A 113,619-nucleotide genomic window follows, 5' to 3' on the forward strand; every position below is an offset into this window, starting at 1 on the left:
CCTCGAATGCGCGGGCTCGGCCCGGGTGCTGCACTTCTGCGACGGTACGGCCATCGCCGCACACACGATCGTCCTGGCCACCGGCGTTTCCTACCGGATGCTGGAGGCCCCGGGGCTCGCCGAGCTGACCGGTCGCGGGGTCTTCTACGGCTCGGCGTCGACCGAGGCGCCCAGTTGCTCGGGCGAAGAGATCTACATCGTCGGCGGGGCCAACTCCGCCGGTCAGGCGGCCGTGTACTTCTCCCGGTACGCGAGCCGCGTGCACATCCTGATCCGCGGCGACGACCTGACCCGCTCGATGTCGCGCTATCTCATCGATCAGATCGCCGGCATCCCGAACATCGAGGTGCATCCGCGGTCGACCGTCGTACGCGGCGAGGGCACCGACCACCTCGAACGGCTGACCCTGTGCGACCCCCACTCGGGCAGGACGAGGACCGTCGAGACCTCCTGGCTCTTCGTGTTCATCGGGGCCGAGCCGCGGACCGACTGGATCGGCGGCGCCGTCGCCCGGGACGAGCACGGCTTCGTGATCACCGGTCCCGACCTGCTCACCGAGGGACGCCGCCCGCCCGGCTGGACGCCGCCCCGGGACCCCTACCATCTCGAGTCGAGCATGCCGGGCGTCTTCGCCGCCGGAGACGTGCGAGCCGACTCGGTCAAGCGCGTCGCCTCGGCCGTGGGCGAGGGCGCGATGGCGGTGTCGCTCATCCACCGTTACCTGGAGGCCCGATGACCCGGCGGCTAACGCCCGACGAGTTGCGCACACTCTTCCTCTTCGAGGCTCTCGACGACAGCCAGCTCGCCCGGCTGGCCGAGGTGGGAGAGGCCGAGCAGCGGGCCGCGGGCACCGCCGTCTACTCCGAGGGCGAGCCGGCGACCTGCTTCTTCGTGCTGCTCAACGGCACAGTCGCGATGAGCAGGCGGATCCACGGCGACGACGTGGAGGTCAGCCGCACCGAGCAGCGCGGGGTCTACGGCGGAGCGACCCAGGCGTACTTCGCCCTGGCCGACCAGGTCTACATGAACACCCTCCGGGCCATCACCGACGCCGAGTTCTTCGTGCTGCCCGCCGACGTCATGGCCGCGTCGGTGCGCGAATGGTTCCCCATGGCGATGCACCTGCTCGAAGGGCTGTTCGTCGGCATGCGGGCCAGCCAGACGATCGTCGGCGAGCGGGAGCGGCTGCTGGCGCTCGGCTCGCTGTCGGCCGGGCTGACCCACGAGCTGAACAACCCGGCGGCGGCGGCCGTACGGGCGACCTCCGCGCTGCGGGACCGGGTCGCCGGCATGCGCAACAAGCTGGCCATGATCGCCGACGGGCGGCTGGACGGCACCCAGCTGCACGACCTCGTCGAGCTCCAGGAGGCCGCCGTCAAGCGGGCCGCCACCGCGCCGGAGCTGTCCGCGCTGGAGACGTCCGACGCCGAGGACGTGATCGCCGACTGGCTCGACGACCACGACATCACCGGCGGGTGGGACCTGGCCCCGACGCTCGTCGCGGGGAGCGTCGACATCACGTGGCTGGAGCAGATCGCGGGCGCGGTGGGCGAGGACAACCTGGAGCCGGCCGTACGGTGGCTGACCTACACCATCGACACGGAACTGCTGATGGGGGAGATCGAGGACGCGGTCACCCGCATCTCCGGGCTCGTCGCGGCGGCCAAGCAGTACTCCCAGCTCGACCGCGCGCCGCACCAGACCGTCGACGTGCACGACCTGCTCATCGCCACCCTGACGATGATGCAGGCCAAGATCCCGCCGGGGATCCGCAAGGTCAAGGAGTTCGACCGGACGCTGCCGGAGATCCCCGCGTACGCCGCCGAGCTGAACCAGGTGTGGACCAACCTGATCGACAACGCGGTGTCCGCGATGGGCGAGAGCGGCACCCTGACCATTCGCACCAGTCGTGAGGACGACCGGCTCGTCGTCGAGGTCGGCGACACGGGCCCCGGCATCCCGCCCGAGGTCCGGCCGAGGATCTTCGAGCCGTTCTTCACCACCAAACCGGTCGGCGAGGGCACGGGCCTGGGGCTGGACATCTCCTACCGGATTATCGTGAACAAGCATCACGGTGACATCCGGGTGGATTCCGTTCCTGGCGACACCAGGTTCCGGGTCTACCTGCCGATCAACGACGGAGCCTCCGTCTAGCCAGCGGGCGAGTGGCCCACCTCACTCGCGGCTGCTCGTACAGTGTGGTCATGGGCATGGTCAGCACGGTCGGGCTCGTACTGCATCCTCGGCGCGACTCGGCGGAGGCGATCGAGACGATCGTCGAGTGGGCGCGCGGGCGCGGGGGCGCGGTGCTCGGCCTGCCCGACGAGGTGGGCCGCATCGACTGCGACGCGGTCCCGGTCGACGCTCCGACCCTCGTGAAGCGTTCCGACCTGCTCGTCAGCCTCGGGGGCGACGGCACGATGCTGCGCACCATGAGGCTGATCGAGGGCCACCCCACCCCCATTCTGGGCGTCAATCTCGGCAAACTGGGATTCCTCGCGGAGATCGACGTCGAGGAGCTGCCTCCCGCCCTGTCGGCCATCGACAGCCACCGATTCACCGTCGAGCCGCGCATGGCGATCCAGGCCACCGGCTCGGACGGGAAGACGGTGACCGCGTTCAACGACATCGCACTGGTACGGATCCCCGGCGACGGGCTGTCCGCCGTGGCCGTCAGCGTGTACGGGCATCCGTTCGTGCGGTACGCCGCCGACGCCGTGATCGTCGCAACCTCCACGGGGTCCACCGCGTACAGCTTCTCGGCGGGAGGCCCGATCGTCTCCCCCACCGTGGAGGGCTTCCTCGTCGTCCCGGCGGCGGCGCACTCGGCGTTCAACCGGGCCCTCGTCCTGTCGGCCGACGAGGAGGTCACCCTCGACGTGCTCCCCACCAGCGGGCAGCTCGCCATGGAGGTGGACGGCACGATCGGCGGCTACCTGTGCCCCGGTGACCGCCTGACCGTGACCGCCCTCCGGGCCGCCGCCCAGGTCGTACGGCTCGGCACCACGACCTTCTACGAACGCGCCCGCCGCAAGCTCCGCGTCAACGGCAGCGCCGAGGTCGACTGACGCCCGGTCTCCCGCCCGTGGCTAGGAGACGGAGACGACGCGGCCGACGCCACAGAGGAAGTACGCCTTCCTCCGCTCGATCGACGGGTCGATGAAGGGGTTGTCCGGACGCCAATCGTGCAGGTTGACCATGCCGGGCTCGACGAGATCGAGTCCCTCGAAGAACGGCACGATCTCGTCCGTCATGCGTGCGGCGAACTGGGCGCTGGCGTTCTGGTAGACCTTCTCCACCCCGGGCGCGACCTCGGGACGCGCGTCGGCCGCGACGTGCGAGATCGCCAGGTAGCTGCCGGGTGCGAGGGCCTCCCGGATGTGGGCGATGATCCCGGCGGGGTCGTTGGAGTCGGGGATGAAGTGCACGATGGCGAGCAGGAGGACGGCGATCGGCTGGGAGAAGTCGAGGTGCTCCCGCACCTCCCGATGGTTCAGGATGTCCTGGGGACGGCGCAGATCGCCCTCGACGACTTGGACGAGCGGGGTGTCCTGGAGCAGGGCGCGGGCATGCGCGAGAACCTGCGAGTCGTTGTCCACGTACACGGTCCGGGCGCCGGGGGCGTGCTCGCCCGCCACCTCGTGCACGTTGCGCTGGGTGGGCAGGCCGGCGCCGATGTCGAGAAACTGCCGGATGCCCCGCTCGGCGAGGAAGCGCACGGCCCGGACGAGGAACTCGCGGTTCTCCCGGATGCCGATGGGGATCTCGGGGACGTACCGCAGGACCTGCTCGGCCGCCGCCCTGTCGGCGGGCAGGTTGTCCTTGCCGCCAAGGAAGTAGTCGTACATGCGTGCCGCGTTGGGGACGGTCGGGTCGAAGCCACTACCGAGGACGCGCGGGTCCATGCGAATCCCTCCCACTCGTCGACACTCCGGGCGATCTTAGCTCAGACACGAAATGTCGTGGCTTTTATTAAATATGGTACGAAAATCTTCTTTCCTGCCATGATCCTTCCATGGCCGCTTCCCCCCGGCGCCGGGTCCTGGGCGCCCAGCTCGCCTCCGGAATCACCTCCGTCAACATGTGGGCCCTGCTGTCCTTCGCGACGATCGGCACGGCGGTGGTGTCCTTCCTGCCGTCGGCGCAGCCGCACATCCTCACCACGATCCTCGGGGTGCCGGAGTCGCGCCAGGGAACGACGATCGGCGTGCTCAACTTCGCGGCCGAACTCGCGATGGTGCTGAGCCTCGCGTGGTACGGCGCGCTCGCCGACCGGGCCGGTCGGCGGCTGGTCGTGCTGGCCGGCCTCGGGCTGTGCGCGGCCGGCACCGCGCTGTTCCCGTTCGCCGGGAGCACGGCCGTCCTCGTGGCGCTCCGTGTGGTGTTCGGGCTGGGTGTCGCCGCGATCAACGCGATGCTGTCCACCATCGCGATCGACTACGTCCGCACCCGCTCGCGCGGGACGTCGTATGGGCTGATCGGCGTCTTCGGCGGGCTGGGGGCGGTGATCGCCGTGCTCGCCCTCGTCCGGCTGCCGGAGACGCTGGAGTCCGCGGGACTGGAGCCGGTCGCCGCGGCGCGCCTGGCGTTCCTGGTGATCGCGGCCGGGATCCTGGTGGCCGCGGGCGCGCTGTGGCTGTCGCTGTCGCGGGTGAGAGTGAGCTCCATCGGCGAGCGGACCCCACTGCCCCGGCTGGTCCGCGAGGGCGTGGCGCTGGCGCGCGATCCGGGGGTCGCGTTCTCTTACGCGGCGTCGTTCGTCGCGCGAGCCGACCTCGCCATCGTCGTGTCCTTCATGAGCCTGTGGGTCTCCGACTACGCCAAGGGGCACGCGGGCATGACCAGCGCCGAGGCCGTGGCCAAGGCGGGCGCGATCGTGGGGATCTCGCAGACGGTCGCGCTCGTCACCGCGCCGCTGTTCGGCTGGCTGGGCGATCGCGTGCGCCGCCAGGATCTGGTGATCGTCGCCCAGGTCGTCGCCGGGGTGGCGTACCTGGCGACGCTGCTCGTCGCGGATCCGCTCGGCCCCGGCATGATGGTCGTCGCCGTGCTCATCGGCGTAGGCGAGATCGCGGTCATCACCACGGCCGGCCCGCTGCTCGCGCAGCAGGCGCCCGCCGACGTGCGGGGGTCGGCGTTCGGCGTGCACACGCTCTGCGGCGCGGCCGGCGTAATGATCATCTCGGCGCTGGGCGGCGTGCTGCACGACACGTGGCGGCCCGCCGGGCCGTTCGTCGTCTCCGGCGCGGCCGGCCTGCTGGTCGCCGCGTACGGCCTGTCCGTACGGCGGCGGATCGCGGCCAGGGCGGACGCCGACCTGGCCGGGGAGGCGGTCCCCGTCGACTGACCCCTCCCCTTGTTTGTGATCATGCACAAGTTCCCGGTGAGCCCCGCCCACCTGCCAATCTCTTGTTGGTGATCATGCGCAGGCTCCCGGCATAACCCCGCGACCTGCGCATCAACCAAGCGTGATCATGCGGAGGATGGCATCAAGCGAGTACTCACGGCCGCCATCCGAAGTGAGCCCTCCGTTAGCCCAGGAGGCGGTCGATCTCCGCGAGTTCTTCGGAGGACAGGGGCGGGCCGGCCAGGGCGGCGACGTTCTGGTCGAGCTGCGGGACGCTGCTCGCGCCGATCAGCACGGATGTGACGCGGCTGTCGCGGAGGATCCAGGAGATCGCGAGCTCGGCGAGGCTCTGCCCACGGGCCTGGGCGACCTTGTTGAGCCCGCGCAGCGTCTCCAGCAGCTCCGGCGTGAGGTCGTCGCGCGACAGGAAGCGGCCGATCGCCATCCGGGAGTCGGCGGGGACGTCCCCGTCGAGGTAGCGGCCGGTCAGCAGCCCCTGGGCGAGCGGCGAGTAGACGATACACCCGGCGCCGGCGCCCTCGAGGGTGTCAAGCAGCCCGCCCTCGATCCAGCGGTCGAGCATCGAGTAGTTGGGCTGGTGGATCAGCAGCGGGGTGCCGAGCTCCCGCAGGGCGGCCACGGCGCGGGCGGTCTCCTCGGCGGAGTAGTTCGAGATCCCCGCGTAGAGCGCCCGGCCGGAGCGGACGGCGGTGTCGAGCGCCCCCATGGTCTCCTCGATGGGCGTCTCGGGGTCGGGGCGGTGGTGGTAGAAGACGTCGACGTAGTCGAGGTTCATCCGCTTGAGGGACTGGTCCAGGCTCGACAGCAGGTACTTCCGCGACCCCCACTCGCCGTACGGCCCGGGCCACATGTCGTAACCGGCCTTGGTGGAGATGAACAGCTCGTCGCGGTACGGCCGGAAGTCGGCGTTGAAGTGCCGCCCGAAGTTCTCCTCCGCGGAGCCGTACGGCGGGCCGTAGTTGTTGGCCAGGTCGAAGTGGGTGATGCCGAGGTCGAAGGCGCGGCGCAGGACGTCACGCTGGCGGTCCAGCGGCGTGGTGTGACCGAAGTTGTGCCACAGCCCGAGCGAGATCTCCGGCAGCAGGACCCCGCTCCGTCCGCTCCGCCGGTAGGTCATCGTGTCGTAGCGGCCGGGTTCGGCGGCATAAGGGGCGGCATAGGGGGACTGCGGGGACATGCGAGGCCTCTCTTCGTGGATGTACGGCTCCCGCCGGGGTGGCGAAAGCCGTACATAAGGACTATCAGGAAATATCACTAGATAACGCCCCGGCCCCTCGGGGCGCGCCTCAGCCGCCGTGATCGGCGTTGATGTCGGTGATCCACTGGCGGCAGTTCCCGCAGGCGCCCCTCGCCTTCCACACCTGCCGCAAGTCGTCCCACGTCTCGGCGTGGAAGTTCAGGTTCTTCCCGACGATATCGGCCGGCGACGTGATGCCGATCTCCTTGATGTAGGTGTTCATCACGTCGACCTCGGCGCACACGTCCGTCTTCCACTTCTCGACCTGGCGGACGTTCTTGAGGATGTCCCGCATGATCGTGGTCAGCGCATACCTCCGGTTGGGCACGCCGCTGCTGCCCAGCCAGACGAGCCCGGTCTTCACGTCGACGAGGCCGGCGAGCACCGTTCCCACCTCGGACTCCGGGTCAGGGGCTCCGGCGTAGGTCTTGCGGAACTCGACCACGGCCTGTCTGGCCAGCAGTTTGCGCCGGTCCCGCTCCTTCCGGGCGTTCTCCTCTTCTTCCTTTGCCTTTTGCTTCTTCCAGTGCTCGACGTAGTACAGCCATGCCACCTTGGCCTCGCGGCGCGCCCAGTCCTCGAAACGCTGCTTGGCGGCAACCGGGTCCTCGTGGTTGACGGCGACCGCGATTTCGAGCGCCCGCAGCCTTTTCACGACCTTTTCGACATCGTCCTTCGACGGATCGCTCTCCTGGATGGACATCCGCGCGTGGAGCGCCTCGACCTCCTTGTACCGATCGAACGCCCACTTCTTCACCTCCTCGACCTTGGCGGGGTCGAACCCGGGGGGCGCGACCGCGTCCGTCCGCGCCGCCCGCTGACCGCCTTCGAGCACCTTCTGCTCGGCGTCCAGCATCGTGTCCTCCCCTCCTCCCAGCGCCTTCTGCTCGCCCTCCAGCGTCCGGGATTCCCCTGACCCCCACATGCCTGCCGGCCCTTTCCCCGTCGGAGACGGATGATCGTGGTGACTGCCGAACCGGGGATCTCAAAGCGACGGGAACGCCGGATCGTCGGTCAGCGGGCCGCCGTTCATCTGCCCGTCAGTCGTCTGCCCGTCGAACTGCGGCGTGCCCACCGCCTGGCCGTTGACGGCCGCGTGGTCGATCTGGTTGACGATCTGCGGGCGCACGAACAGCCGCTGGAAGAGAGCGGCGCGCTCCGCGTCGTTGTCGGAGACGATCGAGAGGGCGAGCTTGAGCTTCTCGGCCTCCAGCCGGCGGAGTTGGGTGTCCACCTGGCGGGCCTGGTTCTCGGCCTCCCGGCCGCGGACGGCCTGGACCTGGAGGCCCGCGGAGTAGTCGTCCAGCGCGCTGCCCTCACCGAGGAAGGAGTCCACCACCACCCCGTCGGTGCGCAGCACGTGCTGGTCGGCGGCCAGGATGATGCCGGGCACGGTGTGCTTACGGCCGTCCGGACCGGTGTACGACGAGGTGAAGCCCGGGTTCACCCGCGTGCGCCCGGCCGGCTCCTCCCGGATGAAGCCGGGCTGCTCCTGGCCCCGGTAGTCGGTGATGGCCCGCAGCTCCTCCCAGATCGCGTGGCCGACCTCGTCCACCCGGTCGGGCAGCAGGCAGTCGCCCAGCAGACGGTCCAGCTCGGCCAGCGGGACCTCGTCGCGGGACTCGGCGTGGCCGTTGAAGAACGCGACCCGCACGTCCACCAGGTGGAGCAACGTCACGAACTCCTGGTTCATCTGCCGGAAGACGAAGTTGAGCGTGCGGCTGACGTTGATGTTCTCCAGCGTCCGATCGACGGCCTGCTCCTCGCCCTGCTCCAGCTTCACGTCGAGGCTCGTGTCGACCTGCACCTCACGGCGGGAGGAGGCGCGCGCGGTGTTCTGGTTCACCGCGTTGGTCAGGTTCTTGGTGAACTCCTCCCGCGCGCTGTTGGAGCTTCCCGACACGCCGCCGCTGATCTTGGCGCTGGCGCTTCCCCAGCCCCAGGTCGCCTTGCCCTCCGCCTCGGCCTCCGCCCGGTATTCGAAGCTCTTGCTGGCGTTGTCCTGGTTGGACTGCTCGGAGTTGACCGTACGGGCGAACTCGCTCTCGGTCTCGGTGTTGGTGGAGTCGAGGATCGACGACGTCTTCTGCAGGCTCTCGGCCGACCGCTTGTACGTGCTGACCCGGATGCTGGTCTTCTCTCCCGGCAGCAGCGAGAAGGTCTTGATCGTGCGCCCACTGCCGTACCGCGCCGGGAACGAGGAGAGCTGGTAATACTCCACGAGCACCAGGCCGGGCGCGCAGTGGGCCGGCGCGGGCAGGAACCGGTAGGTGTACTCGCCCGTGGCGGCGCGGTGTACGGCCAGCCGGCCACCGGCCGTGAGCTGGGCCACGACCGTGGCCTCGTCGAGCGAGCTCACCGCCGCCAGGGCGCCGGTACGGCCGGCCTCGTCATCGCCGGGAGCGACGTTGGGGAACACCGCGGGATCGAAGTAGCCGGTGGCCTTCGCGTTCTTCCACGCCGCGGCGATCCGCTCCCGGGTGAGCGCGATCGGCGGCACCCGGGTGCCCGGCGTCTCGTAGCCCGTGTCGGGGTCCTCGTAGCCGTGCAGGTAGATGAGAGGGCTCTTGGGCTCGGGCCGGCGCCGGTCCTGGGCGGCCAGCCTGGTCGAGGTCACCGGCTGGTTCGTCAGCCGGAAGCACAGCTTGCGCCTGTCCAGCGCCGTGATCAGCGGCCCGCCGAAGTCGAGCGGGACCACCACGTCCCTGACGTTCTCGCTGCCCCGGTAGTTGAACCGGAACGTGAGTGACGAGCCGTGCACGAGCTCCCGCCACGGTCCCTGGCCGTCGCCCGGAGAGTCTTCCGGCAGGTCCCTCAGCGTGATGCCGAAGAAGTGCCAGCCGGCCCCCATCGACACATCGGGCAACGAATCCCAGAGCGAGAGCTGCTCCCCCGCCTCGGTGTACACGGCACAGGTGACGTCGAACCCTTCGTCCGCGCCGATGGCGATCGCGCAGGTCCCCACCGAGCCGAACGTGTAGGGGGCGACCCAGTAGCTCAGCCCCGCGAAGCTGAGCCACGCGTCGGAAGGGATGTCGAGCGGGATGATGTGCTGCCCGCGGTAGCTGGTCGGTTCCGGGAGATCGTGGCCGATGACGATGGCCTCGGCGGACGGCGGAGCCGGAACGGGCACGACGGATTTGGGCACGACGGATTTGGGCACGACGGATTCAGGCATGGACCCTCCCCTTAGGCATGCCGACGAGCGCCCCGACTCACCGCCGACAATGGAAATACAACAGCGAGCCATATGCCATGCTCAGCGCAATTCCGGCGCACGCCCCGTGAATTATCTATACGTCCGGAAATCTGGCGATGTTCACATATGTCCTCGCTTGAGGGCCATCGTGCTACAGGAACGAGCCAACGACAAGGTCGCTTACCAATCGAATTCAGCCGGCAGGACCGCCGTCACATCTTTCCCAATTCCCCAAAGGGTGTCGGTATTGCCTGACGGAAAGCTGAATGACCGCTGAACGCACTCGGATAAGCGAGCTCGTGTCAAAGGGAGCAGGTCACCGCTTGAGGCCGACGCCGACCAGGCCCGCGAACCTCTCGGTCGACCACGGCCCCTGCGGACGCCATTCGGCCGGGCCGACCAGGCCGGGGTCGAGCACCTCGAACCCCTCGAACAGGCCGAGGATCTCCTCCCGCGTGCGCGCCCCGAGCCGGGTGTTGGCGCCCTCGTAGACCCGCTCCGCCGCGGCCATCTTCTGCGGGAACGCGTCCTTCGACAGGTGGGAGAGGATCAGATGGCTTCCGGGCGCGACGGCGTCGCGGTAGGCCGCCAGGATGCCCCGCGGGTCCTCCGAGTCGTCGACGAAGTGCAGGACGGAGACGAACATGAGGGCGACCGGCTCGTCGAAGTCGATGAGCCTCCGGACAGCCGGATGGCCGAGGATCTCCCGCGGATGGCGGAGATCCCCCTCGACGAACTCCACGTTGTCCGATCTCACCAAGATGGCGCGTGCGTGGCTGGCCACCACCGGGTCGGAGTCCACGTAGATCACCCGAGCGTCGGGGCCCGCGACCTGGTGCACGTTCTCCCTGGTCGGCAGCCCCGAGCCGAGGTCGAGGAACTGCCGCACCCCGGCGGCCGCCGCCGTCCTGACCGCCCGCCCGAGGAACGAGCGGTTGAGCCGCACGCCCCGCAGGACCCGCCCGTCGGAGATCCTGACGATCTCCTCCGCGCTCTCGCGGTCGGCGGCGAAGTTGTCCTTGCCTCCGAGCCAGTAGTCGTACATCCGGGCGATGTTCGGAGTGCCGGCACCCACGCCTCGGGGGGCATCACTGCCGTGCGCGCTCACGGTGACCTCCTCGGATACCGGAAATCGACTATAGAAGCCCTCCCGGCCTCGCGGCCAGTGATCCACTGGTCCAAGACTTTCGTGATCATGCAAAGGTTCCCGGCGAAGCCGCTTCACCTGCGAAACCGGATTCGTGATCATGCGGTCGTGGTGACACGTACGCTCACGCCATGAGCGGCGGGCGACCTGCTCAGCGGACACCGCGCGGGCGGAACTGGATGCTGATCCGCGCCCCGGTGACCCGTGTGCTCTTGGGAATGGCGTGCTCCCAGGTCCGCTGGCAGCTGCCGCCCATCACGAGGAGGTCGCCGTGGCCGACCTCGTGACGCAGCGCGGGGCCTCCCCCGCCACGAGGCCGGAGCATCAGGTTGCGCGGCGTGCCGATCGAGACGATCGCGACCATCGTGTCCTCCGTGCTGCCGCGCCCGATGGTGTCGCCGTGCCAGGCCACGCTGTCCTTGCCGTCGCGGTAGAGGCACATCCCGGCCGTGCGGAACGGCTCGCCCAGTTCCTCGGCGTAGTGGGCGTTGAGCGCGTCCCGCGCCTCCTCCAGCACGCGGTCCGGAAGGGGCTCTCCCTCGTCGTAGAACTTCAGCAGCCGGGGGACGTCCACCATCCGGTCGTACATGTGCCGCCTCTCGGCATGCCAGGGCACCACATCGAGCAAGCGGTCGAACAGCGCGTCCGACCCGGAGATCCAGCCCCGCCGCAGATCGATCCAGGCTCCGTGATCGAGCAGGGTCCGCTTCACCGTGGGCCCCAGAGGGCCGGCGCAGGTCTCGTCGCGCCAGTCCAGCAGCGACCCCTGGAACAGGCTTTCCATAGGCCCAGTGTACGACGCCTATTCGTACAGACATTCGATCAGGTGTAGTTCTTCAGCGTGATGGCGCTCGCCGTCTTCCGGACACCCTTGGCGATCAGGCCCTTCCACGGCACGTACGGCAGGAGCCGGAAGTTCGTGTTCATGAACCAGGCGATGAAGCGGTTCTCCGGGACCATCCACTTGCTGACCCCCTCCCCCTGCTTCTGGCAGCCCCTGGCGTAGTCGCGCATCGCCTCCTCGTAGCGGGCGAACGCGGTGCGATGGTCGCCCCCGGCCTCCGCCAGCTCCCCCGCGAGGACGTACGCCGCGACCATGGCGAGGCCGGTGCCCATGCCCGACAGCGGCGAGGCGCAGTAGGCCGCGTCTCCGAGCAGCACCACCCGTCCCGTGGACCACCGGTCCATGTGGACCTGACTGACCGAGTCGAAGTAGAAGTCGGAGGCGTCCCGCATGTCCCGCAGCAGCCGGGGAGTCTCCCAGCCCACCCCGGCGAACGCCTCAGCGAGGATCTTCTTCTGCTGCGCGACGTCCCGGCGGTCATAGGCAAGCGAGGGCGAGCCGAAGTAGAACATCGCCTTGGCCTCGGTGTTCTTCCGGGCGCTGTACATCGCGACGAGCTTGCCCGGCGTGCTGTAGGCCTGTCCAGTGTGGTCGAGCCCGAGGTGGTTGGCGGTCGTGAAGATCGCGCAGTGGAGCCCCAGATCCTTGACGAACCGCGACTCGGGGCCGAAGGCGAGCGCGCGCACATTGGAGTGCAGGCCGTCGGCGCCCACCACCAGGTCGAACCTGCGCGGCGCCCCCCGCTCGAAGGTGACGTCGACGCCGTCGGCGGTCTCCGAGATGGAGGTGATCGAGTCGTCGAAGATGTACTCGACCTCGTCCCTGGTCGCGTCGTACAGGATGCGCGCGAGGTCGCCGCGCAGGATCTCGACGTCGCCGCTGAAGAGGTCGGCTGGCATGCTCGCGATCTGCTTGCCGTCCTCGTTGACGTACGACATCGCGCCCATGTTCGTCGCGGCGCGCTTGACCTCGTCGAGGATCCCCATGCGCTCCAGCACGGTGAGGTGGGCCTCGCCGCGGAAGTCGACCGCGTAGCCGCCGTCGCGGAGAGCGGGCGCCCGCTCCACCACGGTGGGGGTGAAGCCGTGGCGGCGCAGCCAGTAGGCCAGCGCGGGGCCGGCGACGCTCGCTCCGGAGATCAGGATGTTCGTGTTCGTGAGGCGCTCTGTGGTGTCCATGGCTCAGAGGCTCGCGGAGGGCGCTCACCGCGCACTCACCACGGACTCACCGATCCTCACCAAGCCCCCGGCCCCGGCCTCGCCAAGCCCCGGCCCCCGCCTCAACCGGCTCCCGGGCGCGCCGCATCGGGTGCGTCGCCGGACGCGCCGGGGCCGGCGGAGCCGAGGTCGATGACGGCGTTGATGGGCGAGGCCAGGATGACGGCATCCGGCACGCCAGCGAGGCGGAGCGCGTCCTCCGGCGCCAGCCGCATCCCTTTCCGGTACGCCTCGTCGTACGGCGACTCGCCCAGGATCGCCTTAACGGCGGCGGCCACCCGCGCCGCCTCGGGATCGCTACCGGTGGCGATGCCCCGTAGGGCCGTGGCGGCCCCGAGGAACTCGGCGGCCGACACGGCGTCGCCCTCCGCGAGCGCCACTCCCGCCAGGGCCTCGACCGCACGCGCGCTCTCCGGGAGCGGCCCCACGGTCACCACGACCTCGACGGCCTGCCGGTACCGGTCCCGCGCCTCGGCGAGGTCGCCGCGGGCCTCGGCCACCTTGCCGAGCCCGATGAGCGCGCCCGCCCGGTTTCCCACGCTCTTGACCCAGTGCGGGTCGAAGCGCTCCAGCGCCTCCTCGTACAGCCGGGCCGCCTCCGGCAGGTCGCCCTCCTGGCGGGCGATGTCGCCGAGGCCGCGCAGCGCCGCCGCCAGGTAGGTGAGGCTTCCGGCGCGCCGGGCGATCTCGGCCGCCTTCTCGTAGTCGGCCCGCGCCCCGGCGAGATCGCCACCGCCCACATCACCACCGCCCACATCACCACGGGCCGCGCCGCCGTGAGAGCGGTAGTCTCCCCGGTTGACGAGCAGGTCGGGGAGGTCCTCGACGGCGCCCAGCTCCTCGGTGAGAGTGAGCGCCTCGTCGATCAGGGTGATCGCCCTGGTGGTGTCGCCGCAGATGTCCGCCACCCCGGCCAGCGCGTCGAGGGCGAACGCCGTCCCCCACCGGTCGCCGAGCGAGCGGAAGACGTCGGCCGCCATGGCGAACTGCCGCTCGGCCTGCGCGAAGTCACCCGCGGCGTGCTGGGGGTATCCCCACGAGAGCTCAACCAGGGCCCTTTCCCACGGATCGGGCCCAGCGCCCCCTCGGGTCATCACGGCGAGCGCCACGGATGGGTCGCCCTCCCCGGCGGTCAGCATCGGCCACAGCAACGTGATGATGGGGTGGCGATGCCCCCAGTCAGGGGCGACGACGAGCCGCTCGGCCAGCTGCCGGCTCCGGTTCCACGCCTCCCGTCCGGCCGCGCTCGCCGCCGCGGTGAGCGCGCAGAAGACGTACTCCTCCCCCAGCCCCGGCGGCGGCTCGGTGCCGACCAGGTCGAGGAGCGCCACGGCGTGTCCCGTCGCCCAGGTCCGCAGGCCGCGCATCCAGAGGTACGACGACAGCGACGCCAGGAGCCTCAGCCCCAGCTCGGGCTCCCCGGCGTCCGCGGCCCATCGCAGCGCGGCCTGGAGGTTCTCGTGCTCGGCGGCGAGGATGTCCAGCCACTCGATCTGCTCGGAACGACGCAGGCGCGGGCCGGCGTCCTCCGCGAGAGCGAGGAAGTGCTCCGCGTGCGCCCGCCGTACGGCGTCGGACTCGCCTGCGGCGTCGAGCCGCTCGGCGCAGTACGCGCGGATCGTCTCCAGCATGCGGAACCGCCCGTTGCCGACCTCGACGAACGACTTGTCGGCGAGCGAATCGAGCACGTCCTCGGCGTCGGGGACGGCGCACACGCGCTCCGCCGACTCGACCGTCGCGCCGCCGGAGAAGGCCGTGAGACGCCGCGCCATCACCTGTTCGTCCTCGGACAGCAGGTCCCAGCTCCATGCCACGACCGCGCGCAACGTCTGGTGCCGTGCCTGTGCCGTACGGCTGCCGCGCGACAGCAGGCGGAACCGGTCGCCCAGGCGGGCGGCCAGGTCCACGGCGTCGTGCGTGCGCATCCGCGCCGCCGCGAGCTCGATGGCCAGCGGCAGGCCGTCGAGAGCCTGGCAGACGTCCCGTACGGCGTCGGCGTTGGAGTCGTCCACGGTGAAGCCCGGCCGTACGGCGGCGGCCCGGTCGGCGAACAGCCGCGCCGCCGCGGACGGGGAGAGCGCGCGGACGGGCCAGAGGTTCTCACCGGTGATGCCGAGCGGCTCCCGGCTCGTGGCCAGGACGCGGAGGTTCCGGCAGCCCGCGAGCAGCCGTTCGGCGAGCGCCGCGGCGGCCTCGACGACGTGCTCGCAGTTGTCGAGGACGAGCAGCAGCGGCCGGTCGGCCAGCGCCGCGACCAGCCGGGAGACAGGCGTCGTCTCGCCCGGCATCGCGAGGAGCCCGCCCTCGCGCAGGCCGAGCGCGCCCAGCACGGCCTGCGGCACCTCCGGCCCGTCGCGCAGCGGCGCCAGCTCGACGAAGCAGACATCGGGCTCCTGGCCGGCGACCTCGATCGACAGCCGGGTCTTCCCCGCGCCGCCGGGGCCGAGCAGCGTGACGAGCCGGGTCGTCGCCAGCAGCTCCCCGACCTTGTCGAGATCGTCAGCACGACCGACGAAGCTGGTGAGCTGCGCCGGAAGCGACGGCGGCTCGAACAACCGGTCGCCCCGCAACAGAGCCTGGTGGATCTCGGCCAGCTCAGCCGAGGGGTCCGCGCCGAGTTCGTCGGCCAGTAGCCGCCTGGTCTCCTCGAACACCACAAGAGCCTCGGCCTGCCTGCCGTCCGCCTGGAGGGCCCGCATGAGAAGCCCGCGCAGCCGTTCCCGCAGCGGATGGCGGCCGGCTGATTCCCGCAGCTCCGGCACGACCGCCCGGTGCTCGCCGAGCTGGAGGTCCGCCTCGATCCGGTCCTCGAGCGCGGCCAGCCGCCGCTCCTCCAGGCGTACGACCTCGGCCTGGACCGACTCGCCGTCACCGGCCCCCGCGTGGCCCGGCCGGGCCGGGCCTGACGCCGCGTCGGCGAGCGCGGGTCCCCGCCACAGGGCGAGCGCCTCGTGGAGCAGGGCGGCGGCCTCCCCCGGCCTGCCGTTCCGGAGGGCGTGCCGTCCCGCGTCCGCGAGCCGCTCGAAGCGATGGGCGTCCACGTCGCCGGGATCGACCCCGAGCCGATATCCGCCGGGGGCGAGCTCGATCGGCGCGTGGTGCTTCAAAACCTGGCGGAGCCTGGACACCTGCGACTGCAGCGCGTGCCCGGCTCCGCTCGGGGCCTGCTCGCCGTACAGGTCGTGGACGAGGCGGTCGGCGGTGACCACCTCGCCCGGGCGGACGAGCAGCAGAGCCAGCAGCGCACGCCGGGTCGCGCCGCCGATGGACACCTCGCTCCCGTCGTCATGCCAAGCCCGGGTTGTGCCCAGGATCCCGAATCGCATGGTGGTGATTCTGTCGGATGGCCCCGACACACTGGGACGGCCGCAGGGGGAGCTACCAGGTCACGGGGAGCTCGACGAACCCGCCGGTGAGCCGGTCGGAGCGTGGCTTGAGCTGCTCGTACGGCACGGCCAGGCGCAGCGTGGGGAAGCGCTGGAACAGCGAGGAGAACACGGCCCGCAGCTCCACCCGGGCGAGGCTCGCCCCGAGGCAGTAGTGCATCGCGTAGCCGAACCCGACGTGCGGCTCAGCGTTGTCCCGGGCCACGTCGAACCGTTCGGCATCGGGATAGACGCGTTCGTCCCGGTTCGCCGCGATCGTGGCGAGCATCAGGAGGTCACCGGCCCGGATGGTGACCCCGCCGATTTCGACGTCCTCATAGGCGTACCGGACGAGTCCGTGCTCGCTCGGCGCGGCCATCCGCATGATCTCCTCCACGGCGCCGGCGACGAGCGAGGGGTCGCGGAGGAGCGCGTCCCGCTGCTCGGGGTTACGCAGAAACAGCAGCACGCCCTGGTCGATCTGGTTGACGGTCGTCTCGTGCCCTGCGAACAGCAGTCCCGCGGCGATCCTGGCGATGTAGTCCTCAGGCAGGTCCGCGGCCGCCAGGTCGGAGTACACGTCCTCGTCCGGCCTCTCGCGCTTGGCCTGGACGATGGCGTAGGAGTAGGCGCGCATCTCGTCCTGCGCGGCGGCGGAACGCGCGGAATCGTCCAGGTCGGCCATGTCATCGGCCATCGCCCGGAACTTCTCCCGGTCCTCGTACGGCACGCCGAGCAGCTCGCAGATCACCTGCATGGGCAGCGGCACGGAGAACCGCTCATGCAGGTCGGCCGGCGGCCCCTGCTCCGCCAGGTCGTCCAGCAGGTCGTCGATCAGAAGCTGGACCCGGTCCGACAGGTGGCTCATGCGGCGGGCCGAGAAGGCGGGCGTCAGCAGCCGCCGCATCCGCTGATGGACGGCCCGCTCGGTCTCGTAGTCGCCGATCGGGCCGCCCAGCAGGGCGCTGTTGGACAACCGGGGAGCAGACTCGGGGGTGGGATGTGAGCGGCCGAACCGCGCGTCCGCGAAGACCCGCCTGATCTCGTCGTAACCCGTGACCAGCCAGGCCTCGTCCCCCGTCCGGGTCAGGACCTTGACGATGGGCTCCTCGGCACGCAGCTCGCCGAACTCCGGCGAGAGCTCCAGCAGGTCGCTCCGATCGAACGGCAACTGCCTGAGTTCCGTCATGTCAGGATTCCTTTCAGAAAGCCCCCCGACTGACGGTCTCACCGGAAATAATGCGCGGCAAGCCTCCCTGTCCGCTTCAGGACGTGACGTTCTCAGGAGCTGACGCCGGCGCAGATCGCCCTCCCCCTCAGTGCTGACTTTTGGCAGCCGCCCGCGAAAGCTGGATCTGACATCCGTTCATGGACAGCTATCTATGAGCGCGTGGGATTTCCCTCATGACCCGCCGGGGATCTGACGACCGGGCGCATCGGGCCCCATCCCGTCCGGAAGGTGAATGTCGTGGCAGAGACCGCCAGGCGCACCCCCCGTCAGACCGAGAAAACGGACCAGAGCACGAGGACGACCCCGGGCGCGATGGAGTCGGCGACAAGGGACTCCGGCACACGAGACCAGGGCACACGAGACTCAGGCGCCAGGGGCATGCCGAGGGCCGGGAAAGTCCCGCTCATGGGAGAGGTTCCCGTCATGGAATGGGAGCGGAGACTGCGCGACGTGATGGCGGCCGGCGGCCTCTGGACGCGGGACACGCGTGCTCCCAGCTACGAGGAGCTCCGGCCGTACGGCCACCGCGAGACCTCCGGGTTTCCCGTCTACAAGAACCTCGAAGAGCGGCTTCTGCGCGCTGAGGACCATCCGGACCCGGTGATCGCCCACGTCCTGGCCACCTGCGCCGGATACGCCTATTCGGGAGCCGATACGCTTTCGATGATCATGGCGAGAATGGGCCTGCCGGACAACAACTGCCGCGTGATCGCGTCAACCGTCGACGCGATGCTCATCTGCTCCACGTCGTTCGTGATTCAGAGCAACAGCGGGCGGGTCGCCATCCTCTGCTACAGGGGCACCGAACCCATGAACTTCGTCAACTGGCTGACCGACATCGACCTCGAACCGGAGCGGATGGGCTACCAGTTCGGAGATCCGTGCGCCACCGTGCACGCCGGTTTCTACCGCAACGTACGGACCACCCGCTACGAGGTCATGCACACGCTCAGGGAGGCCTGTAACCGGCAATCCGTGCGTATCGCACTGCCGAACGGGCTTTACGGCGCCGAGCTCCCCGGGATGCAGAACAACCTCGAAGCGCTGTACATCACCGGCCACAGTCTCGGCGGAGCCATGGCCGCGATGATGGGCGTGATGATGCGGCACGAGCGCAAATATCGGGACGAGTTCGCCGACCGGCTCAAGGCGGTGTACACGTTCGGCCAGCCCATGATCGGTGATCCCAGTTTCGCGGAAGCGTGTCAGAGGGACGACTTCCTGCGGGAGAAGACGATTCGATACGTCCATGACAGCGACATCGTCCCGAACCTTCCCCCGACCACATCCGGCCGGTTCAAGCATTTCGGCCGCGAGTTCCAGTATCAGGTGCCCCACGTCCGGAACGGCCTGATGGACCTGCTCGGTCTTCTCGGGTGCACCTACAACCCGCGAAAGGGGCACTGGGTGGCGAAGAAGTCTCCGACTCCGCAGATGCCCGGCGCTCTCGGCATCGCCCTGGGCGCGATGTCCTTCATATCCCGCAAATTCCAGGCGACCCGCTCGCTGCCCGTCATGTACTCCTTCGAAGACCACCTTCCGCACCATTACATATCCGCCCTGACCCCTTACGGCGTGGCCAACGAGTTCGGCGACTAGCGCGGCGCTACCAACGGATGGGATCCGCTCGGAGGCGAAAGCCAGCAGGTAGAGCGCGGCCACGCAAACGTGATTGGTGACCATCGCCTCCCGGCTGCCATGATCGAACCTGTGGCTCTCCAACCGGGACAGATCGTGCGCTGGAACCTGTACATCGGCGGCCATCTGAGCACGGCGACTCCCGTACGAGTGGTGGAGGACACGCCCGGCGGTCTGCTCGTATGGCTCGCGACCGGGTCACCCGTATGGCGGGTCGACCTGCCGGACGGAGTGCACCTGCGCGACCTGCCACCGCACGACCGGCCGGCCGGCGGCTATCCCGTCAAGGCCGGCCGCTGGCACCTGGGCGACGCGCTCATCTACCAGCCCGCCGGCACCTCCCACGCGGTGTTCTGGTTCTTCGCCGCCGGCCTCGGCTTCCGCGGCTGGTACGTCAACCTGGAACGCCGGACCCGGCGTGGCGACGACATCGACGTGGAGGATCTCGAACTCGACGTCACCGTGGCGCCGGACCGCACCTGGCAGTGGAAGGACGAGCGGTCCTTCGCCGAGAAGACCGGCCACCCCGCCTACTGGAGCGCCGGCGAGGCCCATGCCATCCGTGCCGAAGGCCGCCGCGTCGCCGGTCTGGCCGAGGCCGGGGCCTTCCCCTTCGACGGGACGTGGTGCGACTTCGTCCCGCCGGCCTCGTGGGCCATCCCGCCGCTGCCGCCCTCGCCGGCATCCACCCTGCTCCCACCGGCCCGGCGGTAGCCGTACGGCGCGGGTCTCCGAGAGAGCGGGCGCTATCGGGCTGGCGGTCGAAGCGGACAGATGACACCGTGAGACCGTGTCCGGCGCCCCCGGCAGGGGGACTCAGGCGCCGCATACGTCTATGCCACGGAGGATCGGGTGGGATTCGGCAAGCGCCCGCCGCTTCTACGTACGGCACGGCTTCGCCGCGATCGGCGTGGAGGATTCCGAGGTCACCTACTCCTGGCCCCGCTGACCGCAGCGACCGGGGAAAGTGTCGGTGCCCGGGTGTACTGATGGTCCCTGAAGACGGCGGTGAAGCCGGTGAACTGGGCGATGGAGGCGGACAATGGCGTACCCGATGACGCGGAACACCTTGAAAGTGCCGGGCGCGACGCTCTATTACGAGGTGCGGGGGTCCGGTCCCGTGCTGCTGATGATCCCCGGCGGCCCGACGGACGCGAGCGTCTTCGCCGGTCTCTCCGATGCTCTGGCGGACAGGTACACGACGGTGGCCTACGATCCGCGCGGCAACTCGCGCAGCGTGCTCGACGGGCCGCCGGAGGACCAGCGACTCGACGTCCACGGGGACGACGCCCACCATCTCCTGGCCGCCGTCACCAGCGAGCCGGCATACGTGCTGGGAAGCAGCGGCGGCGCCCAGATCGGGCTCGACCTCGCCGCGCGCCATCCTGAGCGGGTGCGCACCCTGGTGGCACACGAGCCGCCGGCCGTGGAGCTGCTCCCGGACGCCGCGCGGCATCGGGCGCTCATGCGGGAGGTCTACGACACCTACCGCAAGGAGGGCGTCGGCCCGGCGATGCGGAAGTTCGAGGAGGGGATCGGCATGGGCGGCGAAGATGACGAAGTGCCACCGCCCATGGATCCGGGGGCCGAGATGCCGGAGGATATGGCCCGGATCATCGCGAATCTCGAATTCTTCATCGCCCACGGCGCGCGGCCGCTGAGCGGCTACGTCCCGGACGTCGCGGCGTTGCGGTCCGGTTCCACCCGAGTCGTCGTGGGCGTCGGGGAGGCGTCCGCCGGACAACTCGCCCACCGCACCGCACTCGCGCTGGCCGAGCGGCTCGGAACAGACCCCGTGACCTTCCCCGGTGACCACGCGGGCTACGGCAGCCATCCGGCCGCGTTCGCCGAAACTCTCCACAAGGTGCTCTCCGGCGGGTGACCACGACCCGCGATCACGCGGGGTTTCATCGTTGAAGCCGTCCGAACCGCTGTGTCCTGACACCGCTGCGTCTTGACCGGGGGACTTTACGCATGCCTCTTGCTTGTTCAACCGTGCGCTGTTACAAACAATATCGATCGAGATCAAACAGAACTACCCACGGAGTTCCACCACAACGCACATCGAGAAGGTCATGCGTCAAACCATCGCGGCTCTTACCACGGCGTTTCTCGTCAGCATGGGGCTCACCGCGGTCGCGGCCCCCGCCCAGGCACTCGACGACGGGCTCGCCCTGACTCCTCCGATGGGCTTCAACAACTGGAACAGCACCCACTGCCGGGCGGAGTTCAACGAGGCGATGGTCAAGGGCATCGCCGACATCTTCGTCTCGAAGGGCCTCAAGGACGCCGGCTACCAGTACGTCAACCTCGACGACTGCTGGGCCCTCCCCCAGCGCGACGCGGACGGCAACCTCGTCCCGGATCCGAAGCGCTTCCCGGACGGCATCAAGGCCCTCGCCGACTACGTGCACGACAAGGGCCTCAAGCTCGGCATCTACACGAGCGCGGGCACCAAGACCTGTAACACGGCCGGGTTCCCCGGCGGGCTCGGCCACGAGGAGCAGGACGCGAACCTGTTCGCCTCGTGGGGCATCGACTACCTGAAGTACGACAACTGCAACAACCAGGGCGTCGACGCCGTCCAGCGCTACACCAAGATGCGTGACGCGCTGAAGGCCACGGGCCGCCCGATCGTGTTCAGCATCTGTGAGTGGGGCCAGAACAAGCCGTGGCTCTGGGGCAAGGAGGTCGGCCACCTCTGGCGCACGACCGGCGACATCAACGACACCTGGCCCCGGACGCTGTCGATCATCAAGGCCAACCTGCCGCTCGCGCAGTACGCGGGCCCCGGACACTGGAACGACCCGGACATGCTCGAAGTCGGCAACGGCGGCATGACGGACACCGAGTACCGCACGCACTTCGGCATGTGGGCCATCATGGCGGCGCCGCTGCTCATCGGGTCCGATCTGCGCAAGGCCACCCCGGCGACGTATGAGATCCTCGAGAACCGCGAGGTCATCGCGATCGACCAGGACCCGCTCGGCGTTCAGGGCGCGGTGCTGAAGTCGGCGAACGGCGGCTGGGTCGTCGTCAAGCCGCTGAAGAACGGCGACGAGGCCGTGGCGCTGTTCAACGAGACCGACAAGCCGCAGCGCATCGCGACCTCGGGCACCGAGATCGGGCTCGACCGCGGTGACGTGCCCGCCTATCGCCTGCGAGACCTGTGGGCGCACACCGACACGCACACCGAGGACGTCATCTCGGCCGCCGTGCCGCCCCACGGCACGGTCCTGCTCCGGGTCAGCGTCGACCACAAGTGGAACAGCTACCCGCCTGCTCTCGGCCTTGACGTGCAGGTGCCTTCCACCTATCCGGGCGGCCCCGTGCTGGCCGAGCCGGGGAAGCCGTTCACCGTCACCGCCTCGGCCACCGACAACGGCCACACCCCCGCCCAGCGCGTGGAGCTGCGGGTCCAGGGACCGGAGGGATGGGACGTCACCGCCACCTCGCCGACCACGATCAAGAACCTTCCGCCAGGAGCCTCGACATCCGCCACCTGGCAGGTCACCCCGCCCGCGACCCTGGCACAAGGGCAGTACACCCTCGGGCTGACCGCCCGTTACACCAGCAGCGGCGGAAGGGCGTCGGCGTCGGCGTCGTCCTTCGCGGTGTTCCTCGTGCCGCCCCCGCCGCCGACCGCGAACGGGTACCTGAGCGACCTGCCGTGGCTGTCGATGGTGAACGGCTGGGGCCCCGTGGAGCGCGACCGGAGCAACGGTGAGAAGGGGGCGGCCGACGGCCACACGATCACCATCAACGGCGCGAAGTATGCCAAGGGGCTCGGGGCCCACGCGCCCAGCACCATCGAGTACTACCTCGGCGGCCACTGCACCACCGTCACGACGGATGTGGGCCTGGACGACGAGAAGGGCTCGAAGGGAACCGTGAGCTTCGAGATCTGGGCCAACGGCGACAAGGTGGCGGACTCGGGGGTCATGACGAACGCCATGCCCGCGAAGACCCTCACCGCCGACGTGTCCGGCGCCACCCTGCTCCGGCTCGTCGTCACGGACGGAGGCGACGGGGTCGACAGCGATCACGGCGACTGGGCGGGCACCACGATCGCGTGTGCCTAACACGGGCGCCTGAACACGGGCGCCTGAACACGGGCGCCTGAACACGGGCGCCTGAACACGGGCGCCTGAACACGGGCGCCTGAACACGGGCGCCTGAACACGAGCGCCAGGGTCGCGCCCGCCCGAACATAAGATCGCCCGCCCGGACCTAGGAACCCGGTGCCCCTGACTCACCTCCGGGGCACCTCGGTTCGTTCAGAGGCGCACCAATCGTCGGCGTCCGCGCGCCGCCGACCCGAGCACCGGGGGGCCTCAGGCCGGGCCGAGGTCGTTCTCCGGCGGGAGGCGGGAGCCCCTGTCGGTGGCGTAACCACGCCGGAGCCGTCCGAGGAAGGCCAGCCGGGAGCGCTTGGCCGGCGTGAGCGAGTAGACGCCCATCATCCAGTCGCCGAGCCGATGTCGATCGACGACGATCAAGCCCGCTTCCCGAGCCGCGTGGCCGGCCTGGTCGCTGAGGACATGGGAGGTGACGAGGACGCCTTGATGGCCTCGGTAGGCGGGGGCGTGGAGCGCGCCGATGAAATCGCGGACCTGCCCGGGGCCGACCTGGCGGGTGTAGAGCTTGCACTGGACGGCGTACGGCGCGCCGCCGGGGGCGATACCGACGACGTCGACGCCCCGGTCGCTCCTGCCGCCGACGACCCGGACCCTCGTGAACCCGTCGTTGCGCAGCAGCTCGGCGGTCAGGTGCTCGAACTGGCCGGGAGTCAGCCGGTCGACGCCGGCACGCCGGAGAGCTTCGGCCCGGTAGTCGTCGCCGAGGCGGCGGATCAGCAAGGCGGCGATCACGAGGAGCCCGACGAGCGCGGTGGCGACAATCAGCAGCAGTGGCCAGCTCGACGCGAGGACGTCACCCGCCTTCGGCGCGAGAACGAAGAGGACAATGATCCCCAGGACCGCGAGCGGCCAAGTGCTCTGAGACCTTCGCCGCCGGGTTCGTTTCCGTACCGGTGATCTACGCCTCGCCATCGTGAGACCTCCAGGCTCGAAGAAGGGCTTCGATGGCGAGTGTGAACGCCCCCTCCGACAAATAATCTTGCGGTGGCGAACGCGTCCGCCCGCTACTTGGCGTCCAGCTCGAACGACCGCCGGCGAGTCGAGGGCACGAGGTCGAGGTACGCGGGATGCCTGCGGATCCAGTCGCGGATGAACGGGCAGAAGGGCAGCACGTCGAGCCCCCGATGCCGCGCGGAGTCGAGCGCCACCCTGGCCAGGACGCTGCCCAGCCCACGGCCGGCGTACTCGTCGTCGATCTCCGTGTGGACGAACGCGATCGTCCTCGGGCGGAAGGCGTATTCGGCGAAGCCGGCGAGGTGCCCGTCGACCGTGATCTCGAATCGGTGCAGCTCCGCGTTGTCGTTGACGTGGATTTCAGGTGCGGTGGTCATGCGATGGGGGCCTTCCGGGGTCGTGTCCGCGCGGTTCTCGGTGGACGACCGCGCGCACGCGCTCGTCAAGGGGGCCAGGGATCGGCTCCCACGGCGCACGCGCTGTTTGCGGACGCATCAGCAATATAGCGCGGCACCGACTTCCGCCCGGCCTGTGGGCCGGTTCGGCTCAGCCGCGGGAGGTGACGGGCACGCCCGGCTTGGCCGGCGGGGCCCGTCCGATCAGGACCTTTCTCGGTTCCGTACGGCGGAGCAGCCGCAAACGTCCGGCGACCACCGAGGTGTCGTCGTCGATCGTTGGGATCATGCCGAATTGGTCCCTGTACATGACATCCCAGTCAAGGTAAGAACTAACGGTGGTGAATACGCATACGAACTACGGTGTGGACGCCCCAGGAGTGCTGGCCGGTCTGACCGTGGGCGGGATCGCGGAACTGGCCCTCGCCGCCGTACTGTTCGGCGTCGGCTGGCCGATCCTGGCGGCGGTGCTGCTGATCGGCGGGGTCATGCTGGTCGCCGGTGCGGCGCTGTTCGCGCACACCACGCTCCGCGGCAAGTTCCAGATCTGGGACACGGAGCTGAACCGGCTCGGCCTGCGAGGCGACGAACGCGTCCTCGATCTCGGCTGCGGGCGCGGCCTCGTCCTGCTCAAGGCGGCGGCGAGAGTCCCCCGGGGCCGGGTCACCGGCGTCGATCTGTGGACCCGGGATCAGTCAGGCAACAGCCAGGAGGCGACCTGGGCCAACGCCCGAGCTGAGGGAGTCGCCGACCGGGTCGAACTGGTCACCGCCGACATGCGCGATCTGCCCTTCGAGAGCGCCACGTTCGATCTGGTGGTCGCCAGTCTCGCCATCCACAACATTCCGGATGACGATGGGCGCGCCGAAGCGGTACGCGAGGCGTTCCGGGTGCTCAAGCCGGACGGCAGGCTTCGGCTGGCGGATTTCCGGCACGCCCGCGAGTATGCCGCCGTGCTCCGCGAGTGCGGGGCGGCCGACGTTCAGATTTACGATCTCGGCTGGCGATTCTGGTATGGCGGACCCCACGCACGGACGGCGATGGTCGCCTGCAGACGTCCATGAACCCGGGTTTCCCGCCGTTCAGGAGAGGCTGAGCAGAGGCCGTCACAAGGACAGGCCGCGCAACCATCCGCGGACCGCGGCGAAGAGGGCCGGGGCGTTGCGGTGCAGGTTGAGCGCGTGCCCGGCCCCGCCGAGGACGAAGGTCTCCAGCCTCGCCTCGGGCGGGTAGAACCAGCTCTCCCAGGTTCTGACCGCGGCGGCGTCGGTGCACTGGAGATACGGGCCGTTGCAGAACAGGTCGTCATGCTGCCCGACGCCCAGGAACACCGGGACCCGAACGGCACCTGAGATAGCGGGATCGCCGGACTCGGCGAGGGTCGCCTGCTCGCCGCTCGTCATCGTCGCCTTCGTCAGCTCGATGACCGACGGCATCAGGGGGGAGATGCCGGCCGCGTCGAGGAACAGGCCAGTCCGGCTGCCCGCCCTGGTCGTGAGATAACCAGACGGAGGCCGGGTCGCCCCGAGGACGGGGTCGCCGGCGGCGGGCACGATGGCCTGGTTGAGCTCGTCCAGCTTGGGGCCGATCGAGTGGACGAAGCCGGTCGCCACCACGGCGTCCAGGTCGTGGTGCCGGGCGGCGTCAGTGATCAGGACGCCGGCGCCGAACGAGTGCCCGACGCCCACGACGCGCGAGTACGCCTGGCCGTCCACCTGGCCGGTTCGCAGCCGGCCCACCACCTCGTGAATCGCTTCGACCTCGCTGCCGAGCGTGACGGCCTCGGCGGGCGGTCGCTCGCTCAGCCCGCTGCCCGGCCGGTCGAGAGCGAGGACCGTATATCCGGCATCGGTCATATACCGCACGTACGGCGGGGCGCCCACGTCTCCCGGGGTGAACCAGTACGCCTGGTCGAAGGTCACGCCGGCGAGCAGCAGTTGCAGCGTGCCCGTCGCCGGACCTGACGGCCGGCACAACGTCCCCCGGAGCGTGACCGGCTGAGCGGCCACGGTCACCGGCACGGAGACCAGGCGGCAACCGGCCGGCCACGCCCCCGACGCCCCCGACGCCCCCAATGACGCCGATGACGCCGTGGCGGCCGGCGCGTACACGCCGGCGAGAAGCACGAGCGCCAGCCCGCCGGCGAGCGCGGTCAGGCACCTGGAAAATCGATTCTTACCCATGTCTTTCCCCTCAGGACCGGACGGAGGACAGGCTTGGCAGCACTTTGTCGAGGAACCGTTCTAAGCTGGCCACGGCGATCTGACCGGGGACGGCCCCGAAGTCCATCTGCCAGAGAAATCCGTCGGCTCCGAGCACCTCGGTGATTTCCTGGACACGATCGACCACGGTGGCCGGGGCGCCGACGACGGCGCTGCCCATGGTCCGGAACGACGTCGCGTCCAGCGCCCGGATAGCCCGGCTCATCCCCGTATAGCCGCGGTAGTCGTCGGAGGCCACCGAGAGCCAGGAGTCGGTGGCCGCGGCCCACACATCCAGATACGACCGCAGCAGCGGGTCGGCGGTCCGCCGCGCCTCCTCGTCACTGTCCCCGACGTACAGCGGGAGACTTGCCACCACCTGCGGTCGGTGCGCGTGTCCCGCGTCGGCGTGCGCTTCGCGGTAGACGGCGATGTGGTCGCTCATCTCACCGAGCGGAGTGAGGGCGGGGGTGACGAGCAGGTTGTATCCCTGCTCTCCGATCCAGGCGAAGCTGGAGCGCGAGCGCACCGCCGCTATCCACACCGGCGGGTGCGGGCGCTGCACCGGCCGTGGCAGGGCCGTCACACCCTCGAACCGGAAGAACGGCGTGTCGACGCTCACGTTCTCCTCGGTCCACAGCCGCCGCACGGCATCGATCGTCGCGGTGAAGCGTTCCCGGCTGCCGTCCAGCGGCACCTGGAACGCGTCGAACTCCTGGGGCAGGTACGCCCGCGCGAAGCCGACGTCGAGCCTTCCCCCGCTGATGGCGTCGACCATGGCCGCCTCTGAGGCGAGTTGGACGGGATGGTGGAAGACCGGCAGCACGCATCCCGTCATCAGCCGGATCCGCGTGGTGGCGGCGGCCACCGCGGACAGGAACGCCAGCGGGCTCGGGCAGTAGCCCCCGTAGGCGCCGAGGTAGTGCTCGGTCATCTTCACGTGGCTCATCCCGCCCTGATCGGCGAGGCGGCTCAGCAGCAGAACGTCCCGGAAGTAGTCGTCGGGCGCCTTGGTCCCGGGCGCGCAGTCCGGGAGGAGGGACAGGCCGTGGAACATCCGCGTTCCTTTCTCCGCGTGTGGCGGTCAGGCCACCGCGAACAGGAAGAAGGTGACGTGCGCCACCATCAGAGGGATCAGCGTCGGGTAGTGCCAGAACAGAAGGCTGTGCGTGAGCCCCATCACGACCGCGCCGACGACGGGGAAGATCGCGGCCCGCCATGAGGACATCAGGAAGACCTGCATGACGGTGAACAGCAGGCAGGAGATTCCGACCGCCAGGACCGGCCCGGCGTCACGCAGCCACGTCAGCACCAGCCCGCGGAAGACGACCTCCTCGCTGCCCACCTGTACGGCCGTGAGCGCCAGGGCGAGCGGGAGGGAGACGACCTCCATCGTCTTGAGATGGTGCCGGATCCAGCCGCCTCTCGACAGGCCGAGCCACTGCCGCGTGCGCTCCCCGCTCGCGGCGGCCCCCGTGGCGGTCGCCGGCTGCGCGCGTGACTTGAACCTCTCCGGAACAGCGTCCCGCCGGCTCGTCGCCTGAACACCTTCGATCAGCGCGCGGCAGATCAGCGAGCCGAGGGCTACCTCCCCGACGCCGATCGCCGCTCCGAGCGCCATTAGATCGGGCCGGTCCAGGCCGAGTCCGAGCCTCGTGAGGTCGATGCCCGTGACCAGAGCGAGGAGCGCCACGACGAGAACGTGGCTCGCTCCGGCCGCCGCCAACTCCAGAACGCCGCTTCGCTCGCTGGCGTCCCAGCGGCGGGCGAACGGGAGCAGATGAGCGACCCGGCGGCAGGCGGCGAACAGTGCCGACTTGGCGTACTTGTAGTAGAGAACCACCAGCACCGTCAGCGCGAGAGCGCGAAGCGGCCACGGCAGAGCGCTCATGCCGGCGCACCCCACATCCCTCGCGCCCGCACCCGCCGCACCACCGGCTCGCCACGCCGGTAGCGCCACACCCACACGTTGAACACGACGTGGGCGATGATCGCCGCCAGGACGTTCCCGGTGAGCAGTGTGACCGCGCACGCGGCCACCGCCAGGGGCGTCTTGGCCAGCACCTGGACCCAGCCGAAGAAGACGTGTGAGCAGGAGAACACCGCCGCGGCCACGGCGAGCGCCGCCGCCGCGAGCCGGCCGTCCGCGAGCGACAGAGCGAGCCGGGTCAGCATCCCGCGGAAGACCAGTTCCTCCCCGACGGCCACGGCCACCAAGAGCTCCAGCCGGACCTGGAGGTCGCTCGCGGTCGGCGCGTAATCGTTGCGGGCACGGACCAGACCGGTGCGGCGGCGCTCGGACACGCTCGTGCCCGAGGCGGCGAAGCCCGCGGGCCGCGCCGCCGTCATCCGCGGCGGCCCCGCCAACGCCGAAGACCGCGCTGACGCGGCCGTCGCGCGCCGGCCTCGCCAGGCCGTGGTGATGGCCCGATCCACCCGGATGACCACCAGCCCCAGCGCGAAGCCGGAAAGCACGCCCGCCGGCACCCCCCACCAGCCCGCCGGATGCGCGGGCACCGGCTGGACCACCGCGGCCGGCCCGAGCAGCACCGTGCCGGCGGCGATCAGGGCTCCCATGAGCAGCACGTGAACACCGAGCAGTGGCAGCCGTCGGACCCAGGCCCACCGGGTGTGCAGATGGGCCGCGAGCGTCAGGCTCGACAGGGACAGCAGCGCGAGCGCCGTCAGGGCGTATGCCCTCGTGTCAGGGATAGGGGTGGGGATCATGGCGGCGGAATCCTCCGTATGCGGCGAACCGCTCGTGCGCCGCCGCCGGGGCACTGGGCAGCGGCAGCGTCACAAGATCGGGGCACCAGAACCGGGCCACGACGAACCCCAGGTCGGCCACGTCCACGGTGGTGAAGTCCGCCGCGTACAGGCGCTTGCCCGTGACGTGGAAGGCCCGCACGAGTTCCCGCGTCCGGACCCCCGCCGGCCTTTCGTCGTCACCCGGCAGGTCGTCGGCCGAGGCTTCGTCGCATTCGGCGAACCTGGCGTCGACGACCCGCGCCCCTTCCGGGCGCGCGGCGAAGGAGACGTTGGACTCCAGGTCGAAGATGTGGTCGGGGCCCGCGGGGCGCTCCTCGAACTGCTGCTGCAGGGCGGACCATACGGCGAGTCCGCGGACTCCCGCCGCCTCCAGCAGTGCCCGGTACATTGCCCGCTCCAGCACCCCGTCGATGCCGAGCCCCACGGCGACCGCCGGCAACCGTCCGTCCGCGCTGCGGATGAGGCAGGCGATGGTGAACCCCGGCAGGTCGGCGCTGGGCAGCAGATGGAACTCGGGCTGGTCGCCCCTTCCATCGAACGCCGCCGCCACCACGCGCTGCAGCGCCGCGGTCCTGGCCCCGGCGCCGATCCGTGTCGACCGGGAGGCACCGTACCAGTGGCAGATCGCCGCATCGATCTGCACCATCTCCTCAAGCGCGTTGAGCGCCGCCCGGTCGGGGTCGGTGTGGGCGGCGGTGCCGGTGGAGACGGCGGGGGCGATCCACGGCTCGCCCATCGTGTCCTGAACGACGTACCCGACCAGCAGCAGCTGAGCCGGCACCCAGCAGTCACGGCCGTCGCTGAGCCGGGTGGCGCGGACCCAGCCGAGCGGGTCGCCGTCCCGGCGTGGCCGGAACGGGAACTCGTCGCGGCCGTACTGCCCGGCGGTGTACGGCGCGGCGGGGCCGGCGTCGCACAGCTCACCGGCGGCGACCAGTTCGCCGACTGACGCGTAGCGGATGGGGAACCGCCCGCTCACCGGGGCCAGGTAGCCGCCGTACCGCTCCACCACCTCGCCGAGCGTCCTGATGTGCGATTCGAAGGGGCGCAGGCCGTATCCACCGATGTGATAGGCGCCGATCTTGGGCGCGGGCAGGCCGCGCAGGACGTGCACCCCGGTCAGTTCGCCACCGGCCACCATCAAACGGGGCCCACCCCGCTGGCGCTGCAGAAAACCCATCGACGGCATCAAGCCGCACAGTGGGGAGTGCATCCGGGCGCGCAGCCGCGCGGTGAACTGGTCGGGACTTTCAACGACGCGCGGGGCCATCACGTCAGGCACGGCGGAAACGTCGGGCACGGCGGAAACGTCAGGCATCGATCCACCGCCGGACGTCGAAGTACAGCTCTGTGGCCTCTCGCTCGACCACCGGCCCGCAGGCCCGGCAGCCCGGCAGCCGCAGCACCTCGGAGTAGGCGATCTCCATGGTCGGCAGATAGATCCCGAGCACCTTGCCGAGGGTCGTGGTGGTCCCGGTCAGCGCCAGGTTGAGCGCCTCCAGCCCCACATGCCCCGCGACCAGGGCGCGCAGGGCGTCGAGGGTGGGTGGCTCACCGGCTCGAATCGTCTGGCGGACCAGGGCGTCCTTGTACCGCTGGTAGCCGGCCGACTCCCGGAGGTTCATCAGCACCCGGGTCTCGAAGCAGGCGAAGCACGCGGACGTCGGCGGGGAGAACGAGGGCCCTATCAGCACCATCGGACCGTCGACGGCGGCCTGGACCCACGGCGTCCGCAGGGCCAGGGCGACCCGGTTGAGCACGGACAACCGCAGGGGATGCGGCTCCTCGGCGACATGGACCAGAAGCTTGCCGCGCCACGGTTCGAACCGCTCGACGAACCGCTCGAAGCTCAGCCCGTCTTCCAGGGCGACCAGGTCGGCCTCCGAAAGGGCCCGGTGCAGGGAACCGCCCTCCCCGGCGACCTCGACCCCGTTCGGCGCGCTGGTCTCCAGCACACGGGCTGTCGCGGTCGCCAGTTCGTCGCCGCCCAGGACGACCACCGGCGGAGCGGGAGCCTCGGCGACATAGGCACCGGTGCCTTCAAGGTAGCTGTCCAGCGCGGTCTCGGGCGCGCGCGCGATCACTCCGAGCTGGTCGAGGTGGTCCACGAGCGCCTCGACCTCGGCCCGGGTGACACCGTTGGCCTTGGCCACCTCGGCCCGGCTGGTCGTGCCGTCGAGCCCGCGCAGCAGGCCGTACAGGCGGCCGGTGCGGGCATGGTCGGTCAGGGTGTACGAGCGGACGTTCCAGACACCGTGGCGGAGCTCCACGGTGTCCGCGTCGTGGGCGACGACGCTGAAAGACGGTTTGATCCGGACGTTCTTGCTCTGTTGCATGAGTGCCGTTCCTTCCTGGTGGAGGAGATCCATGCCGCCGTCAGCCGAGCAGCGCCGCCGCCCGGGGTTCGTCCCCTCCCGCGGCGGCCAGCCCCGCGAACTGGAGGTCGATGAAGGCGTCGGCGATCTGGTCGCGGCGTAGCCGGACGCCTTCCTCATCGGAGCGGACCTCGGCCATCCGTTCCAGGAAGCCGAGCAGATGCCGGCAGGGCCCCAGGGCCAGGACCTCGTCCAGCGCGACCCCGGTCCGCTCGCGCCAGAGCTCCCGCGAAGCGCCCTCGAACGTGGTGAGCGACTGGTACAGCAGCCGGGCCGCGATGGCCGGTGAGGCGGCGGGGTAGCACTCGTCGAACCGCAGCGGATCGCGGTTGTAGGCGGCCAGGAAGCCGCGCCGGTGCGCGAGATACTCCCCCTCGATGAGCGAGGTGGCGCCGGAGCCGAACCCGGCCCAGTCCATGCGGAGCTGGAAGTAGGCCAGGTCGCTGTGGCAGCGGCGATGGCCGAAGTGGCTCATCGCGTATTCCGGGAAGCCCGCGTCCACGAGGAGCGCGGCGGCTCGCGCGTACGCGGCCTTCTGCTCGGAGCGCAGCATCGCGGTGGTGCCCCGGGTCACCTGCCGGCGCAGGACCGTGCCGTGAGCGGGCCGGTACGGATAGAGCGCGACATGCGTGATCGGCAGTTCGAGTGCCGCCCGCACGGAGTCCGTGACCTCGTCGAGGTCCTCTCCCGGCAGCCCGCAGATCAGGTCGACGGACCGGTCGTCGAACCCGGCTTCGGCCGCGAGGTGCACGGCGCGCCGAGCCTGCTCGGCGTCATGGCTGCGGCCCAGCCGGCGCAGACGCCGATCGTCGAACGACTGCACTCCGCTGCTCCAGCGGCGGAAACCCACATTCCTGAAGGCGGCCAGTTTGGCGAGGGTGAGGCTTTCCGGGCTGCACTCGATGGTCGCCTCGTCCAGGCCCGCGGACAGGTCGAACACCTCGTGCAGTGCCGTCCCTATCTGCGCGATCTCGTGCTCGGCGAGGATGCTGGCCGTACCGCCGCCCCAGTACATGATGGCCGGGCGGTATCCGCGCGCCGCCAGGTCCGCGCCCCGCTCCTTGATCTCCCGGCAGAGCGCGGCGATGTAGGCGCGCCTGGGGCTGTCGGCTGGGCGCAGCAGCAGTTCGGCCGTGGGAACCTCGGTGACCCAGTCGCAGAAATGGCACTTCGAGCTGCAGAACGGGATGTGAACGTAGATCAGCAGGGGACGCGCCTCACTCATCCGGGCCATCCGACGAAAATGGTGTGGGCCAGGAAGGACAGCACGCCGTCGAGCCCGAGCGCCTCGTTGGCCAGGTCGTCGACGTAGCTGGAGCAGTCGGTCGTCCCCAGTCCGAACCCGGTGGCGGTCAGGTGCATGTTCTGGGCGATGCCGCCGCACTCGTGCAGGACGAAGCGCATCCCCCGCGGGCCGTACTTGCGCATGGACCGCCACGGCCTGGCGACGAGGAGCACGATGACGGCCGCGCTCTCGATGGAGATGACACCGCCCGGGATCGCGAACGAGTCACGCAGCCGATCCACGACGGCCCTGTCCCCGGTGCGGACGAGCACATCCTCGACAGGGCTGTAGCGGTAGGTGCCCACAGCGAGCTCGGGCACGTCGAGGGCGGCGATGTGGACCTCGACGGGGTAGAGCCCACCGCCGCTCGGCACGGCGCGGAACCGGTAGGTGGCGGTGCCGCCGCGCATGAGCTCGGCGTCCGCCTCGCCGGTGACGCCGGCGCCGAAGCGGAGCATCGTGCCCACCTCGGCGAGGGCGACCGGGTCGCCGGTGTACCCGCGTACGCTCCGCCTCCGGGCGACGGCCTCGTCCAGTGCGATGTTCACCTCCAGCGGCGGCGGCAGCTCGACGGCGTGGGCGGCGGGAATCGTCTCCTGATCGATCACGGACAGCGCGGTGGCCATCACGTCCCCGAAGTAGTCGGCCCCCGACAGCTGGGCCTCCCGGTCCCCGGGCGCGAAGCGGCTGGCCACGAGGAAATCCTCGGCGGGCCGTGGAAACCGTGCCTCGCCCAGGTTGTCGTAGCGGGCCTGGTGGGTGCGCAGGCCGACCGTCGACAGGCCCGGGCTGAGCAGTCGGTACGCGCTGACCCCGGCGCTCGCCTCGGCCAGCTGAGGATCGGTGTAGTCCATCGGCGCGGTCACTCCTGGAAGATCTCGGTGGGCGGGGGGACCTTCCGGTTAAGGGCGATCGACTGATCGACGAGCTGGTCGGCCGTGACCGGAGTCGCGTACTCGCCCAGCCGGAACGTCGCATGGGCCCATTCGCTGAACTCCACCAGCCCGAAGCGGTTGCCGTCGGCGTCGGCAACGCTGGCGCCGCGCCCCATCGAGTCACCGGCGTCACCGCGGTAGAAGGGACTGTCGCGGAACTGCTCCTGGAACTCCGGCTTGATCTGCTTGGGCAGCGGCAGGTCGTACGGCCCGGCCGTCACCTCGCCGCCGAATTCGACGATCTTCTTCAGGACGGCGTCGAGGTCGGTGACGTGGAAGTAGATCGTCACCGATTCCCCGGGGAACCTGCGCTTGTTCACCGTGACCAGGATTCCGTCGCTGGACACCGGAGCGTGATAGGAGATCTCGTACGACAGGGAACGGGCGAGCGGCATTCCGAGAAAAGCCTGGTAGAACGCGAGACCGCGCTCCATGTCGTCGACCGGGACATTGATGAGCACAGGCTTCGGAATGGCGGATACGTCGATTTCCGAACTGGTTTCCATGGGCTGACACCGTGCTTCCTGACGGGAATTGACGCCTGATGGGAGGCGGAGCCCGGAGGCCGAGGCTCCCCGGGCCCGCTTTTCACTACGGCCGCACGATGGTGCCGCACGAGCTGGACGTGCAGCCCGCGCAGCACGACGACGCGCCGGGAACGACGACGCCGAACCCGGCACCGGACAGGCCGGCCCCGAGCGGCTGAGCAGTCATGCTGCGGTGGTCGACCGTGGCGGTGCTCTCAAGCTTCATATCGTTTTCACCCTCCCTTCCACATTTGACAATGGAGTCCCCCCGCCGATCGGTTTCGCGGATTCATGCCTGGCCCGGGCTCCACGCTCTCGAATCTACGAAAGGCCCCATTTCTCCGAATCGGTCGCACTGATCATCACACGAGGACATTCTTTGTCAATAATGAGCATTAGGCCACAACGCTGGTGACAAATATCATCATGAAATGATGAGTTAACAGATCTGTCCCATTCGCCGGCCGCGGCCGTAAGGTTCTTCGGGTGGCCGGGGACGGCGGAATCCGGTCCGCGACCGTCACGCGATGCGAAGTTCACGATCTCGGCTGATCGCGTCCATGAAGCAACGGGAGGGCCCTGACGGCGATGACGAACGACACCGCCCAAGTGAGCATCAAGGACGTGACGTTCAGTTACGACAGCGTCCACGCGCTCGCCGGAGTGACCTTGGGGATATCCGCCGGCGAGGTCGTCGCGCTGCTGGGGCCGAACGGCGCGGGCAAGAGCACCCTCACCCACGTGATGCTGGGACTCCTGCCCCCGAAGACCGGCCACGTCAGCCTCTTCGGCGCCGGCCCGCAGGAAGCGGTCGCGCGGGGCCGGGTCGGGGCGATGCTCCAGGACACCGGACTGATGCGACATGTCAGCGTGCGCGAGCTGGTGGGCCTGGTCGCGGCGCAGTACGGCCGAGCCGCCCGAACTGGTGAGATCCTCCAGGAGGCCGGACTGGCGGACCTGGGGTCTCGCCGGGTCGGCAGGCTCTCGGGTGGCCAGCGCCAGCGAGTCAAGTTCGCGCTGGCCATCGCGGGCGACCCGCCGCTGCTCTTTCTCGACGAACCGACCGCCTCCCTCGACGTCGAGGCACGCCACTTGTTCTGGCAGGACATCCTCGAACGGGCCGGGCGAGGCAGAACGATCGTGTTCGCCACTCACTACACCGAGGAGGCGGAGGCGTACGCCAACCGGATCATCGTGCTCCAAGCGGGCAAGGTGGTCGCCGATGGCCCCGCCGAGCAGATCGTGGCGCGGGTGAGCGACGTGACCCTCCGCTTCAGCGATCCCACGGCGCGCCAGGGGGACCTCGCCCGGCTGCCGGGCACCCTGCGGGTGCGGAGCGACTCCAAGGAGGCGAGACGCTGGGAGCTGGTCACCTCCGACCAGGACGCGACCCTTGACGCCCTGTACGGAAGCCGGCGATCGGGCGTCAGCGGCCTGGAGATCTCCCGAACCTCCCTGGAGGACGTCCTGATCTCGCTCACAGAGGAGACCGGCCAGCCATGACCCGTTACATCCGGCTAGACGTGATCAGCATGGTCCGGAGCGGCTACTTCATCGTCTTCTCCGTGCTCTTCTCGGCCGGTTTCTACGTCATGTTCACCAAGCTGTTCACGGTGGCGGGCTGGACCTCCGTCCCCGGGTTCGCCGTCACCTACATGGTCGCGCTGGCGGTGTCCGGCGCGTTCTACGCGGCGTTGACCGGCGGCGGGATCAGGCTCGGCGAGGAGCGGGGAAGCGGGTGGGCACGCCAGCTCACACTCACGCCGCTTTCTCCACGGCGGTACGTGCTCGGCAAGCTCGTCGCCGCGTGGCTGCTCGCTCTCCCCGCACTCGTAGCGATCTTCATCTTGGGCGTCGCGCTCAACCAGGTGGCCATGCCATTGGGCAACTGGGCGCTCCTGGTGGCCGCGACCTGGGGCGGGAGCCTCTGCTTCGCCGTGTTCGGAGTGGCGGTCGGGCTCCTGGTCGCCGGGGAGGCGACGCAGTTCGCGTGCCTGGGGGTGTTCTTCCCGCTGGCGATTCTGGGCGGGCTGTGGTTTCCGACGTCGGCGTTCCCCGAGACGCTGCGGCGGATCACCGACTACCTGCCCACCAGCGCGCTCTACCGGTTGGGCGTCACCGCGGTGCACGGCTCGGGCTCGGTCGCCACGCCGATTCTGGTGCTGGCATGCTGGACCGCCCTGGCGGGCATGGTGGCGCTGGCATGGCTGCGCCCGGAGTCGCTCAGTCCTACCCGGTAGCTCACAGCCCTGCCCCGGTAGCGCAGTCCCGCCCGGTAGCTCAGTCCTGCCTCGGGAGTCTTCAGCGGGCGCCTCACAGCCAGTCGTTGCCCGCGGCGATGCGTACGGCTTCGTGGCGGTTGCGCGCGCCGGTCTTGCGGATGGCCCGGGTGAGGTAGTTGCGCACCGTTCCAGAACTGAGACGCATGGTCTTGGCGATGTCGGCGACGGTGAGAATGTCGCGCGCGTGCCGGAGGACCGCCACCTCCTGCGGCGTAAGCGGGGACGGCTTCGCCAGCGCGATGCGGGCGGCGAGTTTGTGATCGATTATGAGTTCACCGGTGGCCACCTGCCGGATCGCGGTGACCAATTCAGCCGGCGACGTGTCCTTGACCAGATAGCCACAGGCGCCCGCCGCGAGGGCGGCGCGTAAGGCTCCGGGTTCGCGGAACGCCGAAAGGATGACGCATTTCGTGTCTGGGGACCGCCGTCTCAGCGCCGCGACCACCTCCACTCCACTCGACGGACTCTCCCCCGTCCCCGCGGCCGCCGGTATCTTCAGATCGACCAGAGCGACGTGAGGCCGGACCACGGAACCGACCGCGACGGCCTCCTCGATGCTGCCCGCGGTGGCGACCACCTTCAGCCCCGGATACCCCGACAGCACGAGCTCCAGCGCGCCGCGCATCAGACTCTGGTCTTCCGCGATGAGGACACTCAGCGGCGGCTCAGGCATGTAATCGTCTCCCCTTGGCCGGTCTCGCTATCACGCGGACACCACCCTCCTGAGAACGTGCGACGTGCAGTTCGGCGCCTGCCTGCTCCAGGCGTTCCCTCAGCCCGGTGAGACCGGCGCCCGGTACGACAGGCCATGTGGGCCGTCCGTCGTCTTCCACGGTCAGCCGATCAGCCCCGAAGATGACTCGGCAGTTCCGCGCACCACTGTGCTTGACGACATTGGTGACGGCCTCGCGCAGGAACCACGCGAAGGCTGCGCTCTGATGCGCCTGCGCGGGGCTCCCGAAAACGGTGAGATCGATACCGGCCCATCCCAGAAGCTCCCGGGCCTCCTCCAGTTCCGCCGCGACATCGGGAGCCCGCATCTCCTCCACCACCGCCAAGGTGTTGTTCAAGGTCGTCCGCGCGAGCGCCGCGATACGGCGTAACTCCTCCTGCGCGCTGCCTTCGGAGCCGCTCTGCGCGACCACTTCGGCTCGCATCACGAGAGCGGCCAGATCACGTCCGACCAGATCATGCAGGTCGCGGGACAGCCGTTGCCGCACTCCTTCTGTGGCCAGTCGCACGGAGATCTTCTGGGTCTCCCATTGTGTGACGGCGAACTCGATCACCTGGTGAATGCCGGTCAAAGTGAGAGTGAAGACACTCAACTGTGTCGCCAGCACGACGAGCCGCATCGGGGACAGTTTCAACACGAGCCCGACACAGACCATGACGAGCACGAGCCCCGCGCCGGACAAAATCCCGGCGTAGGGCCCGTGTGTTATGACAAGGCACGTTAGGACAAAAAAGGGCAGGTAGTAAATCCAGTTCGACGGCAGGACCACCAGCAGAGCGAATCCGCTGACCACCACGCCTGCCAGCGCCCAGGGGGTGCGGAGCCGGCCGGACCGCGGTATCGAGCAGGACACCACGCGGACATAGAACGCGCCGAAGACCACGAGACCGCAGCTCGCGCCCAGCCATCGGAACAGGCTGGGCTTAACCTCGACGAAATCCGGCCACAGCGTGAGAACCAGCAACAGGAAAGAAATCGTGAAAAGACGTATTCCCCTATAGGGGGCCGCTGATCGTGAACTGCTTGCTCGGGCGAACTCCACCTCGTCCCGCACGCCCAGATCATTGCACGAAACGGAACTCTTGAGGAGGATCGCCGCCAAAGTTAACGCATGCATGTCATTCATGAGCGTCGTCGTACATCGCCCTGACCGCATGTCCGAGATCTTCACAGAGGACGGCCGGCGCACAGCTCACATGGGTCGTACGGCTCCCGCTGGGAGCCGACGTGACGTCCACGAACCGCGAAAGACGCTCGGCGAGCCCCTCATACCGCTCCCCCGCGATCGCCCTCATCACCGCCGGCCTTCCTCGCCTTCGCACAGGTCGCCCACGTCGGCCTGGTTCTCCTTCGCCACCCGGCTTACGCGGCTCCCGAGGTGCGGCAGAGGTCGGTCATCACGACCGACATCGTGGAGTACGAGTGCAAACCCAACGGCTCGACGCAGACGCAAGAGATCAAGGTCAAGATCGAGCTGACGATGCCGACCGGCGCCACGACGCGCGAGCAGATGACCATCGGCTGGCGGGGCACCTACGCCGAGGGCGCCGAACTGAGGGCACCGGCTGTGGGCCTGAGCGCAGGCACCAAGCTCTACGCGTACGCATCGATCAGCGGGCTCGCCGGGCTGACCTCCGCCACGGGCGTCGGGACGCTCAATACGGTCAGTGGAGGCGAGATCATCCCGCTGCCGCAGGATGAGGGCGGGTGCCAACTTGAGCAGCCCTGGATGGGGAGAATTACGACAAGCCGGGACCCTCACCCGACGGCCCCGACTACCAGGCCGGGCTGCCCGTGAGTGGGCTTCCCCCGCTTGCCATACCGCCGCCAGCCACAAGTTGGAATCGATGCCGTGCGTTCTCCCTACTGTCTTACCCCCGCGACGTTCAATGGAGATCAGCGACGACAGCCGAGGAGGATCAGATCGGCATGGCGAAACCAGGCAAGCCGAACCAGGCGGCCTCAACTCCGGACGCGACGGTGTCGGGAGCGGTCCAGATCGTCGCAGTGGTAGTCGGCCTCGGTCAGATCCTCGCCGTCGGCTCGGCCGAGGCGCTGTTGACAGTGAGCCTGCTCCTCTTCGGGATCAGTGTCTTGGTGCTTGTCCACGCGAGGAAGAGCCACGCGAAGAGACTTCTGGCCTTGGCGCTCACGGGAATCGTCATCACCTCGATCGTGAGTGCCCTCGGGGCCTATCGGGTGACTCGTCAATGGCTGTCAGAGGACGTCACCGCCCGGCCTCCCGCCACGACGAAAACCCCGGCCACAACCCCGGCCACGACAACGACCTCGGCCACGCTCTCACCCCTGCCTTCGCCGAAGACCCCTCAGCTCAGCGTGAGCGCGGGAACCCCCGTGAAATTCGTCGACTCCCCCTCCAACGCGAAGTACCTGGGCAATGCCGAATCCCTGGACCTCGACTACTCCGCGCACGAGGGTCTGATCTACCGCGGCAGGGTGATCAACGGTGTGGAGTTCGACCACTCGATCGGAATCCGCGCCGACTGCGACAGAGATTCTGTAGCCGCCGACAACTGGGCGGACTTCAAGCTGGACGACCAGTACAACACCTTCCAGGCAGTGATAGGAATCAGCGACTCCAGCGACGACGACATCACCGATCTGACCTACGAGGTCTACTTCGACGGACTCAAGGTCCACTCGGAAACCGTCTCCCGGGACAACCCGACCCGCCTGGCCCTGTCCATCGCCGGCGCCTCCCAGATCCGGCTCCTGGTCAAACGCTCCGCCGACGTCCGCTGCACCGGCTCGGGCCTGTCGAGAAAGGCCATCGTCGCCTTCGGCGGGGCGGCCGTGATCCCATAACGCCGTGATTCCGTAGCTCGGTAGTCGCACACCCCTGAGAACGGACTACCGATTCGCCGCCGGCCCCGCAGGCGCCACCGCCTTCGCCGCCGACGGTGCTCCAATAGCGATTGGGCACATCGGGCTTGGCGGTAAACGAAGAACCCCAGCTCATGACAGGTGTGAGCTGGGGTTCTTCCGGGGTGCGCCGCCAGGGACTCGAACCCCGGACCCGCTGATTAAGAGTCAGCTGCTCTAACCAACTGAGCTAGCGGCGCGCGACCTTCACCAGGGTAGCGGCACTTGGAGGCGCCTGGAGCCGCCGGCGGGAGCCGTACCGAAGGGTGGCCTGCCCCCGAGGCAACCCGAGCCTTACCCCTCGTGGACGTTTCGGCCCTTCGCCTCGGGTAGGGGGTCTGGCAACGAAGGGAGAGAAACCATGACACCGGACCTTTGGTCGTACCCCGAGAACGTGTACGACACCGGACAGAACCTCGACGTGATCGGATACGACGTCGAGGCGACGGACGGGAAGATCGGGTCCGTCGACGAGGCCACCCACGAGGTCGGCCAGAGTTACATCGTCGTGGACACCGGTCCCTGGATCTTCGGCAAGAAGGTCATGCTGCCGGCGCGCGTGGTCACGCAGATCGACCCGCAGGAGCGCAAGGTGTTCGTCAGCAGGACCAAGCAGGAGATCAAGAACGCTCCGGAGTTCGACGAGTCGGCGTTCAAGGAATCGGCCTACCGGGACCGTCTCGGCGAGTACTACGGGCGCTTCCCCTACACGGGCGACGGCCTGTAAGACTCGATCAATCCCCTAGTTGATCGGAAGGGGCCGCGCCGAAAGGCGCGGCCCTCTCCTCATGTCCCGGCTGTCCGGACGACTCGTGCGGAGCCGGCTATGTCTTCCTTCACACCCGGCCCCTTCAGGTCACCTCCCCTTCGGGGCCGGGCGATCAGGCCTCGGCCGGATCACGGCCACGTGCTGTCCCCTGACGGCGAGGTCGGGGCGATGACGTTGAGCCGTTCGAGCAGGGTGACGAAGGTCGACGCGTACGGCGACGGCGCGACGACCGCGGCCACCCGGTCCCAGTTGACCTGCTCTCGCATGGCCCGGACCATCGGCAGCATCGAGCCGTAGTCGCAGGTGTGCTCGGAGAGCGGCAGGATCCAGGAGATGACCAGGTCGGTGGCCTCCAGGACCGGCAGGCTCAGCGCGGCCGTGTTGATCATCTCGGCTCGGGCGATCATGGCTTCGGTGACCGGCCGGTCGGCGAGCGAGAAGATCATGTCGACGAGCACGCCCTCCTCGTCGAACGCCTTGACCAGCCAGTCCTCCGGCGGTTTCGCGGTACGGAATCCCAGGTTTTCCAGGGTTTTCAGCGCGAGGGGGACGTCTTCCTCGACCAGGGCGAAGTCGACGTCGTGTAGTGATGGCGCGGCGCCTCTGGCATAGCCGGCGCAGCCTCCGGCAAGAGCGAAGCGCACCCCGGCCTCCTTGAGGCCGGCGCCGGCGCGCTTGAGCGTTTCGAGGATCGCGTCGGTGACGGCGTGACTGTGACTACCCACTCACGACGCTTGCCCAACCAGGTTCATCGCAAACAATCCAGGGTAGGGCGCCTGCCATGACGGAGACTCTCAGAGAAATCCAGCGCGACTACGAGGGCGATGAGAGCCGCCCACTCGAGGGATATGCCCGGGTCCTCGGGGTGTACGGCGGAGCCGTCTCGGTCCTGCTCGCCGCGGCGAAGCTGACCGGCCACAGGGCGCCGGAGAAGATCAGCCCGATGGATCTCATGTTGATGGGCCTCTTCACGCACCGGCTGTCCCGCACCCTGGCCAAGGACACGGTCACGAGCCCGATCCGGGCGCCGTTCACCCGATATGTCGGCGTTTCCGGGCCTTCGGAGCTCAAGGAGGAAGTCCGCGGCTCCGGGCTGCGGCATGCCCTCGGCGAGCTGGTGAGCTGCCCGTTCTGTCTCGCCCAATGGGTGGCGACGGGATACGCGGCGGGCATGGTCTTCGCCCCGCGCTTCACCCGCGTGGCCGGAGCGACGATGGCGGCCGTGGCGATCTCTGACTGGCTCCAACTCGCCTACAGCCGTTTGATGAAGGCGACCGATGGGTGAAACCCTTGAACCTCTGGCCGACCCCGGGGAGACCCCCAAGGAGCGCGTCGATCGCGAGCTCGGCGAGCTGCTGCAGGGGCTCCGGGTCGCCGGCACGGGCGTGCAGGTCCTGTTCGCCTTCTTATTGACGCTGCCCTTCTCGTCCGGCTTCCACAAGATCGACACGATGGGTCACGGGCTGTTCTACGTCGCGGTCGTGACCGCCGCGGTGGCGTCGATCTGCTTCATCGCCCCCGCGACCCAGCAGCGCATCCTGTTCAGGTCGGGGCTGAAAGAGCTCCTGCTCCGCCGGGCCAACCGGCTGGGAGTGGTGGGCGGAATCTCACTGGCGATCTCCATGGCCTGCTCCACCAGCCTGGTCGTCGATGCTCTCACGGGTGGGTGGCCCGCGGCGGCCATCGGGGTGGCAGTGGGCTTCCTAAGCGCCTGGCTCTGGTTCATCCAGCCGCTCATGTCACTCCTCCGCGCCCGGAAGCGCGGCCAGTCGTCCAGGGGCGGCAGCACATATCACGTGAGCCGCGATCTGCAGAACGGCCGCACACCATAGGTTCGCCGGACACCCGCATCGCCCCCAGCCGGCGTCACCCCTACATCACGCCGGCCAGTGCGACCGCGAATCACCTCAGCCAGTGCGACCGTGACTTACGACAACGCCATTCCGAAATCACGACCGCGCGACCACCAAAACGCGGTCGCGCTCATCGTCGCCGTACGCCCTGGGAGCTGCTTCCGGGATTTATTTGCCGTCCCGCAGCCGAGGCAGGATCTCCGAAGAGTAGAACGAGAAGAACCCGTCCTGCTCCGGCCCGATCTGCGAGATGTACACCTCGTCGAAACCGGCCTCGACGTACTGCCGGATGGACGCGAGGTGCGCCTCCGGAGAGGGCCCGCAGGCGATCGACTTGGTGGCCTCCTCCTCGGTGACGAGCTCCGAAAGCTGCTTGAAGTGGCGCGGCAGCGGCAGCAACTGGTTGGCCTCACCGGGGATGGCGCTCGTGGGCCACAGCCGGTGGACGGTCTGACGGGCCTGGCTCTCGTCGGCCGACCAGCAGACCTTGACCCCTGCCGCCGAGGGCTTGCCCTCTCCCCCGGCCTTGTGGAACGCCTCCACGAGGTCCGCGGCCGGAGCCGTGGAGATGTACCCGTCGCCGAGCCGTCCGGCCAGGTCGACGGCCTTGGGGCCGAACCCGGAGATGTAGATCGGCGGCAGCCGCTCGGGCAGTGAGTAGATGCGTGCGGTGTCGACCTCGTAGAACTCACCGCGATGGGTCACCAGCTCGCCGGTCCACAGCTCGCGGATGATCTCCAGAGCCTCCTCCAGCATCTGCTGGCGTTCCTCCGCCGGAGGCCATTGGTCTCCGAGGATGTGCTCGTTGAGCGCCTCGCCCGTGCCGACGCCGAGACGGAACCTGCCGTCCAGCAGGATCTGCGCCGTCGCCGCCGCCTGAGCGATGATCGCCGGATGGATCCGGATGAGCGGGCAGGTCACGGCGGTCGTCACGGGCAGTGACGTGGCCTCGGACAGTGCCCCGATGACCGACCAGACGAACGAGCTCTGGCCTTGTTCGTCGAGCCAGGGGTGGTAGTGGTCGGAGATCCACAGCGCCTCGAAGCCGGCCTGCTCCGCCAGCTTGGCCTGCCGTACCAGTTCCTTGGGGTCGTGCTCCTCGCTTGACAGAAAGTATCCGAACGTGGTCATGTCCTTCACATGCCCGGCATCGGTAAAGCAAACGTCAGGCCGAGGTATTGCGCGGCAAATTCGACTTTCTCTGGGGCTTGGTGATGTTACGAGCCCATTTGTGAGGGCAGTTGAGGGCCATGGCTACTCTGCTCTGGATCATCGCCGTAGTACTGGTGATCGCCGGGATCTACGTCATCCTGGCCCGTCGGGACATCCTCTGGGGGATCGTCCTCATTGTCCTCGGGTTCCTCGTCGGCCCGGGTGGCGTCAGTATCTTCAATCCCTAACCGTCATCCCTAGTACAACGGGCGGCGGCCGGCTTACCAACCGGCCGCCGCCCGTACAAAGCTGTCCACGCAAAGCCGTCCGCGCGAAAGGCGCGCGTTCACATACAACGTTCACATACAAACCGGCCACGCGTAGAGGCCGTCCTTGAAAAGGCCGGCCGTACGCTGATCAGCAGTCGCCGTCGCCGTTGAGGCAGTAGACGACGTAGGCGTGCTCGATCACGGGCAGCGCGACGTTCCGTACGCGTATCCCGCCGGGAGTCACGCCCTTCTCGGTGCCCGCGTGGGCATGGCCGTGCACGAACAGGTCCGCCCCTTCCGCGTCGGCCGCCTCCGCGAGGAGGTAGCTGCCCAGGAACGGGTAGATCTCCGGCGGCTCGCCCGTAAGGGTGTCCTTGACCGGCGAGTAGTGGCTGAGCACGACCTTGTGGTCGGCTTCCAGGCCCTTCAGCGCCAGGCGCCACCGCTCGGCGATCTCCCTGGTGTGCCGGACGAACGCCTTGGTCTCCGGCTCGCCGAACTCGCTGGCGCACTTGCCGGCGAACCCCCCGCCGAAGCCCTTCCCGCCGGCCACGCCGAGCCGTACTCCGTCGAGCGGCACGACCGTGGACTCGTCGTCGAGCACGGTGATGCCGGTGTCCCGCAAGACCTCGATGATCTCTTTGTTGGCGTCCGAGTGGTAGTCGTGGTTCCCGAGCACGGCGACGACGGGAATGGGCAGGTCGCGCAGCTCTTCGGCGACCACGCGGCCCTCCTGTACCGTCCCGTGCCTGGTCAGGTCACCACCGACAAGCAGGACGTCGGCGCGCTGTTCGATGCCTTCGAGCTTCTTCCGGTAGTGGCCGCGGACGTCCTCGCCCAGATGGATGTCCGCCACCGCGGCGATCCGCAGTTCCCTCACAGGTGCTCCTCCTCCCCCGGCTCGCGTACCTCCACGAGCTTGATCTCGTTGTGCACCCTCAGGCCGGGCGCCGCCTCCTGTGCGACATCCTCGATCTGGTGGCGGCGCTCCTCAGAGGACACCTGGCCCCTGAGGTACACCTCTTCCCCCCGCACGTCCACACGGATGCCCAGCTCATTGGTCCGGTCGTCCTCAGCGAGAACCCGCTGGACGCGGGCCGCGACATAGTGCGGTGTCTCCATGGCTTTCCCCCTCAATCCTGTACGGCTACCGCCGGCGCGTGCTGCCGTGCTGCCCACCGGCTTCGCGACGAAACTCACTGGTTTGAGGTCCATCTGTCAGGATATGGTGTTTAAGGACCTTGGTGCCTAAGACGCAGGTATCTCCTTGGCGTAAGCATGCCGTTATGGAGGAGCGTTCTTGGGAATGGGTCACGTCTCCCCGCACGCCGACAGACCTCTGGACCACGTCGGCAGACCCCTGGACAAGTGCCACACCCAGCGCCGCACCAAGCGTCTTCCGGCGCGTCCGCGGAGGCGTCACCGCCCGGCGAATCACGTTGCCGACCACGGGCATCTCCCGAAGCCCGGCGACACACAGTCCGGCGACACGCAGCCCGGCCGTACACAGCCTGGCCGTACACAGCCGCCTGCCGCGCCGCGCCGCCTCCTCGCAGGCCGCGCCGATCTGCCCGGTTTCCGAGCACTCACACCTGGACTCCATGACCCCCGAGCCGGGTACACGCCACTCCCACTCATGGAGGTACCCCGGTGAAGGTAGCAATGATCTCCGAACACGCCAGCCCACTGGCCACCCTTGGCGGCGTCGACTCCGGCGGCCAGAACGTCCACGTCGCCGCGCTCGCCCGCGAGATCGCGGGGCAGGGGCACGAGGTCACCGTCTACACGCGCAAGGACAGCCCCGGCCTTCCCGAGTCGGTCGCGTTCGGCCCGAGGCTCAACGTCGTCCACGTTCCGGCAGGCCCGGCCAAGAAGCTCCCCAAGGACGAGATCCTGCCCTGGATCCCGGAGTTCGGGAAATGGCTGCACGACCGGTGGCTGTTCGACCGGCCCGACATCGCGCACAGCCACTTCTGGATGAGCGGCCTCGCCACGCTGGCGGCGGCCGAGGAGCTCCGCGTCCCGGTCGTCCACACCTACCACGCGCTGGGCAACGTGAAGCGGCGCCACCAGGGCCCGGCGGACACCAGCCCGCGTGACCGGATCCACGCCGAGGCCGAGATCGGGCACCGGGTCGACGCCATCATCGCGACCTGCCGCGACGAGGTGGACGAGCTGATCCGGATGGGCGTGCCACGCCGGACCGCCGGCATCGTGCCCTGCGGCGTCGACGTCGGCATGTTCAACTCCCGTGTGGCGCCGCTGGAGCGGCCGGGCCGTCACCGCGAAGCGAGGCCGCGGCTGCTGTCGGTCGGCCGGCTGGTGCCGCGCAAGGGGGTCGACACGATCATCGAGGCCCTGCGGTACCTCAGGGACGCCGAGCTGGTCATCGCGGGCGGCCCGCCGAGCTCGGCGCTGCACCGCGACCCCGAGGTGACCCGGCTGCGCTGGACGGCGGCCCAGGCCGGCGTCGGCGCACGCGTCCGCTTCCTGGGGCAGATCGGCCGGGAGGCGCTCCCCGCGCTGATGCGCTCGGCGTCCGCCGTCGTCTCGGTCCCGTGGTACGAGCCGTTCGGCATGGTCGCCCTTGAGGCGATGGCCTGCGGGGTGCCCATCGTCGCGTCGGCCGTGGGCGGCCAGAAGGAGACCGTCGTCCACGGCGTCACCGGCGTGCTCGTCCCGCCGCGGCAGCCGTTGGTGCTGGCCAGGGCGCTGCGGAAGCTCCTCGACGACCCCGTGCGGCGCACCGCGTACGGCATCGCGGGAGCGGACCGGGCCAAGGTCAGGTACAGCTGGGACCGGATCGCCTCGGAGACGCTCGCGATCTACGACGGGGTCCTTTCCTCCCGGACCCTCGAAAGGAATGCCTCTTGAAATCACCGCTCGTAGAACTCTTAGGGTTCTCAGACCTCTCAGAACGACTGATCGACACGTGCGCACCGGGGGATAGATCGTGGCGGTGACGGCTCTTGTGCTCCGCTCACTCGGCATCGGCGGCCTGCTGACCGCGGTGCCCGCGCTCCGCGCCCTGCGGCGCGGCGGGATCCGGGTGGTCCTCGCCACCCCACCCGAGCTCAGCGAGCTCGCCGCGCTGACCGGGGCCGTGGACAGGATTCTCCCGACGTACGGCCTGGCCTCCCTGTCGTGGCCGGGCCCGGGAGAGGAGGAATCCGACCGCCCGCCGCTCATGCCAGACCTGGCGATCAACCTGCACGGCGGCGGCCCGAAGAGTCACCAGGTCCTGCTCGACCTCCGGCCCCGCCGCCTGTGGGCCTACGCCAACGACAGCCTGCCGTGGGTCAAGGGCCCGCGCTGGGACCCCTCCGAGCCCGACGTGCTCCGGTGGTGCCGCCTGGTTCAGTGGCACGGCGTGCCGGCCGATCCGGAGGATCTCCGGCTGCCGACCCCGATGGTCGCCAGCCCCGCGCCGGGGGCCGTCGTGATCCATCCCGGCGGGCTCGACGTGGCGCGGCGCTGGCCGCCCGAGCGGTTCGCCGCCGTCGCGCGGGCGATCGCGGGCGAGGGGCTTCCCGTGGTGATCACGGGCAGCCGCCGGGAGCGGCCGATGGCGCTGCTCGTCGCGACGCAGGCCGTGCTGCCCCCGCAGATCGTGCTCGCGGGCCGCACGTCCCTGCGTGAGCTGTGCGCCCTGGTCGCCGGGGCACGGCTGGTGATCAGCGGCGACGCCGGGATGGCCCAGCTCGCCACGTCGTACGGCACGCCGTCGGTGGTCGTCCTCGGCCAGCAGGGCTCGGGGCGCTCGGCCCAATCCGGCGAGAGGTCCGCCGAGAGATCCGGCGGGAGCCGTAAGCACCAGACGCTCCACCAGACGTTCTACCCGTCACCGCCCGGGTCGCCGCGGCAGTCACTTCAGCGGAGCGCCGACATCACGGACGACGTCCTGCCGGCGGAGGTCCTCAAGGCCGCCGAACGCGCTCTCGGCGCAGGAGTGCGATGACGGCCTCTTCCACCGGGCCGTGGGTGGCGAGCTGCCCCTGGTCGGTGTCCTTGCCGAGCCCTTCGAGCGAGATCGTCTTCCCGCGCTCGTAGAGCTCAACGAGGCGGGGGTCCACGTAGGACGCACGGGCCACGGCCGGGGTGTTGCCGAGATACTCGGACACCTCGGTCATCACCCGGGAGACCGCCTTCTTCCGTCCAGCCGTGCTGTGCACCGGCTTCGAGACGGCGAGGCCCACGGCGGCCAGGACGGTCGCGTGCCAGGTGCGGAAGTCCTTGGCCGTGACCTCCGTGCCGAACACCTCCCTCAGGTAGGCGTTGATGTCGGCGCTGCGGACGTCGGCCCAGCCCTCGTCGGTCTGGTAGCGGAGCAGCTCACCCCTGTGATCGGAGAGCGCGCCGACGACGGCGCACACGTCGGAGTCGGCCAGCACCTGCTCCCGCTCCTTGCGGCCCTTGGCGAGGTATTTGCACACCACCTCGCCGTCACGGCACTTGACGTGCGACGTCCGCAGGGTGGCCAGGCCGTACGAGTCGGTGTACTCCTCGCCGCCGACGCGGAAGAAGCCGATGTCGAGCATCCGCGCGGCGGCGGCGAGCACCCGTTCACGGGTCAGCCCGTCGCCCCGGAGGTCCTTGGCCACCCGCTCCCGGAAGGCCGGGAGCCGCTCGGCCGTCGACAGCACGCGATCGAACTTGGCCTCGTCCTGCTGCCGGCGCCACACGTCGTGATACCGGTACTGACGACGGCCGGCCGAGTCGGTCCCCACGGCCTGGAGATGCCCGTCGGGAGACCCGCAGATCCACACATCGGTCCAGGCGGGCGGGATGGCCAGCGACCTGATCCGCCGCAGCGTCGAGGCATTCCTGACCGGCCGTCCGGAGGCCCAGGTGTAGCTGAACCCGCGCCCGCGCCGCCGCCGCCTGATGCCGGGCTCGTTCGGATCACTCGGACGCAACGTGATCGGGGGGACCTCGAACGCCTTCGCCAGCGCTGTCCTCGACAGCTTCCCGGAAGGTCTCGTGGACGCCCTTCCCGCGGTCATCGGAGGAGATCCTGAGCTTGGTCGAGCACGTCGTCCACGGTCACGTCACCGACCCAGGAAACCGAGCGATGCCCGCAGTCCTCGATGCCGGGGCTCGTGCCGTCCCTGCCGCAGGCCGGGCAGCGCGTGGTCCACGAGATCAGCGGCCGGTGCAGGCGCCTGCTCAGCGGGCCCCAGTTGATCAGGTTGCCGCACCAGTAGACGCCCACGGTAGGCGTCCCGGTGGCGGCGGCCAGGTGACGCGGCCCGGTGTCGTTCGAGACGAGCAGGTCGCAGGCGGCGTAGAGCGCGGTGAGCCCGCCCAGCGACAGCTCGTCGATCACGGCTCTGGCGGGCCGCTTCATCGCGGCCAGGGTCTGCCCGACGACGTCTCGCTCCGCCTCGGTGCCGGTCACGACGACCGGCCGTCCCAAGCGGTCGGCCACCTCGGCGAACCGCTCCGGCGGCCAGCGGCGGCGGGGGTCCCCGGCTCCCGGGTGAATCGCCACCAGGCCCCGGGGCAGCCTGCCGAGGGTCTGGTTGAGCTCCGCCCAGTCCTCCCGGATGACGGCCACCCGCGGCTCGACGTCGCAGGTTCCCGCGCCGAGGAGCCCGGCGACCTCCAGGTAACGCAACGTCTCATGCTGGTAATGGATATAGGGAACCCATCTGTCGAGCCGCTCGGCGTCCGGCGTGCACAGCCCGGCCGTGAGCCCCGCCCCCAGCCGGCGGATGAACGGGTTGGAGTTGCGCCCGCCGCCGTGCATCTGCACCGCGATGTCGAATCTCCGCGCGCGCAGGTCTTCGTAGATCTCGCCGGGAGCCGAGGATCCGTCGTCGGAGGTCACGCCCGAGATCGGCGGGAGGGCCACCACCTCGTCCATGGGGCCCGGACGGTTCCGCAGAAACCGGGCGTGCCACTCCCGCCCCAGCAAAGTGATCTTGGCGGAGGGATACGCCCTTCTCAACGCTTCCATGGCGGGCAGGGCGAGCAGGAGGTCGCCCAGGGCGTTGGCCCTCAGCACGGCGATCCGCTCGACGCCCTCGACCAGCAGCGCCGTCATGGCACGCGCCCGCCTGTCGTCAGCAGACCGTCCGGCGCTCTCAGACCGGCCGCCCTCATCAGGACGTCTGCCGTCATCAGGACGTCTGCCGTCATCAGGCTCATGCGGTCGCCCATCACGCACCCCCACTCCATGCGGCCCTGTACCGCACCGGTTCCGGCCGAACCTTCCCCCGGCGGCGGCCGCGCCGCGATACTCGTCCCGGCTACCCCATGAACCTCCCGGCAAACACGGTGCGGACCGCCGCCGGGCCGGGCCGGGCGAGTGGCCGCCGTTTCCCTCCGGCTTCTCCGGGTAGCCGCCCTCTTATGACGGAGGAGACGCTCAACCGTTTCGGTGATGTCACGGCCGTCGTGGTCGGGGACGTCATGCTCGACTCGTGGCTGCGCGGCCACAGCGACCGGATGGCCCCTGAGGCGCCCGTTCCGGTGGTCGCGGTGGAAGAGATCGAGGACCAGCCCGGCGGCGCGGCCAACGCCGCCGTGAACCTGGCCGCTCTCGGCGCGCGGGTCCACATGGTGGGGGTGACCGGGGCCGATCCCGCCGGGGCCACGCTCAACGCCACCCTGGGACGGCTCGACATAGAGGGCCTGGTGATCGTCCGGAGCAGGCGGACCTCGGTCAAGCGCCGGGTGCTCACGGACGGCCAGATCGTGGCCCGCTACGACGAGGAGGACGGCTCGCCGCTCTCGGAGGCCGCCGAGCGCGAGGTGATCGATCAGCTCGTCACGCTCGCGCCCGGCGCCGACGTGATCATCGCGTGCGATTACGGCGGCGGTGTCTGCACCCCGGCCGTACGGCAGGCCGTATGCGAGCTCACGCAAGGGGGTCGAGGGCCGATCCTGGTGGTGGACGCGCACGACGCCGGGAGGTGGCGGGACTGCCACGCGAAGGCCGTGCTGCCCAACTACGCCGAGGTCGCCCGGCTGCTGGGCGAGAACGGCCACACCGACCGCGTCGGCTTCCTCTCCGCCCAGTCAGAGCGCCTGCTCGACGCCACCGGCGCCGAGTCGGTGGTCACGACGCTCGACGACGAGGGAACGCTCCTGCACAGGTGGGGGCGAGAGCCGTACCGGACTCATGCGACACCCGCGCCGGACACGATGAGCATCGGCGCGGGAGACACGTTCACCGCGACGTTCGCGCTCTGCCTGGCCGCCGGGACCGACGAGGAGACGGCCGCCGACGTCGCGCAGGCGGCGGCGAGCGTGGTCGTCAACCGCCCGGGGACGGCGGTCTGCACCAGGGAGGACCTGCTGGGCGTCCTCCGGCCGGACATCGCGCTCTCCCTCGACCAACTGGCCGGGCGGATCGCCCGCGACCGGGCCGAGGGCAGGCGCGTCGTCTTCACCAACGGCTGTTTCGACGTGCTGCACCGGGGCCACGTGGCCTGCCTGGAGGAGGCGGCCCGCCTCGGGGACGTGCTCGTGGTGGCCGTCAACAGCGACGACGGCGTCGCCCGGCTGAAGGGCTCCGGGCGGCCGATCAACACCTGCGAGGACAGGGTGGCCGTGCTGGCCGCCCTGGGCTGCGTGGACTACATCGCCGTCTTCGACGAGGACAGCCCGGAGGAGCTCCTGCGGCTGGTCCGGCCCGACCTCTACGTCAAGGGCGGCGACTACCACCCCGACATGGTCCCGGAGGCGGACCTGGTCAGGGAGCTGGGCGGCGAGGTGCGGGTGCTGGGCTACGTCCCGGACCTGTCCACCACGGCGATAGTGAACAGGATTCGAGGGTAGGGGGGCGCCCATGACTGAGGAACAGCGATCACCGACTGGAAAACCCATGGTGCCGGCGACGCCGAAGGACGTGATCCACGTCCGGATCGGCTCCTTCGCGTTGGTGTTCTGTGTCGGGGTCGGCCTCCTGTCGGCCCTCGTCCATCTGTGGTGGCTGACCGCGGTCGTGCTGGTGATCGCGGTGGTCGTGATCGTCGACATGGCGCTGGCCGTACGGAGGCAGCGAAGCCTCGGCGGCGGCCCGGAATCGAGAGGGTGAGACGGTGAGCCTGAGCGACAAGGTCGTCGTGGTGACGGGAGCCAGCGGCGGGGTGGGCCGGGCGGTCGTCCGGCAGCTCGGCGATCAGGGCGCGATCGTGGCCCTGATCGCGCGGGGCGAGGCCGGGCTGGCCGGCGCCGCCGTGGACGTCGGCGCCGGGGGTGGAAGCGCCAAGGTCTTCAGCGCCGACGTGGCCAATTACGACGAGGTGCGGCGTGCCGCCCAGCAGATCGAGGCCGAGCTGGGCCCCATCGACGTCTGGATCAACGTCGCCTTCACCACGGTGTTCGCGCCCTTCATGGAGATCACGCCGGAGGAGTTCGAGCGGACGACCCAGGTCACCTACCTGGGCTATGTCTGGGGCACCCGGGCCGCGCTGGAGGTGATGAAGCCCCGCGACAAGGGCGTGATCGTGCAGGCCGGGTCGGCGCTGGCCTACCGCGCCATCCCGCTGCAGTCGGCGTACTGCGGGGCCAAGCATGCGATCAAGGGCTTCACCGAGTCGGTCAGGACCGAGTTGTTCGCCGAGGACTCCGGAGTGAAGATCACGATGGTGCAGCTCCCGGCGCTCAACACGCCGCAGTTCGACTGGGGCCTGACCCGCGTTCGCCGCCATCCCCAGCCGGTGCCGCCGATCTATCAGCCGGAGGTCGCCGCCCAGGCGGTGCTGTTCGCCGCAGAGCACCCCGGGCGGAGGGAATACTGGGTCGGCGCGACCACGGCGGCCACGATCATGGCGGAGAAGTTCGTGCCGGGCCTGCTCGACCGCTACCTCGGCAGGACCGGGGTGAAGTCGCAGCAGATCGAGGGCAAGGCCCCCACGGGGGTGTCGAACCTGTGGGAACCGGCCGACGACGACCAGGACTACGGCGCCCATGGCAGCTTCGACGACCGTTCTCACCAGCGCAGCGTGCAGGTATGGATGTCCCAGCACCGCCGCCTGGTCACGGCCGGAGCCGCGGGCCTGGCCGCGGCCGCCGCACTCGCCCTCCGCCGACGCCGCTGAGGCCGCGCTGCGACGGCGCCGAGCCGCCGCCATTGGGGCCGCCCGCCATTGGGGCACCGCCGCTCGGCCTGCGCAGGGACCGGCGCTTCAGCGATTGGTGGGCCTCTGGGCCTCTTGTGGCTATTTCGGTGGAATACGAAGGCGTTTGGCGGGGTAGTCGGGGGCGATGGACGAGCCTGACTATCGCTTTCTGTGTGAGCTCGCGGCCCAATTGCGCGTGGACTCGGTGCGCGCCTCGGCGGCGGCCGGTTCCGGCCATCCGACGTCCTCCATGTCGGCCGCCGAGCTCATGGCCGTGCTTCTCACCCGCCATCTCCGCTTGGACCTCACCGATCCCGCCAATCCGGCGAACGATCACCTGATCTTCTCCAAGGGGCACGCCTCTCCCCTTCTCTACGCGATGCTGAAGGCCGCGGGTGTGATCACGGACGAGGAGTTGCTGACGTTCCGGGCTCGCGGGAGCCGCTTGGAGGGCCATCCCACCCCACGGCTGCCGTTCGTCGACGTGGCCACCGGCTCGCTCGGTTTCGGGCTGCCGGTCGGAGTCGGCCTCGCGCTGACCGGCCGCAAGCTGGACCGCCTGCCGTACCACGTCTGGGTGCTCTGCGGCGACGGCGAGCTGGCTGAAGGCTCCATGTGGGAGGCGTTCGAGCACGCGGGGCACGAGGGCCTGGCGAACCTCACCGCGATCATCGACGTGAACCGGCTGGGACAGCGCGGCCCGACCCGGCACGGCTGGGACCTCGGGGCGTACGCCCAGCGCATCGGCGCCTTCGGCTGGCACACCATCGAGATCGACGGCCACGACCCGGGGCAGATCGACTACGCGCTGGGCGACGCGTTGAACACCCGCCGCCGTCCGACCGCCATCCTGGCCAGGACCTGCAAGGGCTTCGGCGTCTCCGCCGTCGAGGACAGGGAGGGCAAGCACGGCAAACCGCTCCAGGACCCCGAGCAGGCGATCTCCGAGCTCGGCGGCCCGAGGAGCGTCACCGTCCCGCTGAACCGGCCGCTCGGGGGCAGCCAGCCGTACGGCTTCGCGGAGGGCGCGCTCACGCTGCCGGCCTATGAGGTGGGTGAGCGGGTGGCGACGCGCACGGCCTTCGGCGAGGCTCTGGCCGCGCTCGGGACCGCCCGGGGGGACGTCGTCGCGCTCGACGGCGAGGTGGCCGACTCGACCAAGCTGGAGACGTTCGCCAAGGCCCACCCCGAGCGGTTCTTCGAGTTCTACATCGCCGAGCAGCAGATGGTGGCGGCCGCGATCGGCATGCAGGCGAGAGGCTGGAAGCCGTACGCCGCCACGTTCGCCGCCTTCCTGACCAGGGCGTACGACTTCGTGCGAATGGCCGCGATCAGCCGGGCCGGCATCCGCCTGGTCGGCTCCCACGGCGGCGTGTCGATCGGCGAGGACGGGCCGTCGCAGATGGGCCTGGAGGATCTGGCCGCGTTCCGGGCCGTTCACGGCAGCACGGTCCTCTATCCGTGCGACGCCAACCAGACCGCCCGGCTCGTCGCGGAGATGGCCGACCTGGACGGCGTGAGCTACCTGCGCACGACCAGGGGTGAGACCCCGGTCATCTACGGCCCGCAGGAGACGTTCCCGGTGGGCGGGTGCAAGGTGCTCCGGACGGGCGGTCACGCCACGATCGTCGCGGCGGGGATCACCGTGCACGAGGCTCAGGCCGCGGCCGAACTCCTGGAGGAGGACGGCATCTCGGTGACCGTGGTGGACGCCTACTCCGTCAAACCGCTCGACTCGGGCGAGCTGCGGATCATGGCCAACGCCACGGGCAGGGTCGTCACCGTCGAGGACCACCGGCCGGAGGGCGGCCTCGGAGACGCCGTGCTGTCGGCGCTCGCCGACCTGACGGTCCAGGTCGTGAAGCTCGCCGTCTCCGGCCTGCCTGGTTCCGCCACCTCCGAGGAGCAACTCGTGGACGCCGGCATCGACCGGCAAGCGATCCGCGACGCCGTACGAACCCTGGTCCGTTGAGTGGTCCGTTAAGTGGCCCGTTGAGCCCGTGTCCCCCGACATCGGCCGTCCCCAGTGCTCGGCGCGCGCGATGACACGAGCATGACAAAACCCTCAAAGGAAGAAGGGCATCGTCCTCGCGCACGAGCAGGGGGTACAACGTCTGCTCGTGGCTGTCGTTCAGGCAGGCCCCGGCCGGCCGCGGCTACAACGTCGTCGTGTCCTCACCGAGAAGGTGCGGCGTATGGGGTTTCAGCGGGTTTAAGCGGGTTTCAGCGGGCTTTGGCGGGCTTTGGCGGTCGCTCGGCGGTTGGCCTTCTTGATCGCGTCTACGAGCTCCTCCTTGGTCATCCTGGACCTGCCCGTGACGCCGAGACGGGCGGCCGTCTCGTAGAGATGCTGCTTGGACGCGTTCGCGTTCACACCCTCGGCGGTCTCCCCCGCCTTGGGCGTGCTCTTCTCCGCCTGCTTGTCCGAAGGGCCGCGCCTGGCCTTCTTCTCCCAGTGGTCGCCGACCTTCTCAAAGGAGTGCTTGAGCGCGGCGAACGCGGTCCGGTGAGCTCGCTCCCCCTCGCCGTACGTCTTGACGGCGGAGTCGTGGGCCTTGATCCATGTCTCCTGGGCCTCCTTCGGGGAGCGCTCCAGGGTCGACGGCAGTTCCTCGCGTGCTGGCATGGTGATCGTGCCTCCGTTCGGAGCCCGGCGAGCGGGAGCGCGTCGTGACCGGCGGCACGCGGCTCCCGTCCGCGGGTGGTCTCAGATCGGGTCGGTGTAACGCCGCTCCTCGTAGACGTGGCGGCTAGTGGTCGCCTCGTCGACGGGCGCGGCGGTCGTGATGGTGGCGGCCCGGCGTACCGTGGTCAGCCGCCAGATGCCGAAGAGCAGCCCGGCCAGCCCGCCCACCATGAGGATCACCCCGATCACCTGGATGTCGATGCCCGCGACCGCGAAATCGACCGCCCAAGTGAGGATGGCCCCCAGCATGATGAGGATGATGCTTCCGGCAATGGTCATGGCGAATCCCTCCTTCGCCCTTTGCTCTATCCCCTCCACGGATCTCAAACTTCGGCGTGAGCGCGGGATCGCCGGGCAGCATGGGTTTTATGACCGGTATACCCGTAGTGGTGATGGGCCTCATGGGCGCGGGGAAGAGCACGGTGGCCCGGCTTGTGGCCGATGCGCTCGGCCGTCCCATGAGGGACAGCGACGCCGACCTCACGGCCCGGTACGGTGCGACGGCCGCCGTGATGGCCCTTGACCTGGGCGCCGACGAGTTGCACGCGCGGGAGGCACTGGTGCTGAGGGAGGCCCTCGCCGCCGACCCGGTGCCCGTGATCGCCGCGGCGGCGAGCACGGTCGACGACCCGGAGTCCAGAAAGGCGCTGGCTCCCGCGTTCGTGGTTTTCCTCGACGGGCCACCGGAAGTTCTCGCCGAACGGATGAAATCGAGCCCTCACCGGCCGCACTTCAAGCCCGATCTGGTGGAGATGCTGACCGAGCAGCGCGCCCGGCGGCTTGGCCACTTCCAGGAGGTGGCCGACCTGACCGTGGACACGGGGGCGCACACCCCCGAGGAGATCGCCGACACGGTGCTCACCCACGTTGGCCCCCGGCAGCCCGTCCCTCCAGCGGAATGGACTCCTTAAACGAATGGACCCCTTGAACGAGACGTCAGGTGGCGGAGCGGCTTGGCCGACGGCCGGACCTCGTTCAGGTCGTCATTCGGTTACACCCGCCTCGTCGACGACCTTCTGGGTGACGACGGCGCCGGCGCTCAGCACCGTCCCGGCTTCGCCCCTGTCGGAGTCGGTGAGCAGGTAGTCACGCATGCCCAGATAGGCGAGGGACGCCTTGTCGAAGACCCACTCGGTGCGCTCTCCGTCCAGGTCGTACGCCACGGCGATGCCCTTGCGGCCGAGCGCGTCCCGGGAGTCGCTCACCACGCGGACGCCGGGAATGAGCGCGGTCGCCCGGTAGAGCCCGGCGCGGGTGGCCGGCGGCACGGCGGTCTCCTGCAGCAGGGCTCGCACGGCATGCCGATAGATCGCTTGTGCGTGTTCGTCGAACAGCTCGCTGAACGCGGCTGGATCGCCGGCCCTGAGCCGGGGCGCGCGTTGTTCGTTCCACACCAGGACCTGTCCGTTGCGCCTGCCCGGTTCCTGTGATCTGTGTCACGGAAGGCTCCGCCGCAACCCCGGCCGGAGATGAGCACTCGGCCGCCCGCCTCGCCGGGACATGTGCGTGCGCTCTTACTCTGTCAGCACACCGCCGGACGCCTCAGGCGAGGCTCGACCTCTCAGACGAGATCACGCGAGGCTCGACCCCTGCGGGTGACGTCAGGCCCGCGCGGAATCGGGCCAGGCCCGGACACCCCAGCGGTGGCTGACATGATCGCCGGGCGTGAGCCGGATGAGGTCCTCCCCCGTCGCGAACGCGTTCGGCGGGCAGCTCATCGGTTCGACCGCGATCCCGGCCCGGCGGTAGCCGTCGGGGAGCGTGTCACCTGTGTAGACCTGCAGCCACTCGATCCCGTCGCCCGCCCACAACTCGACGCCGTGTGCCCCGTCCGCGGAGCCATCCGCGGAACCGTCCACCGAGGCGTCCGCGGAGCGCAGCCGCACCCGGACCAGCCCGTCGGCGTCGCGCCGCAGGCCCGTGAACGGCGTGTCGAGTGCCAGCCCGCCGACAGGCCGTGCCGTACGGAAGTCGTAGTCCGTTCCTTCGACGCCATGCCGGGCAATCGGGATCTTGCGGTCGTCGACCTCCAGCCACTGGGCCGCGGGCAGCCCCAGCACGGCGTCGTCCACGGCGTCGTCCACGTGCCCGGTGCCGAGTGTGAGGTACGGATGGGCGCCCATGCCGTACGGCGCGGCGCTCGCGCCCACGTTCGTGGCGGACACCTCCACCTCGAGACCTGCAGGGCTGACCGAGTACGCCGCGGTGAGATCGAGCACATGGGGGTATCCGAGCTGGGGGAACAACCGCAGCCTGAAGCGGATCGAGGTGGCGTTCTCCGCCAGGACCGTCCAGGGGAGCCACCGCGTGAACCCGTGCGTGGCATGACCCGCCCTCGGCTCAGTGATCGCGAGCTGCCTCGTCTGGCCGTCGAAGTCGTAGCGGCCGTCCTCGACCCGGTTCGGCCAGGGAAGGAGTAACTGCCCCGCCCCTCCGACCGCCGGCTGGCCGGCCGGGTAGTCCATGAGAAGCGGGCGGTCGTCATAAGTCAGGGACCGGATTCCCGCGCCCACCTCGGTCAGGACGGCCCGGTAGCCACCGGCTGCGATCGTGTGCTGCGTCCCGGTCGGCGCGACCGTCGGGACGCTTCTGCCGACATCGACACCGGCACCCGTCCCTGTCCCGCTCTCGGGGCTCGTGCCGGTCCCCGTCTCGGCGCCGTTGCCGGGGCCGGTCTGGGGGCCGTTGCCGTTTTCAGGGCTGTGTCCAACCGCGGAGTCCGTCACCCGGCGATTTTCTCATTTCGATCTGCCGCCGGCTGCGGTTGGGATACCGGCTCTGCCGGTGAGGGGGTCGGACGTGAGGGAGAAGCACCGCCGGGCGTGCCGCTCGTCCTGGACGAGACATCGGGGGGCTGGTCACGCGCACAATCTTATTCAGCCTCGGTCTTGTTCGGCCTCGGTCTTGTTCGGCCTCGGTGTCATTCGGCCTCGGTCGAGGGGCCGCTCGCCTCGTTCGGCCGCCTCCGCATCATGGCGAGCATGTCCCGTCCGCCCGTCCGGAAGAAGCGGACCAGCAGCGCCGCGGCGAGCACGAGGAAGACGACGTTCAGCACGGTCGTGTAGTTGAGCGACGGGTGGGCCTCCAGCACCTTGGCCGCGCGCTGGGCAGGGATCAGCCCCAGCAGCCCGAACAGCACCTCGACGGCGTACCCCGCGATCACCATGGCGGCGTAGAAGGTGACGGTCAGGAAGGCCATCATCCGCCAGCTGTAGTACTTGCGATAGATGTCCAGGATCGGCAGCACGATCAGGTCGGCGAAGATGAACGAAACCACGCCGCCGAAGCTGATCCCGCCGTTCCACAGGACGGCCGCGAGCGGGACGTTACCGATCGAGCAGACAAAGCTGACCACCGCTACTAGCGGCCCCACCAGCGGACCCCAGATCTTCGCCTCCACCGGATGGCCGGTCAGGAAGAACGACCGCCAGAACGACTCAGGCACCCAGGCGGCCAGCGCCCCGGCGATCAGCAGCCCGCCCACGATGTCGATCCAGACGGCCTGCCAGTCCATGACGAAGTAGTGCGCGACGGCCGTACGACCCCGGGGCGAGAGGAGTCTGCGCCACAGGCCACCGTGTTCGACGCTCATGTCCATCTGGGCATGAGCCTCCATGCGGCCCTGCACCCCCCGGCGGGCGATCGCGCGAGCCTCCTCCACGAGCCGCGGCCGCAGGAACGCCCGGAACATGAGGGCCAGCAGCATGATCATCATAGGGCCGCCGACGAACTCCGCGAGCGTGAACTGCCAGCCCAGCAGCAGCGCCAGCAGGATGCCGAGCTCGATCACCAGGTTGGTCGATGCGATCTCGAAGGCCATCGCCGCCGTGAAGTTCGCGCCCTTGACGAAGATCGATCGGGCCAGCGCGACCGCCGCGTACGAACACGACGACGAAGCTGCCCCGAGGCCGGTCGCCTTCAGCAGCGAGCGCGGCGAGTCGTCCGGAAGGAGGCGCACCATCTCACGTTTGCTCACCACCGCCTGCACGGCCGCCGACAGCGCGAACCCGAGAATCAGCGCCCACAGGATCTCCCACCCCATGGCGAAGGCGAGCGAGAGAGCGCGCCACAGGCCATGCCACAGGGCGTGCCAGGCCGCCGGCACCACATCCGCGAGCAATGGCCGCTCCCTGAAGCGAGATCCGCGTAATCACCGCATTCCCCGCGCGGCGCGCGTCACCCCCCGCACGCCCGCTTATGAGGAGATCATCTGGCTTCCCAGCCGCTCCTGAGCGGTGAGCTGACCGCGCAACTCCTCCACGTTCTCGCCGGAGGCGGTCATGACCAGGCCCTTGTCCATCTCGGCCCGGGACAGCGACCTCGTCAGCCGGGTCGCGTACCAGCGGCCCACGTCACTCCTCCAGATCGACCAGCGTCCGGCGTACTGGCTACTCAGCTCTTTCCAGGCAGCATCCTCGGCAGAGAAGCGCACGCGTCACCACCTCCAGGCTAGGTGCCGGGAAACAACGATGTGCTCATCCGGACACGACGGGTAGTGAGAGGCGGTCTCCCCCTTCCGGAGGCGGCGCCACCCCCGGTACGGCGAAGATCTCCCACTCGCTGCGGTCACTTCACCTGATCTTGATCCCAGCCTCCGCGACCCGATCCGCCCCATGCCTCCGCCGGATATGACGCGGGTATTCGGAGAAGGTTAGAGATCAGGCCATGTGGGGTTATCTGTCCTGGTAATCGACGGCGTCACCATCTCGGCAAGGTGTGCAGTGCTCTCGCTGAGGCTCCCCCGGGATGGACCATGAGGATCGTACGGCTGGCCAACTTCGTCGCCCCTCGTTCGGGTGGCCTCCGCACCGCCCTGAACGAGCTCGGCGCCGGGTACGCGGCCGCCGGGCACGAGCCGCTGCTCGTGATCCCGGGAGCCGCACCCGGGGAACGGGAGACTCCGGCGGGACGCGTCATCACCGTGCCGGGGCCGGTCGTGCCGGGGACAGGCGGCTACCGGGTCATCGTGGCGCGGCGCTCTCTGAGCCGGCTGCTCGACCGCCTGAAACCGGACCGGCTGGAGGTCTCGGACCGCACGACGCTGCGATGGACCGGCCGGTGGGCGCGATCGCGTGGCATCCACTCGGTCATGGTGTCGCACGAGAGCCTTGACGGCCTGTTGCGTCTGTACGGCTCCCGCCTCCTGCCGCGCCGCCACGGGCCTTGGCTGGGAGCCGGGCCTTGGCTCAGCGGAGTCGCGGACCGGGACGCGGCGCACCCCGGCGCGCTCGGCCGGCTGGCGGACCGGCTCAACCGGGCGAGCGCGGCCGACTTCGACCTCGTGGTCTGCACGACAGGATGGGCCGCGGCCGAGTTCAGCCGCCTCGGCGTGCCCAACCTGGCACGTGTGCCGCTCGGCGTCGACCTGGCACGCTTCGCCCCTGAACGCTACGACCCGGAGCTGCGCCGGACGCTGGCCGCCCCCGGCGAGCGACTGCTCGTCCACTGCTCCAGGCTTTCCCCCGAGAAGCGGCCCGACCGGCCCATCGGCGCCCTGGCCGAGCTTCGCCGCCGGGGCGTGCCGGCCGTACTGGTCGTGGCGGGGGACGGACCGCGGCGGCGGGCGCTGGAAGCTCGGGCGAGCGGCCTGCCGGTCCGGTTCCTCGGGCACGTCGCCGACCGCGACCTCCTGGCGAGGCTGCTCGCCACCGCGGATGTCGCCATCGCGCCCGGCCCGGTCGAAACGTTCGGCCTCGCGGCACTCGAGGCGATGGCGAGCGGGACGCCGGTGATCGTGTCGCGGGAGAGCGCGCTGCCCGAGGTCATCGGCGACGCCGGCGTCGCGGCAGACGACCGCCCCGAGGCGTACGCCGACGCGGTGGAGGTGCTGCTCCGCAGGGCGGAAGGGGATCGCCGGGGGCTGGCCCGCCGGCAGGCCGAACGATTCGACTGGCCGAGCTCCGTGGACGGGTTTCTCCGCGCCCACCGGCTCCTGGACCCGATTGGAGATAGACGGTAGTGACAACGCGACTCGTTGCGCTGGGCGACTCGGTCACCGCGGGGCTCGGCGACCCGCTGCCCTGCGGGGGATGGCGCGGCTACGCGGGCCGGCTGGCCGAGGCGCTGGGCCCGGCTGAGCACGTGGAGTTCAGCAACCTGGCCGTCTGCGGGGCGACCTCGCGGCACCTGGCGGCCGACCAGCTTCCGCGCGCCCTCGCACTGCGGCCGACGCTGGCGTCCGTGCTGGCCGGAGTCAACGACACGCTGCGCGGGACGTTCGTGCTCTCGGAGATAGCCGCCGACATCGAGGAGGTGGTCGGGGGGCTCCGCCGCGCCGGGGCGGCCGTCCTCACCGTCCGTCTGCCGGATCCGGGGTTGATGCTGGGCATCCCCGATCTCGTCCGTCGTCCGCTCACGCGGAGGGTCCGGGCGATCAACTCGGTCCTCGACCACGTGGCCGGCAGGTACGACACGGTCCACGTGGACCTGGCCTCCCATCCCGCGCTGTACGAACGGCGGATGTGGGGAGTCGACCGGCTTCACCCGAGCGAGCGCGGCCACCGGATGCTGGCCCGGCTCTTCGCCACCGAGCTGGCCGCGAGGGGGTTTCCCGTACACGCCCTGCCGGACGAGGAGCCCACCAGCGCGAGTCCGTCGGCGTGGGCGAGCGCGCGCTGGCTGGCCACCGAGGGAACCGGCTGGGTGGTCAGGCGCTCCAGGGACTTCCTCCCCACGTTCGGGAGGCTCGTCCTCAGCGAGGCCTGGCACGAGATCTGCGGCCAGACCGCCGTGCTCGACGATCGGTTCCACGCGGAGCTCGACGGCATCCTGCGGCGCGTCGACGCGCAGCACCTCCTCGCGTGACAGCGCGATCGTGAACGTCTCCCACTACGGAAGATTCCGCCCATGAGAGTCGCCATCGTCTCCGAATCCTTCCTCCCCCAGGTGAACGGCGTGACGAACTCGGTCTGCCGCGTCCTGGAACACCTCGCGGCCCACGGACACGAGGCGATGGTCATAGCGCCGGGGCCGGGCCCGGCGAGCTATGCCGGATTCCCCGTCCACGCCACCCCGGCGTTCCGCCTGCCGTTCTACCGGTCGTTCCGGGTGGGCCTGCCGAGCCGCGAGATCCGAGCCTGGCTGGAGGAGTTCAAGCCGGATGTCGTTCACCTCGCCTCACCGACGGTCGTCGGAGCGTCGGGCATGACGGCCGCTGCCCGGCTCGGCGTGCCCGCCGTCGCCGTCTTCCAGACCGACCTCGCCGGCTTCGCCCGCCAGTACGGCATGCGCGGCGCGGACGGCGCCATCTGGTCCTGGCTCCGCCACATCCACAGCCGGGCCGACCGGACGCTCGTCCCCTCCTCGGCGACCATGGCCGAGCTGACCGAGCACGGGATCCCGCGGCTCCGTCTCTGGGGCCGCGGCGTGGACCTCGACCGCTTCAACCCGCGCCACCGATCCGAACGGCTACGCCGGGAGCTCGCCCCGGGCGGTGAGGTGATCGTCGGCTACGTCGGCCGCCTGGCCGCCGACAAGCGCGTCCATCTGCTGACGATGCTGGCCGGCCTGCCGGGGACCCGGCTGGTGATCGCGGGCGACGGCCCGGCCGCGAGGGGATTGCGCCGCCGCCTGCCGGACGCGGTGTTCTGCGGGCTGCGCACCGGCGAGGATCTGTCGGAGATTCTCGCCTCGTTCGACATCTTCGTGCACACCGGGGCGAACGAGACGTACTGCCAGGCCGTACAGGAGGCTCTCGCGGCCGGAGTCCCGGTCGTCGCGGCGGCCGCGGGCGGGCCTCTCGACCTCGTCCAGCCGGGACACAACGGACTGCTCTACCCGCCCGGCGCGCCATCGGAGATGCGGGAGGCCGTGGCACGACTGTCCGCCGATGAGAAGACACGGGCCCGCATGAGCGTCAACGCCCGCGAGTCCGTGCTCGCCCGCACCTGGGGCGCGGTGTGCGACCAGCTCTTCGGCCACTACGAGAGCGTCCTCCACGAGCCGGATCCCCAGACCGCGCGAGCGACCGATCCGCCGGAGATCCCCGCTGGGTTCGACATGTCTCATCTTGGGGCGTGAGCAGGTTTGTACAGGGAGAGGTTCGGCTTGAATACCCCGTCGAACCGCCGAGGAGGCGCGCCAAAGCTACATGAAGTAGTTGATGTTGGTTACGAGCCAGAACACCAGCGCCGCGACCAGACCGACTCGGATCATCGTTTTCACGCCGCCCCATGCCGCCTTGCGACGGACGGGAACCGCGGCGACGCTTTCGCGCCACCCTTTCCACAGGTCGGCCATTCTCTGCCATTGGCGCCCTGCGGCGAACAGCGCAAAGGCGATGGCGATGAACAGCAGGATCCGCTCGTTTGCACCCATGCGTCCTCCTTTGTGGGGGGCACAGACACGTGGACGCCGCAGCTCAACGTAACCCTTGTGACGCTCCGCTGTCATCCGTGTTCGCTGCGAAACGTCCCCTGGCCACGGTCCTCGCCCCGATCGCCGGAAACGCTCACCGCATCAGGAGATCGCTCAAGCGCAGCCCGGTCACTTCCGGGGCGTTCCGCGCCGGCAGCCGTCCGGCCGCACCGGCGATGATCCCGGCCGGGGGAAGCACGCCGAGCTCCGCGACGTCGATCTGGTCGGCGATGAACTTGGCGACCCGCGGCCGGTCGCTGGGGACCAGGTCGGGCGAGCACCAGGCCCTGATGATGGCTTCCTGCCGCAACTCCTCGTAGGAGTCACGATGGCCGCGCAGTTTGGCCTCGATGGCCCGCTGGATCAGCCCCGCGATGTCCGGCGTGATGGGGTCGTCACGCTCGGCCCGGCATTCGATCCGCAGAACGAGATAGTCGATGCCGGTGAGCCGCTCGCCGTCCACGTGCAGCAGCCCATCCAGGATGGCGAGCTCTCCCGGCGCCTTCGGCGTGTTCAGCACCACGACGTGCCCGGCCTGGACCGGGCGCCCTCCGCCACCCGGCGCGACCATGCCGAAGTCGACGCCCAGCACGGGCTTCTCACCCGTCGACTCCAGCACCGCGTCGAGGCCGTCGGAGACCTTGGCGGCGATGGCCGCCGCCGTCGCGAGCGGGGGTCCGATCAGCCCGGCCAGCTCTCCGACGACCTGTACGGCGGCGCCGATCGGGCCTTTCTCCGACGCGCGATAGAGTCCGGCCTGCACATTCACCACCCCGGCGCTGTACGGCACCAGCGGTGAGATCTCCTGGTCGAGCCGGATCCCGGCGGCGGTCCACACCGGCCTTGTCATGGTCGTGAACGTGACGGGTTCGGAGCCGAGGAAGCCGAGCGTCATCCCGCCGTGCAGAGCCGGATAATGGTCGATGGTCCAGGTCCGCCGGTCCGCGAGGAATCCCTCGGCCAGCCAGAGCCGAAGGTAACCCTGGTAAGGCATGAGCGGCCGCGACCCCGGCTCAGGCAGGAACGCCAGGGTGACGTGCTCGGCCTCCGCCGCGAACCAGCTCGCGATCCTCCGCCAGACCCGGTTACCAGACATGGATCTCCTATCTCGGCAAGAACATGATCAGATCGAACAGGGCGCGCTCGCCCTCGTGCCGTCCCTCAGCCGCGGCGATCAGGTGCCGCAAGGGAGTGAGCACGCGGAGACAGGTGCGCGGCCCAGGCTGCCGCCGGCGATCGCCGAGGTGTTCACGGCAGAGCCGTACGGCACCGGCGGCGACCTCGTCGGGGAGCGGTGGAATGATCAGGACGGCTCTCGCTCCCTCGGCGATCAGATCGCGGGCGAACGCGACGAAGCCCTCCCGCTGGTCCTCAAGCGAGCGCGGCGGCCCGTCAACCGGCTCCGCCTGCAGGACGATCAGGGGGACCTCGCCCGGGCCGAGATCCGCGGAGCCGATCAGCCGACCTTCCCGGCCGGGGTTCTCCGCGCGCCGCACCGATGACGCCCTGGGACCGTCCTCGGTCTCGACGCGCAGCCGCCAGCCGTCGGCCGTCGCGACCGGGGCGCCGATCACATGCTGAAGGCGCGCGGTGGGATCAGGAAGAACCGCCCCGGACGGCCCGAGATGGCGGGGTCCGAAGAACACCGGCGGGTTCATCGCGCCCCAGTCGCGGCGCCATTCCCGCTCCGGGCCGTCTCCCAGCGAGCGGAACCACAGCGGCATCCGGTCCACATCGGGTGAGGAGTGCCGCCCGAGCCACTGCTCCCAGGGCCCGTGATCAAGCCCGGAGAAGATGTCGAGACAGACGAATTGAGGGGCGCGCCCTTGGGGGTACGGGCTCTCACCCGTTTGGCTGAGGATGTCCAACAGGTCCTGCCGCGTGGCGGGTTCGGCACGGTCATCTCCGGAGAGCCCGGCGCCCGGGTCGGGTATACGGACGTCTTCAACGGTTTCGCTGGAATCGGAAGGCCGCCGGAGGATCCAGCGCCTGAGCCGGCTCCTCCATGGATGGCCCCACGAATTGGGTGAGGGATACAGCAGGCGCTTGACGGTCACACCGGTGACCTCCCCGGGCACCATGTGCAAGGTCATCGCCTGCGGCGGGAAGACCCTGGACCGGCGCGGGGGATCCAGCAGCACGAGCAGGCTCACACCCGACACCATCACGGCCCCCAGCGTCTGCCACCAGCCACTCCCGACGCCGATGATCACCAATCCGCCGATCATGCCCGCTGCCAGAATCCAGCGCAGGTTGATCAGTGATGTCCGCCCGACGTCGTTGGCGGGGATCTCGGCGGGCGTCCCTGATGGGAGCGGGCATTCCGGATGGGCGGTGTTCCGTACCCGGATGCCGCTGGTCACCTCGAAGACCCACCCCATGCGGGCCCACCAGCCCGACTTCTCGTGGTCGTACATCACCGTCAGGAGAGGAGCCATGGGCTCTGTCCGGATGCCGCCGTCCGCGGGAAGCCCTCTGGTGATCTTGGAGATCGACTCTCTCAGCGTCGCCCCGGGCTCCCGCTCATCGCGCTCCACGGCTCTGGCCTTCGCGAGGGCGGCGAGCAGCCGTGCCTGGACGGCGTGGCCGGTGTCCTCAGCCTCCTCCAGATCGGTCACCGCGTTCATGAGGAGCTCCGCCGCCTCCGCCGGGAAACGCAGGGCCAGCACCTCGGCCCTGGCCAAGGTCGACCGCCCTCGGGAACCGGGTGCCATTCGGTCGAGGTCCGGCTCGAAGGCGCCGGACTTGGGGAGGTCGACAGGACGTGCCCGGGGATAGAGCTTCACATACTCCTGGGCGCTTTCCTCGGTGAGTTTCGCCGGGATTCCCGGTTCGGGACACACCGGAGGCCACTCCGGTTCGGAGTCGCCCAGCGAGCGCCGGTCCTGGCACTGCCACCAGCCGTGCCAGCTGCCCGCCTCCTCCGGCGTACTGGGCTGGCGCCCCTCGACCAGCGTCAGCGTGATCCATGCCTCGGCCCGCACCAGCGGGGATCCCGACATGGCGAGCGAGCCGGCCCGGGGAAAGTATCGGAGGGTCCGGAAGCGCCGGCAGAGCCGCAGCAGAGCGATCTGGCAGTGCTGCACGGTGTCCGGATCGTCGCCCGCCGCGACGGCCCCCTGGATGTGGGCGTTGAGTAGCTGCGCCGCCCCCTCGGGCATGCCGTGCAGGGCCAGGCATTGCGCCGTGACGACGACGAGAGGCGGCGTTGCCTCATGGAGCCAGTGAGTGACGGCGTTGCCCGGGGCATAGGAGAGATCCTGGATGTACCTCAGTGCGGGTGGCCCGTGCCGGGCAAGGATGTGGAGGGCCAGCGAGAACAGCCGATCGGTGTCCGTATCGCTGGGCGGGTCGGGCCAGGAAACGCCGGTGAGCAACTCCTGGGCCAGTGCCTGCGCGTGCCCGCCCTCCGCGGCGGCGATGAAGAGCCGGGCCAGCCGGGCCCTGACGTGTGTGTCCTTGGGCGGCAGCCAGTCGGCCCACCGCGAGTCGTGCGCGGCCTTCGATATGTTCCACGCCGAAGCCGTCGCGGCCTCCGCGAGGAGTTCGGCTTGTCCGGCCCCCTCCCTCAGCGCCAGCAGGGCAGCCTGCGTCAACGCGGTCGCCACCACCACCCGGTCGGTGTTCCACAGGCGGACGCTGCCTTCCTGAGTGCCGGTGACGAGCCAGGCGCCGTCCGGCGCGACGGTCACATCGGCGATCGCCTCTCCCTGGTTCGGGAGGGACATGCGCCGGGCTCCGTGGGTGTCCCACACCGTGACTGTGCGATAGAGGACGGTGGCCAGCCACGTGCCATCAGGGGCGATGACGACCGGCCCGACGGTCTGCCACGCCTGGATGGGCAACCTCGCGCGGGGAGTGCCGTCGGCGTTCCAGAGCTGGACCGCGCACCCAGGGAAACCGTCGCCTTCGAAGTCTTCACCCATGAAGCGAAGTTCCCTTGAGACGGTGACGAACCAGGTGCTGTCGGGGGCGACGAAGAGCCGGTCGACCCTCTGGGCGCAGGTCGCCCGGAGGGTGCCGTCGGCGTTCCAGAGGTGCGCCGTTCCGTCCTCCTGGAGGGTGGCCAGCCACGTGCCGTCGGGCGCGATGACCGGCCTGGTCAGCCGCGTGTCATCGACCGCGATCCTGGCGCGGGGAGTGCCGTCGGCGTTCCAGAGACATACGGATCCGTCATCCGCGAGGACGGCGAGCCACGTGCCGTCGGGCGCGATGACCGGCCTGGTCAGCCGCGTGCCATCGACCGCGATCCTGGCGCGAGAGCTGCCGTCGGCGTTCCACAGCCGGACGACGCCGTCCTGGAAACCGGAGGCGAGCCACATGCCGTCCGGGGCGATGGCCACGCCGGTCGCATCGACGGTGCCGTCCGACAGGGATGCGCGGAGGGTGCCGTCGGCGTTCCAGAGGAGAACGCTCCCGCCTTCCGCGGTGGTGGCGAGCCAGGTGCTGTCGGGAGCGATGGCCACGTCGGCGATTCTCTGGGACACCTCGATGACGCTCGCGCTCAGCGTGTCGTCGGGTCGCCACAGCCGGATGGTTCCGGGCCCCGACCACGTGGCGAACCAGGCGCTGTTCGGCGCGATGACTATTCCCGTGTGGCCGGGCAACGTGGCACGCGGCGTGCCGTCGGTGTTCCACAGCCGCACCGTGTGGTCGTCGGAGGTGGTGGCCAGCCAGGTGCCGTCGGGGGCGACGGACACCCGGTGGGGTCGCCCCGGCTCCGCGAGGAGGACGGCGTCGCGTGCCAGCAGGCGCAGTTCGGCGGAGCCCACCCCCACGGGACTGCCCTCGGCACCGCCCAGCATCCAGCCGTCGACGGCGGCCAGGACCGACCCGGCGGGAGCCCTGCCGCCGGCGATGGCCCGGGAGATGTACTCGGCGAGGAACGGAACCCGTTGCCCGGCCGCCGCCTGCCCCAGGATCGCGCGATCGGCGAGAGGCTCAGCCAGAAAGGGGTGGCGTGAGGCGTACCGGCCGACCTGGCGCCAGATCTCGGCGACCGCGCCACCGCCGGTGTGGATCCGGGACGCGGCCTGGGTGGCCAGGATCGCCGCCAGAATCGTCGGAACCCCTCTCTCGATTTGCATCGGGCGGGGACGAATGGGACGGGGTGTGCCCGCCGCTTCAGCGGACGCGACGAGGTCTTCGTGCCGGCGATGGATCACTCTCGCGGCGGCCGCGACCGCGGCGGCCGCCCTCTCGTGCTCCGCCGCGGCGGCCCGGGCGGAGACCTGCGCGGCCCACGCCCAGGCGTCCTCGCGCACGGCACGAGCCTCGATGCGTTGCCAGAGCCGCCCGGCATCCTCCGTGGAGAGAAGCCGTACGGCCGCGAGCACCGCGAAGACCGGCACGTCGTCCAGGACAGGTGTGGAGTCGATCGCTGACGCGGCGTCCCGGCCGAGGAGGTTCCGGGACAGGGGGAACCGGGCGGGATCGGTAGCCGTGACGGCGAGCAGGCGGTCGCGCAGGTTCTCGTCCACCTCGATCACCGACGGCCGGCCGGCCGCGCCGAGCTCGATGACCCGCACCCACTCCTGGGCGGCCAGCCCGTCGAAGACCTCGTCGGCGTCGAGCTCCAGCCGGTCCAGAGCGGGCGTGATGAGCCGCCGGTCGAACCGGCCCAGCGCCGCCGCGACCGCCAGCGAGCGAACGACGCCCGGATCGGTGAGGCGGCCGATGACGCGCCGCTCCACATACGGGTCGCCAGCGGTGCCGGACAGGTCCACATCGGGATCGCTCAGCGCCCACTCGGCATACGTCGCCAGATCGAACGGGTTGAACAGGTCCACCTCGCCGCGCAAGGGCTCTCCGGCTGCCGCCGCCGGGCCTGCTCCGGCCTGCGGGGACATCTCAGCCCTCGCGAGTATCGGGGCCAGCTGCCTCTCGGGCACGGCCCGCGACGCGAGATAACCCGCGGCCTCGTCCCGGGAGAAGCCCGCCACCGGCACCACGCGTACGTAGTCTCTGGGCTGGAGAAGAGGCCCGGAGGAGGCCTCCTCGGGCGAGGGAGGCGGCACCAGCCAGCGCCGACCGGCCAGGACGACCCTGACGGCCGGCATCCGCGCACGGATGAGCTCGAGAATCCGGAATGTGATCTCGATCGCGGGCGCGGGCGCCCGAGGCGGGTAGAGCTTGGCCAGCTCCTCACAGGTGTCGAGGATGAGGACGACGGGACCGGGGAGCTCACCCAGGAAACGCGCGAACGTGGCAACCGCGCCCTCCAGCAGCGGGTCCTCTCTCGCGACGAGCCGCTCCCGGCGGGACAGCTCCTCGTGGAGGTGGTCGACCGCTTCGCGGAAACGGAGATATCGGGCCTCCGCATCCCGGGATTCGACGAAGCCGAGAAGCTCACCCGCCAGCGCGAGGAGAATCTCGCCAGGCCGGTCTTCTGGATAGCGCGGGTCCAGGTAGTCGAAGTCCACCCTGGCGACGGGGAACGGCTTCTCTCGGCGATCACGGGCGAACCGGCCTGAGGTGAGATACCTGACCAGCATGGTCTTCCCCATGCCGCCTTCGCCCAGCAGGTGGGTGGCCCACTCATCGATCGGAGCCCCGTGCGAGAGCCCGCTGCTCCGCCCGTCCGGCACCCGGTCGGGCCCCGTCCCGCGCTGTCGGCCGCCGAGTATGGACTCTTCGAGCGCCTCCTCAATGGCCCGGCGGCGCAGGTAATGGCGCAGGAAGTGGGCATCCTCGGCCTCTTGCTCGGCGCGCGCGACCCGCCACCCGGCCCTGCGGGCCGAGTCCGCCAGGTGCCCGCCGAGGACATCCCCGACCACCCGCGCCGTCGCGGCCAGGCGTGCCGCGTCCGGTACGGCTCCCGCCTCGATTCTGCGGGACACCTCTCCGAGCAACCGGAGCCCCGAGGGATCATCGAGATGATCGGCGGCCACCAGGACCCAGTCGCCGAGCGCGGGGAAGCCCACTGCCGCGAAACTCTCCGTGACCGCCGCCGCGAAACGCCGCCGGGCGGGCTCGTCGGCCCGGGTTTCCGGTCCCCAGTAGCGGTACGGCCCCGGCAGGGGTTCCGCCAGGTTCCATACGGAGTCGAGAAGCGAGTTGAGTCTCCGGCTAAGCCGCGCCTGATGCTCCCACCGGAGGTAGGCACCCACCTCCTCCCGGGCCGCCGGGTGGAGCCAGAAGGCCGTCTCCTCGGTGCCGTCCTCGAGCAGCACCGGCCGCGTCTCGACGAGCCCCTGTTCGGCCAGCGACTTCATCCGGCCGATCACATCAATATTGACGTGCGACAGCCGTACGGCGAGAGACTCGGTCCACTCGGGTAGGAGCGCGAAGGCGGCGAGAACATCGGGAGGGAAGGCGTCAAGCTGCTCGCTTCGCCGGGTCCGGTCGCGGCGATCCAGCTCCGCGTCCACATCATCCGGCAGCCGGGCCGAGGAGGAGGGTGAGGTCATGGGTCCTGCCTCAGGCCGTGCAGCCGGGCATAGGAGCGCCAGGCGGCGTCGTCATCCTGGATCAGGAAGTGTCCGTAGTCGGCGAGGTCGTCGACCATCTCGTACAGCTTGAGCGCGATCCACTTCGGCTCGCCCCTGAGGCGCTTGCGGAACCGCTCACGGAGCTTGTCCTGGTCGTGATCGGGGGTCGCCACGTACACCTTGCGGTAGTCCGCGTCGGGATGCCATGGGTGCAGGAGGATCCACTGGTAGCCGAGCGCCGCCTCGTCGTCAGGAAGGGGCCCCAGCTCGGGGAACACGCAGCCGCCGATGCCCGGCCGGTCGGCCTGGAACGCCCGCAGCGGCCCGCTGTCGCTCATGGACGCCGTCGCGATCACAGGGGCCGGTGAGCCGGCGGTCCCGAGGCCGGCCGGGGTGAGCATGTCCAGCAGGCCCGGCTCCGGCTCGATGTAGCCGAGCGCGCCCTTCCAGAGATGCAGCGCCTCGGCGAGCACCACCGTCCTGGTGTGCTCCCCGAACGGCGGGCCCAGGCGCGCGCTACCGCTCGCGAGCGCGTGAAGGTCCTCGGCGAGAAGCTCGTTCACGGAGTCCGGCGCCAGCGGCGCGTCGCTCTTCCGGAAGGCCGCCACCGCCTCGCGGATCCGTTGCCGGCTCACCGCGTCGTTGCCGCCGACAACGGGTTGCGGCAGGCCCAGGTCCGACTGGAGGGCCAGCGGCACATACAGCGGCAACCCCAGTGCGAGGCGGACGCGCAGGTCCGCGTGCATCAGGTCGGCCACCACCTGCCGCAGGCGTCTGGGCGCCGACTGCTCCTTGTACGGCAGCAGCGGCAGCGGCACGTGCCCCGCCTGGAGCAGCCGGAAGCCGATCTCCCTCAGCAGCCGGGTCGTCCCGAGATTGTCGAAGCCTCTCTTGGTGGCCGCCGCGACGAAGCTCAGCTTCTTGTCGAACACCTCGTCCACGACATCGAAGATCGGGCGGCGGCCGATGTAGACGGGCTGCTGCAGCAGGTCGAGCCGGCGGGCCATCTCCCGGATCCTCATGGCGGGCGCCGGGTCCACCGCCCGGAACCCGGCCGGCACGGTCTCCGCGGCGAAGAGGATCGGCATCGCCCAGTCGAACCGGTCGCACACCGTGGGGCTCGCGACCAGCGCGGCGCGGCGGCCGTGCGCGACCGACTCGGTGACCTCCTCGCCCGCCAGCAGCGCTCGCATGAGGAGCCGGGAGAACAACCGGCAGGCCTGCTCGCTGATCTCCCCGGCCATCGCCGCGACCAGTGGCACTCCCGCGGCGACGAGCCGGGCCGCGACCGACGACGTGCGCTCCGCGCCGCCCGACGTGGCGCGGCCGTCCGCCGCGCCATGACACGAGCTGAGAACGACTGCCAACGGCAGGTGTGGCTTCAATGCGCTGACCAGCTGTGTTGGCGACACGTCCTCCCCGGCGAGCTGGATCGTCGGCTCGCCGTACTCGTCAAGCCGGCCGTGCGCCACGAGATGCACCAGATCGGGACGGAAGGAGGCACACTTCGTCGCCAGCTCGTCGAGGGTCACCCCCTCACCGGCCAGCCGGGTGATCGCCAGCCCTGCCGACTCGCACTCCCGCAGCAGGCCGAGGAACATCGCCCCGGGCCGGATCACCGGGTCGGTCAGCGGAGCACCGCTGGCGAACAGGACTCTCGGAGCGCCGCTGATGGTCCGCGGCTTCCGATCGGACGGCAGCAGCCGGGTGAACGCCACCAGGATGTCGCAGGCCGCGAGCGGCCTGACGCCGTCGTGCATCGTCTCCCACATGAGCCGCTGCAAATCGTCCGGCAGGCGAAGGGCCAGCTCCACGCCTCGTGCCCGGTCTACCGCCGCGAGTTTCATGATCTCATCCCAAGCGGGGCGGACGAGGGCGTCGAAGAGCGCCATGCCGTACTGCTTGACGTCGTCCAACGGCGATCCGGCCAGCAGCGGCTCCAGGCGTGCCGCGGCCAAATCGTACGGCTGCAGCAGGTCAACGCCCTGCGATGTGATCCGGACCTCGGAATCGGTCACGGTTATGACGACCCTCGGCAGCCCGCTCATGGGGCACCCGCCACGAGCCTGGCCGCGAGTCTTCGGGCCACGGCGGCGACCTGCGGCTTCGGCGGCTGAGCGCCCATCGTTCCCGGCGGACCGCAGCGGGCCAGGTGCGCCACGAGGTTCCCGTGAACACGCTCCCGATCAGCGGGCGGAAGCCGGTCTCCGGTCCCGGACGCGACGCCCGCCGCGACTTCCGCCTCTGCTTGCGCCCCGGCTCCGGCGGCGACTCCGGCCGCGATGAGCACACGTGCGGCGGCGCGCTCGTCGAGCCGGGTGAACAGCGGATCCCGTTCACCCAGCCTGCGCGCCCAGTTCCAGGCCAGGCCGCCGGTCGAAAACCATGCCGTCCGCAGCCCGCTCAGCTCCAGGAGAGACCGTCCGTCCAGCCGAATGCCCAGCAACGCCGCGGCCGCCTTGGGCACCGCCGCGAACAGCGCGCGGAACTCCGGTGGGGTCGCGTCGCCGGGCGGCTCCGGCTCGGCCGTCCAGGCGGACAGATCACCGAGGCCGGCCTGACGGGCGACCTCGGCCATGAGTCTGAGCCGTACGACAGGAGGAGGGTAGGCGTCACCCGGCCGGGGAGCCCTGAACAGGGTCTCCCGGGAACCGTGCTGCAACTCGGTGACCGCCCAGGCCGCCGCGGGGCCCGTCATGAGCACGGAATAGGCGTCGGCGAACGCCTCCAGGGTCCAGTCCGACCATTCCTGAGTCCCATCCGGAGCCACGGAGACAAGCGCCATCCGGGCGGCGTGCTCCAGATCACCGAGATCGTGCAGCACGTGATGGCCGGTCTCGTGCGCGGACAGCACCAGCCACCACGCTTCCCGCGCCGTCCAGGCGGGCAGGCACACGACCGGGATCGGCAGTTCGGCGACGAACGAGGCCACCACGGCGTCGGCCGGGGCACGAAGGTCGGGCGGCACCGAAAGCCTCGGGGTCGCGGAGGCGTCGAACCGGGGCTCCACGTAGGCAAGCGGCCCGGTGGGCGGGTCTCGTCCCAGCAGGGCGAACGGCTCTCGCCAGCAGCTCCGGACCACCTCGTCCGCCGCGGCCAGGACGGGGCCGAAGCGCGGATCAAGGCGCTGGTCGTATTTCCCGGCGTACCACTCGAACAGCCGCCGCACGGCGAGCAGGCTCCGGTCCAGTTCCGCGCAACGTTCGTAGACCGCGCCCGAGCCGGGAATGAGGTGCGCCTTGTCCAGCTCCTCCGTGAGAGCCGTCAGCATCTCGGCGAAGATGTCTTCCAGAACGCGGATGTGATGCTGGAACCGGATGAAACGCGGATCCGCACCGCGCGCCCCCAGCCACGCGACGACCTCTTGACGCGATATCTCGGCTGTGGCAAGGGAACGGTCCACCCGAGCACGGACACGTTCAGGGCGCACACCTGAAAAGATACGGTGCCGCCGCTCGGCGCCTCATCCCTTGAGTAGACCTGTGATCGCTCCGTGACGCTTCGGGTCGCTCCCGAATCACGCCTTCCCAAGGCCCGGCGACGGATGCCCGTGGGCGTCACGGTGATTCGGGGAATCGGATGAAGCGTGGCGGGACGTGGTCGACCAGCCATACCCCGTTGGCGCTGACCCGGAAGGCATGACCGGCCGCGTGCATGGCGGCGGCGTCCACCACCAGGACGACCGGCTTGCCCCGCCGCGCGCCCACGCTTGTCGCCGTCTGCCCGTCTCGCGACAGGTGCACATGGTGCCGATCCATCGGCCGCAACCCCTCGGCCCGGATCGCGGCCACGCTCCTGGCCACCGTGCCATGAAAGAGGAACGGCGGCGGCTCGACCACCGGCAGATCGAGATCGACGGCCACCGAATGGCCCTGGCGGGCCCGGATCCTACCTTCCTCGATCACGTACCGCTTCTTGTCGTTGTCGGCCACGACCTGCCGCAGGTCGGCGTGAGAGATCGGGAACCCGTGCGAGGCCGCGGCCCTGAGAAGCACGTCGACCTCCACCCAGCCGTGCGGGTCCAGCTCGATCCCGATCCGCTCGGGCTCATGCCGCAGATGCTTGGCGAGGAACTTGGAAACCCGCACCAGCCGCCGCTCATCCATCACAACGACCCCCAACCGGACTACGACCAGGACGGCCAGAACTTGGGCGGCTGCACTGCCGGATCCACCACGCGCAGCCGACTGCCCACCGTGGGATCCACGCCGCGCAGCGTCACGAGGCGCTGCCCTTCCTCCTCTTCCAGTACGGCAAGGGCACCCGGAAGCCCGGCAGCGCCCGTGGCGATCGCGACGCCGATCCCCACCAGCCCGGGATGCCGGTGCGGATACTCGACGCGATGAAGTCCGGAGGCCGCGATCGCCGCCACTTCCCGAGCCCGATGCATCTGCCGCCCGTCGTTGGTCAACACGACATGGAACCCCTCCGCACGTGCCCGTGGGTATAGGGCCTCATCGCGGGTGCCGGACCAGCCCGGAAGATCGAGCAGGTGAACGATCTCATGGGTGAGCATGAACGCGGTCAGAACCTGGTGAAGCGGCCGGGGCACGTTTTCATCCAGCAGCAGCCTCACGCGGCTCCCTTGAAGGGTCATAGCTGTCGACATAGTCAGCGAAGTCGACGGCATCCCGTGCCGCCGCAGGAGTGACGCTCGGGTAGTAGTCAGAGATCCGCTCGGCGGGGACACCGTCACGCAGCAGGGCAGCGACCTCGTCATAGGGAACCCTGGTCCCGTCGATCACCGGTATCCCGCCCCGAACGGCCGGATCGACCGCCACATGTTCGCGAGGCTGCAGCAGCGGCGGGATGTGGCGGCCGTCGCGATAGAAGGGCTGCAGCACGTCCACCATCTCGTGGATGACCACATTCGCCTTCTTCCGCACAAGGTCCACCGCGTGATCGGGCGCGGCCAGATAGATGCTGCTGCCGTCGGCAACCAGCGTGTATGACGACAAATGGTCCCGTTCTCGCAGGTCGTCGCGGAGCGTGTCCAGCGCGCGCCGGATCTTCTGCAACGAGGCGTCATTCCGGAGCTTGACGCAGGTCCGCAGGGCCACCACGTCCCGGAAGGAGTAGAGAATCGGCCGTTCTACCGACAATTCGGGCACCAGTACGGCCCCGCGGCCTGTGCTGACCTTGCGCCAATGCGCGAGTTGCCGCAGCGTGGCGCCCGACAGCGCCGCCGCCAGCTTCGGGCTGTATGCCATCGCCTCGCCCCCTTCACGCCTCTCTGCTCCAACTCTTGCCTGCCATCATCGCAAAGTCTCCTCCACTTGGCCTGGACTTAGATCACTGACTCCGGGGCCGAGCGAAGCCTGAGACGCGGTAATTCGTGCACAACCCCCTACGTGGCCGGAAGGGCTGGCCCTGGGCTTTGTTTGAAGGTGGAGGTCAGGGGCGGGTGAGGTAGTCGTGCAGGCGGCGGCATTCCTGGGTGAACATGCTTGTGTTCTTGCGTCCGGCGATCGCGCCGACCTCGGGGATCTCGCCTCGGGCGTCGGCCCAGCCCGCCACCGTGGCGGCGAAGGCCACCAGCTTGGCCAGGCCCGCGCGCGGCTGTTCGCCAGACGCGGGTAACAGGGCGGGCAGCAGCGCCCGCAGCACCTGCCAGACCTCGCGGTGAGCGCCTCGGTTGGCCGCGCTCTCCAGAGCGTTCACGACGTGCTGCTGTTTCAGCCACGTCCACCGGATGAGGAGCCCGAGTTGGACACCAATCTCCGCTGCGGGAAGATCCCCGCGCGCCGCCATCGTCAGGAAGACCGACACCGCATCGGCGGAGTCCTGCTGCGCCAGGAAGTACGCCAGAACCAGCGCGGTGGCCGCGCCAACGGGACCGTCGGCCGCGGCGAGCCTCGCGGCCTGAACCGGATAAACGCCGGGCCGGTTCCACTGGTACAGCAGGTGCGGCAGCAGGTTGACGGCCACGACCTCTCGGTGCGACGGGAGAACCGACGACCACCAGTCCATGCAGCCGCCGTGTTCGTACCAAGTCCACTTCGACGGTTCGGTGAGCAACTCGTCGATCAGCTCCAGCCCGGTCGGTGCGGCCTTCAGCAGCGGCGTCAGCCGAATCTGGCCGATGTGACCGGGAGGGCGCTCGTCGAAGTAGTGCTCACACGCGTCTTCGACGTAGCCCCAGCGCACCCCCGCCTCCGGATCCGGCAAACAGTCACCCGCCAGCCAGCGCGCCGCCGTACGGCCCGCGTCGGAGGTCAGCCGCGCCGCCCTGGCCGCCGCCTCGGGATGGGCGCCACGCGGCAGGCGAAGGAGCGCCTGCTGCAGGTCGGCGGCGAGGGGGACAGCATGCGCCGCCTCGCATTCCTCCAGCCGGGAGACCAGGATGCCGGGGTCGAGAGTCCCGGTCGAGGAGGTCGGCGTGGCCAGCAGCACCGGCGGCAGCGTGCCGTCCTTGAGCGCGGCCAGGATCTCCGCGCACCTGCGCAGGAGGAACAGGTGCGGCGGCGACACATGCGGGGGGTCGGGCAACCGGTCGCGCGGCGCCTCCGGGACCGGCTGCGGCGAGCCGAACGGCGAGCCGCTTCCCACCCAGGCGTACGACACGGCGTACGACTTGTGCTCGGTGTGCTCCGGGACCGGCTCACCGGCACGCAGGGCGTCCATCTGCTCCTTCGGCATGCCGGCCTGTTCCAGCTGGGCGAAAATCTGCTCGCGCAGCTCGGCGGACAGGTCGGCGAACTCGACGATCTCCCCACCCTCCTCGTCATCGTCTTCTTCGTCCCACTCGACGATCTGCTCCATCTCGACAAGAGAACCCGGCGACCAGGAACCAGCCCGGCGGTACGGCGCGGGCTCCTCGATCCGGATGCCGGGGTCGGCGCCGGGGGTGATCAGCTCTCTGGCCATCGCGGCCCGCCAGAAGTCGACGCCGGTCCAATGGCGCATGTCGAAGAGCTGCGGGTAACTGCTGCCGAAAGCCGCCGCCAGCGCCGACCGCAGCCCCTCCCGGTCCTGCGCGGCGAGGCGGACGAAGCCGGCCAGCCAGCGCTCGCCGTCCTGCCATCCCCAGGTGCTCCAGCCGAGCGCCTCCATCTCCGCCGGACTCGCCGGGGTGAGCGGGAACGCCTCGGCGGGAGACGGCTCGGGCAGCGGCGGCGCGGTGAAGGGCGCGGCGGGTTCTTCTACTGCGGCCTCCCCGCCGAAGACCTCGACCAGCCGGGCGCCCAGCGCGGGCGGCAGGGCCGGGATGGCGTCTCTGATCCGTTCGGCGCCGAGAGGGCTGAAGCGCGCCGCGTGCTTGAGCGCCAGCTGGGCGACGCGGCCCTGGACGTCGTAGGACTCGTGGTGGAAGGCCGTGACGAGCGCCGGAGCCAGCTCGTCGGCCCGCTCGGGCTCCTGCCGTACGGTCTGGTCGAACCACGTCAGACCGGCCCGGACCAGCGTGGCCTCGACCCGGAACAGGAGCCCTTCCAGCGCTTCGACGACGTCGGCGGGCTCGTGCGCGTCAAGCCGTCGCAGGTGGCGCAGAGCGAGCTCGGCGACCGACCCCGGGGCGGCGGGCAGCAGCCGCAGGTAGTCACGCCGGCGCGGCTCCACCTCGGCGGCGGACGGTTCGAGCAGTTCGTGAAGACGGGCGAAGAACCGCAGGTCCTGTGCGGTCCCGCCGCGCAGGAACCGGCGCACGCACCCGTCGAGCAGCGACTCGCGGTCACCGGAGTCGCGCAGCGCCCTGAGCCACGGCGAGATCGGGGCGACGCGTTCGTGCTGCAACGCCCTGCCGACCCCTTCAGCCCCGAAGATTCGCGGCAGCAGCACCGGCAGCAGCGGATCGGGCTCGGACCCCACCCCGGCCGACACCCAGGCCACGACGAGCGGGTCATGCTGGGGCGGCTCCACCCCGGTGTGCCGCAGCATCGCCAGCGCGAGCGGGATCCCGGCGTCGCGGGGCCCGCGAATCTTGGCGGCGAGCCGTACGGCCAGCTCGGCCTGCCACTCGGCGGGCCGGTGGTCAAGGAGCCGCACGACCTGCGCGGGGTCGCCGAACTCTGCGTCGCGAGAGAACCGGCGCCAGGTGATGAGGTCGCGGCGGGTCACCCAGGAGGCCACCGCGCTGACCGCGCTCAACGTGCCGGCTCCGGCCAGCCGTACGAGGTCGGCCCAATCCTCCCAGGGCTCGTGCTCCGGCTCGCGCCAGGTTCGCGTCCAATAGGCCTCTTCTCCCTCCTCGTCGCGCCGCCGGCTCTCTTCCATCCAGCGTCTGCTCCGCATGGTCTCGGCGTGGTCACGCAGCACAGGGATGCGGCCGCGCAGCTCACCGGCGACGAGCTTGCGCTCGCCGTCGTCCAGCGTGACCAGGCGCTCGATCAGCTTGTCGGCGTCCCCCGCGTCGATGAGGTCGCGGATCTCGTCCCAGGCGGTCATCGCAGGGCTCCCTCGGTGTCGCGTACGGCGATGCGGGCGGCCAGCACGTGCTTGCAGGGCCCGCGTGACCCTCGATGGTCGAACCACCACGGGCAGGTGCAGGAGCCGGTCTCCAACTGGACCTCCCGGACACCTCCGTCGGTGGTCACCCGCGCGACGCCGGCTCCGTCGAGCCGTACGGCGCCGGCCGCCACCAGCGCCCGCGCGGCGGCGAGGCGGGGGTTCAGCGTCTCCACGTGCTCGCGGTCGTAGGGAAGCTCGCGGTGGAAATGTCCCGCCTCGGCCAGGTCATAACCCACCCGGCCCGCCGTGCCGAGCTGGGTGAGCGCGGCCCGGACCCGGGCCGGAGTCAGCCCAGACCGGCCGGCCAGCAGCCCTACCTCCACGGCCGGCTCGAAGTTGAGCAGCATGCCGACCACGTCCGCGTCGGCTTCCGCGTCCTCCCCGGCCAGATCGGCCAGCACCGCCCCCTCGCCGGAGAAACCCCGCCAGGCCTGCGGCGACAGGACCAGCGTGAACCGCATCCCAGGGAGCTCCAGCTCCCACGCGCTCGACGCGGCCTGATCGTGTACGGCCGGGCCGTACACGCGCAGCGTCTTGGCGAAGCGCAGCAGCGGGTGCAGCGTGGCGAGCCGCCCGACACCGGACAGGCACACCCCGCCCTTCGCGGGAGCATCGGTCACCCGCAGGTCACGGCCCGCGGGGACCACCCACACGGTCGCCGTGGCCTTCTTCGGCAGGCCGCGCAGGAAGCGGACGGCCGCCATCCCCGCCAGTTCGGCGCGCAGGTCGAACCCGGAGGCGATCACCTGCACCTCCGCGAACCCCCGCAGCCACCGCTCGGGCAGCGGCACCTTCTTCTCCACCACCGCGCCGTCGAGCGTGGTGACGGTCAACTCGTCCGCGCCCACGCCGAGGTGGAGCGGATCACGCCCGCCGGTGCGGGCCAGCGCCTCGCGCAGCGGCCCGTTGACGTCGACATTGGTGGTGCCCCGGTCGAACACCTCGCCGTCGAGCGCGCCGCCGAGCAGGTCGAGCCGGGCGTACACGCCGCCGCAGGCCGAGAACGACTCGAGCCGCAACCGCTCCCCATCACAAGTGATCACCGGGTCACGGGTCCAGCCGCCGCCGCCCGCGCGCGGCTGGTGGTAGCGGGCCAGCGCCACGTCGGCGACCGCCAGCAACGCGGCCGCGGCCGGAGCCGCCTGTGTCACCAGCCCGCTGAAGAACTTGGGGCGACCGGCCAGGCCGCCGGCGGTTCGCCCGCCCGATGTGGAAAGTCCCAGCTGATCCCCCACGAGGGTGGAGGGCCCGGCGTAGGAGTACGCCTGCACCGCACTCGTCATGGCAGGCACAGTAGAGATCACTACCGACAAAAGCGTTTCTTGATCGCGCCGGTCCGTGGCCGCTCTGGCCCTTCCGAGCGCGAAGCCGATCGCCAGCGCGGCGGCCAGCCCAGTTCGTTATGGACATTGACCCCGAACTTCCCGATAATTTCGGGAGAACTGTTGCTCGCGAGCCTCTGTCACCGCGGCCTCGCAACCCATCGCCTCGTCGATGCCCGGTGACCTCCCATGCCCGGGCACCAGAAGGGTTGTCCCCCCATGAAGCGAACCCCCCGCCTCCTGGTGCTGGCAGTCTCGTTACTGCTGGCGATCGTGGGTGTCCTCGTCACGCAGACGTCGGCTCAGGCTGCCAACCTGCTTGTGAATCCGGGCTTCGAGTCCGGAAGCCTCTCGCCCTGGTCCTGCACCGGCGGGCTGGGATCGGTGGTCGGCTCTCCGGTCCACTCGGGCACGAAGGCACTCGCCGGCGCGGCGAGCGCCTCCGACAACGCCCAGTGCACCCAGACCGTCAGCGTCAAGCCGAGCACCGCCTACACCTTCAGCGCCTGGGTCCGCGGCAACTACGTGTACCTGGGCGTCACCGGCGGCACGTCCACCTGGACCCCGTCGGCGGCGACGTACACGCAGCTCACCGTCTCCTTCACCACCGCTGCCGGCCAGACCAGCGCCCAGGTCTACCTGCACGGCTGGTATGCGCAGGGCACCTACTACGCCGACGACGTCAACTTCGACGGGCCCGGAGGGACGACCTCTCCCTCTCCCTCGCCGTCGCCCTCGCCCTCGGCTTCACCTTCGCCCTCGCCGTCCCCCTCGCCGTCCCCCTCGCCCTCGCCCTCGCCCTCGCCCTCCCCGTCGCCGTCTCCGTCGCCGTCTCCCTCGGCTTCACCTTCGCCCTCGCCGTCCCCGTCCACCTCGCCGACGGGAGGCACCTGCGCGGTGAAGTCGAGGCCGGCGGGCAAGGTCCTGCAGGGGTACTGGGAGAACTGGGACGGCGCGTCGAACGGCGTGCACCCACCGCTCGGCTGGATCCCGATCACCGACTCCCGCATCAAGGCCCACGGCTATAACGTGATCAACGCGGCGTTCCCGGTCATCCGCTCCGACGGCACCGTCCTGTGGGAGGACGGCATGGACGCCGGCGTCAAGGTGGCGACCCCGGCCGAGATGTGCCAGGCCAAGGCCGCCGGCGCGACGATCCTGATGTCCATCGGCGGCGCGGCCGCCGGCATCGACCTCAGCTCCAGCTCCGTCGCCGACCGCTTCGTCGCGACCGTCGTGCCGATCCTCAAGAAGTACAACTTCGACGGCATCGACATCGACATCGAGACCGGCCTCACCGGCAGCGGCAGCATCAGCCAGCTGTCCACGTCGCAGGCCAACCTCATCCGCATCATCGACGGCGTGCTGGCCCAGATGCCCTCCAACTTCGGCCTGACCATGGCCCCCGAGACGGCGTACGTCACCGGCGGCAGCATCACCTATGGCTCGATCTGGGGCTCCTACCTGCCGATCATCAAGAAGTACGTCGACAACGGCCGCCTCTGGTGGCTGAACATGCAGTACTACAACGGCAGCATGTACGGCTGCTCCGGTGACTCCTACCAGGCGGGCACGGTTCAGGGATTCACCGTCCAGACCGCCTGCCTGAACAACGGCCTGACCGTCCAGGGCACCACCATCAGGGTCCCCTATGACAAGCAGGTTCCCGGTCTGCCCGCCCAGCCCGGAGCCGGAGGCGGCTACATGTCGCCCTCCCTGGTCTCCCAGGGCTGGAACAACTTCAACGGCAGCCTCAAGGGCCTGATGACCTGGTCCATCAACTGGGACGGGTCGAAGAACTGGACCTTCGGCGACAACGTCAAGTCGCTGCAAGGTCGCTAGCCCGATACGCGCGAAGGCCACTCCCGAGTGATCGGGAGTGGCCTCCGGCCTGTCCCTGGCGCCGGCCACGGGGATGCGATGATCGTCGGCGTGTCTCATCTGGGGCTGGTCACCATCGTGGTCGCCGACTACGACGAGGCCATCGCTTTCTACGTCGGCGTCCTGGGCTTCGACCTGATCGAGGACCGTCCCCTCGGAGACCGTAAGAGGTGGGTGGTGGTCCGCCCACCCAGCGCCCGGACCGGGCTCCTGATCGCCCGCGCCGCGACCCGGGCACAATCCGCCCGCGTCGGCGGCCGGACCGGCGGACGAGTCGGGTTCTTCCTGTACACCGACGACTTCGAGGCCGACCACGCCCGGCTGGTCGCCGCCGGAGTCCGCTTCGAGGAGCCGCCCAGACGCGCACCGTACGGAACGGTCGCGGTCTGCCACGACATGTACGGCAACCGATGGGACCTGCTCCAAGTTGGGCTGGAGTGGGACGTCGGCGTCGTGTAGTCCTTGCTCCAGGAGCGCTGACCGGTCGGGGTCGAAGACGTAAAACGATTCTGATTCGGACCGGCCGTGTGAGCCAGGACGCGAGTCGTGTACGACGACAACGACGTGCTCGTGTTGCGCTTCGCTAAAGCAGTGCTGATTGGCATGCCCGCGATTGGTACCTTTCTGCGGACTCGTTCGATAACCGTATTCTGAAATGGGAGGCGGCGATCGATAGGAGAACGGTCAAGGGCATAGTCATCGGGGCTGGGCTCGTCGTGTCGGCGGTTGTCCTTCCCACGGTGACGAACATCGCCACCAGCGTGCCGCTACCCGGCCCGCTCGGCTGGATCGCGGACCGTCCGTGGGTGGTCTTCGCTGTCTGCGCGATGGCGGCCGTCGGCTTGGGTATTGCCGCCGTGGTACTGCAGGGCGACAGTGTGCCCGAGCCTCCCGACATTCGGATCGACGAGCGCGGCAGGACGCTCGACGATGCGATCGTCATGCTGGACCGGCGCTCTGGACTGTGGCGCCGCGACGCGCTCGTCTCTGCCGGAGTTGCTCTTGTCAGGGGACAGTCGCGGCCGACCGTGGTCTATGGGCTGCCTGGATCAGGCAAGACGATCCTGCTCACGCAGATCGCCAAGGAATGCCGCTCCGACTTCAGGTACGGCATCTGCCTGGCCTTCGATGGCTACCAGGTCGAGGACCTGGGCTTTGTTCTGCACCAGCTCAATCGGTTCCTCGCCGGCTTCGGCCGGGCAGTCGATGACCAGGACCTCCAGCAGGCGCCCCGTCCAGCGACCCTCCGCCAGATGACCGCGGAGCTCCAAGGCATCGGGATACTGGTTCTCATCGACGGACTGCACTTGGCCGACGCCACCACCCAGGCCGCCCTGCTCGGAGCGCTGCGCGGGCTCGACGGCGTCAAGGTGCTGGCCGCCTCTGCCGAACGCCTCACACCGAACCTGGACGCCAGCACCTTGCACGTCCCCGAACTCTCCCCGGAGGAGTACCGGGAGTTCGCCCACCGCGTCGCCGAGGTGTTCGATCTGCGGATCGACGTTGACAACGTGCTGGACAAGCTGCCGGATGTGGTCCGCGCCCATCCACGCACGCTCGAGATGACCTTGGGCTACCTGAAAGACCTGCCGTTGGAACTGCTTCCGGTCGGCACGGCGTCGGACTCCAGGCTTGTCCAGCATATGCTGGGCAGCCTGGAGGCACCAGCAGTGCGCGCGCTGACCCGGCTTTCCTTGTTTCACGGCTCGGACATCACCGCCACCATCACTTACGCGGGCGAGGCATCCCTGCGAGGCCTTGAGGACGAATTAGGGCTGTTGCTGCGACGCGCGCTGATCGACCGCGTCCAGCCGACGATCGCCGTCCCCACGGTCGTGGCCACGAACCTGCGGGCCGTCCACGCGGCAACCGTGCGTGAGGAGACCGCGACCGTCACCGCGGCTCTTACCGGGATTGCGCGGACCTGGTTGGCCGCTCACCGCGACCTGTCGCCCCTTGCCGAGGTGCTTGCGGCGGTTGTCCACAACCTGGCCCGCGTCGAGGCATGGTCGGACCTGCTGGAGCTCTGTGACCTGGCGGTCCTGGAAGAGCTCAGCCGTCGCGGTCGCTGGGACGCCTACCTCGCGATGGCGAAGTTGGGAGTGCGGGCCGCCGTCGCGACCGGGTCGGTCGACATGGAAGTCGAGCTCAGGTTGCGGATCGCGCGCAAGCTCGTGCAGCTCGGCTCGTTCGAGGATGCGGAGGCATCCTTGGCATTAGCTGCTGCGCGTCTGGGAGACGGGGACACGGCGGTGCACGCCCACCTCACCTCTCACCAGGGTCTGCTCGCGCTCATGCGGGGTGATCTGGAATCAGCGCTCCGATCGTACGAAAAGAGCATGCGGCTCGCCCAGGCACACGGCGAGCAACAGCTCCTGGTGATCGTCAGCAAGCAGCTGGGCCACGTGTACGAGCGCGCGGGGCGGCCGGGGGACGCGTGGCGCGCCTACGAGTGGGCGGCGGCCCACTCCGGCGAGGACTCGAAGGACCACTGGGAGTCTCTGGTCAACCTGGCGCTCATGGACGCCAAGAACGACCGATTCGACGACGCGGCCGACCGGATCGACCGGGCGGTGAGGGGGATGGCCGATAGCGGTTACGACGCGGGGATCGCGCGAGCCAACCTCGCCTACGCACAGATTGCCCTGGCCCGCGGCAACCGGGAACTCGCGCTCGGTCTGGTGCGTCAGGTCTGTGCGACCGGCGCTGCGAATGTCCGCGTCGTTGAGCTTGCCGCTGCGATGCTCAGAGACCTAGAAACGCCGGAATGATGGGACGAGATGCTTCGCCGCAGGAGATTGACGCCAGGACCGGGTCGTGTGTTGATCCGCAATCCGCTCCTCTTCGAATCTGACCCGGAAATTCCTGACGACCTGAAACACAAGCTGAACAGGTATGCCGCGCTTAGGGATGAAGAGGGCTTCGGCGATGCGCCGCAGAGCGTGGAGCTCGCCGCCGATATCTGTGCTGATTGGTCGGCGGCCGGGCTGGAGGCCCTTTATCTGGAGGCTATCTTCGTTGTCCTCGACTATCAGATGGTGAGTGAGAGCTTCGGCAGACTTGGCGATCGGACAGAGGCCAGCCAGCGGCTCGAGGGCTTCTGGGTGGCTCACGGCATGGATAAGCGTGTGCTCCGAAAGATCGTCAACCGGATCGACCTGAACCTCCTATCGATCGTCGACGGCTGATGCAGAGGGAGCTTTCCAGCCAGATCGGCGAGCTGCTGGCGTACGTCCGGGAGAACGTGCCGTACTACGCGGGGATTCCGATTCCGTCTACGGAAGCCGATCTGAGCGGACTTCCCATCCTCGAACGCGCCGACATCCAGCGGGCGGGCCGGTCGCTGCAATCGCTGTCGGGCGATCCGGATGGATGGCTGGCCACGTCGACGTCCGGGACGACCGGCGAGCCATTGACGGTGTTCTTCGACTCGCCTCCCCAGGCTCTGGAGATTCGCCTTATCCGGCGGCTCGCCGAGCGGCTCGGAATCGGCGGAAGCCCAGGGATCCTGCACCTCACCCTGCATGCCCCCGGGCCGTCCAGGGCGATGGTCTCCCCTTGGGGTGATGGCAACGTCCTAACTCGCTGGAACCTCGCCCGCCTGTGGCAGCTGGACGACAGAGCCTTCGCCGAGCGGCTGGAGCGGGCAGTCGCTGGCCGGATCCTCACCGCGAAACCGTCCGTCTTCGGATTGCTGGCCGACCGGCTGGGCGATCGCGGCACCTCGGCTCCCGGGGTGGTCCTCATGTCGGGGGAGACGTGCCCCCCGGACCTGCGCCGGAAGATCGAGGAGCGGTTCCACTGCCCGGTGTCTTCGCTTTACACCATGGCGGAGGTGGGCATCGTGGCCACCGAGTGCCCAGCCGCCGCGTACGCCTATCACTGCGAGCAGGAGTCCTGCCACATCGAGATCCTGGATGGTGACGTCCTGGTGACGCCACTCACCAACCGGGCGATGCCCCTCATCAGGTACCGGAGTGGCGACCGGGCACGCTGGCTGGAGGGCGGATGCCGATGCGACCGCGCCGCACCCGTTTTCGAGCTCACCAGCGCCAGATCGCCCCGGCATCTGCTCACCGCCGATGGTGGGCTGGTGTCGATAGGTACATTCATGAAGGCGATGATCTCGCTTCCGGTGGACCGGATCTCCCTGGCGCAGCAGGGGGCCGGGCAGGTCCGCATCGACTACCAGGCACGAACCCCGCTCACCGAGTCGGATCGCGAGCGCGCGGCGGCCCCGCTCCGCTCGGCTCTGGGACTGGGGACGCGCGTAAGCTTCCACCGGCATGAGGCCGCGGCCTTCCCACTGGCGGACGGCCGTCCCGTCCATCCGGCGGGCACGGCCGTCCCGTTGGGCCCCTCCTTGGAGGATCTGTCCAGCTGGTTGGAGTCCTGGTGCGCCGAACATTCGCTGACGCCTCAAGCCGTGATCCTCACCGGTTCCGTTCTGGAACCGGTGTTCCGGACCCGCTTCAGCGACGTCGACCTGACCCTGGTGACCGACGATCCGCCGGAGGCCTGGACCGGCCCGGTCCGTCTCATACGCCGCCACCTGCCCGCCCTCCGTGTGATGATCACCAGTGAGCGTGACTCCGTAGCCCGGTCGCCCCTGGCCACCTGCCGTCTGATCTGTGAGGGCACGCCCCTGCTGGGCTCCCTCCCGGCCTTTGCCTGGCCGGCTTCGCGTGCTCTCGCCACAGAGGGCGTCCACTGGTGCCAGACCGCAGCCGACACCCTCTGGCACCAGTTCACCGATCCGGACACGGCCACGGCGGACACCCTCGCGACCGCCTACCTGGCCCACAAAGTCATCGTTAACGCGTGCCGCTACCGCCACGTGGTTTTCGAAGACAGGCAGACCCGTGCCGCCTCAGTCCTGGCCGCCGAACTGGACCCTGCCGAATCTCCGGCGACCGAAGCCATAGAGGTGGCCTGTGAGCATCGTCCACCGCCCCCGGAGTGTGCTGCGTCCCTCCGCTATCTCACTGCCGCCCGTGCCATAGCACTGACAGTCGCCGCCGAGCTCGGCGACTACCTGACGGGAACCAACGCAGAGGACTTTCCCTGAGGGACTGTAGAACGAAATCGACAAGACCCGAACCCCCGGTCATCGGCCATATCCGCCTGGATCGGCTCGGGGTCGCTGACGTGGCCCTTGTCTTCGAGGCGATCGCTTCCCACCCTCCATGGGTCGCCTCTCTGCGGCACCCGTCCTCCCGGCCGTGTTTCGCGTGGAGGCACAGGTCAAGGCCCCGCTAAGGACCAGCACTCACGCCAGCTCGTCAGCGACAGGGGGAACGTCGAGGGCAGCCTGGTCGTCCGGTCCGGTGATCGTTTGCGCCGGACGGGCGGCGGTCGAGCGAACACCAAACGAGAGGGACGAACCGGCCTATGAATGCCACCAGCGCGCCCATGATCAGAATCATGAACGCGCTGGTCGGATGCGGTGTGCGCCGCCAGGGACTCGAACCCCGGACCCGCTGATTAAGAGTCAGCTGCTCTAACCAACTGAGCTAGCGGCGCTTGCGACGTCCGTAACCTTAGCAGTCCCGTCCACGGTACGCACATCGGAAACGTCGTCGGCGGCTCTCTTATGGGCAAACCCCCCAGAGGTGACCCGAAGAGCCGTGCTCAGCCGCTCCAGGCGCCCGTGGAGAAGGGAACCGGCTCGCCCTTCTTGCCCGGTCCGTCGCCCCACTTGGTCACGACGTACTGGACGTCGATGTGGCCCTTGTCGCTGTTGACCGTGAGCGTGTCGCTGTTCCAGTTGGTGCCGGTCAGCTCGGCGAAGGTCTGGCCGTCCATGTCCAGCATGACGCCGTCGTCCGACGGGGTGCCGGGGCCGCGGTCGCCGATGAAGAACTTGGCCGCCTTGCCCTTGTAGAAGACGTAGCCCTCGGTGCCGAGCGGCCAGCTGGGGCTGGCGAACAGGCCCTTCTGCATGGGCTTGCCGATGGCCGGCATGCCGGTGTCGCCCTCACGCCCGGAAGCGTCGTCCCAGAAGTACGAGCCCTTGGTGCTGCCACTCAGCAGGACCTGCTCCTTGTTGAAGGCGGCAGAGATGCTGACGACGTTCTCGTTCACCGGAAGCTTCACCGCGGGAGCCGGGGCGGCGGCCATGATCGACATGCCGAGGGCCGCGGTGCCCAGCAGGGCGGAAAGGGACTTGACGGTTCGATTACTACGCACGTCGAGCAGAGTCTTCATGAAAACTGGGGGTCTTCCGTGAGACGACAGGGAGAGCGGGCCGTGCGTCACCCATCGGCCTGCCTGGTAAAGACAGGCCCACGGAGACGGGCCGCTAGGCCGGGCGAGAGAAGTCGATCGCCCGCAGGACGCGCGCTGAGGCGCTGAGCTATGGGGACCGGCCGGAATGGCGGTCTATGTCACACATATGGTCCGAAGGACCTGGGTCGGAGATCGCTGTGAGGGGTTCCTCACGCGGGCCTCGTCACCCGGGACAATCCAGCCACCGGTCGGCAGCAATTTGGACTCTACAGGACGAGTCAGGGCAGAGCAAAGCATATGCCCCATAACACCCAGAAGATCTACGCGCTTACCCCAAGGCCAGGTCAGAAGGCCAAGGTCCCGTCACGAAACCGCACCCTGACGGACACCCTCCACAAGGGGCTGTCAAGGAGCGCGTGTACGGCAGGCAGTCCCGCGCATGATCACGCACAACGATGAGGCTGCCTCGCCGGCCAACAGCGGAATCCATGCCCGCTCACGGGGCAATCGGCGCGGTATCACAGGAGGCCGATCCCAGGGGCATTGATCAAGGGTGTACGGGCGACCGCTCGGACGGCCGGTCCGGGAGCCCGGGCATGATCACGAGCGAAGAGGGGACAAAGAAGAGGGAACAAAAATGCCGGGGCCGGACAGTCCCCCAACTGTCCGACCCCGGCTCAAGCGGTTCCGCCAGGGAATGCCCTCCCCAAAGGCACCGGCGGGCCCCCGCTTTTCTCTCGGACGTGGTTCCCCCTCCACGTCCTTATCGGCAAAGCTTCTGGTCGCTCTGATCTGCTCGACCTGCTACCACAGTACAAAGCCGGATGTCATGAAGTCGTCATCCAGAGGTGGATTTTCGGCCTACATCTCCCTACATCCGGGCTTACCGACCAGATCCGACTCGCACGACGGCTCTCATGCCGCCACACCCATCTCACCGGTCCCCGCGCCGCGCGCAGCCCGCGTGCCGGCCTACTCGCCGAGGACGATCTTGACCTCGGTGCCCTGCTGGAGCGAGCGGCTCACGATGCAGTGCCGTTCGTGGACCCGCTCCGCGACGGCCTCGAACACCTCGCGCCCCTCCCGCGTGGGGGCCTCGGCGTCGTAGGTGACGGTGACGGATCCCAGGAGGGTCGGTGCCGCCTTCTCCGCCGTGACGTCCACCGCCAGCCGTACGAGCCGGTGGCCGCGCTGGGCGGTGAGCGGCTCGACCGTCATGATGTTGCACCCGCCCACGGCGGCCAGCAGCAGTTCAACCGGGCTGAACAGGCCGTCGCCCGCCCCAATTTTGATCTCCGCGCCACGACTGTTTCGGGCGACAAATCCGTCTTCAGTGCGCTCTACGTGGACAGATGCCATGCCGTCACCCTACTGGCAGGGCAAGCCGTACGAGCGTGCCTCCCCCTGGAGCGGCCGCGGCCGAGACGCTGCCGCCGTGGCTGTCCACGACCTGGCCCACGATCGCCAGGCCGAGTCCCGATCCGGGCAGCGCGCGGGCCTCGGGCGCCCGGTAGAACCGGTCGAACACGTGGGGCAGATCCTCGGCCGAGATCCCCGGCCCGTGGTCGCGGACGGTCAGCACGCCGTCCCGCAGCGAGACCTCGACCCGGCTCCCGGCGGGGCTGTACTTGGCGGCGTTGTCGAGCAGGTTGGCCACGGCCCTCGACAGCCGGTCGGGCACGCCGCGCACGACGGCGGGCTCGACCACGACCGAATACGAGGTTGAGGGCCAGTGCCGGGACGCCCGCGCGACCTCCCGCCTCACCAGTTCGTCGAGCCGCACCGTCTCGACCAACGCGGCCGGCTCCTCATCTCGCGCCAGCTCGACCACGTCGGAGACGAGCGCGGTGAGCTCTTCCAGGCCGACCAGCACGGCCCGGCTCACCTCGTCACGGTCCTTCGGCGACAGGCCGCCCCTGATCAGCAGCTCGGTGTTGGTCCGCACGGCCGTCAGCGGGGTTCGCAGCTCATGCGAGGCGTCGGCGACCAGCCGTTTCTGGGCCTTCGCCGACCGCTCGAGCGCGTCCAGCATCGCGTTGAAGCTGCGGGCCAGGCTGGCCAGCTCGTCGTCGCCCGAGACGTCGATCCGCGTGGCCAGGTCACGGGTGGCCGCCACGCGCCGGGCGGCGTCCTTGAACGCGCCCACCGGCCGCAGCGCCGTCCGCGCCGCGAGCCAGCCGAGCGCGCCCGAGAGCACCAGCCCGCCGAGGGCCACGGCGAAGAACGGCCAGCCGAGATCGTCGATGTCCGCCAGCCCCGCGAGCACGCCCCTCGGCGGCTGATCCGGATAGCCGTCGAACTGGCCCATGGCGCTCTCGACCCTGCGGCAGGTGATCAGGTACGCCGCGACGATCACCACGATCACGCTGACCGCCGCGGCCATCGCGGACGCCAGGGCGAGCCGCCAGCGCAGCTTCACGACGACTCCCCCGCCGTCTCCCGCGCCGTCTCCCGCGCGATCTCTCGTGTCGTGTCCCTGAGCGCGTAGCCGAGACCGTGCACGGTCTGGATCAGCCGCGGCTCCCCGCCGGCCTCGGTCTTCTTGCGCAAATAGCGGATGTAGACCTCCAGGCTGTTGGACGCCGGGCGGAAGGCGTGGCCCCAGATCCGCTCAAGGATCACCTTGCGGGTGAGCACCTGGCCACCGTTGCGGATGAGCAAATCGAGCAGGGCGTACTCGGTTCTCGTCAGGTCGATCAGCCGGTCCCCGCGCCTCGCCTGCCTGCTGTCCGGGAGCAGGCTCAGGTCGGCGAAGCCCGCCTCCGGCTCGGGCGGGGCCGTACGGCGGAGCAGCGCCCGGACCCGCGCGAACAGCTCCTCCAGCGCGAAGGGCTTCACCAGATAGTCGTCGGCGCCGGCGTCGAGCCCGGCGACGCGGTCGCCGATGCCGTCGAGCGCGGTCAGCATGAGCACCGGGATGCGATGGCCGCTCTCACGCAGCGTCCGGCAGACCTCCAGGCCGTCCATCTGGGGCATCAAAACGTCGAGCACCACCAGGCCCGGCGGGCTGCCCGCGATGGCGGCGAGCGCGGCGACGCCGTCGTCGGCCGTGGCGACCCGGTAGCCCTCGACGCGGAGGGCACGCGCGATCGCGTCCCGCACCTCGGGCTCGTCGTCCACGACGAGCACGCGTGTCTTGGTCACAGCCGCCATCCTGGTGAGGAGAGATGAAAAGTTCCTGAAGGAACGCCGCCGCGAAGCGTCCGCAACCCCTGCGGCGCGGGCGATCCCGCGGTTCCCCGTAGGTTACTCGTTCAGATCTGTCTCATAACCGTCAGCGACCGTCGAAAAATGGGACCCACCGACCTGACAGGCGCGGCCCCACCGGTCCACTCGTGGACGGGTACGGCTCGGGCCTCGATGACGTGGCGCTGGCCGGCGCTCTTGTGGTCGGGTGCGGCCGCCGTCCTGGCCTCGTGGGCGGTCCACGCGCATGGCGACCTCGCGTCCGCCCCGGTCACCGCCGTCGGCAGGCTGACCGGCCTGCTCGCCGGATATCTCATCGCGATCCAGCTCATCCTCATGAGCCGGGCGCCGGACACGCGGATAGTCTCCCTGTGGCACCGCAGGCTCGGCGGCATGATCTTCACGCTCGTCTGCGCCCACATCGTCTTCACCACCATGGGGTACGCCGCGGGGGCCGGCCTCGCGGGCCAGACGATGACGTTCATCGAGAGCTACCCCTGGTTGCTCGCGGCTTACGCCGGCACGGCCCTGCTCGTGATGGCCGGCCTGACCTCGGTCCGCGCGATCAAGCGGCGCCTGCGTTACGAGACCTGGTATTACCTCCATCTCTACGCCTACCTCGGCACCGCGCTCGCCTTCGCCCACACGATCACCATCTCCACGGACATCGTCGGCGCCGCCAAGGCCCTGTGGCTCGCCCTGTACGGCACGGCCCTCGCCATGGCCGTCTGGAGGCGGATCGCCCGGCCGGTCGCGCTGGCCGCGAGGCACGGCTTCCGGGTGTCCCGCGTGGTCAGGGAGACGCCGGACGTCACCTCGATCCACATCGGGGGCCGCCGGATGCGGGAGTTCGCCGCCCGGCCCGGGCAGTTCGTCCGGCTGCGGTTCCTCACCCGCGAGGGCTGGTGGCAGGCCCATCCCTTCTCTCTGTCGGCGGCGCCGGACGGGTGCGGCCTGCGCGTCACGGTCAAGGCTCTCGGGGACCACACCCGTGAGCTGCGGAGCGTCCCCGTCGGCACCCGTGTTCTGGTCGACGGCCCCTACGGCGGGTTCACGGCCGCCTCCCGCCTCAACGACAAGGTGCTGATGATCGCGGCCGGGATCGGGATAACCCCGATCAGAGCCCTGCTGGAGGAGATGCCACCCGGGACGGTCGTGGTCTACCGGGCCCGATCCGAGAAGGAGGTCGTCTTCCGCGACGAGCTCGATGAGCTGGCCCGGACTCGCGGCGCCCAGCTCGTGTACCTGCTCGGCGAGGACCACCTGCCGGACGGGAACCACTCGGCGGACGGCAACTCGGCTGGCGGTCACTCGGCCGGCGGTCACTCGCCGGATGGGGACCACCTGCGAGGCGGGGACCGCCACCTGGCGGTGGGCACGAGTGGTCACCGCCGCGTTACCGAGGCACTCACCGCTCCGGGCCTGGCGCGGCTGGTGCCCGACATGAGATCCCGCGACGTCTTCCTCTGCGGGCCGCCCGGCCTCGTCCGTCACCTGCGGGCGGAGCTGCGCAAGGCCGGCCTGCTAGACCGGCACGTCCACGTCGACTGCTTCGAGCTCTAGGGACCCCTCTCTAGGGATCTGGGGATGGTCTCGCGGATCTCGCCGTGGCCGGTGCCGGGAGCACGCGGAAATCCTGGGACTCGACCAAATCCAGGGACACGACCAAGGGAGGCCGACGTGAAACGAGCCGTTCTCGCCTTGCTGACCACGATCGCCGGTGTGGCCCTCATCGTGACCCACCGGACGACCCCGATGCCGCCGGCCGGCATGACGAGGACGACGTCGTCGAAGACGGTTACCGGTGACCCGGCGGACACCGGGCACGGCATGATCGCCGTGACCCTCACCCTCTCGGGCCGCAGGATCACCAGGGCGGCGGCCGTACAGCACGCGACCTCTCCTCGCTCCCGGCAGGTCAGCGCCCGCGCCATCGCCCGGCTCGACCAGGAGGTGCTGACCGCCCAGAACGCCCACGTGGACACGATCAGCGGCGCCACCATGACGAGCGACGGCTACAGACGGTCGCTGCAGAGTGCCCTGGACAGGTCGGCCAGACCCCGGTGACCGGCACGGGCCCGGATACCACGGCGGGGACAGGGATGGGCGCGAGCCTGGAGACGACAGGCACGAGCCCGGGCACCCCCGCGGGGGCAGGCGTGGAGACGACGGGCACGAGCGGCGGGCGGCGCGTGGAGATGGTCATGGGCACCGCCGTCGGCATCGACGTCCGCACGCCGCTGCCGCCGAGGCTGCTGGACCGGCTGCTCGACGACGCCTTCGGCTGGCTGCGCTGGGTGGACGACACGTTCAGCACCTACAAGCCCGGCAGCCCGATCAGCCGCCTGGCGCGCGCGGAGCCGACCGGCCTCCTTCCGGAGGCTCATGAGATCCCCGAGATACGCGAGGTCCTGGACCGCTGTGCGGAGCTGCGCGAGGCGACGGCGGGCTACTTCGACGCCTACGCGAGCGGCAGGCTCGACCCCTCCGGATACGTGAAGGGATGGGCGGCCGAGCGTGTGTCGCGGGCGCTGGCCGCCGCCGGGGCCGCCGACCACTGCGTCAACGCCGGAGGAGACGTGCGGGTCCGGGGATGGGCGGGGCCGGACAGGGCATGGCGGATCGGCATCCGCCACCCCCACAGGGACGTGGTCTGCAAGGTGCTGGCCGCCCGCGACCTGGCGGTGGCGACCTCGGGAAGCTACGCGCGGGGGCCCCACATCATCGACCCGCATCGGGCCCGGCCGGTTACCGAGCCCGGTTCCGTCACAGTCGCCGGCCCCGACCTGGCCGTGGCCGACGCCTACGCGACGGCGCTCTACGCGATGGGCTCGACGCGGGCGCGAAGCTTCGCCCTGCCCGAGCCGTACGACTTTCTGATCATCACGGACGACGGGCGAGGCCTGAGCACGCCGGGCTTCGCCCGCCACGTGATCACGCCCTCAGTGACCCCGGCACGGCCCGCCACACAACCGGACGTACGGCGGGCCGAGGGTCAGGCGTCGGGGTGCCGGGACAGATATTCGACGTAGACCGGCCGGAGCGCGTCGCCGAGCTCGCCCTCTCCCGCCGCCATCGCGTCGCTGAGCAGTGCCGACACCCGGCTGAGGTCGTTGGCCGTCTCGTCGGCGTTGCCGCTCGCGGCCTCGGCCGCCGGGATGACCTTCAGCAGATCCCAGAGGAACGCGAGATCGCCGTGCCGTACGGCATAGTGCACGGCCCGGTCGTGCAACTCCTTCGCCGACAGCGACTCGAGCTCTTCCACGTCCATCCGCTCACCCCCAAGCCTGATGATTTCCCAGAGTTTTGCCAGTTATGCCCATGAGCTGGGAAAAGCCAGTCAGAGGCGGACGATCATTTTGCCGGTGTTCTCACCGCGAAGCAAGGCGAGGAACGCCTCCGGTGCGTTGTCGAGCCCGTCTACCATGGTCTCCGCAAAGGTGATCTTTCCTTCCCGGAGCCAGCCGCCGACCTCCTCGATGAGATCGGGCATCCGCGCGGCGTGGTCGCGGACCAGGAAGCCGCGCAGCGTGAGCCGCTTGCCGACGCACTGAACGAGGTTGCGGGGCGCGGGCTGCGGCTCGGTCGCGTTGTAGACCGCGATGGCCCCGCACATGGCGACCCGGCCGAAGACGTTCAGCGATCCGATGGCGGCTTCGAGGTGATCGGCTCCGACGTTGTCGAAGTAGACGTCGATGCCGTCGGGGGCGGCCTGCTGGAGTTGCTCGGCCACCGGCGCGTTCTTGTAGTTGAACGCCTCGTCGAAGCCGAGCTGGTCCTTGAGGTAGGCCACCTTGGCGTCGGACCCGGCGCTGCCGACGACCCGCGACGCGCCCTTGAGCCGGGCGATCTGCCCGGCGAGGCTCCCCACGGCCCCCGCGGCCGCCGAGACGAACACGGCGTCGCCCTCCTTGAACTCGGCCACGTCGAGGAGCCCGGCGTAGGCCGTCAGGCCCGGCATGCCCAGCACCCCCAGGTAGGCCGAGAGAGAGACGCCGGGGATCTCCGGGACCTTCCGCGCCGCGGAGGCGTCGAGCACGGCGTGCTCCCGCCAGCCGTGATTGTGCAGGACGAGGTCGCCCTTCTGGAAGCCGGGCGCGCCGGACTCGACGACCTCGCCGATCGCGCCCCCTTCGAGGGGGTGGCCGATCTGGAACGGCGGCACGTAGGACTTGACGTCGTTCATCCGGCCACGCATGTACGGATCGACCGACATGAACAGGTTGCGGACCAGGATCTGGCCCTCGGCGGGACCGGGCAGCTCGGTCTCGACCAGGTCGAAGTTGCCCGGCTCGGGCCAGCCGGCCGGCCGGGATGCGAGGCGGATCTCGCGCGTCCTCATGATGGCTCTCCCCTCGATCGGCTGAGCCGGCGGCGCGGCGGCGCGGCGATCCGGCTCAGCGACTCGATCAAGTCACTCGATCCAGCGACTCGATCCAGCGATGAACATGTGGCTTCACCAGCCCTCATGGCGCGCGCACCATACGATCACACCGTGTCGGCGTGGCGGGTCACCGGGGGGGCGCCGAGCGGCCGTGCCCGCGCGCGGACCAAAGCACGTCGAGCCTATCCGCTGTGCACCCCGCGCGCATTTTGCCCCGACATGGAAGGATCTCCCCCGTGAAGGTCATACTTAAGATCGTGGTCGTCGCCGCGGCCCTGTGGGCGTCGACGAAGCTGGTGGACGGCATCGCGGTCACCGCCGACACCACCGCCAAGCAGATCGCCACCCTCCTGGCGGTCGCCCTCATCTTCGGCCTCGTCAACGCCATCATCAAGCCGGTCATCAAGACGGTCGGCTGCGCGTTCTACGTGGTCACGCTGGGCCTGTTCGCCCTCATCGTCAACGCCGCCCTGCTGCTGCTCACGAGCTGGCTGGCCGAGAAGCTCGACCTGCCCTTCCACGTCAGCGGATTCTGGGCCGCTTTCTGGGGCGCGATCGTCGTCGGCGTGATCAGCTGGGTCCTCAACATGATCCTCGGCGACGACTGAGAAACCCCGCGGCGCCTTCAGGTGCCGTACGGCCCGGCCCTGCCCGCGCCGGACCCGCCGAGCCCTCCACTCAGCCGAGCCGCTGAGTGAAGGGCTAGACCGACACGCGCTCGCGCAGGTCGGGGGCCTGGACGATGCGACGGCGCCGCGTCTTGCCGTCCGAGGCGGCGACCACGAGCCGAACGGCGGCACGGACGATGCCGTCCAGGTCCCAGTTGACGGTCGTCAGCCCCAGCAGCTCCGACATCGGATGGTCGTCGTACCCCATCACGGCGACGTCCCCCGGCACCGACAGCCCGAGCTCGGCGGCCGCCTTGTAGACGCCGTACGCGATGGAGTCGGAGAAGCAGAACATCGCGCTCGGCCGGTCGGCGCGGGAGAGGATCTCGCTCGCGACGCCGGCCGAGTCGGCGAGCCCCTGCCGGGCGGTCGTGACCTCGATGTCCAGGCCCAGCCGCTCGGCCTCCGCGATGACGTGCACGTCGGCGGGCCGGTCCGGGGTGCTGGGACGGGTGGGGGTGAGCACGGCGACGCGGCGATGGCCCTTCTCACGCAGGTATTCCAGGGCCATCGTGACCCCGCGCCGGTTGTCGAAGACGACCTCGGCGGCGGTATGGCCGTTCTGCAGGGCGTCTCCAATGGCCACGACCGGGAGCGAGTCGGCCAGATCGGCCCAGAACCTGGCCGCCGGGTCCACGGGTTGCACGATCAGCCCGTCGACCCGCTGGTCCCTTAGCTGGAGGGCGAGCGTCCGCTCGCGGGCGGGGTCTCCGGCCGCGTCCAGGATGAGCGCGTAGCGATCCTTCTCACGCAGTGACCGCCCGATGCCGACGGCCAGGGACTGCTGCCAGAGGTCCTCCAGCGAGCCGCAGAGCAGGCCGATCATCCCGGTCCGGCCGCTGGCGAGGGCCCTCGCGATCGGATCGGCCTCATAACCCAGCTCGGCTGCGGCCTGCCGTACGCGGAGGATGGTCTCCTCGGACACCTGCATCCCGCGAAGGGCGTAGCTCACCGCCGCGGGTGACAGGCCGGTGGCCTGGGCCACCTCACGGATCGTCGCGCGCTTACGCTGAGCCACTCAGTAACCCTATGCCGGACAGGCCCCGGCGTCTTGACAGTGCGGAGGTGAAGCGTTTCACTGAAACGGATCAGTGAATCGGTTCAACTGCTTGACGTGGCATACCTCCATCGATTACATGTATTATGAGTCGGGAATGGGGAGAACGAGGAGGTGGCGATGAGCATCGACGTGCACCAGCACCTGTGGACGCCGTCGTTCCTCGACGCCCTTCGCCGTCGCTCGGAGCCGCCGTTCCTCGACGGGTGGACGCTGGTTCTGGACGGCGAGGCGCCCTACGAGGTCAACCCCGGCGACCACGACGTGGACGCCCGGGTGAAGCTGAGCGCCGATCTCGACCTCGCCCTGATCTCGCTGTCGAGCCCCCTGGGGATCGAGCACCTGCCGGCGTCCGACGCCTGGCCGCTGATCGACGCCTACCACTCCGGCGCCCGCAGGCTGCCCCGGCCGTTCCGGGCCTGGGCCGCCGCTCCCGTGACCGACATCGATCCCGTACGGCTCTCGCACACTCTGGACCAGGGCTTCGCCGGACTCCAGCTTCCCGCGACGGCCCTGCGGAGCGCCGAGGACTTCGGCGCGGTGGCCCCGCTGCTCGACGTGCTGGAGGAGCGCGGCCTGCCGCTGTTCGTCCACCCGGGACCGGCCGCCGCCTCCGAGGGGCCGTCGTGGTGGGCCGCGGTCGTGCCGTACGTGCAGCAGATGCATGCCTCGTGGTTCGCCTTCCAGGCTTTCGGCAGGCCCAGGCATCCCGGGCTGAAAGTCTGCTTCGCCCTGCTGGCCGGTTTAGCCCCGCTCCACTCGGAGCGGCAGATCAACCGGGGAGCCTCCGGACGGGGGCTCGTGGACCCGGACGTGTTCGTCGAGACCTCCTCCTACGGGCCGCGCGCCATCGACGCCGTGATCCGGGAGCTCGGGATCGACGTCGTCGTCAACGGCTCGGACCTTCCGTACGCCGAAGCGCCGTCGCTGGAGTTCGGCGACGCCGCCCGCCACGCCATCCGCGTGGCCAACGCCAACCGCCTGTTGTCACGAAAGGAGTCGCAGTCATGAGCACCCCCACCGTCCAGGTCGCCGAGAGCTGTGCTCCTTTTGAGGACCTCCCCGCCCGACCACTTGATCGTTCTGAACTCTCGGAGTTGGTCAACGAGCTGGCGGAGCAGCCCGAGCTGTGGAAGGAGCACCTGAGCTTCGAGGGAGCCGAGGACGGCGGCCGCCACTACGCGTCCCTCTACCGGGATTCCTATGTCGACGTGTGGCTGCTGTGCTGGCGACCCGAGGACGACACCGGCTGGCACGACCATGACATCTCGTCCGGCGCCGTCCGCGTGGTGTCCGGCGTTCTCAGGGAGTGCAACCCCCGGATCGGCGGCGAGCATCTGGAGACGACGGTCAAGGAGGGTGAGTCCTTCACCTTCGGCCCCGACCACATCCACCGGCTGACCGGGGCGGAGCACGGCAGCGTCTCCATCCACGCCTACTCGCCGCCGCTGTGGCGCCTGGGGCAGTACTCGATCGGCCAGGACGGGATGATGCGCCGCCTGTCGGTGAGCTACGCCGACGAGCTGCGCCCCCTCGACCCCGCCTGACGGAGCACCCGGCCCTTTCGGCCCACCGGCTGGAGATGACCGCGTCACATCAATCACGGTCTTGGGGGAACAATCAGAGAGAGCGACGAGACGACGAGATTGTAGCCCGATGACCACGAACGGTGACGGCGGCAACGCCACGCTGCGTGATGTGACCAGCGTGCTTGCCGACTGGCCCTACCCTCCGCCAGGGGGGTGGACGGCCGACGACCTCGACCTGCTCCCTAGCGATGGCCCCAACGGCGAGCTGGACTTCTTCAAGCACGTCGAGCTCGTCGATGGAGCCCTCATCTTCAGGTCCCCCCAGAAGCGCTTCCACGAGCGCGTCCTGTACGGCTTGCGCACGGTCCTGAACGTCCAAGTGCCCGAGAAGGTCGTCGCGGTGGGGCAGATGGACGTCAAGCTCGGGCAGCGGCAGCGGCAGCGGCCCTGCCCCGATGTGTCACTCGTGGACTCCGGCGCGGCGGAAGACGACGGCAGGACCTACTACCTGCCGGAGGAGATCTGTCTCGTGGTGGAGGTGGTCTCCCCCGAGTCCGAATATCGAGACCGGGAAGTCAAGCCCCAACGCTACTCCGCCGCCGGGATCCCGCACTTCTGGCGCGTCGAGAACAATGACAACCGGCCGGTGGTCTACGTCTATGAGCTCGATCCGGCTACGCGGACGTACGCGGTGACTGGGATCTACCATTCCCGGCTCGCCGTGGAGGTGCCGTTTCCCATCGAGATCGACCTGGACGGCCTGCCGCGCTAGCCGTGCCGGACACCTACATCAGACGACGCAGCAGGTGGAGCAGGGGGCGGCGTCGGGGAGGGTGATCCAGAGGCAGCAGGTACGGCGGCGGTAGCCGGTCTCGTGGGGAACCACCAGGCCGTCCACGGGCTCGCCGATCTCCTTCAGCAGTGCCGCCGCCTGGCCGTACGTGCCGGATCTCATCAGTGGGTGGACGAACGCCTCGGCGGTGGAGCCCCACAGCGTGCGGGCGCCCACCTTTGTGAGCGCGCCGAGGGCCGTGATCACCGGCTCCTGGCCGTCGAGCAGGGCGTCTTTGATGGCGGTCCCGAGATGGTCGGCCACCTTCGTGCCGGGGGCGCCGGCCAGCGGATCGTCCGGGAGGACGGCCACGGTGACCTTCACCGCCGCGACCGTCACACCCGCGTCCGACGACCTCACCACGGTGTCCGCGAAGCGCATCAGCGGCACCCGCCGTCCGAGCGCCCAGCCGAGGGCCATCGGCAGCGTGTGCCAGTAGCTGTACGTCTTCCACAGCAGCGCGGCGGCGACATGGCGCGGCGCGCCCCACCGGGCCGCCGTCTCGTCCACCAGGGACAGCAGCGGGCCGTACGGCTCACACACCAGCTCGGGGGCGCGGGTCCACTCCGGGGAGTCCTCGGTCACGAGCCGGGGAAGGACGCCGAGGACGCCGCCGCGTTCGGCCGCGAGGCTCTCCAGGGTCGTGACGAGAGGATCGAGCAGCGGCACGCGCCCAGGGTAGGCCGTCACGAGACGGTCGTGGTGGGGCGGGCCGCCAGCACGCCGAACCCGAGCTGGAGGACGCACGCGCCGATCCCGGCGAGCAGCGGCAGGCTCCAGCCGCCGGACACCTGGTGGAGCAGGCCGATGACGAAGGGCCCGAGCGCGGCGAGCACGTAACCGGTCGACTGTGCGACGGCCGACAGTGCGGTGACCGAGGCCGGGTCCGGCGCCCGCAGCGCGATGATCAGGAGCGCGAGCGCGATCGAGGCGCCCTGCCCGATGCCGAGAACGACCATCCAGAGCCACGGAAGCGTCGTCGGCGCGAGCAGGATTCCGGCATATCCGGCAATGGTCAGGACCGCGGCCGCCGCCACGTGGGGCACCTGGGATCTTGCTTTGCCGGCGTGCACGGGCACGCTGAGAGTCGCCGCGATCTGGGACAGGTTGGTGAGGCTCAGCAGATATCCGGCCTGATCGGCGGGGAGCCCGGCGTTCTGGAAGATCGTCGGCAGCCAGGCCAGCACGATGTAGAAAGTGAGCGACTGAAGGCCCATGAACGCCGTTACAAACCACGTCATCCTGCTCCGGAGCAGGGCGCGATAGGGCCGGTGGCCCGGATCTCCGCCGCCTCCTTTCCGGGAGCGGACCGCCTGGGGCGCCCAGAGCGCGGCCGCCACCAGGGCGAACACGGCCACCGATCCGGTGGCGGTCCGCCAGCCCACGTGGCCGGAGAGCGGCACCATCGCCGCCGACGCCGCGGCGGCCCCCGCCACCAGGCAGGAGACGTAGACGCCGGTGAAGATCCCGATGTGGGAGGGGAAGTGCTGCTTCACGATCCCCGGCATGGCCACGTTCATGATGGCGATGGCCGTGCCCGCGAGCGCGGCTCCGCCGTACAGGGCGACGAGGCCGTCAGTGCTCCGCACCGTGACACCGGCGGCGAGGATGAGCAGCCCGATGAGGAGTGTGCGGTCGAGGCCGAGCCGGTTGGCCAGAGCGGGCGCCAGCGGCCCCAGCAGGCCGAGGCACACCACCATGACCGTGGTGATCGCCCCGCCCCCCGCCGGGCTGAGGCCGAGATCGTCCATGATCTGGTTCAGCACGGGAGAGACCCCCGCGAGCGCGGGCCGGAGGTTCAGAGCCGCCAGGACGAAACCGGCTACGAGCAACACTCGACCACGATCGACCACAATCGCCCTCATCACCCCCAAACCTTATCGGCGTGATCATGCACACATTCCGTGCCACCCCAACCGGCCCGCACCACCGCCGGGCGTGATCATGCACGCCTTCCGTGCCATCCCCTCCCACCCGCACCACCGCCGGGCGTGATCATCCAGAGAGTCCCCCCGACACACCCTCACCTGCCCTAACCCCGCACGTGATCATGCAATCCGGGCCGCGGGGGCAGAGACCCCACCTATCCGGGCCGGCCAATCGCGAACCTGTCCACTTGAATCCAGATTGCATGATCACGGTGACCATTTGGCCAGCTCAGGGGCCCCCATCGGGAGCCTGTACATGATCACGCACAGGGGGTGGCGAGGTCTGGGAGGATTCCAGGACCCTGTGCATGATCACCACCAAGGGGGAATGGTGGTTGACAACGTTGTCACAGCCCGCCGAATGGGAGATGATCCACTAGTGGGAGACACGAGACGCGGCCGTCCGACCATGAACGACGTCGCGGCCGCCGCCGGTGTGGCGCTCAAGACCGTCTCCCGCGTGGTCAACAACGAGCCGGGTGTCAACATCGTCACGGCCGAGCGGGTCCAGGCCGCCATCGACCGGCTCGGGTATCGGCGCAACGACAGCGCGCGGACGCTCCGCAGCGGCCGCACCGCCAGCATCGGCCTGGTGATCGAGGACGTGGCCGACCCCTTCTATTCGGGGCTGAGCAGAGCCGTCGAGGATCTTGCGCTCCGCCAGGGCTACCTCGTCTTCACGGGATCCTCCGGAGAGGACCCCTCCAGGGAGCGCGAACTCGTCCTCGCCTTCTGCGCCCGCCGCGTCGACGGCCTGATCATCGTGCCCGCGGGCACGGACCACGGATACCTCTCCCCCGAGTTCGACGCCGGCATCGCCGCCGTCTTCGCCGACCGCCCGCCGGGCACGGGCTGCGACGCGGACGCTGTGCTCTGCGACAACGCCGGAGGCGCTCAGTCGGGCGTCCAGCACCTCATCGCCCACGGCCACCGCCGCATCGCCTTCTTCGCCGACTCCCCCGCGATCTTCACGGCCATCGAGCGGCTGTACGGCTACCGCCGGGCCCTGGCCGCGGCCGGCCTGCCGTACGACGAAGGTCTGGTCGCGATGGGGCCGCCGGACCAGGCGCGGGTGCAGGCCGACCTGGAGCGGCTCCTGTCCGCGCCCGGCCCGCCGACCGCGCTGCTCACCGGCAACGGGCGGACCACCGTGGCGATCCTCCGCGCGCTCACCGCGCTCACCGCGCTCTCCTCGATGCCGGTACGGCACGGCGGCCGCCTGACGGACCTCGCCGGAATGGCCGTCGTCGGGTTCGACGACTTCGAGCTGGCCGACGTGCTGGGGATCACGGTCGTGGCGCAGGACCCGTCGGGGCTCGGCCGTACAGCTGCCGAGCTCCTCTTCCGCCGGATGTCCGGAGACGCCGGGCCGCCCCGGCGGGTGGAGCTGCCGACCAGGATCATCGAGCGCGGCTCGGGCGAGATCCCGCCGCGCCGATCATGCGACTGAAGTCAGGCCCACCGCCCGGCTCGGCCTGAGCCTGGGCAGCGCGGTGACCACGTCCGTGCGCTGCGGGGACGGGCCTGATCGCGGGCACCCGCACGGGCCGGAGCGTGCTCTACCACCGCACCCTCCTCGGCGACGCCCTGGTCAACCGTGAGGCGCGCTCCCGTCCAATCGGCTCATAGGCCCATGACGCGGCGCAGCCCGGCGTCGACGGCGGACATCAGCGCATCGGGTGTCGAGCCCACGGGCCCGTCGAGTTCATCCTTGTTAAGAGTGACCAGCGCGGTGACGTTGACCACCGAGTCACGCTTGAGGCCGGTCGCGGCGGCGGGCAGGAAAACATTGCCGGGCATGGCCGCGAGGCCCGTATTCGAGGTGACGACGGCCGCCAGCACGGTCGCCAGGCGGCTGAGGTTGTAGGGCTTTGACTGGATGATGAGCACCGGACGCCGTTTCGCTGGTCGGCTACCGGCCGCATCCCCCAGGCCGGCCCAGTAGATGTCGCCCCTCCGGATCACCACTCGTCCTCTTCGAGGCCCAGCCTGCGCCAACCGGCCACCACCGCCGCCCTGGCCGTGTCGTCATCGACGGCCAGGGCGAGGGCGGCGTCGATCTGCTGTGTCAGAGCATGTGACTCCAAATGCTCCAAATAGCGCTGCGCAGCGGTGGTGTAAAATTCCGAGCGGCTGATACCGAGCGCCGCCGTACACCTCTCCACCTGGGAATAGGTTTCGTCGGGAACCGAGATAGCGGTCTTCATAGGAAGAGTATAACTCGGTATAACCTCTTGTCAGCCCTTCAGTGCGCCGGCCATGAGACCGCGCATGAAGAACCGGCCGAGCAGCACGTAGACGACCATCGTGGGGATGGACGCGAGGATGGCCGCAGCCATCTGCTGGCTGTACGGCACGGTCTGGGCGCCCGCGATGTTGTTCAGCATGACCGTGGTGGGCCATGACGTCGGGGCGGTGAGGAAGACCGCGAACAGGAAGTCGTTCCACATCGACGTGAACTGCCAGATGATCACCACGGCGAAGGCCGGGGCGGAGACGGGCAGCACGACCGACCAGAACGTCCGCAGCATCCCGGCACCGTCGACCCGGGACGCCTCGATGAGCGAGTCCGGGATCGTGACGTAGTAGTTCCGGAAGATCAGCGTGCAGATCGGGATGCCGTACACGACGTGCGCGAGCGTCAGGCCCGGGATGCCGCCGTAGACCCCCAGGTTCACCATGAGCTGCACGAGCGGGATCATCACGCCCTGATACGGGATGAACATCCCGAACAGGAACAACGTGAACACCACGTCGGCGCCGGGGAAGCGCCACTTGGCCAGCACGTAGCCGTTCATCGATCCGAGCACGGCCGAGATCAGCGACCCGGGGATCGCCAGCAGGAAGCTGTTGACGATGCCGGGCTCGAGCTTCTCCCACGCGATGCTCCACGCCTCGGTCGTCCAGACCTGGGGGAGGTTCCACGCCTGTCCGGGGTCGGCCTCGCTCAGCGGCTTGAAGCTGGTCACGAGCAGCACGTAGATCGGGATGAGGAACACCACGACGAACAGGATCAGCAGCGCGAGCCGCACCCACCGGGCGACGGCCGCCCGCTGCCGGACGTGCGTGACCGGAGCGACGGGACGGGTCTTCTCGATGACGTCCGCGGTCATGAGCGGTTCCCCCTGCGGGCGTTCCAGATGAGGTAGGGCACGACGAAGACGGCCACGGACAGCACGATGTAGGAGGCGATCGTGGCGCCCTTCGCCGGGTCGTGGGAGTCGAAGACCGCGGTCCACATGAAGATCGCGGGCACGTCGGTGATGATCTGCTTGCCGGACACGGCGACGATCAGGTCGAAGACCTTCAGCGAGATGTGGCCGAGGATGATCAGGGCGGACAGCGTCACCGGCCGCAGGAGCGGCAGCACGACGTAGCGGTAGACCTGCCATTCCGAGCAGCCGTCCACTCGCGCGGCCTCACGCAGGTCCTCCGAAACCCCCCGGAATCCGGCCAGGAAGAGCGCCATGACATATCCGGACATCTGCCAGATCGCGGGGACGGCCATCGCGGCCATGCCCCAGTCCTGGTCCCGGAACCAGTGCCACTGGAAGAAGTCCAGCCCCAGGTAGTGGAACAGCCTGTTCAGGCCCACGGCATGCTCGCCCGTGCCGCTGTTCATCAGCCACCGCCACACCACGCCGGTGGCGATGAACGAGATGGCCATCGGGAACAGATAGACGGCCCGGAAGCCGCCCTCGCCCTTGATCCCCTTCTCCATCAGGAAGGCCAGGAACCAGCCCAGCGCGAGCGCGCCGACGACGAAGACGACGGTGAAGATGATCGAGTGCCGGACCGAGATCCCCCAGCGCTCCTGGTCCCAGATGCTGACGAAGTTGTCCAGCCCGACGAAGTGTCCCGGCGAGATCTCGTCGTGCTGGTCGGTCATCGCGACCTTGAAGTTCCAGCCCAGCAGGCCGTACACGAAGACCGCGATGAGGACGATCGATGGCGACACCAGTAGCAGCCCCGGCAGCCACCTGCGCACCCGCGTCACTTGTACCTCTCAAAAGTCATGTACGGCTCACGCCCGCCGAGGTTTGCCCGAGGCAGGCGTGAGCCGTACAGGGAGATCAACTTACTGGCCGCTGGCCTTGGCCGCGGCGACCAGCGCCTGCTGGAGCTTCGCCACGTCCTGGTCCTGCTGGAACAGGCCGACGGCGTCGCTGATCGCGGTGCGCCAGGCGTCGTTGGCCACGACACCGTGCTGGATGGAGCCGGCCAGCTTGTCGGCCGACCACTGCTCCAGGCTCCAGGCCAGGTAGTCCTTGTAGAGGGACTTGTCGGCGTCCTTGCGGGCGGGGATGGAGCCCTTCAGGGGGTTGAAGGCGTCCTGGCCCTCCTTGCTGGCGGCCACCTTCAGCCACGCCACGGCGCCGTTCCTGTTGGGAGCGCCCTTGGGCAGCGTGAAGCTGTCCGACAGCCACATGAAGGTGCCGTCGGTGCCCGGCGAGGCGGCCCAGTCGAAGTCGGTCTTGGACTGCTTGCCGAGACCGCCGTCCGGCGGGTTGTGGAAGTAGCCGTAGGCCCAGTCACCCATGATGTTGAAGGCGGCCTCGCCGTCGGCGACCTGCTTGGCCGCGGGCTGCCAGTCCTCCTGCGGGGTGCCCGCGTAGGACAGGATGGTCTTGAAGTTCCCCAGCGCCTTGGTCACGTTCGCGTTCGACCAGTCGGCGTTCGCCGTCCAGAGAGCGTTGTACGCGTCGGTGCCGAGCGAGCCGAGCAGCACGCTCTCCAGCAGGTGGACGACGGTCCACTGCGAGCCGATCGACAGCGGGATCTTCCCGGCCTTCTTCACCTTGGCGAGGTCGGCGATGAACTCGTCGACCGTCTTCGGCGCGGCGGCGATCCCGGCGGTCTTGAGGACCGAGGGGTTGAACCAGAGGACGTTCGAGCGGTGAATGTTCACCGGCACCGAGTACACCTGGCCCTGGACCGAGATCTGGTCGATGAGCTGCTGCGGGAGGACGTCCTTCAGCTTGAGCTCGTCGTACAGGAAGTTGAGCGACTCAAGCTTGCCCGCCTTGATGTAGCCCTGCTGCTCGGCACCCGCGTGGCTCTGGAAGGTGTCCGGGGGCTGGTTGGCCTGCAGCTTGCTGGACAGGAGGGCGCGGGCCTGGTCGCCGGAGCCACCGGCCACGGCGGCGTCGAAGAACGTGAAGTTCGGGTTCTGCTTCTCGAAGATCCCGCGCATCGCCTTCAGGCCGTCGGCCTCACCGGGGCCCGTCCACCACGAGAAGACCTCGACCTTCTTCTGCGCGGCCTGACCGCCTCCGCTCGCCTCCTTGTCGCCGCCTCCACAGGCGGTGAGGGTGAGCAGACCTGCCACAGAGACCGCGACGGCCGCCATCCACCGTCGTCTCATCGCAACAATCCCTTCGGGTATCCGTGATGATTTCTGCCCCTGAGAAACCACAGCTGACAACGTTGTCAGCACCGGCCAATCAACCCACTTCGCACCACTTCGCGTCAAGGCATGCGCGGATAACGTCTCTGCATACGGCCGTCGCGGTCGTACGGCGGCGCTGTTCCGCGGAGTACGGCGGCGCTCCCCGCGAAGGTACGGCGGCGCTCCCGCGCGGGGTAGGGCAGGCCGTCCCGGACGGCATGGGAAATGTCGGTGGCGGCGGTCACACTGGCAGGCATGGCGGTCACTGCTGACGAGCATTCCGAAGAGGACGAGCACTCAGAAGAGGACGAACACACCGACGGGAACCTGCGTTCGGCGGGTGACAAGCGTTCCGAAGGGGACGAGCGGGCCACCGCGGACGGGCACGAGCGCGCCAAGGGGAACGGGCACGTCGCGGCGGACGAGAATGCCGGGAGAGATCGGCGCGCCACGAGGGACGAAGAGCCAGTAGAGGACCTGCCGACGCTGGCGGAGATCGAATCGCCGGAGTGGTTCCGCTATGGCGACACGATGGCCGGGATCGGCTTCCTCACCGTCGCGCGCCGGCTGCCCAGACTGATACGGCAGGCGCTCGGCATGGCCTGGGAGGCCAGCCCCAGGGACACGGTCGCCACCGTGACGCTCAGCCTGCTCGGCGGCGTCTTCACGGCCTTCGGGCTGCTGGCCACCACGGGCGTCCTGACGGCCCTGTTCGAGGCCGGCCCGACCCCCGACCGGGTCCGGGCCGCGCTGCCGAGCCTGCTGCTGGTCGGCGCGGCTGCGGTGATCCGTACCGCGCTCCAGACCGGCGCGGGCTGGGCGGAGGCCCGCCTGGGTCCCCAGATCAGCCTGATCACCGAGACGCGCCTCTACGGCCTGACCAGCCAGGTCGATCTCGTGTGCTTCGACGACCCCGAGTTCCACGACGCGCTCCAGCGGGCGCGACTGCGCGGCATGGGCATGGCGGACATGTTGGTGTCCACAACGATCGACACCCTGACCGGAGTCATCGGCATCGCGGCCGCAGCCGGGGTGCTGGGTGTGCTCCACCCGGTGCTGCTGCCACTGCTCCTGCTGGCCGTCGTCCCCGACGCCTGGGCGGCCGTCCGGTCGGCCCGGATGGGATACGCCACCAGCCTGCTGCTCATCCCGGCCCGCCGCCGGAAGTGGATCATCGAAGAACTGCTGGCGGACAAGGACACCGCCGCCGAGGTCCGCTCGTTCACCATGCGTGACTTCCTCCTGCGAATGTTCGACAAGGTCTCCCGCTCCGAGCAGCGAGTCATGCTCGACCTGGCCCGGCGGCAGACGTTCGCCCGGGTCATGGGCGAGGCCCTCGGCGGGATCGGGCAGGGCGTGGTCTACGTGGCCCTGGGGCTGTTGCTGGCCATCGGCGCCGTCCCGCTGGCGATCGCCGGCACGGCGGTCCTGGCGATCCGCTCGGGCCAGGGGTCGCTGGCCACGCTGATGTACTCCACCAACCACCTCTACGAGCAGGGGCTGTACTTCACGGACTTCCTCGACTTCGTCGCGCAGGCCGAGGCTCGGATCCCGGCCCGGCGGACGGGGAAGGCCCCATCGGGCTTCCAGCGCCTCACGGCCGAGGACGTCACCTTCAGCTACCCCGGCTCCGCCACCCCGGCCCTGCGGGGGGTTTCCATCGACATCGACCGGGGCGAGGTGGTGGCCCTCGTCGGGGAGAACGGCTCGGGCAAGACGACACTGTCGAAGATCCTCGCCGGCCTCTACGACCCGGACAGCGGCCGTGTCCTCTGGGACGACACCGACCTGAGCGAGGTCGACCCGCACGATCTGCGGGGAAACATCGCGGTCATCGCGCAGGACCACACCCGCTGGCCGCTGACCGCCCGCCACAACATCACGATGGGCATGGAGAAGGGCGAGACCGCGGTGGTCCACGCCGCCGAGGTCGCCGGCGCCGACCAGGTCATCGAGGAGCTTCCGCACGGCTACCGCACACTTCTCGACCGCCGGTTCAAGGACGGGCAGGAGCTGTCCGGAGGCCAGTGGCAGCGGATCGCCGTGGCGCGCGGGTTCTACCGGGACGCCCCGCTGCTGATCTGCGACGAGCCGACGGCCGCCCTGGACGCGCGGGCCGAGCACGCGCTGTTCGATCGGGTCCGGCGGCACGCCGACGGGCGGACAGTCCTGCTGATCACGCACCGGCTGGCGAGCGTGCGCTACGCCGACCGGATCTACGTGCTCGACCACGGCAAGGTCGTCGAGCACGGCACCCACCAGGAGCTGATCACCCTCGACGGCCTCTACGCCGACCTCTACAACCTCCAGGCCCAGGCATACCGCAGCGCCTGAGCCACCCCTTTGTGGTGATCACGCAGCCACCCCTTTGTGGTGATCATGCACAGAGTCCCTCCCATGGCCCGCGACCTGGGCCGACGGAATTGGTGATCATGCACAGATTCCCTACCGACCAGGCCCTGCGCATGATCAGCCCATCCGGCTACTCGGTCGCTAACACCGAGGCGGTGTTCGATGGCGAGTGATCCGCCGTGATCGCTTCGTGGGTTATGCGGGCAACTGGGCGAGGATAAGCGCGACCGCCTCAGCAGCGTCAGCGCCAATGAATATCGCGATCAAGCATGAGACACGCACGTGATCACCAAGCACATCGTCCGAGGTCAACCAGGCAACCAAGGAATCCGCGCATGATCACGAAACGTATCGTCCCAGATCAGCCGGACAATCGAGGAATCTGTGCATGATCACGACAAGGGGTGGCCGGGGGGAAGGGCCGGGGGATTGCGGTGGAGTGCACTCCAGCTTGCAGAGTGGAGGCATGACGATCGCATTGGGGACCATCCCCTTCGGGACCACGGTGGACGACCAGACCTCGTTCGCCATCCTCGACCGGTTCGTCGAGGGCGGCGGCACGCTCATCGACACCGCCAACAACTACCCCTTCTGGCTCGACGGGGCGACCGGCGACGAGAGCGAGACCACGATCGGCCGGTGGCTCGCCTCCAGAGGAAACCGCGACCAGGTGGTCATCAGCACCAAGTGCGGGGGCCGCCCGACGGTTCCGGGAGACCTGACCCTCGACTCGGCCGAGGGGCTGTCCGCCCAAGTGCTCGCGGGCGCGGCCGAGGACAGCCTGCGGCGGCTCGGCATCGACCACATCGACGTGTACTGGGCCCACATCGAGGATCGGTCCGTGCCTCTGGAGGAGACCGTCGGCGCCTTCAACGACCTGGTGACGGCCGGCAAGGTCAAGGCGGTCGGCGCGAGCAACCACGCCACCTGGCGGCTGGAGCGCGCCAGGTCGCTGGCCGCCTCGCACGGCTGGACACCGTATACATATGTGCAGCTCCGCCACTCCTACCTGCGTCCGCGCCCCGGCGTGCGGCTGCCCGAGGGAGGCCACGTGCAGGTGACCGAGGAGACGCTCGACTACGTGCGCTCCGAGGGCCTGAACCTCTGGGTCTACACGTCGCTGCTCTCCGGCGCGTACGCGAGCAAGCCGCTCCCGGAGCAGTACGACCATCCCGGTACGGCCAGGCGGCTGGCCGTGCTCGACGAGGTGGCAAGCGAGCTGGGCGCCACCCGGAACCAGGTGGTGCTCGCCTGGCTACAGACGCAGGACATCGTCCCGATCGTCGGGGTCAGCTCGCTCGCCCAACTGGAAGAGCTACTCACCGACGTCAAGCTCGACCCCGACCTCCGCGCCCGCCTCGACGCCCCCGCCTGACACTCGACGCCCCGGCCTCATCCTCGGCGCCTCGGAGATCCCCCGACGAGGTCCAGCCGTACGCCGACGACTTTGCCGAATAACCGACGCTCATTCGCGGCCTCTAGAGACTCACCCGCGTAAATGATCTCTCTTGTACGGTCATCCAGTCAGGGAAACCGCTTTCGCCACCGCCAAATTGCGCAGATGACCGTACAAGAAGATCGGACCATGGCTCGAGCCGGCCCAGCGCCCGGCTCCACATGAGCGCTCTTCCCGGGCGACTGTGCACAGCGCCTCGTGGAGGCGGATGTTGGCACCGTACTGGTTAATCACAGGTAAGCCTGAGCACGTCCTCACGCGCCCTGTCGTCCACGCTCTCGTTGCCCGCCCCGGCGTTCCCCAGACCGCCTGCCTGCCGTAGCCGTACATCACCCCGTCCAGGCAGGCGGGCCACACTGCCCTCTCGAGATCCGCGACAGCTACCCGGGCTCTCACCGCACAGGACGCTGCGACGTCAACCGGGCGTGGTTGCCCCCTTGTCCCAGATGAAGACCTCGGTGTCCGGCACGACCTCGGTGAACCGCCCGGCGGCCGAAGTCCGGTGCAGTAGCCACCGAAGCTCGGCCTCAAACTGGGGAAGCCGCTCGCCGAACAGGTGCGGAGCCGAATCCGATCGCGAATAGGTCCACGCCACCACGTCGTCGGCGCTCCGCTTGACCACCTGGCCTCCGGGAACCACGAGGTGGCGGGGC

At 69.6% G+C, this 113,619-nt stretch carries 104 protein-coding genes, 2 tRNA genes and 2 pseudogenes (2 of these 108 running past the window's edge); 43 read left to right on the top strand and 65 right to left on the bottom strand.

Annotated elements, in window-relative coordinates:
• The 3 genes in view from ABH927_RS20345 to ABH927_RS20355 are tightly spaced (at most 50 nt apart) and all read left to right on the top strand, a layout consistent with a single transcriptional unit that may run on beyond the window.
• Positions 1 to 736, top strand: partial view of an FAD-dependent oxidoreductase gene (locus tag ABH927_RS20345; RefSeq protein ID WP_370023810.1) — the 3' end only. The gene continues 923 nt to the left of window position 1, outside the view; the window shows 736 of its 1,659 coding nt (coding positions 924–1,659); its start codon lies off the left edge, out of view; it ends in the stop codon at positions 734 to 736.
• Positions 733 to 2,154, top strand: a complete 1,422-nt coding sequence (locus ABH927_RS20350) for an ATP-binding protein (RefSeq protein ID WP_370023812.1) — start codon at positions 733 to 735, stop codon at positions 2,152 to 2,154. Before ABH927_RS20345 ends, ABH927_RS20350 begins: the two co-directional genes overlap by 4 nt.
• A 50-nt stretch (positions 2,155 to 2,204) precedes the next feature.
• Positions 2,205 to 3,068 (top strand): NAD(+)/NADH kinase, encoded by an 864-nt coding sequence (locus ABH927_RS20355; protein WP_370023814.1) that lies wholly within the window; start codon positions 2,205 to 2,207, stop codon positions 3,066 to 3,068.
• Positions 3,069 to 3,089: 21 nt separating this feature from the next.
• On the opposite strand, the gene ABH927_RS20360 is transcribed toward ABH927_RS20355, so the two are convergent.
• A complete protein-coding gene (locus ABH927_RS20360; RefSeq protein WP_370023816.1) occupies positions 3,090 to 3,905 on the bottom strand; it encodes an SAM-dependent methyltransferase in 816 nt (271 codons plus the stop codon).
• Positions 3,906 to 4,015: 110 nt separating this feature from the next.
• On the opposite strand from ABH927_RS20360, the gene ABH927_RS20365 reads away from it, so the two are divergent.
• Complete coding sequence (locus ABH927_RS20365; RefSeq protein ID WP_370023818.1) at positions 4,016 to 5,347, top strand: MFS transporter; 1,332 nt, start codon at positions 4,016 to 4,018, stop codon at positions 5,345 to 5,347.
• Positions 5,348 to 5,531: 184 nt separating this feature from the next.
• Here the strand turns inward: ABH927_RS20365 and mgrA are convergent, their stop codons facing one another.
• From mgrA to ABH927_RS20405, 8 genes are all read right to left on the bottom strand, one after another.
• Positions 5,532 to 6,545, bottom strand: a complete 1,014-nt coding sequence (gene mgrA, locus ABH927_RS20370; protein ID WP_370023820.1) for an L-glyceraldehyde 3-phosphate reductase — start codon at positions 6,543 to 6,545, stop codon at positions 5,532 to 5,534.
• 109 nt (positions 6,546 to 6,654) lie between these two features.
• The gene (locus ABH927_RS20375; protein ID WP_370023822.1) at positions 6,655 to 7,530 is read right to left on the bottom strand and encodes a hypothetical protein; all 876 of its coding nucleotides are present in this window, start codon (positions 7,528 to 7,530) and stop codon (positions 6,655 to 6,657) included.
• A gap of 60 nt (positions 7,531 to 7,590) precedes the next feature.
• On the bottom strand, positions 7,591 to 9,783 hold the full coding sequence (locus tag ABH927_RS20380) for a hypothetical protein (protein ID WP_370023823.1): 2,193 nt from the start codon (positions 9,781 to 9,783) through the stop codon (positions 7,591 to 7,593).
• Between the two features lie 337 nt (positions 9,784 to 10,120).
• On the bottom strand, positions 10,121 to 10,912 hold the full coding sequence (locus ABH927_RS20385) for an SAM-dependent methyltransferase (RefSeq protein WP_370023825.1): 792 nt from the start codon (positions 10,910 to 10,912) through the stop codon (positions 10,121 to 10,123).
• A 190-nt stretch (positions 10,913 to 11,102) separates the two neighbouring features.
• Positions 11,103 to 11,735: an alpha-ketoglutarate-dependent dioxygenase AlkB gene (locus ABH927_RS20390; RefSeq protein WP_370023827.1), complete on the bottom strand. Its 633-nt coding sequence runs from the start codon at positions 11,733 to 11,735 to the stop codon at positions 11,103 to 11,105.
• Positions 11,736 to 11,773: 38 nt separating this feature from the next.
• Complete coding sequence (locus ABH927_RS20395; RefSeq protein ID WP_370023829.1) at positions 11,774 to 12,973, bottom strand: FAD-dependent monooxygenase; 1,200 nt, start codon at positions 12,971 to 12,973, stop codon at positions 11,774 to 11,776.
• A gap of 101 nt (positions 12,974 to 13,074) precedes the next feature.
• Entirely contained in the window at positions 13,075 to 16,338 is a 3,264-nt protein-coding gene (locus ABH927_RS20400) for a BTAD domain-containing putative transcriptional regulator (protein ID WP_370023831.1), read from the bottom strand.
• 52 nt (positions 16,339 to 16,390) lie between these two features.
• Complete coding sequence (locus tag ABH927_RS20405; protein ID WP_370023832.1) at positions 16,391 to 17,566, bottom strand: cytochrome P450; 1,176 nt, start codon at positions 17,564 to 17,566, stop codon at positions 16,391 to 16,393.
• A gap of 447 nt (positions 17,567 to 18,013) precedes the next feature.
• On the opposite strand from ABH927_RS20405, the gene ABH927_RS20410 reads away from it, so the two are divergent.
• From ABH927_RS20410 to ABH927_RS20425, 4 genes are all read left to right on the top strand, one after another.
• Positions 18,014 to 19,207, top strand: coding sequence for a lipase family protein (locus tag ABH927_RS20410; protein ID WP_370023833.1), 1,194 nt, complete (start codon positions 18,014 to 18,016; stop codon positions 19,205 to 19,207).
• A gap of 99 nt (positions 19,208 to 19,306) precedes the next feature.
• Complete coding sequence (locus ABH927_RS20415) at positions 19,307 to 19,960, top strand: DUF402 domain-containing protein (RefSeq protein ID WP_370023835.1); 654 nt, start codon at positions 19,307 to 19,309, stop codon at positions 19,958 to 19,960.
• 340 nt (positions 19,961 to 20,300) lie between these two features.
• Positions 20,301 to 21,128 (top strand): alpha/beta fold hydrolase, encoded by an 828-nt coding sequence (locus ABH927_RS20420; RefSeq protein ID WP_370023837.1) that lies wholly within the window; start codon positions 20,301 to 20,303, stop codon positions 21,126 to 21,128.
• 193 nt (positions 21,129 to 21,321) lie between these two features.
• Entirely contained in the window at positions 21,322 to 23,328 is a 2,007-nt protein-coding gene (locus tag ABH927_RS20425; RefSeq protein ID WP_370023839.1) for an NPCBM/NEW2 domain-containing protein, read from the top strand.
• A gap of 252 nt (positions 23,329 to 23,580) precedes the next feature.
• Here ABH927_RS20425 and ABH927_RS20430 read toward each other — a convergent pair whose 3' ends face one another.
• The 3 genes from ABH927_RS20430 to ABH927_RS20440 form a co-directional block, all read right to left on the bottom strand.
• On the bottom strand, positions 23,581 to 24,297 hold the full coding sequence (locus ABH927_RS20430; protein ID WP_370023841.1) for a restriction endonuclease: 717 nt from the start codon (positions 24,295 to 24,297) through the stop codon (positions 23,581 to 23,583).
• A 92-nt stretch (positions 24,298 to 24,389) separates the two neighbouring features.
• Positions 24,390 to 24,716, bottom strand: a complete 327-nt coding sequence (locus ABH927_RS20435) for a GNAT family N-acetyltransferase (RefSeq protein ID WP_370023843.1) — start codon at positions 24,714 to 24,716, stop codon at positions 24,390 to 24,392.
• Positions 24,717 to 24,885: 169 nt separating this feature from the next.
• Positions 24,886 to 25,023: a hypothetical protein gene (locus tag ABH927_RS20440; protein WP_370023845.1), complete on the bottom strand. Its 138-nt coding sequence runs from the start codon at positions 25,021 to 25,023 to the stop codon at positions 24,886 to 24,888.
• Positions 25,024 to 25,075: 52 nt separating this feature from the next.
• Between ABH927_RS20440 and ABH927_RS20445 the strand changes: the two genes are divergently transcribed.
• A complete protein-coding gene (locus ABH927_RS20445) occupies positions 25,076 to 25,798 on the top strand; it encodes a class I SAM-dependent methyltransferase (RefSeq protein ID WP_370023847.1) in 723 nt (240 codons plus the stop codon).
• Between the two features lie 42 nt (positions 25,799 to 25,840).
• Here the strand turns inward: ABH927_RS20445 and ABH927_RS20450 are convergent, their stop codons facing one another.
• The 10 genes from ABH927_RS20450 to ABH927_RS20495 form a co-directional block, all read right to left on the bottom strand.
• A complete protein-coding gene (locus tag ABH927_RS20450) occupies positions 25,841 to 26,917 on the bottom strand; it encodes an alpha/beta hydrolase (RefSeq protein WP_370023849.1) in 1,077 nt (358 codons plus the stop codon).
• 10 nt (positions 26,918 to 26,927) lie between these two features.
• Positions 26,928 to 27,992 carry an LLM class flavin-dependent oxidoreductase gene (locus ABH927_RS20455; RefSeq protein ID WP_370023851.1) on the bottom strand — a complete coding sequence of 355 codons (1,065 nt, stop codon included), beginning with the start codon at positions 27,990 to 27,992 and terminating at the stop codon, positions 26,928 to 26,930.
• Between the two features lie 27 nt (positions 27,993 to 28,019).
• Entirely contained in the window at positions 28,020 to 28,826 is an 807-nt protein-coding gene (locus tag ABH927_RS20460) for a lysostaphin resistance A-like protein (RefSeq protein ID WP_370023853.1), read from the bottom strand.
• Positions 28,823 to 29,662 (bottom strand): CPBP family intramembrane glutamic endopeptidase, encoded by an 840-nt coding sequence (locus ABH927_RS20465; protein ID WP_370023855.1) that lies wholly within the window; start codon positions 29,660 to 29,662, stop codon positions 28,823 to 28,825. The genes ABH927_RS20460 and ABH927_RS20465 overlap by 4 nt, the downstream gene beginning before the upstream one ends.
• The gene (locus ABH927_RS20470) at positions 29,640 to 31,022 is read right to left on the bottom strand and encodes a YcaO-like family protein (protein ID WP_370023856.1); all 1,383 of its coding nucleotides are present in this window, start codon (positions 31,020 to 31,022) and stop codon (positions 29,640 to 29,642) included. Before ABH927_RS20470 ends, ABH927_RS20465 begins: the two co-directional genes overlap by 23 nt.
• On the bottom strand, positions 31,015 to 32,040 hold the full coding sequence (locus ABH927_RS20475) for a TOMM precursor leader peptide-binding protein (RefSeq protein WP_370023857.1): 1,026 nt from the start codon (positions 32,038 to 32,040) through the stop codon (positions 31,015 to 31,017). The genes ABH927_RS20470 and ABH927_RS20475 overlap by 8 nt, the downstream gene beginning before the upstream one ends.
• Positions 32,041 to 32,080: 40 nt before the next feature.
• Positions 32,081 to 33,304: a coproporphyrinogen-III oxidase family protein gene (locus tag ABH927_RS20480; protein WP_370023858.1), complete on the bottom strand. Its 1,224-nt coding sequence runs from the start codon at positions 33,302 to 33,304 to the stop codon at positions 32,081 to 32,083.
• Positions 33,301 to 34,230 (bottom strand): SagB/ThcOx family dehydrogenase, encoded by a 930-nt coding sequence (locus ABH927_RS20485; RefSeq protein ID WP_370023859.1) that lies wholly within the window; start codon positions 34,228 to 34,230, stop codon positions 33,301 to 33,303. The genes ABH927_RS20480 and ABH927_RS20485 overlap by 4 nt, the downstream gene beginning before the upstream one ends.
• On the bottom strand, positions 34,227 to 34,760 hold the full coding sequence (locus tag ABH927_RS20490) for a VOC family protein (protein WP_370023860.1): 534 nt from the start codon (positions 34,758 to 34,760) through the stop codon (positions 34,227 to 34,229). Before ABH927_RS20490 ends, ABH927_RS20485 begins: the two co-directional genes overlap by 4 nt.
• 130 nt (positions 34,761 to 34,890) lie before the next feature.
• A complete protein-coding gene (locus ABH927_RS20495) occupies positions 34,891 to 35,052 on the bottom strand; it encodes a hypothetical protein (protein ID WP_370023861.1) in 162 nt (53 codons plus the stop codon).
• A gap of 362 nt (positions 35,053 to 35,414) precedes the next feature.
• Here ABH927_RS20495 and ABH927_RS20500 point away from each other — a divergent pair, with 362 nt between their 5' ends.
• Positions 35,415 to 36,329: an ABC transporter ATP-binding protein gene (locus ABH927_RS20500; RefSeq protein ID WP_370023862.1), complete on the top strand. Its 915-nt coding sequence runs from the start codon at positions 35,415 to 35,417 to the stop codon at positions 36,327 to 36,329.
• Positions 36,326 to 37,066, top strand: a complete 741-nt coding sequence (locus ABH927_RS20505; protein WP_370023863.1) for an ABC transporter permease — start codon at positions 36,326 to 36,328, stop codon at positions 37,064 to 37,066. The genes ABH927_RS20500 and ABH927_RS20505 overlap by 4 nt, the downstream gene beginning before the upstream one ends.
• A 73-nt stretch (positions 37,067 to 37,139) precedes the next feature.
• Here ABH927_RS20505 and ABH927_RS20510 read toward each other — a convergent pair whose 3' ends face one another.
• Both ABH927_RS20510 and ABH927_RS20515 read right to left on the bottom strand, forming a co-directional pair.
• The gene (locus ABH927_RS20510) at positions 37,140 to 37,781 is read right to left on the bottom strand and encodes a response regulator (RefSeq protein ID WP_370023864.1); all 642 of its coding nucleotides are present in this window, start codon (positions 37,779 to 37,781) and stop codon (positions 37,140 to 37,142) included.
• Positions 37,774 to 38,967, bottom strand: a complete 1,194-nt coding sequence (locus ABH927_RS20515) for a sensor histidine kinase (protein ID WP_370023865.1) — start codon at positions 38,965 to 38,967, stop codon at positions 37,774 to 37,776. The genes ABH927_RS20510 and ABH927_RS20515 overlap by 8 nt, the downstream gene beginning before the upstream one ends.
• Positions 38,968 to 39,219: 252 nt before the next feature.
• Here ABH927_RS20515 and ABH927_RS20520 point away from each other — a divergent pair, with 252 nt between their 5' ends.
• Positions 39,220 to 39,639: a hypothetical protein gene (locus ABH927_RS20520; RefSeq protein WP_370023866.1), complete on the top strand. Its 420-nt coding sequence runs from the start codon at positions 39,220 to 39,222 to the stop codon at positions 39,637 to 39,639.
• A 131-nt stretch (positions 39,640 to 39,770) separates the two neighbouring features.
• The gene (locus tag ABH927_RS20525; RefSeq protein ID WP_370023867.1) at positions 39,771 to 40,667 is read left to right on the top strand and encodes an NPCBM/NEW2 domain-containing protein; all 897 of its coding nucleotides are present in this window, start codon (positions 39,771 to 39,773) and stop codon (positions 40,665 to 40,667) included.
• Positions 40,668 to 40,850: 183 nt separating this feature from the next.
• Here the strand turns inward: ABH927_RS20525 and ABH927_RS20530 are convergent.
• Positions 40,851 to 40,924 (bottom strand) — tRNA-Lys (locus ABH927_RS20530).
• 161 nt (positions 40,925 to 41,085) lie between these two features.
• Between ABH927_RS20530 and ABH927_RS20535 the strand changes: the two genes are divergently transcribed.
• Complete coding sequence (locus ABH927_RS20535; protein WP_370023868.1) at positions 41,086 to 41,451, top strand: PRC-barrel domain-containing protein; 366 nt, start codon at positions 41,086 to 41,088, stop codon at positions 41,449 to 41,451.
• A 170-nt stretch (positions 41,452 to 41,621) separates the two neighbouring features.
• On the opposite strand, the gene ABH927_RS20540 is transcribed toward ABH927_RS20535, so the two are convergent.
• Positions 41,622 to 42,218, bottom strand: coding sequence for a hypothetical protein (locus ABH927_RS20540; protein ID WP_370023869.1), 597 nt, complete (start codon positions 42,216 to 42,218; stop codon positions 41,622 to 41,624).
• 56 nt (positions 42,219 to 42,274) lie between these two features.
• Between ABH927_RS20540 and ABH927_RS20545 the strand changes: the two genes are divergently transcribed.
• Positions 42,275 to 42,778, top strand: coding sequence for a DUF1360 domain-containing protein (locus tag ABH927_RS20545; protein ID WP_370023870.1), 504 nt, complete (start codon positions 42,275 to 42,277; stop codon positions 42,776 to 42,778).
• Positions 42,771 to 43,325, top strand: a complete 555-nt coding sequence (locus ABH927_RS20550) for a DUF6328 family protein (RefSeq protein ID WP_370023871.1) — start codon at positions 42,771 to 42,773, stop codon at positions 43,323 to 43,325. The genes ABH927_RS20545 and ABH927_RS20550 overlap by 8 nt, the downstream gene beginning before the upstream one ends.
• A 189-nt stretch (positions 43,326 to 43,514) precedes the next feature.
• Here ABH927_RS20550 and ABH927_RS20555 read toward each other — a convergent pair whose 3' ends face one another.
• On the bottom strand, positions 43,515 to 44,477 hold the full coding sequence (locus ABH927_RS20555) for an LLM class F420-dependent oxidoreductase (protein WP_370023872.1): 963 nt from the start codon (positions 44,475 to 44,477) through the stop codon (positions 43,515 to 43,517).
• A 119-nt stretch (positions 44,478 to 44,596) separates the two neighbouring features.
• Between ABH927_RS20555 and ABH927_RS20560 the strand changes: the two genes are divergently transcribed.
• Positions 44,597 to 44,746 (top strand): GPGG-motif small membrane protein, encoded by a 150-nt coding sequence (locus tag ABH927_RS20560; RefSeq protein WP_167530303.1) that lies wholly within the window; start codon positions 44,597 to 44,599, stop codon positions 44,744 to 44,746.
• A gap of 169 nt (positions 44,747 to 44,915) precedes the next feature.
• On the opposite strand, the gene ABH927_RS20565 is transcribed toward ABH927_RS20560, so the two are convergent.
• A complete protein-coding gene (locus ABH927_RS20565; RefSeq protein WP_370023873.1) occupies positions 44,916 to 45,647 on the bottom strand; it encodes a metallophosphoesterase in 732 nt (243 codons plus the stop codon).
• Positions 45,644 to 45,889: a BON domain-containing protein gene (locus ABH927_RS20570; RefSeq protein WP_370023874.1), complete on the bottom strand. Its 246-nt coding sequence runs from the start codon at positions 45,887 to 45,889 to the stop codon at positions 45,644 to 45,646. Before ABH927_RS20570 ends, ABH927_RS20565 begins: the two co-directional genes overlap by 4 nt.
• A 528-nt stretch (positions 45,890 to 46,417) precedes the next feature.
• Between ABH927_RS20570 and ABH927_RS20575 the strand changes: the two genes are divergently transcribed.
• Positions 46,418 to 47,641 (top strand): glycosyltransferase, encoded by a 1,224-nt coding sequence (locus tag ABH927_RS20575; RefSeq protein WP_370023875.1) that lies wholly within the window; start codon positions 46,418 to 46,420, stop codon positions 47,639 to 47,641.
• Between the two features lie 85 nt (positions 47,642 to 47,726).
• A complete protein-coding gene (locus tag ABH927_RS20580) occupies positions 47,727 to 48,725 on the top strand; it encodes a glycosyltransferase family 9 protein (protein WP_370023876.1) in 999 nt (332 codons plus the stop codon).
• On the opposite strand, the gene ABH927_RS20585 is transcribed toward ABH927_RS20580, so the two are convergent.
• Together ABH927_RS20585 and ABH927_RS20590 are read right to left on the bottom strand one after the other, a co-directional pair.
• A complete protein-coding gene (locus ABH927_RS20585) occupies positions 48,685 to 49,770 on the bottom strand; it encodes a DNA topoisomerase IB (RefSeq protein WP_370023877.1) in 1,086 nt (361 codons plus the stop codon). The genes ABH927_RS20580 and ABH927_RS20585 overlap by 41 nt on opposite strands.
• The gene (locus ABH927_RS20590; protein ID WP_370023878.1) at positions 49,767 to 50,813 is read right to left on the bottom strand and encodes a glycosyltransferase family 9 protein; all 1,047 of its coding nucleotides are present in this window, start codon (positions 50,811 to 50,813) and stop codon (positions 49,767 to 49,769) included. Before ABH927_RS20590 ends, ABH927_RS20585 begins: the two co-directional genes overlap by 4 nt.
• A 308-nt stretch (positions 50,814 to 51,121) precedes the next feature.
• Between ABH927_RS20590 and rfaE2 the strand changes: the two genes are divergently transcribed.
• The 4 genes from rfaE2 to ABH927_RS20610 all read left to right on the top strand — a co-directional run bounded on the left by rfaE2 (position 51,122) and on the right by ABH927_RS20610 (position 55,810).
• Positions 51,122 to 52,552, top strand: coding sequence for a D-glycero-beta-D-manno-heptose 1-phosphate adenylyltransferase (gene rfaE2 / locus ABH927_RS20595; protein ID WP_370023879.1), 1,431 nt, complete (start codon positions 51,122 to 51,124; stop codon positions 52,550 to 52,552).
• A gap of 10 nt (positions 52,553 to 52,562) precedes the next feature.
• A complete protein-coding gene (locus ABH927_RS20600; RefSeq protein ID WP_370023880.1) occupies positions 52,563 to 52,811 on the top strand; it encodes a hypothetical protein in 249 nt (82 codons plus the stop codon).
• Positions 52,812 to 52,821: 10 nt separating this feature from the next.
• Positions 52,822 to 53,817: an SDR family oxidoreductase gene (locus tag ABH927_RS20605; protein WP_370023969.1), complete on the top strand. Its 996-nt coding sequence runs from the start codon at positions 52,822 to 52,824 to the stop codon at positions 53,815 to 53,817.
• Positions 53,818 to 53,983: 166 nt separating this feature from the next.
• Positions 53,984 to 55,810 (top strand): transketolase, encoded by a 1,827-nt coding sequence (locus tag ABH927_RS20610; protein ID WP_370023881.1) that lies wholly within the window; start codon positions 53,984 to 53,986, stop codon positions 55,808 to 55,810.
• A gap of 240 nt (positions 55,811 to 56,050) precedes the next feature.
• On the opposite strand, the gene ABH927_RS20615 is transcribed toward ABH927_RS20610, so the two are convergent.
• Positions 56,051 to 56,464 carry a ChaB family protein gene (locus ABH927_RS20615; protein ID WP_370023882.1) on the bottom strand — a complete coding sequence of 138 codons (414 nt, stop codon included), beginning with the start codon at positions 56,462 to 56,464 and terminating at the stop codon, positions 56,051 to 56,053.
• Between the two features lie 81 nt (positions 56,465 to 56,545).
• Positions 56,546 to 56,803, bottom strand: a complete 258-nt coding sequence (locus ABH927_RS20620; protein ID WP_370023883.1) for a DUF6458 family protein — start codon at positions 56,801 to 56,803, stop codon at positions 56,546 to 56,548.
• Positions 56,804 to 56,892: 89 nt separating this feature from the next.
• Here ABH927_RS20620 and ABH927_RS20625 point away from each other — a divergent pair, with 89 nt between their 5' ends.
• Positions 56,893 to 57,435, top strand: a complete 543-nt coding sequence (locus ABH927_RS20625) for a shikimate kinase (protein WP_370023884.1) — start codon at positions 56,893 to 56,895, stop codon at positions 57,433 to 57,435.
• Between the two features lie 72 nt (positions 57,436 to 57,507).
• On the opposite strand, the gene ABH927_RS20630 is transcribed toward ABH927_RS20625, so the two are convergent.
• From ABH927_RS20630 to ABH927_RS20645, 4 genes are all read right to left on the bottom strand, one after another.
• Positions 57,508 to 57,918 (bottom strand): hypothetical protein, encoded by a 411-nt coding sequence (locus ABH927_RS20630; protein ID WP_370023885.1) that lies wholly within the window; start codon positions 57,916 to 57,918, stop codon positions 57,508 to 57,510.
• A gap of 207 nt (positions 57,919 to 58,125) precedes the next feature.
• On the bottom strand, positions 58,126 to 59,250 hold the full coding sequence (locus tag ABH927_RS20635; RefSeq protein ID WP_370023886.1) for an aldose 1-epimerase family protein: 1,125 nt from the start codon (positions 59,248 to 59,250) through the stop codon (positions 58,126 to 58,128).
• Positions 59,251 to 59,444: 194 nt separating this feature from the next.
• A complete protein-coding gene (locus ABH927_RS20640; RefSeq protein ID WP_370023887.1) occupies positions 59,445 to 60,644 on the bottom strand; it encodes a permease in 1,200 nt (399 codons plus the stop codon).
• Between the two features lie 75 nt (positions 60,645 to 60,719).
• Positions 60,720 to 60,875: a hypothetical protein gene (locus ABH927_RS20645; protein ID WP_370023888.1), complete on the bottom strand. Its 156-nt coding sequence runs from the start codon at positions 60,873 to 60,875 to the stop codon at positions 60,720 to 60,722.
• A 402-nt stretch (positions 60,876 to 61,277) separates the two neighbouring features.
• Here ABH927_RS20645 and ABH927_RS20650 point away from each other — a divergent pair, with 402 nt between their 5' ends.
• The 3 genes from ABH927_RS20650 to ABH927_RS20660 are packed head-to-tail and all read left to right on the top strand — an operon-like array spanning position 61,278 to position 64,543.
• Positions 61,278 to 62,483, top strand: a complete 1,206-nt coding sequence (locus tag ABH927_RS20650) for a glycosyltransferase (protein WP_370023889.1) — start codon at positions 61,278 to 61,280, stop codon at positions 62,481 to 62,483.
• Positions 62,483 to 63,328, top strand: coding sequence for an SGNH/GDSL hydrolase family protein (locus tag ABH927_RS20655; protein ID WP_370023890.1), 846 nt, complete (start codon positions 62,483 to 62,485; stop codon positions 63,326 to 63,328). The genes ABH927_RS20650 and ABH927_RS20655 overlap by 1 nt, the downstream gene beginning before the upstream one ends.
• A gap of 42 nt (positions 63,329 to 63,370) precedes the next feature.
• Positions 63,371 to 64,543, top strand: coding sequence for a glycosyltransferase family 4 protein (locus ABH927_RS20660; RefSeq protein WP_370023891.1), 1,173 nt, complete (start codon positions 63,371 to 63,373; stop codon positions 64,541 to 64,543).
• Between the two features lie 66 nt (positions 64,544 to 64,609).
• Here the strand turns inward: ABH927_RS20660 and ABH927_RS20665 are convergent, their stop codons facing one another.
• The 10 genes from ABH927_RS20665 to ABH927_RS20710 form a co-directional block, all read right to left on the bottom strand.
• A complete protein-coding gene (locus ABH927_RS20665) occupies positions 64,610 to 64,840 on the bottom strand; it encodes a hypothetical protein (RefSeq protein ID WP_261586493.1) in 231 nt (76 codons plus the stop codon).
• 133 nt (positions 64,841 to 64,973) lie between these two features.
• Positions 64,974 to 65,975 (bottom strand): hypothetical protein, encoded by a 1,002-nt coding sequence (locus ABH927_RS20670; RefSeq protein WP_370023892.1) that lies wholly within the window; start codon positions 65,973 to 65,975, stop codon positions 64,974 to 64,976.
• 7 nt (positions 65,976 to 65,982) lie between these two features.
• A complete protein-coding gene (locus tag ABH927_RS20675; RefSeq protein ID WP_370023893.1) occupies positions 65,983 to 72,288 on the bottom strand; it encodes a hypothetical protein in 6,306 nt (2,101 codons plus the stop codon).
• Entirely contained in the window at positions 72,285 to 74,357 is a 2,073-nt protein-coding gene (locus tag ABH927_RS20680) for a CHAT domain-containing protein (protein ID WP_370023894.1), read from the bottom strand. Before ABH927_RS20680 ends, ABH927_RS20675 begins: the two co-directional genes overlap by 4 nt.
• Entirely contained in the window at positions 74,354 to 75,712 is a 1,359-nt protein-coding gene (locus ABH927_RS20685) for a hypothetical protein (RefSeq protein ID WP_370023895.1), read from the bottom strand. Before ABH927_RS20685 ends, ABH927_RS20680 begins: the two co-directional genes overlap by 4 nt.
• A gap of 154 nt (positions 75,713 to 75,866) precedes the next feature.
• The gene (locus tag ABH927_RS20690) at positions 75,867 to 76,415 is read right to left on the bottom strand and encodes an RNA 2'-phosphotransferase (RefSeq protein ID WP_370023896.1); all 549 of its coding nucleotides are present in this window, start codon (positions 76,413 to 76,415) and stop codon (positions 75,867 to 75,869) included.
• A gap of 20 nt (positions 76,416 to 76,435) precedes the next feature.
• On the bottom strand, positions 76,436 to 76,885 hold the full coding sequence (locus ABH927_RS20695) for a DUF5615 family PIN-like protein (protein ID WP_370023897.1): 450 nt from the start codon (positions 76,883 to 76,885) through the stop codon (positions 76,436 to 76,438).
• Positions 76,866 to 77,519 (bottom strand): DUF433 domain-containing protein, encoded by a 654-nt coding sequence (locus ABH927_RS20700; RefSeq protein WP_370023898.1) that lies wholly within the window; start codon positions 77,517 to 77,519, stop codon positions 76,866 to 76,868. Before ABH927_RS20700 ends, ABH927_RS20695 begins: the two co-directional genes overlap by 20 nt.
• A gap of 184 nt (positions 77,520 to 77,703) precedes the next feature.
• Positions 77,704 to 80,691, bottom strand: a complete 2,988-nt coding sequence (locus ABH927_RS20705) for a DUF6493 family protein (protein WP_370023899.1) — start codon at positions 80,689 to 80,691, stop codon at positions 77,704 to 77,706.
• Entirely contained in the window at positions 80,688 to 82,037 is a 1,350-nt protein-coding gene (locus ABH927_RS20710; protein ID WP_370023900.1) for an SWIM zinc finger family protein, read from the bottom strand. The genes ABH927_RS20705 and ABH927_RS20710 overlap by 4 nt, the downstream gene beginning before the upstream one ends.
• Before the next feature lie 258 nt (positions 82,038 to 82,295).
• On the opposite strand from ABH927_RS20710, the pseudogene ABH927_RS34195 reads away from it, so the two are divergent.
• Positions 82,296 to 82,715: pseudogene (locus ABH927_RS34195) on the top strand (carbohydrate binding domain-containing protein); the annotation flags it as partial.
• A gap of 29 nt (positions 82,716 to 82,744) precedes the next feature.
• On the opposite strand, the gene ABH927_RS34200 reads toward ABH927_RS34195, so the two are convergent.
• Positions 82,745 to 83,086 (bottom strand): hypothetical protein, encoded by a 342-nt coding sequence (locus ABH927_RS34200; RefSeq protein ID WP_407072836.1) that lies wholly within the window; start codon positions 83,084 to 83,086, stop codon positions 82,745 to 82,747.
• Here ABH927_RS34200 and ABH927_RS34205 point away from each other — a divergent pair.
• The 5 genes and pseudogenes from ABH927_RS34205 to ABH927_RS20735 all read left to right on the top strand — a co-directional run.
• Positions 83,016 to 83,918: pseudogene (locus tag ABH927_RS34205) on the top strand (chitinase); the annotation flags it as partial. The gene ABH927_RS34200 and the pseudogene ABH927_RS34205 overlap by 71 nt on opposite strands.
• A gap of 90 nt (positions 83,919 to 84,008) precedes the next feature.
• Entirely contained in the window at positions 84,009 to 84,416 is a 408-nt protein-coding gene (locus ABH927_RS20720; protein ID WP_370023902.1) for a VOC family protein, read from the top strand.
• A 281-nt stretch (positions 84,417 to 84,697) separates the two neighbouring features.
• Entirely contained in the window at positions 84,698 to 86,728 is a 2,031-nt protein-coding gene (locus ABH927_RS20725; protein WP_370023903.1) for a hypothetical protein, read from the top strand.
• 48 nt (positions 86,729 to 86,776) lie between these two features.
• Positions 86,777 to 87,145: a hypothetical protein gene (locus ABH927_RS20730; RefSeq protein WP_370023904.1), complete on the top strand. Its 369-nt coding sequence runs from the start codon at positions 86,777 to 86,779 to the stop codon at positions 87,143 to 87,145.
• The gene (locus tag ABH927_RS20735) at positions 87,145 to 89,025 is read left to right on the top strand and encodes a phenylacetate--CoA ligase family protein (protein WP_370023905.1); all 1,881 of its coding nucleotides are present in this window, start codon (positions 87,145 to 87,147) and stop codon (positions 89,023 to 89,025) included. Before ABH927_RS20730 ends, ABH927_RS20735 begins: the two co-directional genes overlap by 1 nt.
• Before the next feature lie 381 nt (positions 89,026 to 89,406).
• Here ABH927_RS20735 and ABH927_RS20740 read toward each other — a convergent pair.
• The 5 genes from ABH927_RS20740 to ABH927_RS20760 form a co-directional block, all read right to left on the bottom strand.
• A tRNA-Lys gene (locus ABH927_RS20740) sits at positions 89,407 to 89,480 on the bottom strand.
• 108 nt (positions 89,481 to 89,588) lie between these two features.
• Positions 89,589 to 90,164, bottom strand: coding sequence for a hypothetical protein (locus ABH927_RS20745; RefSeq protein WP_370023906.1), 576 nt, complete (start codon positions 90,162 to 90,164; stop codon positions 89,589 to 89,591).
• A gap of 993 nt (positions 90,165 to 91,157) precedes the next feature.
• Positions 91,158 to 91,544, bottom strand: coding sequence for an OsmC family protein (locus ABH927_RS20750; RefSeq protein WP_370023907.1), 387 nt, complete (start codon positions 91,542 to 91,544; stop codon positions 91,158 to 91,160).
• Positions 91,545 to 91,548: 4 nt separating this feature from the next.
• Positions 91,549 to 92,604: an ATP-binding protein gene (locus ABH927_RS20755; RefSeq protein WP_370023908.1), complete on the bottom strand. Its 1,056-nt coding sequence runs from the start codon at positions 92,602 to 92,604 to the stop codon at positions 91,549 to 91,551.
• Positions 92,601 to 93,329, bottom strand: coding sequence for a response regulator transcription factor (locus ABH927_RS20760; RefSeq protein WP_370023909.1), 729 nt, complete (start codon positions 93,327 to 93,329; stop codon positions 92,601 to 92,603). The genes ABH927_RS20755 and ABH927_RS20760 overlap by 4 nt, the downstream gene beginning before the upstream one ends.
• Positions 93,330 to 93,476: 147 nt before the next feature.
• Between ABH927_RS20760 and ABH927_RS20765 the strand changes: the two genes are divergently transcribed.
• From ABH927_RS20765 to ABH927_RS20775, 3 genes are all read left to right on the top strand, one after another.
• Positions 93,477 to 94,934: a ferric reductase-like transmembrane domain-containing protein gene (locus ABH927_RS20765; protein ID WP_370023910.1), complete on the top strand. Its 1,458-nt coding sequence runs from the start codon at positions 93,477 to 93,479 to the stop codon at positions 94,932 to 94,934.
• A gap of 117 nt (positions 94,935 to 95,051) precedes the next feature.
• Positions 95,052 to 95,438, top strand: a complete 387-nt coding sequence (locus tag ABH927_RS20770) for an FMN-binding protein (protein ID WP_370023911.1) — start codon at positions 95,052 to 95,054, stop codon at positions 95,436 to 95,438.
• 35 nt (positions 95,439 to 95,473) lie between these two features.
• The gene (locus ABH927_RS20775; RefSeq protein ID WP_370023912.1) at positions 95,474 to 96,403 is read left to right on the top strand and encodes an FAD:protein FMN transferase; all 930 of its coding nucleotides are present in this window, start codon (positions 95,474 to 95,476) and stop codon (positions 96,401 to 96,403) included.
• On the opposite strand, the gene ABH927_RS20780 is transcribed toward ABH927_RS20775, so the two are convergent.
• Both ABH927_RS20780 and ABH927_RS20785 read right to left on the bottom strand, forming a co-directional pair.
• On the bottom strand, positions 96,367 to 96,642 hold the full coding sequence (locus ABH927_RS20780; RefSeq protein WP_370023913.1) for a hypothetical protein: 276 nt from the start codon (positions 96,640 to 96,642) through the stop codon (positions 96,367 to 96,369). The genes ABH927_RS20775 and ABH927_RS20780 overlap by 37 nt on opposite strands.
• Positions 96,643 to 96,711: 69 nt before the next feature.
• On the bottom strand, positions 96,712 to 97,713 hold the full coding sequence (locus tag ABH927_RS20785) for an NADP-dependent oxidoreductase (protein WP_370023914.1): 1,002 nt from the start codon (positions 97,711 to 97,713) through the stop codon (positions 96,712 to 96,714).
• 278 nt (positions 97,714 to 97,991) lie between these two features.
• Here ABH927_RS20785 and ABH927_RS20790 point away from each other — a divergent pair, with 278 nt between their 5' ends.
• Complete coding sequence (locus ABH927_RS20790; protein ID WP_370023915.1) at positions 97,992 to 98,363, top strand: phage holin family protein; 372 nt, start codon at positions 97,992 to 97,994, stop codon at positions 98,361 to 98,363.
• A gap of 94 nt (positions 98,364 to 98,457) precedes the next feature.
• Here ABH927_RS20790 and ABH927_RS20795 read toward each other — a convergent pair whose 3' ends face one another.
• The gene (locus ABH927_RS20795) at positions 98,458 to 99,441 is read right to left on the bottom strand and encodes a LacI family DNA-binding transcriptional regulator (protein ID WP_370023916.1); all 984 of its coding nucleotides are present in this window, start codon (positions 99,439 to 99,441) and stop codon (positions 98,458 to 98,460) included.
• A gap of 159 nt (positions 99,442 to 99,600) precedes the next feature.
• On the opposite strand from ABH927_RS20795, the gene ABH927_RS20800 reads away from it, so the two are divergent.
• From ABH927_RS20800 to ABH927_RS20810, 3 genes are all read left to right on the top strand, one after another.
• Positions 99,601 to 100,491 carry an amidohydrolase family protein gene (locus tag ABH927_RS20800; RefSeq protein WP_370023917.1) on the top strand — a complete coding sequence of 297 codons (891 nt, stop codon included), beginning with the start codon at positions 99,601 to 99,603 and terminating at the stop codon, positions 100,489 to 100,491.
• Positions 100,488 to 101,027: a cysteine dioxygenase family protein gene (locus ABH927_RS20805; protein ID WP_370023918.1), complete on the top strand. Its 540-nt coding sequence runs from the start codon at positions 100,488 to 100,490 to the stop codon at positions 101,025 to 101,027. The genes ABH927_RS20800 and ABH927_RS20805 overlap by 4 nt, the downstream gene beginning before the upstream one ends.
• Positions 101,028 to 101,136: 109 nt before the next feature.
• Positions 101,137 to 101,781 carry a Uma2 family endonuclease gene (locus ABH927_RS20810; protein WP_370023919.1) on the top strand — a complete coding sequence of 215 codons (645 nt, stop codon included), beginning with the start codon at positions 101,137 to 101,139 and terminating at the stop codon, positions 101,779 to 101,781.
• Positions 101,782 to 101,799: 18 nt separating this feature from the next.
• Here ABH927_RS20810 and ABH927_RS20815 read toward each other — a convergent pair whose 3' ends face one another.
• Positions 101,800 to 102,510: a hypothetical protein gene (locus ABH927_RS20815; RefSeq protein ID WP_370023920.1), complete on the bottom strand. Its 711-nt coding sequence runs from the start codon at positions 102,508 to 102,510 to the stop codon at positions 101,800 to 101,802.
• Between the two features lie 17 nt (positions 102,511 to 102,527).
• Positions 102,528 to 103,676, bottom strand: coding sequence for a CynX/NimT family MFS transporter (locus ABH927_RS20820; protein ID WP_370023921.1), 1,149 nt, complete (start codon positions 103,674 to 103,676; stop codon positions 102,528 to 102,530).
• Positions 103,677 to 104,178: 502 nt separating this feature from the next.
• Between ABH927_RS20820 and ABH927_RS20825 the strand changes: the two genes are divergently transcribed.
• Positions 104,179 to 105,219 carry a LacI family DNA-binding transcriptional regulator gene (locus tag ABH927_RS20825; RefSeq protein WP_370023922.1) on the top strand — a complete coding sequence of 347 codons (1,041 nt, stop codon included), beginning with the start codon at positions 104,179 to 104,181 and terminating at the stop codon, positions 105,217 to 105,219.
• Between the two features lie 173 nt (positions 105,220 to 105,392).
• On the opposite strand, the gene ABH927_RS20830 is transcribed toward ABH927_RS20825, so the two are convergent.
• The 6 genes from ABH927_RS20830 to ABH927_RS20855 all read right to left on the bottom strand — a co-directional run bounded on the left by ABH927_RS20830 (position 105,393) and on the right by ABH927_RS20855 (position 109,415).
• Entirely contained in the window at positions 105,393 to 105,737 is a 345-nt protein-coding gene (locus ABH927_RS20830) for a type II toxin-antitoxin system PemK/MazF family toxin (RefSeq protein ID WP_370023923.1), read from the bottom strand.
• The gene (locus tag ABH927_RS20835) at positions 105,731 to 105,976 is read right to left on the bottom strand and encodes a hypothetical protein (RefSeq protein WP_370023924.1); all 246 of its coding nucleotides are present in this window, start codon (positions 105,974 to 105,976) and stop codon (positions 105,731 to 105,733) included. The genes ABH927_RS20830 and ABH927_RS20835 overlap by 7 nt, the downstream gene beginning before the upstream one ends.
• A 30-nt stretch (positions 105,977 to 106,006) precedes the next feature.
• On the bottom strand, positions 106,007 to 106,882 hold the full coding sequence (locus ABH927_RS20840; RefSeq protein ID WP_370023925.1) for a carbohydrate ABC transporter permease: 876 nt from the start codon (positions 106,880 to 106,882) through the stop codon (positions 106,007 to 106,009).
• Positions 106,879 to 107,766, bottom strand: a complete 888-nt coding sequence (locus tag ABH927_RS20845; RefSeq protein WP_370023926.1) for a carbohydrate ABC transporter permease — start codon at positions 107,764 to 107,766, stop codon at positions 106,879 to 106,881. Before ABH927_RS20845 ends, ABH927_RS20840 begins: the two co-directional genes overlap by 4 nt.
• Before the next feature lie 81 nt (positions 107,767 to 107,847).
• On the bottom strand, positions 107,848 to 109,134 hold the full coding sequence (locus tag ABH927_RS20850) for an ABC transporter substrate-binding protein (RefSeq protein WP_370023927.1): 1,287 nt from the start codon (positions 109,132 to 109,134) through the stop codon (positions 107,848 to 107,850).
• A 104-nt stretch (positions 109,135 to 109,238) separates the two neighbouring features.
• Positions 109,239 to 109,415: a hypothetical protein gene (locus ABH927_RS20855; protein WP_370023928.1), complete on the bottom strand. Its 177-nt coding sequence runs from the start codon at positions 109,413 to 109,415 to the stop codon at positions 109,239 to 109,241.
• Here ABH927_RS20855 and ABH927_RS20860 point away from each other — a divergent pair.
• Complete coding sequence (locus ABH927_RS20860; RefSeq protein WP_370023929.1) at positions 109,414 to 111,492, top strand: ABC transporter ATP-binding protein; 2,079 nt, start codon at positions 109,414 to 109,416, stop codon at positions 111,490 to 111,492. The two genes, ABH927_RS20855 and ABH927_RS20860, sit on opposite strands and share 2 nt — an antisense overlap.
• A gap of 484 nt (positions 111,493 to 111,976) precedes the next feature.
• On the top strand, positions 111,977 to 112,885 hold the full coding sequence (locus ABH927_RS20865; RefSeq protein WP_370023930.1) for an aldo/keto reductase: 909 nt from the start codon (positions 111,977 to 111,979) through the stop codon (positions 112,883 to 112,885).
• Positions 112,886 to 113,381: 496 nt separating this feature from the next.
• On the opposite strand, the gene ABH927_RS20870 is transcribed toward ABH927_RS20865, so the two are convergent.
• On the bottom strand, positions 113,382 to 113,619 hold the end of the coding sequence (locus ABH927_RS20870; RefSeq protein ID WP_370023931.1) for a class I SAM-dependent methyltransferase. The gene runs 602 nt beyond the window's last position; the window shows 238 of its 840 coding nt (coding positions 603–840); the start codon falls outside the window, past its right edge; it ends in the stop codon at positions 113,382 to 113,384.

This window comes from Planotetraspora sp. GP83, assembly GCF_041262585.1.
GTDB lineage: Bacteria > Actinomycetota > Actinomycetes > Streptosporangiales > Streptosporangiaceae > JAOEGB01.

Bases quoted from the DNA above. Each gene is read 5' to 3' on its own strand.
- ABH927_RS20350 (WP_370023812.1), top strand. From the start codon at position 733: ATGACCCGGCGGCTAACGCCCGACGAGTTGCGCACACTCTTCCTCTTC.
- ABH927_RS20355 (WP_370023814.1), top strand. From the start codon at position 2,205: ATGGGCATGGTCAGCACGGTCGGGCTCGTACTGCATCCTCGGCGCGAC.
- ABH927_RS20360 (WP_370023816.1), bottom strand. From the start codon at position 3,905: ATGGACCCGCGCGTCCTCGGTAGTGGCTTCGACCCGACCGTCCCCAAC.
- ABH927_RS20365 (WP_370023818.1), top strand. From the start codon at position 4,016: ATGGCCGCTTCCCCCCGGCGCCGGGTCCTGGGCGCCCAGCTCGCCTCC.
- mgrA (WP_370023820.1), bottom strand. From the start codon at position 6,545: ATGTCCCCGCAGTCCCCCTATGCCGCCCCTTATGCCGCCGAACCCGGC.
- ABH927_RS20375 (WP_370023822.1), bottom strand. From the start codon at position 7,530: ATGTGGGGGTCAGGGGAATCCCGGACGCTGGAGGGCGAGCAGAAGGCG.
- ABH927_RS20380 (WP_370023823.1), bottom strand. From the start codon at position 9,783: ATGCCTGAATCCGTCGTGCCCAAATCCGTCGTGCCCAAATCCGTCGTG.
- ABH927_RS20390 (WP_370023827.1), bottom strand. From the start codon at position 11,735: ATGGAAAGCCTGTTCCAGGGGTCGCTGCTGGACTGGCGCGACGAGACC.
- ABH927_RS20395 (WP_370023829.1), bottom strand. From the start codon at position 12,973: ATGGACACCACAGAGCGCCTCACGAACACGAACATCCTGATCTCCGGA.
- ABH927_RS20400 (WP_370023831.1), bottom strand. From the start codon at position 16,338: ATGCGATTCGGGATCCTGGGCACAACCCGGGCTTGGCATGACGACGGG.
- ABH927_RS20405 (WP_370023832.1), bottom strand. From the start codon at position 17,566: ATGACGGAACTCAGGCAGTTGCCGTTCGATCGGAGCGACCTGCTGGAG.
- ABH927_RS20410 (WP_370023833.1), top strand. From the start codon at position 18,014: ATGGGAGAGGTTCCCGTCATGGAATGGGAGCGGAGACTGCGCGACGTG.
- ABH927_RS20415 (WP_370023835.1), top strand. From the start codon at position 19,307: ATGATCGAACCTGTGGCTCTCCAACCGGGACAGATCGTGCGCTGGAAC.
- ABH927_RS20420 (WP_370023837.1), top strand. From the start codon at position 20,301: ATGACGCGGAACACCTTGAAAGTGCCGGGCGCGACGCTCTATTACGAG.
- ABH927_RS20425 (WP_370023839.1), top strand. From the start codon at position 21,322: ATGCGTCAAACCATCGCGGCTCTTACCACGGCGTTTCTCGTCAGCATG.
- ABH927_RS20430 (WP_370023841.1), bottom strand. From the start codon at position 24,297: ATGGCGAGGCGTAGATCACCGGTACGGAAACGAACCCGGCGGCGAAGG.
- ABH927_RS20435 (WP_370023843.1), bottom strand. From the start codon at position 24,716: ATGACCACCGCACCTGAAATCCACGTCAACGACAACGCGGAGCTGCAC.
- ABH927_RS20440 (WP_370023845.1), bottom strand. From the start codon at position 25,023: ATGATCCCAACGATCGACGACGACACCTCGGTGGTCGCCGGACGTTTG.
- ABH927_RS20450 (WP_370023849.1), bottom strand. From the start codon at position 26,917: ATGGGTAAGAATCGATTTTCCAGGTGCCTGACCGCGCTCGCCGGCGGG.
- ABH927_RS20455 (WP_370023851.1), bottom strand. From the start codon at position 27,992: ATGTTCCACGGCCTGTCCCTCCTCCCGGACTGCGCGCCCGGGACCAAG.
- ABH927_RS20460 (WP_370023853.1), bottom strand. From the start codon at position 28,826: ATGAGCGCTCTGCCGTGGCCGCTTCGCGCTCTCGCGCTGACGGTGCTG.
- ABH927_RS20465 (WP_370023855.1), bottom strand. From the start codon at position 29,662: ATGATCCCCACCCCTATCCCTGACACGAGGGCATACGCCCTGACGGCG.
- ABH927_RS20470 (WP_370023856.1), bottom strand. From the start codon at position 31,022: ATGCCTGACGTTTCCGCCGTGCCCGACGTTTCCGCCGTGCCTGACGTG.
- ABH927_RS20475 (WP_370023857.1), bottom strand. From the start codon at position 32,040: ATGCAACAGAGCAAGAACGTCCGGATCAAACCGTCTTTCAGCGTCGTC.
- ABH927_RS20480 (WP_370023858.1), bottom strand. From the start codon at position 33,304: ATGAGTGAGGCGCGTCCCCTGCTGATCTACGTTCACATCCCGTTCTGC.
- ABH927_RS20495 (WP_370023861.1), bottom strand. From the start codon at position 35,052: ATGAAGCTTGAGAGCACCGCCACGGTCGACCACCGCAGCATGACTGCT.
- ABH927_RS20500 (WP_370023862.1), top strand. From the start codon at position 35,415: ATGACGAACGACACCGCCCAAGTGAGCATCAAGGACGTGACGTTCAGT.
- ABH927_RS20505 (WP_370023863.1), top strand. From the start codon at position 36,326: ATGACCCGTTACATCCGGCTAGACGTGATCAGCATGGTCCGGAGCGGC.
- ABH927_RS20510 (WP_370023864.1), bottom strand. From the start codon at position 37,781: ATGCCTGAGCCGCCGCTGAGTGTCCTCATCGCGGAAGACCAGAGTCTG.
- ABH927_RS20515 (WP_370023865.1), bottom strand. From the start codon at position 38,967: ATGAATGACATGCATGCGTTAACTTTGGCGGCGATCCTCCTCAAGAGT.
- ABH927_RS20525 (WP_370023867.1), top strand. From the start codon at position 39,771: ATGGCGAAACCAGGCAAGCCGAACCAGGCGGCCTCAACTCCGGACGCG.
- ABH927_RS20535 (WP_370023868.1), top strand. From the start codon at position 41,086: ATGACACCGGACCTTTGGTCGTACCCCGAGAACGTGTACGACACCGGA.
- ABH927_RS20545 (WP_370023870.1), top strand. From the start codon at position 42,275: ATGACGGAGACTCTCAGAGAAATCCAGCGCGACTACGAGGGCGATGAG.
- ABH927_RS20550 (WP_370023871.1), top strand. From the start codon at position 42,771: ATGGGTGAAACCCTTGAACCTCTGGCCGACCCCGGGGAGACCCCCAAG.
- ABH927_RS20555 (WP_370023872.1), bottom strand. From the start codon at position 44,477: ATGACCACGTTCGGATACTTTCTGTCAAGCGAGGAGCACGACCCCAAG.
- ABH927_RS20560 (WP_167530303.1), top strand. From the start codon at position 44,597: ATGGCTACTCTGCTCTGGATCATCGCCGTAGTACTGGTGATCGCCGGG.
- ABH927_RS20570 (WP_370023874.1), bottom strand. From the start codon at position 45,889: ATGGAGACACCGCACTATGTCGCGGCCCGCGTCCAGCGGGTTCTCGCT.
- ABH927_RS20585 (WP_370023877.1), bottom strand. From the start codon at position 49,770: ATGACCGCGGGAAGGGCGTCCACGAGACCTTCCGGGAAGCTGTCGAGG.
- ABH927_RS20590 (WP_370023878.1), bottom strand. From the start codon at position 50,813: ATGACGGCGCTGCTGGTCGAGGGCGTCGAGCGGATCGCCGTGCTGAGG.
- rfaE2 (WP_370023879.1), top strand. From the start codon at position 51,122: ATGACGGAGGAGACGCTCAACCGTTTCGGTGATGTCACGGCCGTCGTG.
- ABH927_RS20600 (WP_370023880.1), top strand. From the start codon at position 52,563: ATGACTGAGGAACAGCGATCACCGACTGGAAAACCCATGGTGCCGGCG.
- ABH927_RS20610 (WP_370023881.1), top strand. From the start codon at position 53,984: ATGGACGAGCCTGACTATCGCTTTCTGTGTGAGCTCGCGGCCCAATTG.
- ABH927_RS20615 (WP_370023882.1), bottom strand. From the start codon at position 56,464: ATGCCAGCACGCGAGGAACTGCCGTCGACCCTGGAGCGCTCCCCGAAG.
- ABH927_RS20620 (WP_370023883.1), bottom strand. From the start codon at position 56,803: ATGACCATTGCCGGAAGCATCATCCTCATCATGCTGGGGGCCATCCTC.
- ABH927_RS20625 (WP_370023884.1), top strand. From the start codon at position 56,893: ATGACCGGTATACCCGTAGTGGTGATGGGCCTCATGGGCGCGGGGAAG.
- ABH927_RS20650 (WP_370023889.1), top strand. From the start codon at position 61,278: ATGAGGATCGTACGGCTGGCCAACTTCGTCGCCCCTCGTTCGGGTGGC.
- ABH927_RS20660 (WP_370023891.1), top strand. From the start codon at position 63,371: ATGAGAGTCGCCATCGTCTCCGAATCCTTCCTCCCCCAGGTGAACGGC.
- ABH927_RS20665 (WP_261586493.1), bottom strand. From the start codon at position 64,840: ATGGGTGCAAACGAGCGGATCCTGCTGTTCATCGCCATCGCCTTTGCG.
- ABH927_RS20670 (WP_370023892.1), bottom strand. From the start codon at position 65,975: ATGTCTGGTAACCGGGTCTGGCGGAGGATCGCGAGCTGGTTCGCGGCG.
- ABH927_RS20675 (WP_370023893.1), bottom strand. From the start codon at position 72,288: ATGACCTCACCCTCCTCCTCGGCCCGGCTGCCGGATGATGTGGACGCG.
- ABH927_RS20680 (WP_370023894.1), bottom strand. From the start codon at position 74,357: ATGAGCGGGCTGCCGAGGGTCGTCATAACCGTGACCGATTCCGAGGTC.
- ABH927_RS20690 (WP_370023896.1), bottom strand. From the start codon at position 76,415: ATGGATGAGCGGCGGCTGGTGCGGGTTTCCAAGTTCCTCGCCAAGCAT.
- ABH927_RS20700 (WP_370023898.1), bottom strand. From the start codon at position 77,519: ATGGCATACAGCCCGAAGCTGGCGGCGGCGCTGTCGGGCGCCACGCTG.
- ABH927_RS20705 (WP_370023899.1), bottom strand. From the start codon at position 80,691: ATGACCGCCTGGGACGAGATCCGCGACCTCATCGACGCGGGGGACGCC.
- ABH927_RS20710 (WP_370023900.1), bottom strand. From the start codon at position 82,037: ATGACGAGTGCGGTGCAGGCGTACTCCTACGCCGGGCCCTCCACCCTC.
- ABH927_RS34200 (WP_407072836.1), bottom strand. From the start codon at position 83,086: ATGCGGGAGTCGGTGATCGGGATCCAGCCGAGCGGTGGGTGCACGCCG.
- ABH927_RS20735 (WP_370023905.1), top strand. From the start codon at position 87,145: ATGCAGAGGGAGCTTTCCAGCCAGATCGGCGAGCTGCTGGCGTACGTC.
- ABH927_RS20745 (WP_370023906.1), bottom strand. From the start codon at position 90,164: ATGAAGACTCTGCTCGACGTGCGTAGTAATCGAACCGTCAAGTCCCTT.
- ABH927_RS20750 (WP_370023907.1), bottom strand. From the start codon at position 91,544: ATGGCATCTGTCCACGTAGAGCGCACTGAAGACGGATTTGTCGCCCGA.
- ABH927_RS20765 (WP_370023910.1), top strand. From the start codon at position 93,477: ATGGGACCCACCGACCTGACAGGCGCGGCCCCACCGGTCCACTCGTGG.
- ABH927_RS20775 (WP_370023912.1), top strand. From the start codon at position 95,474: ATGGGCGCGAGCCTGGAGACGACAGGCACGAGCCCGGGCACCCCCGCG.
- ABH927_RS20780 (WP_370023913.1), bottom strand. From the start codon at position 96,642: ATGGACGTGGAAGAGCTCGAGTCGCTGTCGGCGAAGGAGTTGCACGAC.
- ABH927_RS20785 (WP_370023914.1), bottom strand. From the start codon at position 97,713: ATGAGGACGCGCGAGATCCGCCTCGCATCCCGGCCGGCCGGCTGGCCC.
- ABH927_RS20800 (WP_370023917.1), top strand. From the start codon at position 99,601: ATGAGCATCGACGTGCACCAGCACCTGTGGACGCCGTCGTTCCTCGAC.
- ABH927_RS20805 (WP_370023918.1), top strand. From the start codon at position 100,488: ATGAGCACCCCCACCGTCCAGGTCGCCGAGAGCTGTGCTCCTTTTGAG.
- ABH927_RS20810 (WP_370023919.1), top strand. From the start codon at position 101,137: ATGACCACGAACGGTGACGGCGGCAACGCCACGCTGCGTGATGTGACC.
- ABH927_RS20825 (WP_370023922.1), top strand. From the start codon at position 104,179: ATGAACGACGTCGCGGCCGCCGCCGGTGTGGCGCTCAAGACCGTCTCC.
- ABH927_RS20835 (WP_370023924.1), bottom strand. From the start codon at position 105,976: ATGAAGACCGCTATCTCGGTTCCCGACGAAACCTATTCCCAGGTGGAG.
- ABH927_RS20840 (WP_370023925.1), bottom strand. From the start codon at position 106,882: ATGACCGCGGACGTCATCGAGAAGACCCGTCCCGTCGCTCCGGTCACG.
- ABH927_RS20850 (WP_370023927.1), bottom strand. From the start codon at position 109,134: ATGAGACGACGGTGGATGGCGGCCGTCGCGGTCTCTGTGGCAGGTCTG.
- ABH927_RS20860 (WP_370023929.1), top strand. From the start codon at position 109,414: ATGGCGGTCACTGCTGACGAGCATTCCGAAGAGGACGAGCACTCAGAA.
- ABH927_RS20855 (WP_370023928.1), bottom strand. From the start codon at position 109,415: ATGCCTGCCAGTGTGACCGCCGCCACCGACATTTCCCATGCCGTCCGG.
- ABH927_RS20865 (WP_370023930.1), top strand. From the start codon at position 111,977: ATGACGATCGCATTGGGGACCATCCCCTTCGGGACCACGGTGGACGAC.